The sequence below is a fragment of the Candidatus Tisiphia endosymbiont of Thecophora atra genome (assembly GCF_964026395.1).
GTDB lineage: Bacteria > Pseudomonadota > Alphaproteobacteria > Rickettsiales > Rickettsiaceae > Tisiphia.
Window position 1 is genome coordinate 115,343 of sequence record NZ_OZ032145.1, and the last position, 115,343, is coordinate 230,685.

Consider the following 115,343-nt stretch of genomic DNA (forward strand, 5'->3'; position numbering starts at 1 on the left):
TTCGGATGAAATAAAAAATGAAGGTATTGCAAAATTTGATAAGGCAGTACTGATTGATGCCAAAATTACTGGTGGTAAGGTAACGTTTGCCGATAATGTTTGGTTTAAACAAACTGCTGATGGGAAAGAAGTAAATTTTGCTGCAAATAAGTATGTAATATTAGAACAAAATATTAACTTTGCTAATATTAAAGCAGATCAAGCTAAGATAATTATATTACCTAAAACAGCCTCTATAACTGGTAATTTAGCAGCTAAAGATTTTACCGTAGATCTTGCAGCTAATCAATTAAAATATACTGGTCAGGCACAGCTGACAGGAAAGATAGAACTAGTTACTGCCTACGACACATCAAGTGGAGCAGGTGGTAATATAGAGGTTCAGACAGGTAGTAAATTGGATTTATCGAAAGCAGACGAGCTGACTATAAAAGTGAAAGCTCAGACTGATATTAACAAAATTCCTAAGGAGGGGGCTAAATATGTTGTGATTTCGTCAGTTAATGGTAATGGTCTTGTTGCAATTGATAACAGTAAAATTAAGCTTGACCCAACTGGTGAACAAAACCGTTTTGTACAGTGGTCCATGGATTCTAGCGATCTAACACTATATATAACTGACATTTCTAAGGAAGTTATAGCTAAAGAAATTGCTGATAAATCCACATCACAGGAAGAACGGGAATTTTATACACAGTTGAATAATGTAACAGATCGTAATAGTTCTGCTGCTCAGTTCATGAACAATATAGGTCGGATGGATAGAGAGCATGCCCTTCAAGCGATGGATAGAATATTGCCTAGTAATGAACATCCAATAGGAGAGAGCCTTGTAAGAAATCCAACATCTGAAATAATTGGAGGATTGATTGCTCAAGCTGATACCCAAATTACTGCAACAAGGATGGGAAATTCAGTACCTATGCAAAATGCTGCATCAGCTGTAGACTCTGAAAATGCTACATCAGCTATAGGCTCTGGTGATGATGATACGCTAAGGTATGGAGTATGGGGTAGTCCATTCTATGGTACTGCTTGCCAAGAAACGTATAAAGGAGTTAGTGGTTATAAATCGAAATCAGCTGGTGGAATAGTTGGATTTGATGGTTTAGTAAATGATAACCTGCTACTTGGTGCAGCTTATAGCCGAATTAACACACAAATGTCTCATCAGGATAAGAAAATTGGTGATAAAACTAACGGTAAGACTAATATCTTCTCCTTATATAGTTTATATAATCTTACCAATAATTGGTTTACTGAAGCTATAGCATCATATGGTATAACTAGGGTTAAGAACTCAGAAGGACGCCTAATCGCCACAACGAAGAGAAATGTTACTGCTCTAGAGACTGCTGCTGCTAAGTATAAATCTATCTCTTATAGTGGTCAATTACTTACAGGGTATAATTATATAGCTTCTGAAAAGTTAATGATTACCCCAACAATTGGGTTCAGATATTCGCAATTTAAGGATGCTGGCTATACGGAAACTGGTACAAAATTCCAAAACCTAGTTGTTAAGAAAAGGTCGTACAATAAATTTGAAGGTATTCTGGGGTTAAGAACTGCAGCAACCCTGAAGGCTAACAAAGTATTGTTAATACCAGAATTGCATGGTTACGTTAATCATGACTTCAAAGGAAAAGCACCAATTATTGATGCAAGGTTAGATGGGATAAATGAACCATTACCGACTAAATCAGTTAAACCTGTTAAGACCTTCTTCACTGTTGGTACTGGTTTCACTGCGAAATATAATATGATGGAATGTGGTATTATCTATAATGTTAACATTGCCAGCAAATATATTGGTCACCAAGGTAGTTTGAAGGTTAAAGTGAATTTTTAAGTAGCTTGTCCTCAATTTAATGAGTGCAAAATACGCGAATTCGGGATAAGAATTAACTAATTCTTATCCCGAATGGGGGTAAAATGGGGATATAAGAGTATTTATGTCATGGCAATTGTCATAACATAAACACTCTTAGCCCCGGAATCCTTTAAGATTTTAGCACATTTGTTAATGGTAGTGCCAGTTGTCAATACATCATCTACTAATAATATTTTTTGACCTATAATTTGATATTTTTTATTGAATATAAGGCTATTTGATAAGTTTTTTTCTCGTTCTTTTTTAGATAAAAAAGTTTGGGATTTGGTCCATCTTGACTTAATTAATACGTCAGGACTTACCGGTTTTTTTAGTAGTTTGCTGATTTCTTGAGCCATAATCAAAGCAGGATTATACATTCTAAACAATCTTTTGAATCTATTCATTGGAACTGGAATAATCAGGTCAATATCTTGAAATTCGCTGTGATATTGTCTATAAAGTAATTTGCTGAAAGTTTTGGAGAAAATAGTTTTATCTTGATATTTAAAGGCATGAATTATTTCTTTGCTATGCTCATTAAATTTAATTAAGCTACGAGATACATCATACCAAGGTTTATGTTGAAAGCATTTTGCACAACACATATTATCTAAAATTGATATATCTAATCTACAACCACAAATATTGCAGTAAGGTTTTGTAATAAAATCAAGTTTCTTCCAACAATTTAGACAAAAACCCTCTTTAGCGGCAGTCATTTCAGCACAAGACAAACATCTTGCTGGCAAGATATAATCTATTAGGTAATTATACAATCTACTAATTTTGTACATTATTATAAAAGTAAACCTTTAGGCAATATCTCTAGTTAAATTTACCGGTCTACGAACACATGGGTTGCCAGTACTCGAAGAATCTGTTGATTCAATAGACACACAAGGGCTTTTAATCTCGTAAGGAGGACCAGGAGTGCATGATAATAATTGCAAGAGTATAACAAAAAACAGAGAAAATCTTAATAATTTTGTCATAATTGTCGTTTGGAATTAATTTTATTGTCTTAGATTCTATAGGAGGTTAACCTAGTTCGCAATATATCTCAAGTACATTTAATAAAAAATAAGTTTTAGATACAAAATACATAATAGCTTGTGGCATTTTTCCTGACAAGCATATATACTCTCTTCAAATGTTTGCAAGTAATAACCTAAGGAAACGATGGTAAGTACATCCTTCAAAGAAAGACCTCCTTATGCTAGAAAGTATAATAGCTGGCGTATTAGAATTTTATATTCAATAATTATTGGTTATTCAACATTCATATTTTGTCGTCAGAATTTTAATATTGCAATGCCTGCTTTAATGGATAATTTTGAGGTAACAAAAACTCAACTTGGCTGGATTTTAACAGCCTCTTCTATAGTTTATGGTGTAGGAAAATTGTGTAATGGATTCTTTAGCGATAGATCAAATGCTCGTATATTTATGGTGGTTGGTCTTGCCCTTGTAGGCATCATAACATTGTTATCTGGTTTTGCTTCTAGTATAACCTTACTGGGTCTTTTATGGATTCTGAATAATTGGTTTCAATCCATGGGATGGCCGCCTGCAACACGTATGTTGACTTATTGGTACGCTTCTAAGGAATTAGGAATGAAATGGTCTTTGGGGGCTACTTCTAATCAAATCGGCGGAGCAACTACTATGATAGTGTGTGGCTATTTAATAGACGTTTATGGTTGGAAAGCAGCATTTATAATTCCTGGAATAGTGGCATTATTAATATCGTTATTTTTATTTAATAGATTACGTAATTCTCCCAATGAGGTTAATTTACCCACAGTAGAAGAGTATAAAGAATGTGATATATCTCTTGGAAACAATGGTGATAATTTATTAACGCGTCAACTAATAAAAATTGTATTTTGTAATAGGTTAGTGTGGTATGTGTGTTTTGCTAATATGTTTGTTTATATTGTACGGTCAGGTGTAATTTTTTGGGCACCCGTATTTTTACGTGAACTAAAAAACGTTACTATTGCTCAAGCTGGTCTACAAGTTGCTTCTTATGATATCTTAGGTTTAATTGGTGGTGTTGTTGCTGGATGGATGTCAGACAAGCTATTTCAAGGACGACGTGGTCCAGTTGGTTCAGTATTTATGTTTGTTTTGGCTTTTACTCTTATTTTATTTTGGCAAATACCAAACGAGTATGAAATATTTAGCATGATTATTCTTGCTTTGGCTGGTTTTTTTGTATCTGGACCGCAAGTCTTAATAGGTGTTGCTACAGCAGATTTTACTAATAAACAAGCAGTTGGTACAGCTAATGGTCTTTCAGGCTTATTTGGTTATCTTGGTGCTGCATTGGCTGGGGTATGTGTTGGTTGGATTTCTGATAATTTAGGTTGGAATGGTGTTTTTTTATTTTTTATCTTTTCTGCTTTCTTGGGGGCAATACTTTTTTCCTTAACTTGGAATTATAGTTCTAGAAAAATTGCATAAAGTACCACTTTAACCATGCTATCAGAATTTGCTTGCCAAAAATATATAAATTTATATAAATATTAACAATAAATTAATAAAGGTTTACTGTGACTCAAGAATATACATTTTCAATGATTAAGCCAGATGCTACGAAAAGAAATCTAATTGGTAAAATTATTTCTTACTTAGAAAATACTGGACTAAAAATAGTAGCTCAAAGAATGACTATTTTAACTAGAGATCAAGCAGAAAATTTCTATGCAGAACATAGGTCAAAGGCATTTTTTAATAGTTTAGTGGAATATATCATTTCTGGTCCAGTCGTCTTGCAGGTGCTTAAAGGGGAAAATGCTATTTTAAAAAATCGTAGAATAATGGGAGCTACTAACCCAAATGATGCTGAACTAGGCACAATTCGAAAAGATTTTGCAGAGAATATTGAGGCTAATAGTATCCATGGTTCTGATAGTTTAGAAAGTGCAGAAAGAGAAGTGAAATTATTCTTTACTAAAAAAGAAATTGTAGAATAACTTAAGTATTATGAAATATAGCGTTGTAGTTATTGGTGGTGGTCATGCTGGTTGCGAGGCAGCTTCGGCTTCTGCACGTTGTGGTGTAGATACTCTTTTAATTACTCTGAAGCTAGATAATCTTGGTGAAATGTCTTGTAATCCTGCAATAGGCGGAGTGGCGAAAGGTACTCTAGTGAAAGAGGTAGATGCACTTGATGGGCTTATGGGTAAAATTATAGATCAAGCTGGTATACATTATAAGATGCTTAATGAAAGTAAAGGACCAGCAGTTTGGGGACCAAGAGCTCAAGCTGATAGAAAACTTTATAAAAAAGCTATGTATAATGCTTTAATAAATCATCCAAATTTGACAATTTTATATGCATCTGTAGAAAATATTGAAATCCAAGACTCTAGAGTGAAAGCATTGATTTTAGACGATGGTACGAGAATTGCATGTCAAAAAGCTGTGTTGACTACAGGTACGTTTTTATCTGGACTCATTCATATAGGACCTAAAAAAATTCCATCTGGTAGAGTGGGTGAAAGGCCATCATACGGCTTATCTAACACATTAAAATATCTAGGTTTTTCTCTTGGTAGGTTAAAAACTGGTACACCTCCAAGAATAGATGGGAGAACAATTGATTATAACGAAGTAGAAGTGCAGACTGGAGATGCTGTGCCACGCCCTTTCTCTGAACTTACAGATTCTATTAAGGTAAAGCAAATAAATTGTTTCGTTACTAGAACAACTGAACAAACTCATGAAATTGTTAGAAATAATTTAGATAAATCAGCTATGTATTCTGGACAAATCGAGGGCATAGGACCAAGATATTGCCCATCTATTGAGGACAAGGTTACTAGGTTTGCTAAAGCAAGTCATCAAATATTTTTAGAACCTGAAGGTTTGGATGACCATACGATATACCCAAATGGTATATCTACATCATTACCTGAAGATATACAACTAGCATTACTAAAGACAATTCCTGGTCTTAAAAAGGCTACAATGTTAAGACCAGCCTATGCAATAGAATATGATTATGTTGATCCTAGAGAATTAAAAGCAACTTTAGAAACAAAAAAAATTGAGGGGTTATACTTTGCTGGTCAAATTAATGGCACCACTGGTTATGAAGAAGCGGCGGGGCAAGGAATCATAGCAGGTATTAATGCAGCTTTATCACTAAAAAGTCAATCAAATTTTATTTTGACTAGAGCAGATGCCTATATTGGTGTTATGATTGATGATTTAATTACTCTTGGTACAGCAGAGCCTTATAGAATGTTTACTTCTAGATCTGAATATAGGCTTTCAGTTAGGGCAGATAATGCAGATTTAAGACTAACTCAAATGGCTATAGATTTTGGTATTGTATCTGATTTACGCAAAGAGATTTTTAACAAAAAATGTGAAGATATTCATAAGGCAGAAAATATTGTAAGAACTCTTTCTCTAACAACGACTAAGTTAGCTAATCTAGGCGTGTCTATCTCACAAGATGGTTCACATAAAACAGCCTTTGATTTGCTGGGATTACCAAATTTTGGTATCGATAAAACAATAGAAATTTTTCCAGAGCTTGTTTCATTAAATAGAAAACTTCTTCATTATCTTTGTATCGAATCAAGATATTCCTCTTATTTGACTAGACAAAATGCAGATATTCAATTATTTAAAGAAGAAGAATTAGAATTGTTAGATGATGATATTGATTATTTTAAAATACCAAGTTTGTCTACAGAGGTGCGAGAAAAACTACACCATCATAAACCAGCTACTATTGGTGCGGCTAGAAGAATATCCGGTGTTACTCCAGCCGCTTTAATAGCAATTATAATTTATATGAAAACAAGGCATAGAAATTAATGTATGACTGTGATAATATTTCACGTGAAACAATAGATGCTCTAGGAAAATATCAATCGTTAACATTGAAGTGGAATAAAACTATTAACCTCGTTTCTTGTAATACCGAACATGAGTTTTGGGTAAGACATATTTTAGATTCTTTGCAACTCATGAAGTACATAAATGACCACAATATCCATTTAGTAGATGTTGGTTCGGGTGGTGGATTTCCAGGGATAGTATTGTCTATTGCAGGGATAAAGAATGTTACTTTAGTGGAATCTGATATAAGAAAGTCTATTTTTTTATTGCAAGCTTCTAAAATTTCTAGTAACAAAGTAAAGGTGGTTAATCAACGAATAGAAGATGTTAAATTAGATTGTGATATATTAACTTCTAGGGCATTTGCTCAGTTAGAGAAAATATTTGTTTATACCAAACATATTAATGTAAAAAATAAATATTTATTATTTAAAGGTGAGCAGTATCACGAAGAAATTGAGAATGCCAAAAAGAGGTGGTCTTTTTGGTATTCGGTATATGATAGTGAGACTTCTAATAATAGTAAAATTCTAGAAATTAGTAATATACATGACAAAAATAGTTGCGATAGTTAATCAAAAAGGTGGAGTTGCTAAAACTACGACTACTGTAAATTTATCGACAGCTTTATCTGTAATGGATAAAAAAATTTTGGTAATAGATTTAGATCCTCAAGGAAATAGTAGCACTGGATTTGGTATAAGTCAACAAGATAGAAAGGTTACTATTTATCAGGTATTAACAGGTTCAAAGCCTATTGGAGAAGCTATAATACAAACAAATATTCCAAATTTACAATTAATTACATCTAATACTAATTTGTCTGGTGCCGAGTCGGATTTATTAAGTATAAAAAAGCGAGAATATTTATTATCAGATTTATTAAATAACTTAGTCGGTGACTATGATTATGTTATGATAGATTGCCCTCCATCTCTTAATCTGCTAACAGTCAATGCGTTAGTTGCTTGTGATAATGTGTTAATTCCCATGCAGTGCGATTTTTATTCATTAGAAGGGTTAAGTCATTTACTAAAAACAATTGAAATTATAGAGAAGAATCTAAACCCAAAAATAAAAATCGCTGGTATTTTATTTACTATGTACGATAAACGCAATCTATTAACTGAACAAGTGGAAGAGGACGTTAGAAAATGCTTAGGAAGATTGGTATTTAAGACAGTTATTCCAAGGAATATAAAACTATCTGAGGCACCATCTTATGGTCAGCCAGCAATTATTTACGATCATAAATGTGCTGGCTCTATTGCTTACATGGAACTTACTAAAGAGATTTTAGGTAGAAATATATGAAAAACAAAGGTTTAGGTAAAGGGTTGTCAGCTTTGCTTGGAGAAGAGGTTTTTACTATAGAGAAAGATGAATTAGTAAAAATTATAGATATCGACAAAATTGAAGCTAGGAATAATCAACCAAGGAAAAAATTTGAGTATGATAAAATAAAAGAATTAGCCGATTCCATAAGTAATAATGGTTTGTTACAACCAATTATTGTTAGTTCAATTAGCGAGGGGAGATATAAAATTATAGCTGGTGAGAGACGTTGGCGTGCTTGTAAGATAGCTAAGATTACTGATATTCCTGCGATTATAAAAGATTTAAATGATAAAGAGATTATAGAAATAGCTCTAATTGAAAATATTCAAAGAGAAGAATTATCGGTTATAGAAGAATCAGAAGGATTTGAGCGATTAATAAAAGAGTTTGGTTATACACAAGAGCAACTAGCAGGAAAACTTAGCAAAAGTCGTAGTCATATAGCGAATTTATTAAGGCTAAATCAATTGCCACAATCTATCAAAGATAAAATAAATGATGGTTTTTTAACTATGGGACATGCAAGATGTTTAATTAATCATGAGCAGGCTGAGATAATAGCTAATCATATTATTGAGAATGATTTAAATGTTCGTCAAACTGAAGATATGGTAAGAAACTGGTCCAAAAATGAATATACAAAAGCACCAGAACATGAGAAACGTGTAGGAAAAAAATTCCTAAAAGAAGGTAGTAAAGATAATGATTTACAGTTATTAGCTAAATCATTGTCAGAAAGATTTAATATAAAAGTAACTATTGAAGACTATCCAATTGGTGGAAAATTAATATTTCACTATAATAGTTTAGAGGAACTTGATTCAATTTTGTCGAGGTTAAATTAAATGCAAATTTTTTTAGATAGTGCTGATATTAAAGAAATTGATGAGATTAACCAATTGGGTATCATTGATGGTATAACTACTAATCCTTCTTTGATGTCTAAGACAAAAGATGATTTTGGATCAACCATTATTAAGATATGTAAGATAGTACGCTCTGATGTTAGTGTAGAAGTAGCTGCCAATGATGTTGACACTATGATTAGCCAAGGTAACAAAATTTTAGGAATATCAAGTAATATTGTTATCAAATTACCTATGACATGGAATGGTATTAAAGTGTGCCAGTATTTTGCAAATAAAGGCAAGAAAGTAAATATGACACTATGCTTTTCGGTTAATCAAGCTCTTATCGCTGCAAAAGCTGGAGCATATTATGTATCACCTTTTATAGGTAGGCTTGATGATATAGGTCAGAATGGTATGAGTTTAATAAGAGATATAAGACAGATGTATGATAATTATCAATATCAGACAAAAATCTTAGCTGCATCTATAAGAAACCCGAACCATGTTTATCAATCTGCTATGTATGGAGCTGATGTTGCTACAATGTCTGGTAAAATTATCAAACAATTATTAGATCATCAACTAACAGATTCAGGTTTAGAGGTTTTTAATAGAGATTGGAATAAATCTAGATTAGAATTTTAATAATTAAAAAGGAGTTATATACTACTATATTTTAAGTAACAACACATAAAAAAGTTTATCTTCACTGCAACTTTCAAGAGATATAAAAGTTACTCAAAAAACAGCTTGGCTTATGATTCATAGGATAAGAGAAGCAACACAATAGAAAGTTTTTGGGCTGTGTTTAAGTGTGGAGTGGTTGGGAGTTATCATTAAACCTATCGCGACTTTACTTCTGTTGATGATTTGTACGTAGAACCGGTACTCAAATCTTTACGTACATTTAAGTACGCTACGGTTCGAGGTGAAGTATCTCCTTCAAATCCCTCAGTATAAGCGAGTTTCGAAAAAGGTCTATTCTATAAACAAGGAACACACTGGAAGATATTTGAATAAATTTATCTTTAAGAGCAGCAAACAAAATGCTACGTATTATGTAAAAACATAAACAAACTATTAGAACAGTTTGTTAGAAGATAATTTGAGGAATCATAAAATAGGTGGTATGTTTAATAACATTCTTGTAAATGCTAAAGGACACTTGGCATATAAAACTTTGGTAAATTCTTATGCAAATTGAATCAGTAAACAATTTAGGAATATCGTTTAATGAAGCTTTATCAAAGATAGGAAAAAGTGTACTAAAAAATGATGACATAATAATTGAAAACGACAGTAAAGCAAAACCATTTGTAAAATGGGTAGGTGGAAAAAGAAGTCTAATAAAAGAATTATCCACAAGAACACCGCAAACTTATAAAAGATATTATGAACCATTTGTAGGAGGAGGAGCCCTTTTATTTGCTCTTACTCCATCTAGTGCAACTATATCAGACATAAACCTAGATTTAGTTATTACATATGCTGTGATTAAAAATAATCCTCAAGAATTGATAAAGCTACTAACAAAACATAAAGTAAATCATTGTGAAGAATATTATTACAAAATCAGAAAACAATTTATTAATGATAATGATGTAGAAGTTGCTGGACGTTTTATATATCTTAATAAAACCTGTTATAATGGTTTGTACAGATCCAATAACAAAGGGGAATTTAATGTGCCTATGGGGAAGTACAAAAATCCAGCAATAGTGGATGAGACAAATATAATAGCTTGTAGTAAACTACTACAAAATGTTGATATAAAACATCAAGATTTCAGCGAAATTTCTCCAAATAAAGGTGATTTTGTTTATATTGACCCTCCTTATCATCCTATAAATAATAAATCGTTTACTAAATATACAAAACTTGATTTTACAGGAATAGATCAGATAAAACTTTATCAAAAATGTAAAGAGTTAAACGATAAGGGTGTATATTTTATGCTTTCAAACTCTAATATTCAGTTTATAAAGCATATGTATAAAGATTTTTATATAGAAATTATAGAAGTGCCACGCACTATTAATTGTAAAGCTAATGAAAGGAAAAATGCAGAAGAGGTTTTGATTAGAAATTATGAATAAAATACAAGGTGGAACAACTGCAAATAAAACAGGGAACGAACTTGAGGTATTTATAAATAATCGTCTTGTTAGGGAAGGTTACGTTTTTGTTCCCAAGACTAGATTTATTGCTTCACAAGCATTAGCCCAACCAATCTATACTAGACAATTTAATTTAGGAGAAACTATCTATAATACTGCTTGGCAATGCGATTTTATTCTATATCATCCTACAAAACATTCTAATTGTCTTGTTATTGAATGTAAGTGGCAACAATCAGGCGGTTCTGCAGATGAGAAATACCCTTATATAATATTAAATATTAGGAAACAAAGTGTTTATGATGTTATTATCATTATAGATGGAGATGGTTACAAAAAAGGTGCTTTACAATGGTTAAAAGATCAAGTTCATGGAAACTTAAAAGGTGTTTTTAGTATGTCTGAATTTACAGCTTGGACAAATAAACAAAATATTTAGATTGTATATGTATATAATTCCCTTAAAGAATTCATGTTAAGATTAATCTGTACCACTACTATTTAAAAACTACAAATAAATTACAAAAAATAAAGGAATTAAGAGTTATGTCATATCAATATGTTTATGTTATGAATGGTCTAAGTAAGACTATCAACGGTAAACAAATCTTAAAGGAAACGTATTTATCCTTCTTACCAGGGGCAAAAATTGGTATTATTGGTCCAAATGGTGCTGGCAAATCTACTCTTTTAAAAATTATGGCAGGTATTGACAAAGAATATGACGGTGAGGCGTTTGTAGCGAGTGGGGTTAGAGTTGGCTATTTAGCTCAGGAGCCGCATCTTGATCCTACTCGAAATGTTTTTGATAATATTATGGAAAGTTTAAGTGAGAAGAAAGCTTTAATCGATGAATTTAATGAAATAAGCTATAAATTTGCTGAGGAAATGTCAGATGATGAAATGAACGAACTTCTAGCAAAACAGGCTGATCTACAGGAAAAAATAGATAGTTGTGATGCTTGGAGTTTAGAGAGGGAAATAGAGATTGCTATGTTTGCATTAAGGTGTCCAAATAAAGATGCCGATGTTACAAAAATCTCAGGTGGGGAAAAAAGACGAGTTGGGTTATGTAAACTTTTACTAGAAAAGCCTGATATGTTATTACTTGATGAACCGACAAATCATTTAGATGCTGAATCGGTATCTTGGCTAGAAAATTATTTAAAAAATTATAAAGGTACTGTAGTAGTTATTACCCATGATCGATATTTTCTTGATAATGTAACGGATTGGATATTAGAGGTGGATCGTGGTAGATGTGTTCCATGGCATTCTAATTACACTACTTGGCTCGAGCAGAAGCAAGCAAAATTAGAGCTTGAAGATAAAGAAGAAGATGATAGGAGTAAACAATTAAAAAGAGAACTTGAATGGATACGTCAATCACCAAAAGCTAGACAATCAAAAAGTAAGGCTAGAATTAGTGCTTATCAGGATTTGTTGACTAAACAAAAAGAACAAAGATCCGGCATTGCACAAATTATTATACCTAATGGTCCACGCCTAGGCGATTTAGTTATAGAGGCAGAGCATATAGCAAAGAGATACGGTGATAAGGTGTTGTTATCAGATTTTAGCTTTAAGGTTGTTCCAGGAGCTATTGTTGGTATTATAGGTCCAAATGGAGCAGGTAAATCTACTTTATTTAACATTATCACTGGCAAAACTGATCCAAATCACGGCTCTATTAAATTAGGACAAACTGTTAAACTTGGTTACGTTGATCAATCAAGAGATGATTTAGACGATAACAAGACTGTGTGGGATGAGATTTCCTCAGGTCTTGAAGAGTTACAACTTGGTTCTAGATCAATGAAAAGTCGAGCTTATTGTGCAGCCTTTAATTTTAGGGGTGGAGACCAACAGAAGAAAGTAGGGCAACTTTCTGGTGGTGAACGCAATAGAGTGCATATAGCCAAATTACTAAAAGAGGGAGCTAACGTTATATTGCTTGATGAACCATCGAATGATCTTGATGTTGATACGTTACGAGCCTTAGAAGATGCGATTTTGGATTTTGCTGGATGTGTATTAGTAATAAGCCATGATCGTTGGTTTTTAGATAGAATAGCAACACATATTATTGCTTTTGATAAAGATGGCAATGCTACATGGTTTGAAGGAAATTACCAAGATTACCATGATTATATGATTAATTTAACAGGGGAAAATATTATTAATCCTAAATATCGTCATAAAAAGTTAGTATAAACCTCAATTTTGGATTAAAAGCAAAAGAGTATACAGCAGAAATAGAATTATGAAGAGGTCTATTATGTCTCTAGGAGAAATATTAGTGGTTATGTTAGTAGCACTGATAGTAATGAAACCAGAAGATATTCCAAGCATTATAAAAAAAATCCAAGAATTTAAATTATACTGCTCAGCTATCAAAAATCAAGCATTGGCCTATATTACGAAAGACCTAAAAATTGATAATGATATTCTAGAGAATAATGCTGAGCAGTTGAATTTTTATTTAGAAAGGATCATTAATATCCAAGGATATTATGATGGTAATTATTCTCTAGATGAGCTTAAAACAAAGTATGATGAGCTTATAAAAATAAAAAGTACAAAATATGTACAAGATTGTAAGAAATAATGAATTTATTGAGTATATAAAAGATATATTAGCACCTTTCGGTCAAATAACTACTCGTGCGATGTTCGGTAGTTATGGCATATATAAAGATAGAGTGATAATAGGGATTATTGCAGAAAGTGAGCTATACTTTAAAGCAGATAGCTTCACCGCTAAATATTTTAAATCTTTTGGCTCACAGCCATTTACCTATAATAGCAAAAATAAGCTGGTAACTATATCATATTGGAAAGTATTACCTGAGATTTTAGATCAAGAGGAAGAACTGGGAAAATGGGTCTCTATGGCATTTAATGTATCTATTAATTCCAAGAAAATACCTCATGCTTTAAATCATTGAGGTAGAATTGTGAATTATGAAGGACACCAAAAATCTGATATTGTATTTACTAACCTCAGTTTTGGATTAAAATTTTTAATTTTAATCCAAAACTGGCTAGAATAATTTAAGTTCTTCAGAAAAATGCATTCTTGAAGCGATTCTACGAATGCATTTTAATCTATTATCGCTAATAATCTTATTTTTATACCAATAAAAATAAGATTATTAGCAAATGAAATATTTAACAATCAGGCGTCAAACCGCTTTAAGCCTGATTGTTTACTTTCTCATTCCAATTTCGGATTAATGAAATTAATCCGAAATTGAGGTTTAAATAGACTTCTTTGTATTAATGTATATGTTGGAACAAAAAGAGTTAGATAAGATACAGAAAAGGATTAAGACACTTAAAGCAAATAATCAAACAAATAATCATTTTCACCCTAAACTTAATCCAAAAAAAGAAATTGATGCGTTGGCTATAGCGTTAGATTTGTTTTCTAGTGTGATGCTGGGGTTTATTATTGGTTTTACATTAGATAAATTGTTTAATTCTAAACCATTTTGTATTATAATATTTTTGTTGATAGGTATGCTTGCAGGTTTTAAAATAATTTGGCAAAAACTAAATAAGAAATAATGTCCCATAGTCCCTTAGATCAATTTGCAATAAAGAAACTAGTAGAAATTAATTTATTTGGTTTCGATATTAGTTTTACTAACTCTAGTTTGTTTATGTTACTTGCTGGAGTTGTAAGCCTCTCCTATTTTTATTTAGCCTTAAAAGGTAAAAAAATTATACCATCTAGATTACAGCTTAGTGCTGAAATAATTTATGATATAATTACAGTGATGCTCAATCAAAATGTTGGAGAAAAGGGGCGTAAGTTTATACCGTTCATTTTTACTTTGTTTATGTTTATTTTGTTATGTAACTTGCTTGGCATGCTTCCTTACGGATTCACTGTTACTAGCCATATTATAGTAACATTTGCCTTAGCAATTATGATATTTTTTATGGTTACAATTATCGGTTTTATTAATCACGGTATACATTTTTTATCAATATTTTTGCCTAAAGGTACGCCATCTTGGCTAGCTCCGCTTATGATTTTGATAGAATTATTTGCCTATCTAGCAAGACCTATAAGTTTATCTTTAAGGTTAGCTGCTAATATGGTAGCAGGACATATATTACTAAAGGTGATGGCAGGATTTATAGTGTCATTAATGATTTTCTTTAAATTCTTGCCAATTCCACTAATTGTGATCCTTATTGGATTTGAAATTTTTATAGCAATACTTCAAGCTTATATATTTACAATTCTTTCTTGTGTATACTTGAATGATGCTGTAAATTCACATTAGGTTTTGCGAAGGCTTCATTTTTATGGTCTTATAGATAAAAATGAAGCCATACGCAAGAACCTAGAATTTTTTATATTTAGGAGCTTATATATGGACGGAACATCTCTAAAATTTATTGGTGTAGGATTAATGGCTATTGGTATGTCAGGTGCTGCTATTGGCGTAGGTAGTATATTCAGTGCATTGCTGTCTTCAATTGCCCGTAACCCTTCAGCTACTGATCAATTACAAAGAATGGCATTCATTGGAGCTGGACTTACGGAAGCTATGGGCTTATTCTCGTTCGTAATTGCAATTTTATTAATATTTTCTTAAATAACTATGCCTCAATTTGATGTTACCTTTTATTGTTCACAAATCTTTTGGCTGGTGGTTGTTTTTAGTACCTTATACCTTCTAGTTCATAAGTTCATTGCACCGCTAACTGAAAAGATTCTTGAGAACAGGCAAGCTTATATAGATAGCAATATTGCTAGTGCAGAAAGTCTTGGGGAAAAAGCTGATAGCTTGCACAAGCAATATACAAGTACGCTAGCAGAGATATCAAATATAGTGGAAAATATTAAAAAAGAAGCTAGGGATGCAATGGAAGCATCTCTGCTATCAAAAAAAATTCAACTCCATAATGAGTTGAAAGCACAAATTGCCAATAATCGTCATGATATAGAAACAACTAATAAATTATTTTGGATTAATGAAAATGACTCATGCATCGATTTAGCAAAATTGTTAATTCAAAAAATTACTAATCAAGAAGTTGATTTAGAATTACTAAAAGAATCTTACAAAAAGATAAAATAATGCAATTGTTTGACGAAAAATTTTGGCTAGCCATCTGTTTCCTAATTTTTGTGTATTTAGTCTATAGACCGATAAAAAATATAATTTTAAAATCGTTAGATGACAAAATTACAGCTATCAAAGACCAAGTCTTAGAAGCCCAAAAACTTAACGAAGATATGACGTTGTTATTTGAAGATGCTGCAGTCCAAATACAACAGATTGAAGTTTTAAGAGAAAAAATGATCAAAGATGGCAAAGAAACTGCCAATAATATAATTAAGCAGCAAAACGAAGAATTTGATAAGTTTCTAGAAAGCAAAAAACTTGAGACTATAGATTTAATGAATAGGCAAAAGCTAGAAGCTTCTCAAATGCTACAATCTGAGTTTTGTGATAAAATGCTAGAATTAGTAGCTATATATATGCAATCTACAAAAAACGATTCCATATCAGATAGTGAGATAGCTAAGAGACTCATGGAAAATCCAGTATCTAAAAAATTTATATAATGTACCTAAATTCGATGTAAGACATCTGTTTAATAGTCCATCCCTGCCTTCGAATGTCACACCTGTGCGTAGGCAGAGGTCTAAAAAATAGCATAAAAGGTATGTTATATGGTTTTATATCCCAGCGGATGACATAATGGTGAGTAGGAGTGACATAATGACAAGGGTGACCCCTAATGGCGATGATTACTTGAGCCTACTATTAATTTATTACATTGATACTTGAGGTTAAGTAGACTCCAATTCTTTAAAGTAGCAGAATATATAAGCTCATTTTAACATTAAAGGAGAAAAATAAATGATAAAGTATCCGCATGAACAGAGAAGTCTAACTAGAGAACAGAAAGAAGCAGTGGGCTTACTTTCAATTGGTACATTTTTAGAATATTTTGACTTGATGTTATATGTTCATATGGCAGCATTTCTTAATGAGTTGTTTTTTGAACCTGCTGATTCTCACTTCACTTCTTTAATGATGTCTTTTGCCTTTTGTACTACCTTTGTTTTTCGGCCGGTTGGTGCCTTAATATTTGGTTGGTTGGGTGATAATATAGGACGCAAATCTACTGTTATAATTACAACTTTTATGATGGCTGTATCATGTTTTGTCATGGCTAATCTTCCTACCTATGCTCAAATAGGAGTAGCTGCTACTTGGATAATAACAATTTGCCGTATTGTTCAAGGCATGACATCTATGGGGGAGATAGTAGGGGCAGGACTTTATTTAACCGAAACAATTAACCCACCAATCCAGTATGTAAGTGTGACATTGGTAGGGCTATCTGCTGTCTTAGGAAGTATGGGTGCTTTAGGAATTGCCTCACTTGTTACTTCCTATGGTTTTAACTGGCGTCTAGCATTTTGGATAGGTGCAATAGTGGCATTGATTGGTTTTGCTGCTAAAACAACATTGCGGGAAACACCTGAATTTGCTAATGCAAAACTTATACTAAAAAAGAAATATGAGAAAGCTAATATTGATATAAAAGCATTATATAATGATCCAGTCGTTAATGAAAAAATTAATAAAAAAACAATAATAGCGTTCCTTTTATTAGAATGTTCTACACCGGTATGTTTTTATTTTATCTATCTGCATTGTGGTACTATTCTCAAGACTGATTTTGGTTATACATCAATTGAGGTTATTCATCATAATTTTATTGTCTCTGTATTAGAGTTCTTAATCTTATCAATATTATCTTATGTAAGTTACAGAGTATATCCATTATTAACCGCAAAAATTATACTTATTATATATTCTATTGTTATTTTATTTTGTCCATATTGGCTAAATAATCTTCATTTTCCGTTTGAGCTATTTCTCATTCAGATAGTCATTATTTTATTTAAGTACTGTCATACCTCTGCTGCTCCAATTTTTTATAAAAGCTTTCCTATATTTAAACGTTTTACCTGTGTTAGCGTGATATTTTCTGTATCTCGTGCTTTGATGTACGTTATTACTTCTTTTGGTTTCATTTATATTATTGACTATTTTGGCAATTGGGGGATATTGATTATTATGATTCCTACAATTATAGCTTTTGCCTACGGGCTATTGCATTTTGAGAAGTTAGAAAAAGACTCTGGAAGTTACCCACAAAAGAGAACTACATAGTGTAACCTCAATTTAATGTAAGACATCGGTTTAAAATCATAGTTGATGACATCCGAAAGTGCAGAGATAACATCGGGAGTATTAATTAAACTTGCAAAAATTGTGACTAAAACACCACGTAAACCTTTCTTTTCCAGCAATTATCCAATTAGATTACGATCACCCTATATTAATCCTTGAACTGTAAAAATGTACAGTATAGAATCATCCACATGTCTAAAATAATTCGTTAACAAGGTAAAATATGAATATTTGTAGGTCCTATTCTGAACAGTTTGATAGTGGTTTTGTGTGGCGTTTGCTGTTTATCCTTTGTAGCATTGCTCTAATTACTACAGCATCGGATGCTTTTGCTTCTACTGATCCAGTAGGTGATGTGTTGTGTAAGATGATCAAAACATTTCGTGGTAATACAGCTCGTGGTATAGCAATTATTGGTATAGTTGTTCTAGGGATTCAAACTCTTAGAGGTCAATTAAAATGGGAAGTTGCATTGGTTATTGTGACTGGTGTTATAATATTGTTTAAGGCTCCCGAAATTATAAACATGGTAGCTAGTACTGCTGATGCTACTACAGCATGTACGGGAACTTAAGTCGTCTCTTAATTTCATCTTAGTGCGGAGATCTAAAAAATAGCCTAAAAAGTTATGATATACAGATCTCTGCTTTCATAGGGATAGCATCTTTTTTGTTAGTTAATTTTGCAAAATTCTTGTAAAATTGGAAAATTTAGATTAGTGAGTAACATATAATGTGGTATAATTTCGACGTAATATAAAACTACATTATATAATGATAAAACTTACTATAGATGGTACTGAAGTTGAAGTAGAGGAAGGCACAACCGTATTTCGTGCCTGCAGCAAGCTTGGTATAGAAATCCCACATTTCTGTTTTCATGAACGTTTAAAGATTGCCGGTAACTGCCGTATGTGCTTGGTGGAGATGGAAAAATCTCCCAAGCCCATTGCTTCTTGTGCTATGCCTGCCTCCTCAGGTATGGTTATCCACACTAATACCATAGGTGTTAAAAAGGCTCGTGAAGGAGTGATGGAATTTCTATTGATTAATCACCCCCTAGATTGTCCTATTTGTGATCAAGGAGGTGAGTGTGATTTACAGGATCAAGCCTTTAAATATGGTAAAGCAAGTTCTAGATTTTCGGAGAATAAAAGAACGGTCAAAGATAAGTATATGGGACCTTTGATTAAGACCCATATGACTAGATGCATACAATGTACTAGATGTATAAGATTTGCCACTGATATTGCTGGAGTTGAGGAAATAGGAACTCTTTACAGGGGGGAGCATATGGAAGTAACCTCGTATCTTGAACGTAGTCTTGAATCGGAATTATCAGGCAATATTATAGATATTTGCCCAGTCGGAGCATTAAATTCCAAGCCTTATTCTTTTAAAGCTCGTAGTTGGGAACTAACAAAGACTGAGTCAATAGATGTATTGGATGCACAAGGTTGTAATATAAGGGTTGATAGTAGGGGATCTGAAGTAATGAGGATATTACCAAGGATTAATGACGATATCAACGAAGAATGGATATCAGATAAAGCAAGATTTGCTTATGATGGTTTGAAATATCAAAGGTTGGATTCTCCATATATTAGGAAAAACGGTAAATTAGTCGAAGCCTCTTGGAATGATGCTATTGCATTAGTAGCACAAAAATTAGAGTCTCTTGCTGGTGACCAGATTGCAGCAATAGCTGGAACGCTAGCATGCACCGAATCAATGTTTTTATTGAAAACATTATTACAGAAACTTGGATGTAACAATTTTGACAGTAACCAGTTTAATTATAAAATAGACCAATCTAGTAGGGGGAACTATCTATTTAACACAACAATTTCTAGACTTAAAGAAGCTGATCTAGCTTTGTTAATTGGCGCAAATATCAGACAAGTAGCTCCTGTCCTAAATGCTCGTATTGGCATATTGCAAAGAGAAGGAAAGCTAAAAGTAGTTCGAATTGGCAATATTACTAACCAAACTTATTATATAAATGAATTAGGAGCTAGCCCTGACATAATTAAGGCAATAATATCAGAGGAACATCAGTTTGCTAAGGAATTAGAACATGCAAAAAATCCAGTTATAATTATTGGTGATGGTGTATATTCTCGGGATGATGGTTATGCTATTTTGGCACTCATTCACCAAATGGTTGATAAATATAAGATAGTTAGAGATGATTGGAATGGTTTTAATATACTACATAATCATGCGTCAATGGTCGGTAGTTTAGATATAGGCTTTAGTCCTAAAAACGGTGGTAATGGAGTTTTTGAAATTTTACAAAAGGCAGAAAGGGGTGAGATTAAGTTTGTATATTTACTAGGCAGTGATGAAATTGATATGAACAAAATAAAATCATCTTTTGTAGTATATCAAGGACATCACGGTGATAATGGAGCAAATGTAGCAGATGTAATCTTTCCTGCTAGTAGCTATACAGAAAAAGATGCCACTTACGTAAATTTTGAAGGAAGACCTCAATATGGTAAAGCCGCAACTCATCCAGTAGGACAAGCAAAAGAAGATTGGGTTATTATAAATAATCTAGCTAATAGTTTAGGGCTAAATCTTGGCATGAATAATTTAGATGAAATAAGAACTAGGTTGGCTGCAGAATTCCCGGTATTTGCCAATATTTCTGAGATAACGAGCTGTGATTTTATAAAATTTACCTCCCTCGATAATTTACTTAAATCTGATATAGTGACTAAACCTATAAATTACTATATGACAGACTCGATTAGTAGAGCATCTGTTACTATGGCAAAATGTGTAGAGTCAAAGCAAGAAAGGGACAAAGTTGCATGATATCGTTCTTTCAACAATATCTATTGCCGTTAATTATTGTGGCTTTGAAAGTTTTATCTATCACTATTCCTCTTTTGCTGTGCGTAGCTTACCTTACCTATGCTGAGCGAAGAGTAATAGGGCTAATGCAACTCCGAAAAGGTCCAAATGTAGTAGGACCTTTTGGGTTATTGCAACCAATTGCCGATGCAGTAAAACTATTATTTAAAGAAACAATTATACCAAACCAAGCTGATAAAATATTATTCACCCTAGCACCTATGATTACCCTCGTACTTAGTTTAATTGGTTGGGCGGTAATACCTTTTGATAAGAAACTTGTACTAGCCGACATAAATGTTGGTGTTTTGTATATTATGGCCATCTCATCGTTAGCTGTTTATGGTATAATCATAGCGGGCTGGGCAAGTAATTCGAAATATGCTTTCCTTGGGGCTGTTCGCTCGTCGGCTCAGATGATTTCATACGAAGTATCTATAGGGTTGGTGATTGTTACTGTACTTTTAACAACAGGTACTCTTAATCTTTCAGAAATCATAGAAAGACAAAGATTATTTCCTTGGTGGGTTGATTTGATGTTGTTACCTATGGCAGTAATATTCTTCATATCAGTACTTGTAGAAACGAACAGATTGCCTTTTGATTTATCAGAAGCTGAGTCTGAGCTAGTTGCTGGTTATAATGTTGAATATTCTTCCATGGGATTTGCATTGTTTTTTCTTGGTGAGTACGCTAATATGATTTTAGCTAGCGGTATGACTACCACATTTTTCTTAGGTGGCTATTTGCCACCTTTTGGCATTAAAGTCTTAAATTTTGTGCCAGGTTTTATTTGGTTTGTACTAAAAACCGGGTTTTTATTATTTTGTTTTTTATGGATAAGAGCAACATTACCTAGATATCGTTACGACCAATTAATGCGTTTAGGTTGGAAAGTATTTTTACCTTTTACTTTATTTTGGGTGGTGTTAGTATCAAGCGTTCTAATGTTCACCGGTAATTTACCAAACCATACTCTTCTGCTTTAAAGTATATACTGCTCGTATAGCTAAACCGGAAAGGTTTCAGCCAAAAAACCGTCTATTAGCGACTCATCTTCGAGACGAAAAAGTGCTTTAAACGTCTAAAGAATCAGGTTCGCAGCGGTTTTGGAATGAAGTTTGTAGTCATGTAAACATCACTTTTCTACTTGACATACTAAAAATTAGTCAACATAATGCTTCTTATGTGTATTACCATTGTTTTGTTTCAAATAAAAACTCTTGTCATTAAAGTACACTTTTATCAGTATTTCTTTATTATAAAATTCCACAGGTGAAAAAATGTAGTCAGTAACGAGAATTTAATTCTACACTCCACTCGTCGTATAATACTCACGTTCTATAGCATAATTTCTGCTCATATTTATCTCGAAGATGAGTTGCGAGGAGGCGATGAAATCGCCGACGTGGCAATCTTGTGAAGAAGAGCTTAAATTACCTCGAGGCCACCTAACAAAGGCAGATATTATTTCATGAGATTGCCACGTCGGCGATTTCATCGCCTCCTCGCAACTCATCTTCGAGATAAATATGAGCAGAAATTATGCTATAGAACGTGAGTATTATACGACGAGTGGAGTGTAGAATTAAATTCTCGTTACTGACTACATTTTTTCACCTGTGGAATTTTATAATAAAGAAATACTGATAAAAGTGTACTTTAATGACAAGAGTTTTTATTTGAAACAAAACAATGGTAATACACATAAGAAGCATTATGTTGACTAATTTTTAGTATGTCAAGTAGAAAAGTGATGTTTACATGACTACAAACTTCATTCCAAAACCGCTGCGAACCTGATTCTTTAGACGTTTAAAGCACTTTTTCGTCTCGAAGATGAGTCGCAATGACGCATAGGCGTCAACTTAAGAGCGTAATGATTGAACATGTATAAACAAATTAAACACAGCCGTCATCGCGAGGCATCGTTAGATGCCGTGGCGATCCAGATAAACAGCGAAGCTGTTTTTTAGAGTAACGCTTCGCGTATCTTGGATTGCCGCGTTGCCGCTTGCAGCGGCTTCTCGCAATGACGTTTAGGTTTGATTTGCTTATACATGTTCAATCATTACGCTCTTAAGTTGACACCTATGCGGAGCAGCGGAGATCTTTAGATACGACAACGCAATTATTGATTTTCTATCTGAGTATACCATGATTTATTCAAGGTCTAGAGTACTAATCCCATGCTGAGTTTTATCCCATTTGAAGGGCATGAAAATAATCTCCCAAATCGCCTTATAACTTGCTATCGTATGTAGTAGAAAATACAGAGGCCACACAAACAAGGCAGCAATATCTAATATTCGAAAATTAGTTATTTTTCCTTTTTTAATCAGTAAAATAAAAAAAGCACTTCCGTAAAGGTATGAAAAAGCAAAAAAACTGTTAATTATCCATAAATAATTAATTATGGCGAATGTATTAATTTTAATAGTTAGCATTAGAAATGGCAAACAACAAAAACCATAAGAAGAAAAACCAATAAAAATGAAAATAGTAGTTATTTGATAAAATTTAAACCTTTTATATTTGTCTTTTTGGGCAAGAAATACCAAAAATGTTTGGATAAATCCTTTTATCCAACGAGATCTTTGATTTATCCAACTTATAATATCTATAGGTGATTCCTCTAAAGTATAAGAATCTATCATATGAACTTTATAACCAAAAGAATATAATCTAATTCCTAAATCAGCATCCTCAGTAACATTATAAGCGTCCCAAAACCCTATTTTTTGTAAGGCGTCAACCTTAAAATGATTGCTAGTTCCTCCAAGAGTTACTGGTAAATCCATCAAGCTTAAACCTTTCAGAAGATATTTAAACCATAAACAATATTCTATGCTAAAAAGTTTAGTGAGTAAATTTTCATTCTCATTATAGAAGTTAAGTTTAGCCTGCAAACAAACATATTCTTTCGGTAATTCATCAAAGGCTATTACTGCTTTAAGGAGTTGATCAGTATCAGGTCTATCTTCTGCATCATATATTACTACATACTTTCCTCTGCAATATTGCATGGCATAATTAAGGGCTTTAGGTTTAGTCCTAGGTAAACTAAAAGGTACTTTAAGCAAATGTATATAAGAAGGTAATTCATATAGGATATTTTCCTTGATCATCAAATAATCATCTGCTTCAATAATGATTTTGACATCTAATTTATGTTTAGGATAATTAATATTAGCGACATAACTAATAATTGACTTTAGCTTGCCTGATTCTTTATATAATGGAAGTAAAATAGTGTAAATAGGTAGAGAATCATTTTTTAAAATGGAGATATCACTACTTTTAAACGCTGTATTTTGTACAATTACAGCTTGGTTAAATAGCATAATTTTTAAAATATTTTGTGAAAAATAGCAAATAATGTTAATCACATGAAAAATATATTTAAAATTAAATAATATTCCAAAATATATCACAAAAAATATGATAATTGACTTAGTGTAATTGATATTTTTTGCTACCATGTATACTGAGATAAATTCAAGAAAATATTTGGATTTGATTATATTCAAATGGCTAAAATTTTGTTCAAGTAGCTGATAGAAGTCATTCTTTTTGACCAAATTAATCTGTACATTATAATGTATTGTTGATAACTTCCTTAAATAAGCTAGGTCATTTATAGCAAGCACTTTATTGCTTTTATCGTTTTCATAAATGAAATAACCATTTTCTACATATTGATCAATTTTTGCATAATCACAAATCTTAACCTGTGTTTCTTGCACATTCAATAGAGGCAATAATTTATTTTTATATAAAATATCTATAACCATCTCATTATTAATAATTCCTTCTGCAATTATCACATTAAAAAAATCATTCTCACCAGTACTCTCAATTAATTTGAACTTAACGTGAGATATTTGTAAATCCGTAAGTAGTTGTTCTTTTAGTAGAATATCTAAAAATTCTTTATTAATATTTTTTATACATCCATCCATATTGAAAATATTACTCCTGATATTTTATAATGTTTATTAATTAGGCTTTTATCACAAAAATACCCTATTTGTGTTGTTAGGCTATTCTTCTTTAGATTACCAAATTTAATCTTTTTTGCAACTGAAAATTGCTTATATAAAGTTCTATTATAAATAGAACCGTAATTTCTCCTAGTATAATATTTGGTAAAGTCTACTAACATAATGCCATTTTGAAATTCAATGCTTTCAGATATTGAAAAACTATAATGACTTCTTCTTGTATATGAGTTATTTAGGGCTTGCCCAAAACTAAAAACACTTTCAGCAAATACCGAAACTGTACGAATTTTTTTGGAAAATGCTGATAGCAATAATAATTCATAAGAAAATTGCTGTTGGCAACCATCTTTGGTCATGTATATTCTTGGCTGAACTGAAACTATCTTATTAGTGTTCTGAAAGAGCTTAATTTTATAAAATATACCAATTTCTTTATCATTAGACAGGTAGTTCATGTCATTACTTCCTTGGAATTTATTTTCTTTATAAAGTAATTGAATTCCCAAATTTTGGTTTTTATTAATTCCATATTCGATAGCAAAGATTCGCATTAATTCGTCTTGGTATGAGGATATTTCTCTAGATCTACGCTCTAAAAATTGAATTTGCCTAAATAACTTATTATAAAGAGCCGATGAATTATTAACCAACTTAATACGATCTTTTAAATATGCCAATTTACACTGAATTTGTAGAAAAAGATTGGCTCTTACTTGTTTAATATTTCTAGAATTTTTATCAATATTGCTAGCAGTAACCGTATATTTGTACTTGCCTGAGTCAATTAACCAAGCTGATGCATAAATCTTATTTGTTACAGAAATTATAAACAGGAGTATAAATATGGTTGTTGTTTTCACCCAAATGACAATTAATAGTTTAAATTTACTAAAATACAACTATTATAAATTTAATAAATAGATATTTTAATAAATTTTCAACTAATAAATAATCTTAAGTTCTATATAAAAATTGAATTTTGTTATAAAAAATTTTCAAAAATCTATTAGTACCTAAAAAATATATGCTATACTTAATGCTACAATTGTAGTGCTAACGTCAAAATTATGGAGCTACGGCGGGGATCTAAAAAAATCTCCTGAAGGAGGAGGTGTTTATATATTTAACCCCTGCGGGGTGACATAGTAGTGATTGGTAAGGGGTAATAGACTATTGTTAATCATTTTTTTCATATTTAGGCATTCTAGCATCTAAGCGATATTGATTAATTCCATCAATGTGAGATCTAACCTCTTTTTTAATAAGTTCTTTTCTTTCTTCTATTTTTTTTAGTACTATTTTACTATACTCTAAAGATTGATTGTCCCCATTAGCTTCAGCTTTCTCACGCATAATTTCATAATGTTCTTGTCTGTGTGCATATTTATCGTTATCTATTCGTGTCTGCTCAATTCTATAAGCACTGTCAATCATATTACGAGTTTGAGTATCTGTTGCTTTTTCTCGCATGAATCGCTCGCCCATCAATACGGGATTCTCCCCATCATCACTTTCACCTTGAGCTAAAGCATCATATATCTCAAAGGCAAGTTTTTTATTAGATAGTTCTGCGTAATATGCAATATCTGCTGTTCTACCCTGTAATTCAAGCTTGGCTAGATATTCAGGAGATGAAATATCTTCCTGAACAGCAATGGTTTCTTTATTGATTTTAGTTAGAAGCTCTTGACATTCCAAAGATCGTTGCTGATCCTTAAGTGATTCACTATGGGTTCTAAGTCTTGGATCATTATAATTAAAATCTTCCCACTCTGCTCCAGTTAAGTTACCCTCAAAAGCATCCCGTAAATCTTTACCAACAATAGCAGTAAGTGCCTCTCGTTTTAATCCTTCATAACCAGCATATATTCTCTCTCCTATATTTTTACGCTTCTTATCACGTAGCTCTCTTTTTTCATCAACACGCCTATTCATCTCTTGCCAACTTTTGAGAGGTGCTATATTTTTACCAAATAACCCTATTCCCCTTGCTGACATTGCTTGATGTGCATTCACATAATCTTGCTGGAAATTTTGGGTAAACTTTGCATCACTCGCTAATTCTCGTAAAGTTTTACCATCTTTAGTTTTCATTAAATGATCAAGCTCTTTTTGTTGATCTTTGTCAAGTTTTTTACCTTCTCCAAATTTAAGATCAGCTAAATAATCACGAAGTTCGGAGTAACTATTACCCTTAAATTCTTTATCCGTTCCATCCGGTTTAATTACTTTGATAACTTCACTAATACCCTTTTGGTAATCATCTTGAGCATGAACATTAACATCTTTATAATCTATACCATAAGTTCTTTTTACTTCATCTAAAACACTAGATTTTGGTGATTTCAGTGCTTCTCGTGTTACACCCTTCATCATTTTGTCTTCAAACCCTTCGGCAAAAAACATACTAGCTTTTTCGATAATGTGTTGATTCACCCTTTTCTTAGCAGCCTTTACAACATAATTTGCAGGTCTTTCTATTTGCTGTTGAATAGGGGCAAAAGCGACTTGTCCAATTGCTTGTAAATTTGTTAGATTACCTGAGGTGCTAGATAAGAATTTAGCACTTGAAACAGCTATATCATTAAATTTACTTAGTAAATAAACACATACAAAAATTAACAATAATCCATCCAGCTGAACAAAGTGACCACTGAAAAAATTATCAATTCTTCTTACATCGTTGACTAGATCTAAAAATGGTAATTCAACATATCTTTCCTCGATACATTGATAAGCTAAACATAGTTTGCCATCAGGCGAGCCATCATCGATGCGATGATCAACAGGCACTAATATATTAGCTTTTGTTTTAGAAAATTTGCCAGCTTTCATTGGAGATGGAAACCACCAATAAAATATTGAGTCTCCAAGACTAGTGTCTAGATCTTCATTTATACTACCAAACAGTTCATTTATCGGTCCTAAATTTGGGAAGTCATACTTACATACTCCAAAACCAAGTGAAGAATATATTTCTGTTCTGATAATCATTGAAATAAAAGCAATACCAGTAAATAATATAATTGGTTGTAGTGCATAGGAAATCAGCTGTCTTAACCAGTTTTCAAACAATGAACGTGTGATACCAAATAACATAAAGCAAATGAATATTGGTGCCATTATGATAATCATCCCAACAGTTATCAGTGCTGTAAGATATATAATAGTAGCCTTAAATACCATCATGAAGATAAAATAAAGGGCTATCAAGAATAAAATTATATATATAAATCCTAACGGATCGACAAATAGTAATGAAAATAATTTTGCCATAGTTTGCGGGGCTATCATTAAACCTATAATACTCCAAGATCCAGGTCCGGTAGCCGCTGTTTCTTTAATTATTCGTAGTATTTCCTCTACCCCTTCCATAAAAAACACGAATAAGTAATCATGGAAAAATTGCCAGCTACTAGTTGAACTAAGTAACGTAGATACTATACTAACTTTTACTACTCTAATTATTAATTCAGTATGTGTGAGATTAACATTACCAATTAGGAAAGAAAATCCTGTAAACATAATATACAAAGTTAACAGAGCTGAAACAGATACACGATATCCTGGTGTTTTAATAATACCCTCGTAAATTGACCTAACTAGCCCATGATTCTCATCATCACCAAATAACTCAGCTTTTATTAAATTCGTTAAAAATTCAATAGGGTCAGGTCTAGTGTCAGTGACCCCAGATTTAATAACTACACGATACTGACCATTATTATCATCATAAAATTTATCTAAAATCTTAAAATATAATGGGCTAACTTCACCTTTACCTTCATATTGATAACTTATTCCTCCAGCTTTTACTAATTCCCCTCTTTTATTAAGATCATAAAGTTCATAACCAGCAAGAGGTTCACCAAGGTGGGCGGTAATGCCTTTTGGTGTACGCTGTGTATCCAAAGAGAGATTAGGATTTGTATTACGCTCAGCAATTAACATGTATAGCCCTACACCATTTTTAAATAAACATGGTGCGTTACTAATTTTGGCATCCTTACTCTTAGTACACATCCTGTCATCTATAAATTTGCATACTTGTAGTCTCTTACAAAATTCGGATAAAGTATTGGTATTTTTTTCTTGACCATACCACGCACTCCAAGCTGATAATTCTGTAGAGTTGTTTTTATCTCCTTTAGAATAATCCCAAGTTTTTACCAATATAGTAAGTGGTTGACCATTTACATTATATCCAGTATTGATCCAAGGAGCTGTTTGATTATCTTGTTGCCCGCTTAACTTTTCTTTTTTATATCTAGAAGAAATTACAAATTTTATAAAGCCAAAATCATCTGCATCAATGCACCTATCGCCAGTACAGCCTGAAAGGCACAACATAGAAATTAATAAAATAGCAAAAATATTCTTCATTTATAGAAACCTAGGCTTAAATAACCTCAGTTCGATATAAGAATTATTAATTCTTATATCGAACTGGCTTTGTTATAAGGAAAAATGCACTCTTGAAACGGCTGACGTGGGTGCATTTTAACTTTTTTCATCATTCAATATACGCGAATTCGGGATAAGAATTAACTAATTCTTATCCCGAATTGGGGTAATATGTGATTTTAATTATTAAAATCACATATTGAATGGAGTATTATATTTTAACAATCAGGTGGGCAGCCGCTTCAAACCTGATTGTTTCTATATATAATACTGAATTCGATGTAACAAGTTACATCGAATTCAGGTTAAATAGTAATTATTCCTTTTTATTAGATCCACCATCTGCTTCACCACCAGTGTCTGAATCATTTCTTGAGGCAAATATTTTGCCAGTATATTCTTTCTTGCCGTCAGGATCACTTTTCCTAGCTTTATAATTTTGATCTATAACCTTATCCTTAAATATCCTAGCTGGAGCAAAAGCTAAATCCTTGACTGGTCTTGCCACAGATTCCATATCCTGCATAATAGATTTTGTAGGATTATCAGGCCTTTGGAAATCACCCTCTTGTCTTGCAGGTGTTACGTTGGTCAATTGAGCAACTACTATAGTCACATAATCGACAAGTCCATAACACATTAGGCAATAAGCATAGAATAACAAGCTACTGGTAAATATTACCAAGAATGTACCAGTAGAATTTAATAAATCCTGTGCATTATTAATTTCCGTAACATCCGGTGCAAAGAAAGGTATCCCAGGTAAAAATGGTAATTTAAACGAAAAATTAATCGGTATGTTCATATGCGTTAGATCTAACCCTATCTCTATTGGGATGAACGTACTATCCCAACATGCTCTTACCACAATCTTTAAAAGTTGTTCAGACATCACCTGATCTATTAATAGAAAAAATATTAATAATATGGTTGGTTGCATCATATAACTAAATAAAGTAGATAACCAGTTATCGAAAATGCTTTTTGTCTTCTCAAATAGTACCAAAATTATGAATAATGGTGCTAAAGATATCATAATCGCAAGACCAATATAGGCTATAACGTAACCTATGATAACTTCCAAAATGGCTCTAAAATAAAGCGTCAGAGAATAAATAGTCATGATAGCAACAAGGGTAAGACCATTATGGATTTGGAGTAATTGTATAAATAAAAGCCCCCAAAATCTGCCATTGGTATATTTATCAAATATTGGATCAATAAAACCAAAAATGTTAGCTGTAGAACTAGTAAGCCCTACTACATTGGTCATTAGATAGTCAGTACCCTTAATAAAGGCATTAAATAAGTAATTATTGAAAAAGTTCCAACTATCATCTCCTATTAGGATAACTATCAAAGTTATTTTTATAATCCTCGTTAATAAGTCTTTGGCAGTTATTTGAATAGCACCCGCTAAAAAGGTTAAAGCATATATCATTACATAAAGAATCAATGCAGCTTTTATGATTCGGTGTAATGTTACATTTTTAGTTAGTTTAGTATAAAAATTCATAGTAAATTTATGAAACTCCTTGGTAATAGGTTTAACTGCTCCGTTATATACAATATCTGAGAACCAAGTACTCCCCGTATAATTAGCATAATTTACTTTAATTAACCCCATTACCTCTTTATTAGGATTCTTTACTCTAACCCATAAATAGCCATCTTTGTCAGCATCAGTTGCAAAATCTTGGTTGATTTGTGTACCCACTAGCGATGCAAGTGGTGTACCGCCATCTTTCATTATAATATATTCAACTTCTATGTCTTTTTGTTGTGCATCACTAATACTCTTATCACCATTACCTACTTCTACCATCATAATGTAGCGTCCAAAATGTAAAAAACTACTACTTAAGTCTACAACAGTAGAGTCATTAATATAAGAATTAAGTTTGTCAAGATCAGAAAATGTAGTCCAATCACTCATTAAAGGTTTGTCTAGGGAGGTAAACATGCCTTGGATTGACCAATCAGTTAAAAAATCTAAATCTCCAGCAATATCAGATTTATAATATAAGAAACTCTTTTTTAGAAATTTAGAATATACAAAACTTTCCGCTTCTCTCTTTATAATTTGGTTATTTACTAGTATCCTCATCCCTCTCCCTTGATCATAGAAGCACACTGGAGAGTTATCTTTATCATTAGCAAAATCAGGACAAGTTATAATAATCTGTTGTATAGAGCCTTGGGTTAACGGTTTACCAACTAATGCTAACTTATCTAACACCTTGTATTTCGTATTTGCTCCAGTATCCTGACACACTTTATCCCTTGATGAGGGGTCAATAGAATCACACAATTTTTCTGCAGTTGAATATAGTATTTTATTATCAAGGTTGCTATTTGTATAAAGTGACGGGACTCCTAATATATTATTGTCAAGCTCTGACTTTAAAAAATCTTCGTCAGTAGCTACACTAAAAAAATCTCCTGCTCCTGTGAGAGTTATATTTATTACATCACCTTTTTCTATCCGAATTTTCTGACGATTTTCAGCAAAATTAAAATAGTCTACATAATTCTGCATTTTGCTAAATGCCAAACTTATATAATCTTTAGTTGGATCAGTTGCCTTAAATTTAGGAAAATTAGTAGCTTCATATTTTTTAGTTAAATAATTAAAAGTTTTAATAAATATTTGTGGTCTATTGAACCTTGGATCTATACGGTACATCACTCGGTATATTCTTGGATTACCTACAGCTCCACTAGTACTCCAGTCAAACTTAATGGCTTTATCTTTTTTGACATAGTTACCAGTAGAATTCCATTCATTTGGTTTTGTAAGGTCTAAAGAAATGCTACCTTCTTGAAAACTATTGAATTTTGGTACTTCTAGACATGCTGAAAATAGAGCTGCAAGTCCACTTAAACTCGAACTCATCCAATCAAATTTAGCATCTTTCTCATTATCATCAGCTTTGACAGGATTACAGGCTAATAGGACTACTAAGGCAATAAACAGTTGCCCTTTAAGTAGAAAATCTACCAACAAAATTAGATACCTGAAATTTCTCATCCTATTCACTTCATTTTCAGTTATTACTTTGGATTCGCATTAGAAACACTTTCATTACCACTATCACTCTCAACACCACTTCTTGGATTCTGAACCTTATTATTACCATCACTATCCTTATCACTTTTTGACCTAGCTTTATTCCCTTTATCGATTGCTTTATTCCTATCTTTTAATCTACTGGCAGCTTCTTTCTTAATTGTATCTCTAGATGCCTGATCTAAACCAACCTTTTTTAAAGCTCCTTGTTCCATTGCCGATGACATTGCATGCCCCATAGATGTAGCAGAAGGTCCAGCGGTACTAGTCAACTTTGCCACCATTTTTCCAGAAAATTCAACATAACCATACATTCCATAAGCAATCATAATTAATGCAATATAATGTTGCATATTCAAACCCATCATGCCAGAACGATGATCCATTCCCCAAGGTACAAACCAATTGATACAAAAAATCTCTAAATTAGAGAAAATTGCAGGAAGATTTGGGATAGCAGGGAATGGAACTTTTATAGGTAAAGCACATTTCCAACACACACTATAACCAGTTGCAAAATCCAAGTAAATTGTAAATAGCTGAGTAAGTATAATAATTCCTGCCATTAAAATTACTGGTTCTATCATATATTTAAAAGTAAACCTCACCCAATTATCAAATAAATATCTAGTGAAATCAAATAGCATAAACGTAAGAAACAATGGAGCTACACCAATTAATATAGCGATTGCCATAAATGCCATAATATAAACTGCCACGGCTCGAAGAGCGGTGATGATTACTATCATTGTAGCAATAAATACTATAACAAAATAAATCAATCCACTAAGACCCATAGAGATTAAAGAAAGCACTTGACCAGCAAAAGTTTTACTGAACAATATTTTACTCATTAATGCATCTAGGAACATGAAAGGATTTGTTATCTTCTTCGTCGATGAAAACATGCTATAGCCACTCATATTGGAGATGATTCCATCTGAAAAATTAGTTACAAAATCAAATATATAATTATTGAAAAATTCAAAAGTACTTTCATTCATTAACCCACTAACTATAGCGATTTTTGCTATCCTAATTACCAAATCTTGTTGGTTGATTTTGACCATACCTAATAAAAACATTGCTCCGTATGACATAACGTAAAGAATTAGTACGGCTTTTATATAGTTAAAAAAGTTAGTACAAGTAGTAACTCCTCCACCATAGCAAGTCATATTCTTAAAAATCATCACAGCTGCATTCTTGATTTTGCCTTTTAATAACTCAAATAAAGGGGTTAAAATATTTAAAGTAAAACTACCAACTTTTTCTGAGGTAAAGAATTGTACTTGGTATCTACCATAACTTTCTTTATAATCCTCTTTTTTATTTAGAATTCTCATCCATAGATATCCATTGCCACTTGTAGTAATCTTCGCATTACCTTCTGCATCATCCATACTAATATTATTAGTGGTATAAGATTTACTAGATGTGTTAGGATTTTCATCATATGGTACTACTAAATATTGTACTTTACCACGATGATCCACAACATCATCAAAACTCTCCCCATTAGTTCTTCGACATTTGGTCTGCTTAATGTTTAACACATAACCACCAGTATTATTGGTATATTTGTCATCTTTTGACCATAAACGATATTGTAAATAGCTCTTTGTCTTACCAGCTAGAGTCTTGTTATAAATGATTTGATATTTAATATTAGCATCTTGACTACTATTTATTGGATCATAATCTTTGTTTCCAGCAATTATTTTAGCAAATTCATAGCCTGTCCCTAAAGATTTAGCATTAGTTGGGGTCTCACTATTATCCATTCTATATAGCAGACCTGTTGGACCATCGGCAGAGTACCAAAAATATCTTTTATTTTGGTATTCTCCTTCTATGTAAGCTTTATCTTTAATGCTATGATCAACGTCAGGACATCTACGAGATAAGCTACTAGAATTGTAAGAACATTCAGGATGAAAATTAGTAAATAACTTATTAGTATCGTCACTCCAAGGAGATGTAAAAAAACCATCCTCCTTATAAGGTTCTGGTGCCACCCCCATCACATTAGCCCAAAAAGGACCCTGATCACATATTGTTTTCCAGTAACTTCCTACATGCAATGGATCTATGTTACAAACAGTCGAGGGCAATTCCCAGTCAAATGGCTTACTCCAACACACCTCATGTGGATTAATATTAACACAATCATTCGGATTATTACAATTTGCCGGCCATTTGCAACCACTAACATACTGCCCAGAATATATCGAGTATCTACCACATAATGGACTATATGTTTTTTGTCCTTCTGAACAATCTGCTGTCTCTATAAAATTTTTAAATTCACCATCTTGCTTAACAAGCTTAAAGACATTTTTTACACTAGCTATATTATTTGGCAAATTCGGCAATTTTTTGTGATCCGGTAAAATTGATACTATAACCTGATCATTAATAAACAATTCAGCTATATTTCGCCATTCATCAGTTTTAGCATCAAAAATTAAAGATAGTGGTTCTGCATTAGTTTCTTCAATCCTAGGGATGGCAACCATGTTATTATTGGTATCTAGATCTGAAGATTGTTGAATATTATTTTTTGGAATATAAGCTCTACAAAGACTTATGTTGCCCTCTATTTTAAACTTAACATCCTGCTTATCTGTAACAGCTAGATTAGTATTTAACCATTCTCCATAATGTTTAGGATCATACTTAGTTTCAATTGAACCATCTGGTTTTGTTGTGGTAATAACAGTATAGTTTGCTGTTGCGTTAAGCATGATTGTATTAGTAATACGATCAGTACTACCTCCCTCTGCATCTTGATCATATCTAAGGAGGCAACCATTGGTAATTTTTACTGACCCTATCATCGCAAGTAATACCATAACAATGCTAACCACTAGAGCCGCTATGCCTAATACCATTATGAGTTTTGATAAATTTCCTTTCATACAATAATATCCAAGTTAACCACCGCCACCACCTCCAGAACCCATACCACCTTCACTACCGCTACCACTAGAACCTGCCATACCTTCAGCTTTGCCACCACTATCACCCCCACCTGAATCTTTTGCTTCTTCTCCTCCTTTCCTTGGTTTTTCTAAAGGATTTTTCTGCGGTGGTTTTCCACCGGAGCTTTTTGCAGCATCGGCAATAAATTCTGCCCCTTTCTTAACCATATCAACTATCTTAGTAGGACTAGCTGTTACAGAATCCATGATAGGACCACCAGTAAGCTCGGCAGCAAACTGACTAATTGATTTTGAAAAATAATAAAAAATAATTGAGAAGACTAATACATAAAGTAACTCTACCATGAGTGATACGACATCTATAACAATTGATTTAATTGGAAAAAGAATTAAAAGATGCTTCTCCCAACCTTCCCCTGAATAATATCGTAATAATTTATATCCAGCACTATTTTTACAATCCTCAGTATTAGTATTTGGTAATCTAAGCTCAAAAGTACTAAACTGAGCATCACTGCTATACGTATAGTCATGCCTCATAAACTCACAATTCTTGTATATTGCCGAATCATACATAGTAAGTAATAAGGCAATAAAACCAGCTACCACTGCAGGCTGCACTGCACAAGATATACAAATTTTTAGCCATGCATCAAAATATGCTTTGGTTCTAGTAAATAAAGCCATAGGAATAAATATAGGAGAAATATAGGTCATGACATATATGGTAACTAGACATACTAAATAGTGTGTTATAAAATATAAAATTATTGAAACAAATATTACGGAAAATATTATTCCAGATGCTACTATTATTATTTGTCCAGATAAGAATAAACCAAACATTACAGTAAAAAATCTGAATCCTCCCACTTTTCTCAATGCATCCGGAGCTTCATTTCCAGGTTTTTTAAAGTTCGCAGCAGTACCTTTAGTTCCACCCGGTACATTATTAGGAATGCCGTTTAAAACGGATTCTGTGTTATAATATAGTCCCATACCCAAATAATAACCTATCCTACAATCAACAGCATCCCAAAGTGCATAAAACTTATAACCATCTTTATATTTACTAGTATCGTATTCACATAATCCTCGAGAGCCACCAGCATTAAAAACTATTTGGGCAAATTGTGGAGTAAGCTCCGTGAGTAATGGTAAACCATACTGCAGCATACCATTTTCGGTAGTTTCCTTTCCACCCTTAAAATACGCTGGTCCAAGACCTGTAGCAAAATAAGTGACAACTATTAGCTTCATAACAAAAGATGCTATTTTATCTAAATTACCATATTCTTTGTTTAAAATCATATTAACAGCAAAAAACATAACATATAATATTAACGCCGCCCTAATAGATATTTTCAAAGATTCTTGGAAGGTTGAGAAAGGATTAAGGGCAGTCAAACTAATCTGATCATTTTTTGGATCACAGCTACTATAACGAAAAAAAACTTTATCAAGAGTTTCCTTTACACAATCTACAGCTAAGCCAGAAAAATTAAGTAATGACTGACTCCTTGTAGTACCCATATAACAAGTTTTACCTATATTCCGGCATTGTTCGTCTGGTGGTGCTACCGGAGCTGGTGTGGTAGTATTTTTACAAGCTAGTGGAAGTTGTCCTTTTGAGGTAGACATGACTAGGCACAATCTTTTATCGACAATTTTTACTGTTAAAATAATATCTTTTAATAAAGTATTTCCACCTAAATCAGGATTATTATCAGTGCTTAACTCACTAAGACGCTTAGAATCATTTAAATTAAGAGTAATAACTTTACATTCTAGAGGACTACCATCTTTATTTTTGAGACAGAATTTAAATTGTGGGTCAGTTGCATCACACCCATTAGGAGTACCGGTTATATCAATACTATATAGAAGATGCCCGTAAGCTGTGTTTTGTCTTAAATAATCATCTACTGCAAATGAAACTGATGGACACGGATCTCCAAAACCAGCAAAAACTTTGCTTGAAAAAAGTATCAAACAACATTGTATAAAAATTTTTATGACTTTACCAAGTGGGCAAGTTTTAAGTAGGTATAACAGCCCTAATGTGTTATTCCTGCTTCCTTTTATATCATTAGACCTCTTTCGAAACTCTACTTCTGCTGGCGATTTGTACGCGACGTCTGTACTCGAATCCTCACGTACATTAGAGTACGCTGGGGTTCGAGGTGAAGCGTCTCCTTCACACCCTTGCGCATAAGCGAGTTTCGAAAGAGGTCTATTCCTGTTTCTCTTAATGTCATTCCCGCCTACGCTGGAATGACATCGAGGACTATTATACTTACTTAAACTTGTACAGTTGGTGACTTTATGAATTTTCATTAGAGCCATCTTTTTTTACATTAGTTCTAGCAGTTGTAGTTTTCTTAGCTGGTCTAGTTTTAAGATAGCTCTCCTTCCTAGCTTTTTCCTCACGATTTTTTATTTCTTGTTGAATGTCACCAGCCTTTCCAGCTTGCACCGTAGAATCTTCAAGTCCTCCCAAAGTTTTAGAAAGTAACTCATGGGTCTTTTGCTCTTTTGGTAATTCCTTAGCAGGACTTGCTTTCTCTACTGTCCTTCCTAATTCTTGTGTATTTGTTGTAGCTATCTGTGGTGATCTATTAACAAAATCCTCTGTTTCTACTATTTTATTAGTTTGAGGTAGAATAGGTTCGTCAATAGTCTGCAAATTAACCCTTGATTCCTTTGAAGAACCTCCTGCATCTGAAGAACTCGATTCAGATACACCAGCTGCAGTAGATTCTGCTATATGACGGGCTGGAGAGAGAGGAAGTCCACCACCACCTAGAGACTTACCACCACCTCCTCCTGCTGTTGATACAGTATCTCCAGATGAACCGCTGGTGTCTAAACTATCTCCTGCTGATTCACCACCAGTAGCTTCAGTATCTCCGGCTGATCCACCTCCACCACCCATATCCTTAGTAGCGCCTCCAGCACCTCTAGCTACTTTATCAGCCGCCTGCATTTTACCAGCAGCTCCAAGAGCAGCCATACCAGCTTTGTATATTGCCTGTGGATGTATGGCAACACCACTAAGAGGTACACCTTCAGTCATATCAGCTGCAAACTCTGCTAATTGGCTACTAAAGTGATACATTAAATACAAAGTAAAGCAGGCAGTAATTAAAGCTAGAGCAATATCCTTAATTTTCTCAAAAACTAATTTGGGTGATACAAAGAACATACCAGGTCCCATAATAATACCCTGCAAAAACGGGTATTCAGATAAATGATCGCTTGTACTGCCACTACCTGGTTTTTTTTTGACCATCTCGTTGAGGTTATCTTTAGCAAAATTAAAAACTGTTGACAGTGGATTATTAAGCATATAACCTAGGCTATTTTGACAGCTTTTAGCATCATCTATACCTTTACTTTCATCTTTCTCATATTTATCCCAATTAGTATTAACATAAAATATTTTTACCTTTCTTTTTCCATCTCCCCCACTTTCTATACTATTTTGTATAGGTTTACTTTCATATTTACAGTGACCATAAAAACCGAAATCATAAACTGAAAACATCATAATCAGAAAGGTTACCACTACCATAGGTTGTAGCAAAAATGATATTAATAACTTTACCCATGACTCAAAGTAACCACGAGTATATTCAAATAAAAACATTGGCACAAAAAGAGGAGCTAAAACACCTAATATTACTATAGATATCATGCACATCACTGTAGCATTCACCATAAACGCTCCAACAGAAATCACTAATAAAGGATAGGACAGTGCCAAGGATACTAGAGTCATGTTACCTGAAATAATAGCAGGAATCAGTAAATATACATAAGGTGGGGCTGAGAAACTAAAAAAGTCAAAACTCTTGAAATCATGATTTTTATATTGATTTTCTACCAGTAAGGTTGATAGGATATCTAATCCTAAATAATGGCTTACATGACAGTCTAATGAATCCCATAATGCCATATAAGAAAGATTTTTATCGTAATCTTTAGCATCAAATTTACACAACTCTGATGGAGAAGCATTCATAACCCAACCAGCAAGTGTATCTATTCCTCCTAATAATAAAGGAAAAGCCCATTGCACCATACCATCTAGTCGATTATAGTCAGAATTACTACTAGGAGTAATGTTTATACCTACAGAAAAATAGGTTACAAACAACATCTTTAATACAAAATTAATTATTTCATTTTTAGGAGGAACATCACTAGAAAGTATAATTTTAAAACCAAAGAAAATTACATATATAGTCAATAAAGCGGTAACAGTTCGGTGCATATTACGTTGAAATTGAAATAATATGCTACTTTCTCTTTTGCTTGAATTAATTACTTTATTAATATCATCAAATGTACAAACATCTTTACTAACCAGTAATCTTGCTGTCATTTCTTTAATACATTCTATTAATGGTGAAGAGATAACAATGGCTGTTTTAGAATTATTATAAGCTCTTTGGTAACAACTAGAAGATGATAAACCACAATCAACTATTGCCATTGGGTCAGTAGCGGTATTAGTATCTTTCTGAGTTCCACCATCAAGACTCATAAAAGCCGCATAAATCGATTCAGGGTAAGGTTCTCTAATATACTTACAGCCAACTGGTACCCAATCTGCTAATATACTAGGAGCAGCCACACACATGGTATCTTTTATTTTTACTACTTTAAATATAATAGCTGGTATAGGTACAGGTGATATGACCAAGTCTATCATTGCATCTTTGTAACCATCTTCTTTGTCCTTATAAATAGTATGAAATGATGCTTTATTGCTCTTCCATGCATCCATAATATCTTCCCACGGATCAGAACCGGTTAATACGGCTTTGGCAATAGCAAGAGCAGAAAGGGCTATCGCCTTCACTCTAACAGCTGCTAGCTTAACATTATTACAAAGTGCAAAGGTTAATTTAGGGGTCTTTGGATCAATTTTATTATTTCTTGCACATTGTCCTCCAGGGTAATCTCCATCAAATAATTCATGGTCATTTATTTTAAGACGTAGCATGGTATTTGCATATAATCCTGGCGAGATTATATTAGAAACAGCAAAGGTAAAAAATGATGCCGGTATACAAGTGTGAGAAAATTCCGTACGTAATAAATCACCGATACCTTGAGTTTCACAGGTCAAATTTGAGAGAATATCAATTATAGTATCTAAAGTATCTTTTTGTTTTGGTTCTTCTGCATAACTATTATGGATAATAGTAAAATTTAGTAGACTGCATAGCACTACTATTCTAGCAAATATTTTTGCTCCACTAAGTAAATTTTTTATAAAATTATAATGCATAAATTAACTAAAGTGATTTTACTTCCTCATAAAATATCGGTAACCATTTTTCAGGATCATTACCATATTTCTCTCTAATCCGATCTAACAATAACACTGTTTCAACCCGACCAGAAAGAACATTGATAATATCAGTCATACCATCTAAACTTATTTTTGCAACAACTGCATCTACCCCCTGTTTTATTAAGAAATAACGCGATGTTGGATCTGTAGTTTTTATCAAAATATATTCACGTTGACTAAGCATAAAAGCACTACGGTAAATATCAGTTGCCTTAAGGTTTGGTAAGAATATTTGTGTTGCAGTTTGTTGGATCAAGGTATCACTAATCCTGCTTTTAGCTGCATCTTCAACACTTTGGGTAGCGAAAATTACAAAAGTATTTAACTTACGCAAAACCTTTAGCCAGTCTTTAATTTTGGGAGCAAATACTGGATTATCAATCAAAGCCCACGCTTCATCAAGAACTATCATAGTTCTTTGACCATCTAAAGAAATACTAATTCTATGGAAAATATATAGTAGCACAGGAGCAAGACTAACTGGATCTTTTAACAGTTCAGTCATATCAAAGCCAAATACTCGAGCTTGCTGCAAATCAATATTATCTGCCTCATTATCAAATATTCTAGCATGAGAGCCTTTACCAACCCACATAGCAATCCTGCCTGCTAAGCTATTAGGACCATCTATGCCCAAAAATGCTACAACATTTTTTAATCTTCTATCTTTTTTCTCTAGCTTAAAATTACCACTTACTGCTTGTGATAAAATCTTATTATCTTCTGATGATAACTGCTCTCCATTAGAAGTAACTAATACTTTAAGCCATTCTAATATAAATGTTCTATTCTCCCCAGTATCATCAAGCTGTAAAGGATTAAAGTTACATTCTCCTCCTGGATCAATTGTAGTATAAATCCCATTAAGTGATCTAATAAATATTTCAGCACCGTGGTCTTTATCAAAGAAAAACATTCTAGGTTTAAATTTTTGTGCTTGTGCACATAAAAAATTCATTAATACTGTTTTACCAGCACCAGTTGGGCCAATGATCAGAGTATGCCCAACATCTCTAACATGAAAACTGAAATAAAAAGGTGTTCCCGAGGTAGTATCGAGTACAGTTACATATTCTCCCCAGTGATTATTAAAAACCTTACCTAATGGATAATTGTGCATAGATGCAAAACTAGCCATGTTTAAAGTATTTATAGTCGAACCCCTTACTATATAATCCATATTTCCAGGAAGCTGCCCCCAATAACTTGGTTCCATATTAATTCTTTCTCTAACAGGTTGAATTCCAGAATTGGAGAGTTCAACAGAAGCCATAGATAGGGTATCCTCAAGGGATTTTAAATTACTATCAGAGCATAGAAGCGAAAAATGATGCTCTCCAAAACCAATATCACCACTGGTAGCCATATCAAGTGCTCGAGAGATTTCAGCAATTTGTGATACAGCTTTATCCCCTGCTTGAATCATTCTATTTTGTTGTAGTTGCATTTTGCCAATCGCCACTGTCCTATTAGCAAAAACAAAACTTTGGGTCATTACAAACTCAAAAGGCATTTGTAAAAATCCGTCAAAAATTCCAGCTGATGTAGATGGTCCATACTCTAGAATACTTAATATACCGGCGTATCTTCTACCCTTTGGACCACGTGCTTCTATAGATCTAGAACCAAAAAACAATCTATGGGTTGGAAGATATTGGTCTATTGAATTTCTTGGAACGGCCATTTGCATTGAAGATCCACAATTTACCAAAGTACCCAAGAATTCCATAATATCACAACAATAGCCACTATTTGACTTGCGTACGCCAAGTAACCTCGCCGAATAACTATGGAATGTATTAACTACCCTTGAGGACATTTCTCGCAAACTATCCTGCATATCTCGCATGTCATTTTCCCAAGCTGATTTATCAGATTTTTGCATCAGCTTTTTAATGAAATATTCGATTATAGCAACCCCAGCTTTATCTGGTCTATAAAGAATACTAACATATAATTCATTAAAAAACGACCTAGAACCTGCATGTTTCTTACGCCATTCATTTGATAAATAAGTTGTGAAATCATTAGGTACTCTTATGGTAGGGTCAGAGGTATATTCAAACCCATCAAAAACCACTGGTTTACGTCTCCTGATCGTGTGGAAATACATCACAATATTGCCTGATGACATATTTTTAAGTAACGAATTCCTGATATTTTTTTTAATATCTAAATCTTCATCATCGGCTGTTTCAAAGGAAAAACCACCTATTTTTACTACTTGTAATAATTCATTATTTTTAGTTAAAATAGTATTACTATCCCAATGGCATTTATAAGGAATAAAATGAGAAGTAGGTTTTTCTTTCCTAGATCTCGACTCTTTGGCTGTTTTTGTTACAGATAGTTTTATCATTTTGTCATTTTATACTTTGCTCATAAAACCTAGATACCATATGAATTCGCTCCATAGAATGATTTATTAGGACACTGACTACATCTAGAAGATTTATTTAAAAGCAATTCTATAAATCTTGGTTCTTTAAAACATATTACATACCCTATCATATGAATCACAAAAGCAACAAGCAAATTCATGATACTATTACTTTGAATAAATAATGACATAGATATAATCATATTAAGTGCTGCAAATTTTATACTCACACCAAATATCATTGCGGGTCTTGTTAAACCAACAAATAAAGGGTCTGATACTAAACTGCCTGACATAAATTACCTCTCTTTTGCTTTTTTACCAAAAATTAAATCTATAACTCACTACACGAATTCGGGATAAGAATTAACTAATTCTTATCCCAAATTGGGGTTCACTCATATTCTTTACTTATAAACATACTTAATAATATCGAATCAGGGAAAGCCGAATTGAGAAAATGTACATAATTGTTACTGTTTTGAATAGCACTTAAAGCTGCTTCAAGCAAGCTAACTTTCTCAGGATCAACAGTATTATTCAACATCTCTTTCAATACATTAACATCTCGTATTCGTATATACTTCTCTCCGGCAAATTCTACCCCATCACATAATAATACTAAATGATCTGCATCTAATGAGGAAGCAATTATCGAGGTCGTCAGATTTACATCCAGCAGATGAGTATTGCCTTTTTCATCACTAGCTACTGGTGTTATAACAGGAATAATATTGCTATCTTCAAAATTTATTAAAATCTCAGGGTTTATTATAACTGGTTCACTGACAAATCCAATATCTATTACAGCTTGATTACTGTCTCTCCTATATGATAATTTTGATTTCTTAGCTTGAATAAGATTAGCATCTTTGCAGGAAATACCAATAGCATAACAACCTAAACTACAGAGCTTTGAAACTATACGCTTATTAATATAGCCAGACAGAACCATTTCCATAATCTGCGAGCTTTTATAATCGGCTACCTTAATATTATTGATAAATTTTTCATCACAGCCAAACAATTTTAGCGTATCATTTACCAAATTAGTATGATCATGAACTATAAAGATTTTAATGCCACAACTGTCAAGTAACTGTATTACCTCTGCAAAATTCGTTAACAATTTGTCATCATCAATAATTAATGACGGTAGCTTAAATACCATGACTTGATCTCTAACTTCACTACTACGTCTTATTATGTCTTTAATTAGGCTAGTATCTTTGACACGGGCAAAACCTTTACCTTCCTTTTCTTTATAATTTAATGCATTTTGCCAAATTAAACTGCAATTCTTTTGCACCTTCTTTACTCCTGCTACTTGTATAAATTACATTACAGGAGTAGCCTAAAGTTGCAAGAAAATTCTGTGTTATCGTCGTTAGGTTTTCTCTATGTGTTATCTTATCTGACTTTGTGAAAACAATTTGAAAATCTTTATTGCAAGAAAGTAACAATTTAGCAATTTCCATATCATTTTGCTTCACTCCTCTTCTAGCATCAATCAATAAATTTACTAATTTGAGGTTTAAACTCGTTCTGAGATAATATGCTATTAAGGTTTCCCACTGCTGCCTGATGTATATTGGCACTTCTGCAAAGCCATATCCAGGAAGATCAACTAACATAAGTTTATCGGCAAGGGAGAAAAAATTTATTTGCCTAGTACGACCAGGAGTATTAGACACCCTAGCAAGACTTGAATTATTGCATATACTATTAATCAAACTTGACTTGCCAACATTTGATTTGCCAACAAATGCAATTTCTGGCAAAAACATGCTAGGAAACTGACTTATTTTTGCCACACCAGCTATGAATTTTACTTCTTGACGGAAAAGTTTTGTAACCTTATCAACCGACATTATTGTCTAACTTATTGATGTAATATTGCTGAATTATTGATAAAATATTACTCCAGGACCAATAAATCACTACTCCAGCTGGAAAACTACTACACATTACTAAAAAAACCAGTGGCATAAATTTCATTACTTGAGCTTGAACTGGATCAGCTGGCTCTGGGTTCATCCTTTGCTGTAAGAACGCAGTCAGAGCCATGAGAATAGGCCATACACCAATCATCAGGAAGCTTGGACAAGTAAATGGCAGTAATCCAAACAAGTTGAAAATTGTTGTTGGATCCGGAGCAGATAAATCTTTTATCCAACCAAAAAATGGTGCTTGACGCATCTCGATAGTTACATTTAACACTTTATAAATCGAGAAAAATACTGGGATTTGTACAATAAGGGGGAGACAACCAGCTATGGGGTTAACCTTTTCCCTTTTATACAATGCCATAACTTCTTGGTTAAGCCTCATTTTATCATCAGCATATAAAGCCCTAATTCTCTCGACTTCAGGCTGAAGATTTTTGGTCTTTTTCATCGAACGATATGATTTATTAGCTAGAGTAAACATTAGCAGTTTTATGATAACAGTTACGATCAAGATACTAATACCGAAGTTACCAACATAGTGATAAAAAAAGTTCATAACGTTAAAGAGTGGTTTAGTGATTATATAAAACCAACCAAAGTCAATTGCACGGTCAAATAGCGTAATATTATATTGCTTTTCGTATTTATCTAATAAATCAACTTTCTTTGCTCCGGCAAATAATTTTTGTGATATAATAAATTTGTTTCCTACTTCTATAGTTTGAGTTGGTGAGATGAAGTCAACCTGATATTTTTCAATACTGTTTTTTATTACACAATTGAAATTAGAACTATACTTACTAATTTTATCCGGAATTAAGGAAGCTAGCCAATATTTATCTGTTATGCCAATCCAATCAACAACACCTTGTGGAAATTTTTCAGTCTTTTTATCTTTTAAGTCATCAAAGGAATGTTCTTTAAGCCTACCATCAATAGCACCAATTGGTCCTTGATGCAGGATATTAGCTACTTTCTCTTTGCCAGTATATTTACGGTTAATTAGTCCATAATACTGCACTGATATTGGCTGCTTACTATCATTCACCGTAGTCTGATCTATGGTGAACAAGTAATTACTATCCATGCTAATAGTAACCAAGAATTTAACCCCATCTTTGTTGATCCATGATAAATTCACAGGTTTTGTAGGAGTAAGCTCATCACTATCAGCTTGCCAAAGAGTTTCACTGTTAGGAAGAATAGCACTACCAGTTTTATCAAACCAACCTATTTCTGCAAAATAGGCTTCTTCTGACTGAGAATGAGCAAATAATACAACAGGCTTACTGTCTTTTGATAGATCTTGCTTATACTTCAATAAAACCAAATCATCAAACCTTAACCCTTTTAAAGCAATCGATCCGGAAAGTAATTCTGAGTTTATCTGAATTCTCTTGGTAGCAACAAAGGATTCAGCTTCTTTAGATGCTTCTACTTGAACATTCTTTTTCTTTAACTCTTGAACTTGCTTATTATATATTTTATTTTGCTGTTCTAATTTTTGTAATCTTGGTTTATCGTAAAAATATTGCCATCCAAAAATAATACCAAGGGACAAGACAATGGCAGCTGCCAAGTTAACTATGTTATGATTCATCACGGTCTAAAAATAATTTAAGTTTACTAGAATATATACTACTCGTAAATGAAGAGTTGATAGACGATAGAATCAAAATCATGATAGTAGCAGGAGTCGAAGGGTCGATGGTCGGAGCGTACATTTAGTACTGGCTACCTACGAACCCTGAAGACGACAACGCAATTCTTGATTTTCTATTCTAGAGTATATCAGAATATTTGATTCCACTAAGTATTTTATATATAATTAATTTAGGTACATACAATAGAAATAGCTCCCTCATCTTAGAACCTTCATTAGACTTCCCTATGAGTTCTATAAGATTTAAGCAAAATAATCAAGAAATTTGATGTATACTCAAATCAGGATGAGTATACGTCTTGATTTGCAATCAAACTCTGATATTATGCGAAGTAAAATTTTAATCGTAACACGCGATAATCAAGTTTTTTAGAATTATTAAAAAATACGTCATTGCGAGAAGCCGCTGAAGGCGGCGACGCGGCAATCTAGGATACGCGAAGCGTTACTCTAAAAAAACAGCTTCGCTGTTTACCTGGATCGCCACGGCATCTAAAGAGCCTTGCTATGACGGTTAAGGAAAAACTTGATTATCAAGTAACACACGAATTCGGGATAAGAATTAGCTAATTCTTATCCTGAATTGGGGTATAACATATATTTACAGCCAATTGCTAATTGTCTAGCAATTGGTAATTGGGATAATTGTAAACTGATGAACGAAATCTTCTCTAGTACATTACCTGTTTTGTTGATTCCCTTGTTTGGTAGTATTATCAAAAGGAAATGGTTGACTTCTGAAGAATTTTGGCGAGGATTAGAGAAATTATCATATTTTTTTCTTTTCCCTATTATGCTTTTTAATAATATATCTGCAGCCGATTTAAATGCATCGTCTATAATAAAACTGGTATTTGCATTAATCATCTCCACCTCTATTATTTCTTTGGCTTTAATTATTTATCAGAAGAAAACCAATTTTGACAAGGTTCAGTTTACTTCAACTTTTCAAGGTGCAATACGTTTTAATAGTTATATCTTTTTTGGTGTTAGTAGTCCTCTTTTGGGTCAGGAGGGACTTGCTATAGTATCTGTGATTTCATCCTATATGATCATTTTTACTAATATCATATCAGTAATGATTTTTGCACGTTATATCCCTGATAGTTCAGTAGCTAAGTCGCCTAAAGCTAGCTTTATATTGATACTTAAATTGATAGTACAAAATCCCTTGATTATAGCTAGTATAATTGGATTTCTTTTTAATTATTCTGGTTTAGAATTACATCTTGGTATAAAAAAAACCTTATCTAGCCTGTCCAACTCTGCTTTAGCTATAGGTATGCTAAATGTTGGGGCAAGTCTCAAATTTTTTATGCGTGGTGCTATTTTACAAAATGTATTGCTTACTAGTTTTGTTAAGTTAGTGGCTTTTCCTGTTGTCACAATAATTGTGTTGTCACTAATGTCAATTACTGGTACTGCTAAATCAGTTGGTGTTCTGTATAGCTGCCTGCCGTGTGCTAGCACGGCTTATGTCTTATCACGTCAGCTTGGTGGTGATCCGGAATCTATGGCATCAATTATTACGTTCACAACACTTTTTTCAATAGTATCATTGTCAGTTCTTATGTGGATGATATAACTAATAAACTCAATTTCGGATTAATTTCATTAATCCGAAATTGGAATGAGAATGTAAACAATCAGGCTTAAAGCGGCTATCACGCCTGATTGTTAAATATTTCATTTGCTAATCATCTTATTTTTATTGGTATAAAAATAAGATGATTAGCGATAATAGATTAAAATGCATTCGTACCAGCCGCTTCAAGAATGCATTTTTCTGATATTCTAGCCATTTTTGGATTAAAATTTTTAATTTTAATCCAAAAATGAGGTTAATAAACACTTGAAGTAATTAAGAAGGAATAACATCATGGGTGAAATGAATAAAATAAATTATCTCAAAGCCTTAGAATATCATCAAAAAAGTAAGCCAGGCAAAATTGCTATTGTGGCAACTAAGCCTTTGGATACTGCACATGACTTGGCTTTGGCTTATTCGCCAGGGGTAGCAGCTCCGTGTCTCGAAATTGCGAAAAATATAGATGATATTTATAAATATACTGCTAGAGGTAACTTAGTTGCTGTAATAACTAACGGTACGGCAGTTCTTGGCCTTGGTAGTATAGGTGCAGCTGCGTCAAAACCCGTAATGGAAGGAAAAGCCGTTTTATTCAAGAACTTTGCTGATATTGATTCTATTGATCTTGAAATAGATACGACTGACCCTGATGAGTTTGTTAATGCAGTAAAATATCTTAATTACAGTTTTGGAGGTATTAATTTAGAAGATATTAAATCTCCTGAATGTTTTATAATTGAAGAAAAATTAAAAAGCTGTATGCAGATACCGGTTTTTCATGATGATCAGCATGGCACGGCTATTATTGCTGCTGCAGGTTTAATTAATGCAGCTTATCTTACCAATCGTTCATTTGATAGTCTAAAAATTGTCGTAAGTGGTGCAGGGGCAGCGGCAATTGCTTGCATAGAATTACTAATTGCTCTTAGTGTAGACAAAAAAAATGTTATACTATGTGATAAAATGGGAGTAGTTTACCAAGGTCGGCAAGAAGGCATGAACAAATGGAAAGAATTATATGCAGTCGAAACCGATCTCAGGACTCTGAGTGATGCTATGAAGTCAGCCGATGTATTCCTTGGTTTATCTGTTAAAGGAACAGTATCGAAAGAAATGGTAGCTAGCATGGCTGCAAATCCTATCATTTTTGCCATGGCTAATCCAGACCCAGAGATTACACCGGAGGATATACAGCTAGTCAGAAGCGATGCGATTATTGCTACCGGACGCTCTGATTATAATAATCAGATTAATAATGTTATGGGATTTCCGTATATTTTTCGTGGAGCTTTAGATGTTAGGGCTACTACCATTAATCAGCAAATGAAAATAGCTGCAGCAACTTCTTTGGCTGAATTAGCAAGACAAGCTGTTCCGAATGAAGTTTATAAAGCATATCCTGGTAAAAAAATGGTTTTTGGTTCAGATTACATAATTCCTGTACCATTTGATCCAAGATTAATTACCACTGTTCCGATAGCGGTAGCTAAAGCTGCTATAGATAGCGGGGTTGCTAAAATTACCGAATTTGATGTTAAGAATTATGCAAAGGAGCTGGAAAGTAGGTTAAATCCTACCTCTCATTACATGAATCTATTATTTGAGAGGATTCAACAATCAACACCTCAAAGAATAGTTTTTGCTGAAGGTGAGGAGGAAGAGGTAATTATAGCTGCTATGAGCATGCGGGATGCTTCGCATGCTCATCCTATCCTAGTTGGTAGAGCTGATAAAATATCTGCTGTTTTAAATAGAATAGGTATGAATTATGATTTAGATGGTATTACCATAATGAATGCTGCTATTAACCAAAATCTTGATAAATATATAGATACTCTTTATAGCCGGTTACAGCGTAAAGGTTACTTATACCGTGACTGTGCTAGACTAGTTAAAAGTGATAGAAATATATTCTCGGCGATCATGGTAGCTTGTGGCGATGCTGACTGTATGGTTACTGGTGTCACAAAGAGCTATTATAGTAGCTTAGAGGATATTATGAAGGTAATGGAAGCCAAAGAAAATAACAGAATTTTAGGCTATTCCATTCTGATTGCCAAGGAGCATAATATAATTATTGCTGATAATAGTGTGGCTGAACTGCCAAATGAGCAGGACATTGTAGAAATAACCTTGCAGACTGCTAATATAGCAAAAAATATGGGAATGACGCCAAAGGTTGCACTACTTTCCTTCTCAACTTTTGGTAATCCAATGAGAGAAAAGGCAAATAGAGTACGGGAAGCTGTTAGAATTTTAGATAGTATGAGTCTAGATTTTGAATATGATGGTGAAATGTCAGCTAATGTTGCTCTGAACCCTAATCGTAATTCATATAAGTTTTGTAGGTTATCAGGTCCTGCTAATGTTTTAATTATGCCCGGTCTACATTCGGCCTCAATCTCAACGCAACTATTGCAAGAATTAGCTGGAGGTATTTTTATAGGGCCAATAATTAATGGTTTTGAATATCCGGTACAAATAGTACAAATGGGAGCATCGGCAAATGAGATAACAAAAATTGCCACATTTGCCTGTATAGATGCAATAAATCTCTTGAACGAAAGATAATTAATTTTCGGATTTTATATTATTTGTTAATAGGTTATAATAACTCTTTCGAGGAATTTTAATGATATATACATTAATTGCTTTAAGTTTGACTACATTAGTCTTAGTGATAGGAATTGTCTCTATGGCTATTGGTGGGAAATTTGATAAAAAATTTAGCTCAAAATTAATGTCGCTACGGGTTATATTTCAGGCAGTTGCTGTATGTTTGCTTGCTTTCCTCTATCTTTCAAAATAGTATATATGCTCGAATGATTTGGAGAATTGGTATAGCTAACCCGAAAAGTTTTTAGGTATTGTTAATCTTAGCTTAGCTAGAAGCGATGTCATCCCTGCTTCGGTGCAGAATCTAAAAAAATGACCAAGATAGGTTGTGTTAAGTTATTTTAGACCCCTGCCTACGCAGAGGTGACATCGTAAGATCGTATTAGATTTCTCTACCTACGCGGGAATGACATCAAGGCTATCACCATTACTATGCCTTAAACCTTTTCGTGTTAGCTATAAACCAATTATTCAAGTTTTTGCAATGTATACCTTGGAAAAACTTGTAAGTTAATACCATAATATGTCTGATCTATTTAGTTTTAATGATAAAAAGCCTAAAATTAATAATTCATATACTGCAAAAGATATTGAAGTATTAGAAGGGCTTGAACCTGTACGCAAACGTCCTGGTATGTATATTGGCGGAACAGACGAAAATGCTATGCATCATCTTGTTTCGGAAGTACTGGATAATGCTATGGATGAAGCTGTTGCTGGTTTTGCTAACATTATAACCATAAAAATGCATGTGGATAACAGTATCACTATTTCTGATAATGGTAGAGGAATTCCTGTCGATAATCACCCCAAATTCCCTGAAAAATCTGCTTTGGAGGTGATTCTAACTCAGCTCCACTCGGGAGGTAAATTTTCGAATAATGTATACCAAACAGCAGGCGGATTACACGGAGTTGGTATTTCTGTTGTTAATGCTTTATCAGACTATTTAGAAGTTAAAGTGTACAAGCAGGGTAAATTATTCAAGCAATCTTATTCTAAAGGGCATAAATTGAATGATTTAGAAAGTGAAGATGTTGCAAAAAAATTGAAGGGAACATCTATAAATTTCCATCCTGACCTAGAAATTTTTGGTGAAAAATCATGTTTTTCTCCTAAAAAAATATACGAATTAGCTAAATCAAAAGCCTATTTGTACAAGGGAGTAACGATAGAGTGGCAATGTGAGATTGAGACTAAAAGTGATGTGCCGACAACAGCCCTGATCCATTTTCCAAATGGTTTGAAGGATTATTTAATATCAAAAATAAATCATGACGATTTAGTTAGTGGAGAGATTTTTTGTGGTAATATTGACTGGGACCAAGATCACGTAAAAGTGGAATGGGCAATTGCTTGGCATAAAAATGAATACCAACCCTTCATACAATCATATTGTAACACTATTCCCACCCCCCTTGGTGGAACTCACGAACAAGGTTTGCGTAATGCATTATTTCGCGGCTTGAAAATATACGGTGAAATGATAGGTAATAAAAAAACAACTCTACTTACTATTGAAGATATTCTTGAGACTTCTTCTATTGTTCTCTCTATATTTATCCAAGATCCAATATTTCAAGGACAAACAAAAGAAAAATTGGTTTCACTAGGGGTTAATAAAATAGTAGAAAACATTATTAAGGATCATTTTGATCATTGGTTGAGCAGTAATAAAGTAGCGGCAAACCAACTACTTGACCATATAGTCAATATTGCTGAATTCCGAATAAATAAGCGTAATGAAAAAAATACCTTACGTAAAACTGCTACACAAAAATTGCGACTACCAGGTAAATTAGCCGATTGTACAAGAACGTCTCCTAATGGGACGGAGTTATTTTTGGTTGAGGGAGATTCAGCTGGAGGATCAGCTAAGCAGGCAAGAGATCGAGAAACACAAGCTATTTTGCCTCTTCGGGGCAAAATCCTGAATGTTGCCAATGCAACTCTAGAAAAGATTACTAATAATCAAGAAATTCAAGATCTAGAAGTAGCACTAGCATGCGGTAGTCTTAAAAATTACCGAGAAGAAAATTTACGTTATGAAAAAATAATAATTATGACAGATGCTGATGTTGACGGAGCTCACATCGCCTCACTGTTAATGACGTTTTTTTACCTTCGTATGCCAAAGTTAGTATCATCGGGTCATTTATATATTGCCAAACCACCACTTTATCGACTAACACAGTCTAATAAAACTTACTATGCAGTAAATGATCAACAAAAAACTGATTTAACTGCTAAATTATTAAAAAATAGTAAAGCTAAAATAGACATTGGTAGATTTAAGGGGCTGGGGGAAATGATGCCAGCTCAGTTAAAAGAAACAACAATGAGTCCAAAAAATAGGTCACTTTTAAAAGTTACTATAGATGATTTTGATAATATTGCTAAAATGGTAGACAATCTTATGGGCAAGAAACCAGAAAAACGTTTCCAGTTTATTTATGATCAGGCTTTAATTAAAATGGATACTATTATAAACAATCTAGATATTTAAAATTGTGTCATTTACCAATTACTTATAAATAGGAGTACTATGTTCTTACGTTTAATTACAATATTATTATCAAGTTCTATCATTTTTTCTAATATAACATTTGCTGAAGAAGTAAAGAAGAAAGAATTACCAGATTCAGCTTATTTAAAACAATTCCAAGATATCTTTGAACGTATTAATAGAGACTATGTCCAAGAACCTGAAAAACAAAAAATGACTGATGCAGCTATAGATGGCATGTTAACTTCGCTAGATCCTCATTCTAACTACATTACTGATGAGGATCTAGAATATTTTCTTGACCACACTAAAGGAGAATTTGGAGGTATTGGTGTTGAAGTGCAATATGACAATAGTGCTATCAAAGTCATTTCCCCTATTGATGATCTACCTGCTTATAGGGCGGGTATAAAAGCTGGAGACTATATTGTGGGGGTTAATGATGAGTTTGTATCAAATTTGGGATTTAATAAAGCGGTCAGAGAGATGCGTGGAGAACCAGGGACAAAGGTGAAATTATTGGTGATCACGGAAGGTGAAAGCAAGCCAAAGGAAATTGAACTTACTAGAGAAATAGTTACAATTACACCAGTAAAAGCCCATTTAGAAAGAAATGATATAGCTTATATACGAATAGGGATGTTTAATGAACATACCATTGCAGAATTAAAAAAATCTATGAAAACTTTAAAAGATGGCAGTAAAAATGGCGTAAAAGGTATTATATTAGACCTACGTAGCAATCCTGGTGGTTTGTTAGACCAGGCTGTTGCTGTTAGCGAATATTTTATTGATTCTGGGGTGATTGTTATTACCAAGGGAAGAACCAAAAATGCTAACTCCGTGTTGAATAGCAATAAATCCGCAGAAAAAGCCCCATTAGTTCCGATGATAGTCCTTATTGATGTTGGTTCTGCCTCAGCTGCTGAAATTGTAGCTGGTGCATTGCAAGATCATAAAAGAGCAGTAATACTTGGAACAAAATCTTTTGGTAAAGGATCCGTGCAAAGCTTTGCTCCAATTAGTCCTAGAGCTGCTATAAAGCTTACAACAGCTAAATATTACACTCCTAGTGGTCGTTCAATTCAAGCAGAGGGTATTGAACCTGACATAGTGGTTGAGATGGCAGAAGTTAAGTATCCCGAAACAAAATCAACAGATAATAGATTTTCTGAATCTTCTCTAAAGAATTATCTAAAAAACGATAATAATAAAAATGATGATAAGAAAGTAGATACTACAGATAAAAATAAAGAACTTATTAAGAAAACAGATGATACTACAAAAAATATCAAAGGAAAAAATACCAAAGCAAAAAATACTGTAGAACAATTATCTGATCCTTATAAAAAAGATTATCAATTTGCTAGAGCTTATGATTTAATTATGGGATTAATCTTGACTAATAAAAGTGGCAATGAATTGAAAAAATAATGGGTATACTCGGTGAACTTCAAGAATTGGCGTTCCCGCGACCAAAGATCGAAGCTGCTCACGTACTAATGTACGCCTAGCAGCTCGACTTTGATACTCCTAGCTCTTCTTGAAGTTATACTATCGTCTACCAACTCTTCATTTACGAGCAGTATACAATGGGTAGGGTAATTGGGCATAACTGTTGAAAGTTAAAAAATCGTCATTGTGAAGCGTTGTTGTAAGGCTTAAACCGTCATTGCGAGCGAACGTACGTGAGCGTGGCAATCCATGAAGATTGTCATATTATAGATTGCTTCGTCGACCTTATGGTCTCCTCGCAATGACATGCTAGATTCTTAAGTTGACGCCTATGCGAATTCGCGTGATTAGGAATGATAATTACAAAGGAAATATCAGATATTGGTTATGACTTTAATATTGTCCTGTGTCTAATGTGTAAGTAATATATGTGCAAACCTAATGATTCAAAATAAATATATTGTTAGACTGTCATCCATTGGCTTATTTATAAACATTATTGTAAATATGATTTACTATCGTTACTTCATTATTGAAGAAATGATTTTAAAGCAAGTTGGAGAAACAAATATTAAAATAGCTGATGTTTATACAAAAAATGTTTGGGATAGGAATAGAGCTGCTGTAGATAAGATACATGAATTTGGTTATATAAATTTATTACAAGATACAGATTTTATTAGGTTTGCAACTACTTCAGTTGATATTTTTGTTAATCTTAATGCCTATATTTCCTTATATGATCTACAAGGTAATAAAATTATAACTAGTTCGCCAATTCAAGTAACAAGTCACATGAATTTTCCTGAAGATACTCTGTATCAAAAAATTCTTGCCAAAATTGATAGATATTTTTTAAAAGAATTGAGTGTAGAACAAGCCTTTAACAAAGCTTTTAAAGGGATAACAACTCATCTATTAGTTCCTAGAGCCATGTTGCATATATCAGGGAAGGTAAAGAACGCATCTTGTATAACAAGTTATATCCCAATAATAAACCGTGATCCATTGAACTATCCTGTTGATGGTGTATTAGAGATACATACCAATATTACTGGTTTATGGTCAAGTATTATAGAGCTTGAAAGAAAAGTATTGTTAACTTTTGTTATCATTTTGGTAATATTTTTAGTTATAGTTATGAGCAACACAAATTATGCACAAAAAATTATAGATCGACAATTTGAGGCTAATAAAGCATTAGAGGAAGCAGTAACTAAGGTTAGAAATGAAAGTTCTGCTCATACTAAATTTTTTGCCAATGTTAGTCATGAGCTGCGTACCCCTCTAAATGCTATTATAGGTTTTTCAGAAATTATGATGTCTACACCTTACAATAAGGAACATGATGTTTATGTAAAAGATATTCATAACGCAGGCAAGCATTTACTAGGTATAATAACCGATATATTAGACTTGTCAAAAGCATCTGCTGACAAGCTATTAGTTGATTTTGTAGAGTTAGACCTAAATAAATTAATTACTTCTACTATAAGGATAATGAAACCAAGAGCTGACCAAGCGAATGTAGCATTAATTGAAAAACTACCAAAAGATCATATTATTATAAAAGCAGATCCCAAAAGGCTTAAACAAGTATTTTTTAACCTTTTATCTAATTCTATAAAATTCACCAACCCATTAGGTTCTATAACAATTCATGCTGAAAAAAATGAATCTCAAGGACTAGTTTATGTGCAAGTTATAGATACTGGTATAGGAATTGATGAGAAAGATATTCCAAAAGTACTCTCAACATTTGGTCAAATTGATAGTGCCGTTGGCAGAAAATATCAAGGGACTGGTCTTGGTTTACCACTCACTCGAAAGTTGGTTGAACTAATGAGAGGTAAATTTGATATACAAAGTAAAATAGGCATAGGCACAACTGTAACACTAACTTTTGCTTATGATAGTAGTATAGAACAATAACTACCCCAATGTTGGGAATGCAGGTGTATGATTATTTGACTATATTTAATGGAGAACTGGTAGTTTTTATGGTGATAGCATGTAATTTATTATTATTCAGTATTTCTGCTAAAGCTTTTTTTACCATCTTATGCTGATTAATTAGACTAATTCCAAGAAAAGCATCATCTTGTATTTCTAAGGAATAGTGATTCTGATCTCCAGCTAAATCAACAATTTTTATTTTGGCATTTGGAAAACTATAACGTATAATTTCTTCAAGTTCTTTAATAGATATTGCCATTGTTCTTTAGAGTTTTTTATGTAACATACAACAAAAGCTTAAAGTCTGCAATCAGAGAAATTTAAAAGTCGATCTGACTGGCAAAGTAATGCATTTTTTACTTTCTAATAACAGTCAACTAAGTCGTCAGCATGCTCGTATAGTGTATCCTGTCCCTCAAGTTTAGTCACTTCTTGAACACAAGAAATATTATCCTTATAATCATGAGAGGTACTAATTATTAATGACTTAATATTTTCTAATAGCTCTGAACGACCCTCTGTATCTAACCCTACAATCCATTGAACGGTTTTCTGTACTTCTTCAGGTAGTGATTCAATTTTAGTAAGATCTAACTCTTCAGGAGATACATTATTAACGTATTCTAAATATTCTAATGCACATTTGGAATCCTTTGCATATAATTCTTTAATCCACTGAAGTGTTGTTGTAAATTTCTCACTAATTACAGTAGGATATGTTTCTCCATTAGTCACTATGGTACTACTAGATTCTAATTCATTACTTACCATTGCATTTAAGACTTCAGGTTCTACAGCAGTTGTTACTATATCAAAGTTTGAGTTATTAGCATTACTTTCATACCCTTCATCACTAACTTCAGTATTTATCATTACATTGACTCTAGGATTTGTAGAAGTTATATCAAATTCTGAGATGCTATTACTTTCATACCCTTCATCATTAACCTCAGAACTTACCAGTGCATTTGAGATTTCAGATTGCTCAAGATTATCATTCCAATCAGCTTTTAACCTATCACACAGATCTTGTACTAACTTGGAATTATTTTCTAAATATTGTTCAGCGACTACCTTTAATTTTGCTATATTATTTTGGCTAGAATCGTCTAAGTTTTTACATTCTTTTGGGATAGGAAGCCATATCTCTGTATTTTGTCCTTCACCTGTTAGATCTAACCTAACTTCATTTACATCAGCTTCCTCGTCATTTTTCATAAGTGTATCAATTAAGCCGTTAAGTAACCACCCTAATGCTCCATCAAAATTAGGTGATGGTATTTGGGCTTTTGTTTGCTCACTTTTTCCAAAATTGATAGAACAAATCATAGTGTGTTCCATAATGTCTGCTTGTTCATGATAACTAAGTCCTTCTTTAAGTATCTGTAGCACTGTAGCAGCTGGACGATTAGCACCAAGACCACCGTCGGCAAAAGCATAAGGCTTACCCGCAGCATAATCATAATCTTTTACGGCCTCTTTATTAACAACAGCTTTAAAATAGGTTGGTGCTGCTGTAGTTGCAAGAAGCACGTCCTTTATTCTAACATGTGGACTATGTTGATCATGACTATCAAAAATCTTCATACTATTCTTTCCTTCATTCAAATCAGCAACGGGTATAATAAGACGGCATAGACTATCATCCAATCTATTATCCCCTAAATGCTTTTCTAGCATTTTCTTCAAAGGTTCTTGACTATATTTATGTTTTATTATTCCCCAGTTAAACCAGCTTTGAGGGAAGATTTCAGGAGCAGTGTTTTCAAATAATTCTAAAGCTTCTTTAGCTGAATAACGAGGTTCTGTTGATCCTTCTTCTTTAGGAATTGTTAATAAGGCTGCAATTAATCCTCCAACACTAGTGCCAGAAATAATATTAAATAATTTAGATATAGGTTGCTGGGTTATTTCTTCTATTTTCGCTAGTACAACTAACTCAGCTATTCCTTTTACCCCACCACCTGAAAGACAAAGAGCTTTGTTTTGTCCCGTTTGATTTGTAGTCATAAACTATACCTCCATAACCTTTTAAAGTTTCCTGATATTTAGGTTATCATAAAATTTATGTTATAACAAATAAAATTTTGTATCATAATAAATAAAAGCAAGAAATAAATTATATAGTATTGTAGGGAATCCTAAAATATTACATGCCAAACTTGTAAATTGATTTATCAATTTTTCAAAGTATTTGAGTATATAACACCCCAATTCGGGATAAGAATTAATTAATTCTTATCCCGAATTCGCGTATAACCTAACATGCTGCAAAATTTTCTTTGCAGCCTCACTAGCAGGAAGGAGTGTAACATCAAGCTCAAATAAATTAGGATGAGAAATTTGAATCAAAGGATATTTTGGGTAAACATCTTGTATATCGATTGATTTGTAACGAAGCAGCCTATCTAGTTGTTGAATTCTCATAATATTTTCTTCTTCTGAAATCAATAATTTTACAGGAATAAATGTTGACTTACGGTTCGATGCTAGCTGTTGTACTTGATTAAAAAGCTTATGATCACCATCAATCTCATAGAGACAATTAGTAAGAACATAGTTATTATAAGTTTCTTGGCTTAGAAAATTAAAAATACCATCTCGTATATGTTTAATTGTATCCCAAGCAAATTCTGGAATGGGAGTCAACCCATCATAATTTAGAAGTGAGAAAATAGGATTATTGATATGCTGGTTGTCACATATGCTGTAGCCAGCTTTTGCTATTTCCTTTGCTATAGTATACTTGCCAGTTCCTGGTTTACCTATTAGGTAGATAATGGTAGTCATTTTGTTTAATCTCACTAAAAGCTAACTATACTAATTTTATTTGTGTTAAACTCTAAAAACTTAGAAATTGATTTATCAATTTTTCAAAGCATTTGAATATATATTACATTAATTACAACATCGCCATTCTTTAATACTTGATTTGTTGATGAAAATTGTTCAACAAATTCTATGGTGCGAGCAGACGTAACGTTTTTGAGATCTATTATTAGGTCATCAGAAAGTTTTTCTCCTATAATTTCTAGTATCTCAATATCAGCTTTGACTGACAAATTCTTTTCTGCTTTAGCTTTCCTAACCAAGTCTAGTATTTCAATAAGTCTATCAGGCTGAATTTGATCCACCGAAAAAGATAAATTTTTGATTTGAGGCCAGTTGCCCCTTATATGTATAGATTTTGTACTGTACAAAATTTGCCAAATTTCTTCTGTTATATGTGGAAGGAAAGGAGCTAATAATTTAAGTAAGATTTTTATAGAATGATATAAAGTTATTATGGCACTATACTGCCCTTTATTATCTGAACCATCCATATTATAAGCCCGGGTTTTGGTGATTTCGAGGTAATTATCACAAAATACTGACCAGAAAAACTTTTCTATCAAATCCACAGCATTGGCATACTCATAATTTTGCATATCTGATTCAACTTTGTTTACTAACTCAACTAGTTTAACTATTAACCACTGGTCAAACTTATGACAAATCTTACTTTCTATATCAGATATTTCAGCATTTTTATCTAGAGGGTCTAATTTATCGAAGTGAATAGCAGCAAATTTAGCAGCGTTCCATAATTTATTAACAAGCCTCTTGCCATTTTTCATTACGTCTTCAGAGTAAACAGTGTCTGCCCCAAGCTTAGATTTAGAAGTCCAATAACGTGTTACATCAGCACCGTATTGCTCAAGCAATTTTTGTGGTACAATAACATTGCCTTTAGATTTTGACATTTTGCTACGATCAAACGCTAGACACCACCCGCTAATCATAATGTTTTTCCAAGGTAGGGTATTCTCATGTAATTGGGCTTTAAGTATTGTATAAAAGGCCCATGTCCTAATGATTTCATGAGCTTGCGGGTGCAGGTCAGCAGGAAATAATTTTTTATGACGCTCGATATCTACGTTAAACTTTTCAGAGATACCATGACTACTTAATTGTGGTGATACTGCACTGGTAGCCCAAGTATCCATAACATCGTAATCCGGCTCTACTTCTTCTCTAGAATAGCCAATTGGTAGATCTCGAAGAGGGTCTATTGGCAGTTGCTTGATATCTGGAAAAAGGGGTTTGCCTATTTCGCCAATTCTTTTAGAATACCAAACAGGGAATGGCACACCAAAATAGCGTTGACGACTTATACACCAATCCCATGATATGCTATTTATCCAGTTCTCAAGCTTAATTTTCATAGTTTTTGGATGCCAATTCAGCTCACATGCACGTTGCATTAGAACATCTTTATGTTTTATCGTACGAACAAACCACTGAGGTAGCGTAAGTATCTCTAGCGGTGAGCCTGAACGTTCAGCACATTTTACTGTTTGAGTAATTTCTATTTGTCTAACTAATAGGTCTTGCTCTTTTAAGATTTCTATAATTTTACTTCTAGCATCTTTTATTTTTAAACCATTTAACTGATGTGAATTTGATAATTCAGCCGGGATATTTATGATACCTTTTTTATCTATAATAATTTTCATAGGTAAATTGTGAGTTCTCCACCAGGTTATATCGGTTGTGTCACCAAAAGTACAGCACATCACAAGTCCACTTCCTTTATCTATTTGAACTAAATCATCCGCTAGAATAGGTACTTTAACATCAAATAGCGGTGTTATGGCAAATTGACCTTCCAGTTGTTGGTATCTATCATCATTTGGATTGTAAAATACTGCAACACAAGCTGGTAGCATTTCTGGTCTAGTGGTAGCAATAATAATCTTCTCACCCTTATTGGTATGAAAAATTATATCATTCATCATTGAAGTTTTTTCTTGGTCTTCAATGTCAGCCTGAGATAAAGCCGTTTGATCAACTGGATCCCACAACATTGGTTGATTATTACGGTAAATTTCGCCTTTGTCGACTAAGTCTAAAAATGACATTTGTGATATTTTTTGTGATAATGGATTAATTGTTTGGTATTCCAAAGTCCAATCAACAGATAAAGCCATTTGATTAAATAATGAGCGGAATTTCTCTTCCTCAGAAATAACAACTTCCTTACATATCTCAATAAATTCATCTCTTGCCATACTGGCTGCTCTGAGTTGCTTTTGTTTTTCAACTAAACGTTCGGTAGGTAAACCATTATCATCAAAACCGATTGGATAAAAAATATTTTTACCCATCATCCGTTGGAAACGGACAATGAAATCAGCCTGAGTATAACTGTAAACATGTCCTATATGCAAATGTCCTGAGACTGTTGGTGGTGGCGTATCTACTACAAAACTATTTTCTCTCGTATCATTTTTATCCCAAAGATAAATTTTTTGTTCCTGCCAAAATTTTTGCCATTTTCTTTCGCTTTCAATAAAGCTATAATTATTTGAAAATTCTATCATAATAAGACTATCCTAGTTACGCGAATTCGGGATAAGAATTAACTAATTCTTATCCCGAATTGGGGTTGATTGTTAAAATATAATATTCCATTCTATATGTGATTTTAACAATTAAAATCACATAATAGAATGATGAAAAAAGTTAAAATGTACTCGTGTCAGCTGCTCCAAAAGTACATTTATCGAATTAATGGTTAAAATATATCATAATATTTGACCCCACTAAGTATTTTATATTAGTTTTTTTGAATATTTCTATGTTGAGTAGATTTATAGCTAGACCGAAAAAATTTTAGTCAAAAACCGTCTATTAGCGAGGAGGCACAAAGTGCCGACGTGGCAATCTTGTGAAGTAGTACTCAAATCACCTCGAGGTCGCCTAACAAAGGCAGATATTACTTCATGAGATTGCCACGTCGGCGATTTCATCCCCTCCTCGCTAATAGACGGTTTTTTGGCTAAAACATTTCCAGTTTAGCTATATAGGCATTTTCGCTAAGCAAGAACCGAAAGCAGTACTAAATTCCGTTACGAATTCGAGAACGAAAATAACGATCGATAAGACCATTAGATAGACAATGTTCACAGACCTAGTTAAATTAATTCAAAATATATCATAACTATAGCAATGCCAAATAAATTTTTTCTGAGCCTTAAATTAATGAGACTGCAAAGTCCTACTGGCTATCTGTTACTATTTTTCTCAACATGCTTTGGGGTACTTCTTACCAATATTGCAATTTATAATTTAGTAAAATTATTATCATTGTTTTTTGTCGGAAGTATCATTACTAGGGGAGCTGGTTGCGTTCTTAACGATATTTTTGATAAAAATTTTGATAAGCATGTTTTAAGAACAAAGGATAGACCACTAGCTAATGGATCATTAAATGTAAATGAAGCGATGATTTTGCTAACTATATTATCAGTCTGTTCCTTGATAATTTTATTATCATTAAATAAAACAGCGATTTACCTAGGGTTTCTTAGCTTTACCATGATTGTTTTATATCCGCTAATGAAAAGAATGACAAACTTTCCGCAAGTATTTCTAGGACTAACATTTAATGGAGTATTGATTGGCAGTAGTGCTGTAATTGATAAAATATCAATAGAATCGGGTATTATGTATATTGCCTGCTGTTTTTGGATTATTGGTTATGACACTATTTATGGTTTTATGGATATAAAGGACGATAAGAAGATTAAGATCAAGTCAATGCCACTTTTTTTAGAAAAGAGAAATTATAAATTACATTTATATGTTTACTATACCATCTTCATATTATTATTCATACTTGCTAACATTATAGCAACCCATCGACCTAACTATATAGCTATTCTCTGTGCTTATATAATGCTAATTTGGCAGGTAGTAACATTAGAAATCTCAGACCCACAAAATTGTCTTACTAGGTTTAAAAATAATAATTACGTTGGCTTAATCTTGGTTTTAGGTGCATTAGATTTGAATAATTAGCTAACGTTCCTAACTTAACTCTATCCCCATAGTGCCCTACATTTTTTATATAACCACTATTAAAATGGCTACTGATCGTCTATTAGCGAGGAGCTGCTGAAAGCGGCGACGTAGCAATCTAGGATACGCGACTCATCTTCGAGATAAATATGAGCAGAAATTATGCTATAGAACGTGAGTATTATGCGACGAGTGGAGTGTAGAATTAAATTCTCGTTACTGACTACATTTTTTCACCTGTGGAATTTTATAATAAAGAAATACTGATAAAAGTGTACTTTAATGACAAGAGTTTTTATTTGAAACAAAACAATGGTAATACACATAAGAAGCATTATGTTGACTAATTTTTAGTATGTCAAGTAGAAAAGTGATGTTTACATGACTACAAACTTCATTCCAAAACCGCTGCGAACCTGATTCTTTAGACGTTTAAAGCACTTTTTCGTCTCGAAGATGAGACGCGAAGCGTTACTCTAAAAAAACAGCTTCGCTGTTTATCTAGATCGCCACGGCATCTAAAGAGCCTTGCTATGACGATTATAGAAAAATGTAGGGTACTGCTCTATCCCTTAATTATCAAGGCTTCTTCAAGCAATTTTTTCTGTTGCTCGTTATGTATGATTGGTGAGCCAACTGCTGGTGAAGCAGACTCATTCCTACCAACATATACAAATTGATTATTAATTGATGCATTTTTTAGGCTCTCATTTAAGTGATCTTTAACAAAATTCCATGCCCCCATATTTTTAGGTTCTTCTTGACACCAAATAAACTCTTTAGCTTTATTATATTTACTTAATATTTTAACGATAATATCCGTTTCAAACGGATATAGCTGTTCGAGTCTAATAATCACTATATTTAAAATATTCTTTTCTTCTCTTTTTTCTAATAAATCATAGTAGACTTTACCACTACATAATATAATTCGTTTCACTTCTTTGGCATTTATAGCATCATTAATTTCGTCTAGCACAGGTATAAAGCTCGTATTTTCATCAAGCTGGGATAGAGGTGATACAACCATTTTATGTCTTAATAGAGATTTTGGTGACATTACTATTAGTGGTTTACGAATATTACTGTATATTTGACGACGTAATAAATGAAAAAATGAAGCTGGCGTCGTAGGATATGTAACTTGAATATTATTTTCAGCAGCAAGCTGCAAGAACCTCTCGAGTCTTGCAGAGCTATGCTCTGGACCTTGTCCTTCAAGACCATGTGGTAGTAGCACTACTATACCGCTCATCCTGAGCCATTTGCTTTCACTACTGGAAATGAATTGGTCGAAAATTATTTGAGCTCCGTTAGAAAAATCGCCAAATTGAGCTTCCCAAATTACTAAATCTTTTGGATTAACTAATGAATAACCATACTCAAAACCTAAAACTGCATATTCAGATAAATTACTGTCAGCAATTTCAAAATTTGCTTGCCCAAAATTTCCTTGGTTTTGCGATAAATTATTTAATGGTGTATAAGTTCTGTCATCCACCTGACTATGTAACACTGCATGACGGTGAGAGAAAGTGCCACGCCCACAATCTTGACCAGTAAAACGTATTCTAGTGCCTGAATTTAATAAACTGGCAAAGGCTAACTGTTCTGCAGTTGCCCAGTCAATAGGTTTATCTTGCTTTAAAGTATTTTCTCTTAATTCAAATAATTTTACAAGTTTGGGATTTAAAGGAAAATCTTTTGGTATCTGACAAAGCTTTATACCAAGTTCTTTTAAGGTGTTTTTGTTAACACCAGTAGAGAGTATTTGAGCATTTGATCTAGTATAACTAGACCATAAACCTTCTAAGAACTGAGCTTGCGGCTGATAATTTTTGGCTTGTTCATATTCTTGATCTAATTTTAGTTTAAATTGTTCTTTTAATGTAGGAAAATAATTTTGGTCAATTATTCCACCTGCTACTAGTTTATTTGCAAAAATAGTTGCCGGGGATTGCTTATTTTTTATTACATTATACATAACAGCTTGAGTATACATAGGCTCATCACCTTCATTATGACCATATTTACGATAACAAATGATCTCAACGATTATGTCTCTAGCAAATTTATACCGGTAATTCACTGCAATATTGGTAGCCTTGATCACTGCTTCAATATCATCACCATTTACATGTAGAATTGGACTATTAATTATCTTAGCAAACTCAGTAGAATATCTACCTGGTCTAGTGTCATAACTATTCGCTGTAAATCCAAGCTGATTATTAATGACAAAGTGAATAATCCCGCCAACATTATAAGGCTTTATATCCGACATAAATAAACTCTCAGCTACCACACCCTGACCACAAAAAGCGCTATCACCATGGACTAGAATACCCATTACCTTGTTACGATTAGTATCTTGGATGCTATCCTGTTTTGCTCGTACTTTACCAGCTACTACCGAATTCACCGCTTCTAAATGCGATGGATTATCTGCCATAGAAAGATGCACCTTAAACCCCTCTCTTATCTGATTTGATGAATAGCCAATATGATATTTCACATCACCTGAAATACCTAAATCAGTCGGCAAGATACTACCTGTTATAAATCCAGACAAAATAGCTTTATAAGGTTTAGTCATTACCTTGACCAATGTGCTAAGTCTTCCTCGGTGAGCCATACCTATTACTACATCTTCTAGTCCATAGACAATAGACATATCTATAGCTTTATCTATAGCCACTACGGCTGCCTCTCCACCTTCTACTGAAAAGCGTTTTGCTCCAGGAAATTTGGTATGTAGATATTGTTCAAATCCTTCAATTTCTACTAAATCTTTTAGTATATCCTTCTTATCTTGTTCCAATATATTAGACTTCCTGCATAATTCTACTTTTGCTGGTAATTTGTGCGTGATACCGGTACTCTGTTCCTCACGTACATTTGAGTACGCTGCGGGTCGAGGTTCCGTGTTTCCTACAAATTCCTCAGCAAAAGCGAATTCTGCAGGAAGTCTATTAAAAGCTTGAACATTACTTTCTATTTGTTCAAAAAACCAAGTTTTCTCATCTTCATTGGTCACATGAGCAAATTCTACGGCAATATCTTTAGTATAAGTGTGATCAAGCAAATTAACCAATTCCTTAAGTGAACATGCTTTTATTCCAAAAAATTCATCATCAATTTCTATAATATTATTCAACTGATCTGTGGTAAAACCAAAATCTTCTATATTAAGTCTCAACTCATTTTTAGTCTTAAGAACCTCAAGATTCAAGGGATCTAGCTTGACTAAATAATGTCCATAATTACGGTAGCGGGCAATCATTGCTTTTGTTCTGAGCTTGTTAGCTGTAGCAGAAAATTCCGTAACATACGGCGGAGGTTTTTCTTGAGGTGAAGTAATAACATGAGCAATAGTTTTATTAACTTGGTAACTATTATTATTCTCAATATTTTGGAAATAGTTTTGCCAGCTTTCATCAACTGCTTTATGATCTGATAAATATAGCTGATATAGTTCTTCTATAAAAACAGCATTACTACCAAATAAAAAACTAGTTTGTTTTAAATTTTTATCCATAAACTCCTATTCCTAATTAGTAAAAAGCCTAGATAGCATTCCCCGTGGGGAATGACATCGTTTTTGGTCTTGTAAGTATTATTTCCAATTTTCCAAATCATTTGTCGCTTTTGAAGTACAAACCTAAATTACCATACCGTTTACTTGATGTTCCCAAAGTTCTTTGAATCTACCATTTGGCATTGCAAGTAGTTCTACAAAATTTCCATCTTCAACAATTTGGCCGTTTTCTATCACAACAATTCTATCTAAATGTCTTATTGTTGACAGACGATGAGCTATGGCAATTACAGTTGCATTATTTTTTTCAAGTAGTGTGTTTATGGATTTTTGAATTTCTAGTTCGGTCTGACTGTCAAGTGAAGAAGTAGCTTCATCCAAAATTAAAATTGGGGCATTTTTAAGAATAGCCCTAGCAATTGCTATACGCTGACGTTGACCTCCACTTAGTTTAACTCCTCTCTCTCCCACAAGGGTGTTATATTTCTCAGGTAAGGTTTCGATAAACTCATGAAGATTGGCTGCCCGTGCTGCATTTTCTATCTCAGCTTGTGTTGTATTTTCTTTAGCATACCCAATATTTTCTCCAATAGAACGATGAAATAGCATAATATCTTGTGGAATTAGAGATATTTGACTATTTAGGCTCTCACAAGATACATTATAGATACTTTGATTATCAATAATAATATCTCCGGTTGTTATTTGAAAGTTTTTGAGTAATAAAGATATTAATGTTGATTTCCCACCACCAGAATGTCCAACTATTCCAATTTTCTGACCACCTTTAATCTTAAGATTTAAATCCTTAAATACATAATTGGTGTTGTCATAACCAAAAGATAAATTCTGAAATACAATATCACCTTTGGTAATCGTTAAGTTAGTTGCAGAAGGAGTATCAATTATATTTTGTGGGATTTGCATAATTGTAAAAGCAGAGCGAAAAGCAGCAACATCCTCTAGAAAATCTTTTATTTTCATTGTAGTATCCCAACTATTGTCAGTAAATAAAAAAGTAAGTGACATGACAAAAGCAATATCACCAATTGAAATTTCATTGTTATTTTTCATATAAATGACATAGCAAAATAGTGAGATTAAAAATACCCAATAAAATAAACATAATATTATAGATATAATTAAATCATATTTATAATATTTGATAGTTAATGGATTATGTATATTATCATAATAATGCTGTATTTTGCGTAACTCGCGCTGCTCTGTAGCAAAAGCAAAAACTGTAAAAATGTTAGTAATACAATCTGCTACAGTTCCAAATAAATAATACCATGAATCTTGCTTTTTTTGCTCCATTTTGGCAAGCTTGGTAAAAAATTTAAATGCCATTGGTACATATATAAAGCTAAATGCGAGAACAAAAAAAAGTATTTTTATATTAGTCAGACCTAAGGCAATACCAGAAAATAACGTAATAAATAAAGGTTTGCTAAGCTGCAATTCAAGTGCTTGATGTATTTTGAAATAGTTGTCACCAATGCCTTTTACCTTCGCAACAATTGAACCGGAAAGGCTATGTTGAAAAAAACTATATGGTAATTTAAAGCAATGCGTACAAATTTTATTTGATATATTTTGTAAAATATATGGCATACATTTTAATTGAGCAAAATTATGCATCCGCCATGCACCATCAAGGATAATTTGGGCACTGATAAATATCGTTATCGGTTTCCAACTTTGTTCAAAAGTAATATTTTGATTTTGAGTAAACAAATCAATCAATAGCTTTACAGCATAATTATATATAATTGGATATACACCATTTGCACATGGTGCAATCATCATGATAAGATATAAATACTTATATGGTTTTATAACGGACCAAAGAAAGGAAAATGGAGTTAACATTTTTGTATAAATTTATTTGTACTAGTACAAAGATGGAAAGCTAGACTTTATGCTACGTCCACCGTTTGATATGTTCACAAAATGCACTGAAATCGAAGAATGGCTCCCCGGGCCGGACTCGAACCAGCGACCGAACGGTTAACAGCCGTTTGCTCTACCACTGAGCTACCGAGGAACATTTGCCTTTATATAGACTAGGTTTCTTATAACAAATCTTTTGACTAGGGTCTAGTATTTTCTTATTTTATCTATAAAAAATAAATAAACCTCTTGCAAAATGCGCTTATGCTGAGGAATTTAAAGGCGACTTGAAACCTCAACCCGCAGCATATACTCAAATGATTTGAAGAATGGGGACAATAAACAAGGGGTGAGCGAACGGAATGTACATTTAGTACATGAGTACGCGACTCATCTTCTAGACGAAAAAGTGCTTAAAACACCTAAAGAATCAGGTTTGCAGTGGTTTTGGCATGAAGTTTGTAGTCATGTAAATGATATTTTTTATTTGACAATGCTGGAATTTAGAGATATAATCTCTTTCATGTATATTACAACTGTTCCAAATAGAAATTCTCGTCCTGCAATATTGCTTCGTACCTCTTATCGCGAAGACGGGAAAGTATTAAATAAAACCATAGCTAATCTAACTAATTGGGATGAGTTACGTATTGAAGCTTTTAAGAAGATGCTTAAAGGTGAATTTGATGGTTTAGATGGTGTTCCTGAGGTTGGTGAAAGTTTTGGGACTATTTTTCTACTAAAAAGAATTGCTGATGAAATTGGTATTACTAAGGCTCTTGGTACTAGAAGCAAAGAAGCTTTATTGAGTCTATTTTTGGTTTTAGCACGCTTTGCTCACCAAGGGTCTAGACTTTCCAGCGTGAAATGGGCGAAATCGCATGCGATATCTGATGTATTATCTGTCGATTCATTTGATGAAAACCATTTATATCAGGCTCTAGAATGGTTAGAAGAGAACCAAGAAAAGATCGAATTAAAATTATTTAAAACTTATCAAAAGAAAAATAACAAGCCGCCTGTTATGCTTTTATATGACGTCACTTCCAGCTATTTCGAAGGAACAGAGAATGAACTTGCGGAATATGGGTACAATCGGGATAAAAAGAAGGGTAAAAAGCAAATAGTGATTGGTCTATTAACTGATGATCATGGCGAACCTTTGGCTGTTAGAGTTTTTAAGGGTAATAGTGCTGATCCTTCTACCATTTATGAGCAGATTGAGCTAGTAAAATCTAATTTTGGTATTAAGAATATCGTCTTTGTTGGTGATAAAGGAATGATTAAGAGGACAGGCAAAGAAGCCCTGAGCAAAGAAGGATGGGACTATATTACAACCTTAAGTAAAGTTGAGATTGAAAGCTTAAAGAAAAGCGGAGTTTTGCAATATAGTTTTTTTGAAGAACAGCTATGCGAAGTAACCAATAATGGCAAAAGATATATTTTAAGGAAAAATGGTTCTATAGCCCGAAAAGTTGAGTTTGATAGGAATAACCGAGTTGAAAAATTGGTTGCAAAGATTGAAGAACGTAATATATATGTATCAACCCATAAGAAAGCAAAGCTAGAACTTGGTTTAAATAATATTCAAAAAATTGCCAAAGAATGGCGGATAGATAAATTTATCAACCTAAAATTAGATGGCAACCAAATAGTGGTTGAAATTGATCAAGATAAGAAAAAAGAGTTGTTTGCTCTTGATGGTTGTTATGCGATTGAAACACAGATTGAAATTAAACTGATGAGTAAAGAATTGGTTGATAAAGCTTACCATAATTTACATGAAGTAGAATCGAATTTTAGCAGTATGAAGACAGGATTACTCGAAGTAAGACCGATCTTTTTAAGGAAAAGCAACAGAACGAAGGGACATGTATTTGTTTGTATGTTGGCATTAAAAATATGGCACTATATGAAAAATAAGTTGAAACAAGGTTGTGGCGTAACCAAGGATGGTAAATATAATGTGACCATTGAGGAAGCATTAAGAGAGCTGGATAAAGTATGTTTTTTATATTACACAATCAAGGGTTGCAAAGTTGCAAGATTACCAAAATTAAGCGAGTTTCAACAAAATTTATTCAATTTATTTGATTTAACGATGCCCCAAATGACAAAATCTGCAAAATGATAAAATAATGGTATGGACCTCCTGATATACAGAATGAAAAGCAGTTGCTAATCTTCTAAAGTTAATATTAAATATTAAAATAACAATCAGGAGGCTAAGATGGAAGTTACCACAATTGGTATAGATATTGCAAAAAGAATTTTCTAAATTCATGGTGTAGATAAAAATGGTAAGACGGTATTAAAGAAAAAATTAATGAGAGATCAAGTTTTAACATTTATGGCTAATTTACCAAAATGTTTGGTAGGGATGGAAGCTTGCGGCGGAGCTAGTTACTGGGCAAGAGAAATAACTAAATTGGGGCATACAGTAAAACTAATGGCAGCACAATTTGTCAAACCGTATGTTAAAACTAATAAAAATGATCAAGCTGATGCAGAAGCTATATGTGAAGCGGTAACAAGACCAAATATGAGGTTTGTACCAATTAGAACTGTAGAACAACAAGATATTTTATCAATTCATCTAGTAAGAGAGAGATTGGTAAAAAATCGTACTGCCCTTGCTAATGAAATTAGGGGTCTACTACATGAATTTGGTTTTATTATTCCTCAAGGGATCAATAAGGTTATGACAAAATTAACCGAGATTTTAGATGAAGGGAATTTAAGCCAGCTGGGTTATCAAACATTTAGTGAACTGAAAGAGGAATTTTTGGATAATGACAAAAAAATAAAAGAGATAGAAAAAAGATTAAAAATAATAGCTAGCAACTTAACTCAATATCAACGATTAACAGCTATACCTGGTCTTGGTTTAATTACTGCTACTGCTTTAATAGCATCAATAGGTAATGCTACAAGTTTTGAGAATGGTAGGCAATTATCGGCATGGTTTGGATTAGTGCCAAGGCAGCATTCCAGTGGAGGGAAAGATAAGTTACTTGGAATTAGCAAGCGAGGTGATGTTTACTTGCGTACTTTATTGATCCAAGGAGCTAGAGCTGTACTAAATGCCAAGATAAGATTTACATCGGAAGAACAAAAATCTAAAAAAGATTTTAGCAAATTTACGCAGTGGATGTTTAATTTATCTGAGCGAAATGGACATAATAAAATAGTAGTTGCTGTAGCTAATAAACTGGCAAGAGTGGTGTTTGCAGTACTAAGGTCAGGGGATGATTATGTAGAGAGTAAAGTTTGTAGCACAAAGCTATTATAATTAACATAAAATAAATAGTGGTTTATTAATTAATAGGTAAACAAAGAATATGTAAGAGATTCCAACCCGGAATATGCGTGAGATAATAATATTGATGGTAAATAAGACAAACCTTAGCTTACAAAAAAACTGATGACTACAATGGCTCTTTGAAGCCGATAAAATGATAAGTATATAGTAAATTTGTAAGCCAGCGAATTCCATCAGGGCTGTAGGATAAATTACACATAATTTATTAACTATAAGCCGGATACATGTATGCATTTGCATTTTTGCTATTAGATGTTATTTTTTTCTTGCATTTTACAGGAGGTTCATACATGTAGTCAGTAACGAGAATTTAATTCTACACTCCACTCGTCGCATAATACTCACGTTCTATAGCATAATTTCTGCTCATATTTATCTCGAAGATGAGACGCGAATGCCCTAAAGTTTTACGGAGTCAATTCTTCAAAGCAGAAGAGTATACTCAAATGTACGTGAGGAGCAGAGTAGCGGTATCACGTACAAATTACCAACAGAAGTAGAATTATGCAAGAGGTCTATTTAAAAACATTACTATGCTGGTGTACCTGAGCATTCATTACTAATCCAAACCCAATAAGCATTGATACCATCATTGTACCACCGTAAGATATAAAAGGTAAAGGCACACCTACCACTGGCAATAATCCCATCACCATAGCTATATTTATAAATACATGACTAAATAGGATTGATGTTATGCCTATTACCATCAGTTTACTAAATATAGCTCTACAATTCACAGCAATCATTAATGAAATTATTATAATTGCAGAATAGAGAATTAACAGAAACAAACTACCAACAAAACCAAATTCTTCAGCAAAAGTAGCAAAGATAAAATCTGTCTGATGCTCTGGTAAAAAATCTAGATGGCTTTGGCTACCTTTAGCTAGCCCCTTGCCCCACAATCCACCAGAACCAATAGCGATTTTTGATTGAATAATGTTATATCCAGCTCCAAGAGGATCTTTCTCAGGATCAAAAAAAACCATGATTCGTTTTCTTTGATAATCATGCATCACTTGCCACATAACTGGTATGCAAGTAAGGACTATAATACCAATTATCACAAAATTTTTCACTCTAAAACCAGCAGCAAAAAAAATAATACTAGCAATAATGATATTAATCACTCCAGTACCTAGATCCGGTTCTTTTATTATCAGTATAACTGGTACTATCACACCTATTATAGGCAATAATATCTTGTAAAATCTAGCAAAATCCTCAATCTTTAGTTGATGAAAATACCTAGCTAACATTAACACTACTGCTAATTTTGTTGGTTCAGAAGGCTGCACACGGATAACTCCTAAATCTATCCAACGCTTTGCACCCATAGAAATAGATCCAAAAAGCTCAACACTAACTAATAAGATAATAATAGCAATATAAAATATATATGAAAACTTAAATATATATTTTATATCAATGGTTGCAATAATAATCACAACTGGTAAAAACAGGAGAAAATGCATCATCTGCTTATACGCCCAAGGGTGAATATTACTATCTGAAGCGGAATATAGTATAACAAAACCAATGCTACAAATCACACTAATAAGAATAATTAAAGTAATTGGTAGTTTTCTTAGTTTTTCAAAATAATTTCTTTGAATTGACATTATAGGTAGATATCCATAAAAATTAGCTGTAAAATGACATTATTGATTACGATTAAAAAACATGAAATTATTATTACATAACACACTTACTCACAAGAAAGAAGTTTTCGTACCGCTAGATAGTAATTTAATAAAAATGTATGTTTGCGGCCCAACTGTCTACGATCATCCCCATATTGGTAACGCTAGGTCCGTAGTAGTATACGATATTTTATACCGCTCACTAAGCAAAATATTTGGTCAAAATCATATAAAATATGTGCGTAATATTACCGATGTTGATGATAAGATAATAAATAGAGCCAAAGAACTCAAAATAACGATTTCTGACTTAACAGTTAGAATTACCGAAGAATTTCATGCTAATATGCAATATCTAGGTTGCAAAGCGCCAAATATTGAGCCAAAAGCTACCATGCATATTGATGACATGATTGTGATTATTCAAAAATTACTTGACCTAAACCACGCTTATATCGCAGATAATCATGTTTATTTCGATATTTCTACCGCCCCAAATTATACAAAATTATCAAATCGTAATCTTGATGAAATGCTAGAGGGAGTGCGTATTGCAAATAATCCATCAAAAAAGCAACCACATGATTTTGTATTATGGAAACCAGCCAATAAAGATGAAGAAATATTGGCAAATTTCGATAGCCCTTGGGGAAGAGGTAGGCCAGGCTGGCATATAGAATGTTCGGCGATGAGCTATAAATATCTCGGAGAAAATTTTGACATTCATGGTGGTGGAGCAGACTTAATTTTTCCTCATCATACTAATGAGATAGCACAAAGTACCTGTGCTTTCCCGAACTCTCACTTTGCTAAATATTGGGTGCATAATGGATTTCTGACCTGTAATGGCGAGAAAATGAGTAAATCGCTCAATAATTTTATTACTGTAAAAGACTTGATAGATAAAAAAATCCCTGGTAGCGTAGTTAGATTACTGTTACTGAGTAGCCACTACCGTAAACCATTAGATTACAACAATAAAGCTCTAGAAGATGCTACAAAAACAATGAATTATTGGTATAAAGCGATAGAGAATTTGGACATTAACAAACTTAACGTTCAGAACATTCCAGAAGAATTTTTATCTCACTTATTCGATGATATGAATACACCTCTAGCCATTAAAATAATAAGCGATTATGCTAAACTGATCTTTGCGAGTAACAAAGAAGATGATAAGTACTTATATGCCTCTTACTTACTTTCATGCAGCAATTTTATAGGTCTAATGACCCAACCAGCAAGTAGGTGGTTTTACTGTGAAATAAACGATGAACCAATTCTCCAGCATATTGAGCAACGTAGGCAAGCCAAATTACAAAAAAATTGGTTATTAGCCGACCAAATTCGTCAAAATTTATCAAAAGATGGCATAATTCTAGAAGACAAACTAGATGGATCAACTAGTTGGAGAAAAGTTTGATTAAGTAGACTTCCTGCATAATTCTACTTTTGCTGGTAATTTGTGTGTGATACCGGTACTCTGCTCCTCACGTACATTTGAGTACGCTGCGGGTCGAGGTTCCGCGTCTCCTACAAATTCCTCAGCAAAAGCGAATTCTGCAGGAAATCTAATGATCTTTTGGTCAATCAGGGTAATTTAAAATTCACAATTAATAGTTGTTATAGATATAAATTCAGCCACCATCGATGTCATTCTTAGCAATGGCGGGAGTCCATAATACTTAACAATCTTTCAGGCTTATTTTTTTAGATTCCTGCCTACGCGGGAATGACATCGATGGTGGCTGAATTTATATCTATAACAACTATTAATTGCGACTTTTAAATTATCCTGAGAAAAATGAAGAACTATATCACTTGCAAATATATTGATTGAATATATAATTAACCTTGCTATAAAATATATATAGCTAACCCGATTAGCATTACTCAGTCATTGCGAGGAGGCGTAAGCCGACGAAGCAATCTAGATATAATTACTTTCTTGGATTGCTTCGTCGCCACTAAAGTGACTCCTCGCAATGACGCTAGTTTGCTATGGCTAAATGCTAGTATGGTTAACTATAATAAGCAGAATTCACACGTAAGAGCCTAGTTGTTAGTCCAGTTTCTTTGGTATCAACTCTTACGGAGGAGTACCTATAATATGTAGGTACATAACTAACATTTTAAGGAGATTTAATAATGTCTAAACTACAAGCTGTTAATGTCAGAGATTTACTTGATGCTGGGGTGCATTTTGGTCATAAAACCTCACGTTGGAATCCAAAAATGGCATCTTACATTTATGGTGTCAGAGATGATATCCACGTAATTGACTTACAACAAACTGCTGCCCTAATGCAGATAGCTTTGGGTGTAATTTATGAAACTGTCAAGAAAAATGGTAAAATATTATTTGTCAGTACTAAAGTTCAAGCCAGTGATATAGTAGCTGAGTATGCAGAGAAATGTGGGCAATATTACGTTAACCACAGATGGCTTGGTGGTATGTTAACCAACTGGGGGACAATTTCTGGCTCAATAAAAAAGCTGGATAATCTTGAGAAAGTTTTGGGGAATGAAGAAGAATATTCCGGTTATACCAAGAAAGAAATACTGGAAATGACCCGTAAAAAGGATAAATTACTTAAATCCTTAGGGGGTATTAGACATATTGGGACAAGACCCAATTTGCTTGTGGTAATTGATACTAATAAGGAGCATTTAGCAATCCAAGAAGCAGTAAAGTTAGGTATTCCAATAATTGCTATTGTTGACACTAACTCCAATCCAGACAATATAGACCACCCTATTCCCGGTAATGATGATGCAATAAGATCTATAAGACTTTATTGCACCTTGTTTGCTGATGCCGCACTTGCCGGTATAGAAGAGGCTTTAGCTGCATCTGGTGTTGATTTAGGAAGCATAGCTACTCATGAAGAAAAGGGTACAAATATAAAAGGTATTACTAAGTTAAAATCAACCAAGAAATTTTCTAAAACTCTAGACCTCAATAATCAAGAAACACTAGAGTCAGAGTTTGAGACAGCTTTAGAGCTTGCAGAAGTTGCTACAACAACAAAATAACTAGTATACTGCTCGTAAATGAGAAGAGTTGATAGAAGATAGAATCAAAATCATGATAGTAGCAGGAGTCAAATGGTCAAGGTGCATAACTGTTGAAAGTTAAAAAACTGTCATTGTGCATAGGCGTCATTGCGAGGAGACCGCAGGTCGACGAAGCAATCTATATGACAAACTTCATGGATTGCCACGCTCACGTACGTTCGCTCGCTAATAGACGATTTAAGCCTTACAGCTACTTCTCGCTAATAGACGATTTTTTAACTTTCAACAGTTATGGGGTTGATGCTACCCCTGATTCCCCTTTGATGTCACCCCTGCGAAAGCAGGGGTCTAGAAAAGACTAAATAGTTTTTCCAATAAAAATAACTATAAACCTTAAATAAAGGAGAGTAAAATGATAAATGCTGGACTTGTAAAACAATTAAGAGAGAAAACTGCTGCAGGAATGATGGACTGCAAGAAGGCTTTGCTTGAAACAAAGGGAGATTTTGAATCAGCTATTGATTGGTTAAGAAAAAAAGGATTATCAGCTGCAGCAAAAAAAGCAGATAGAATTGCTGCTGAAGGACTAACAGCAATAAACATTAAAGATAATGTTGGGGCTATTATAGAAGTAAATTCGGAAACAGATTTTGTTGCAAGAAACGATAAGTTTCAACAATTGGTTAGAAATATTGCTGAACTAGCTTTGAAACAAGATAATTTACCATCACTAAAATTAGCAAAAACATCAACAGGTAAATCAGTTGAAGAAGAAATATTAGACAATATTGCTACAATTGGTGAAAATTTAAATCTACGTCGTATGGATGTCTTACGGGTATCAGAAGGTGTGGTTGCATCTTATGTACATAATACTGTTGCTGATGGTCTAGGTAAGATTTCTGTCATTGTTGGTTTACAATCAACTACCAAAGATAAAGCTAAGCTCCTAGAATTAGGACAGAAAATTGCTACCCATATAGCGGCAAGTAATCCTTATAGCCTTGATGCATCAAGTCTAGATCAAACATTAATTGAACGTGAAAGAAATATATTTTTTGAACAATCAAAAGCTTCCGGTAAACCGGACAATATCATTGAAAAAATGGTTGAAGGTAGAATACGTAAATTCCTAGCAGAAGTTGTTCTGCTTGAACAAAACTTTTTATTTGATGATAAATTAACAGTTTCTGAAGTTATGGATAACACTGCAAAAGAATTAGGAACTTCGATTAAAATTACACAGTTTATAAGATATGAACTAGGTGCAGGCATAAAGCAAGAAGATAAAAACTTTGCGGACGAAGTTGCAGCTGTCATTCGATAATTAAGTTTTTCCTTAACTGTCATTGCGAGAAGCCGCGAAAAGCGGCGTCGTAGCAATCTAGGATACGCGAAGCGTATTAGAAAAAACAGCTTCGCTGTTTACCTAGATCGCCACGGCATCTAAAGAACCTTGCTATGACGATTATAGAAAAATGTAGGGTACTATGATAATTATTATACTGAATTTATGTTATATTAACTGATACCATTTCCCAAAACTAAATTGCTACTCGGAGTACGAGTGTCGAGTACCGAAGCGTACAACTAGTACGTGAGGAGCGGAGATCATGAAGTACGACGACGTGATGATTATTTTTTGGAAATGGTATGATTATATTTGAAAAAATAATGATTTGGTCAGCAAAAGACTTAAGTAGTGCGTTGAATATTGAAGTACATCCTGATATTCAGGGGAGGCAGATTCAATTTAACTCTAATTCCGTTGCAAACGGCGATTTATTCATTGCTCTGCAAGGTAATAATGATGGACATAATTATGCCTTACACGCTCTAGAACAAGGAGCAAATGCAGTAATTATTAGTAAGGAAATAAAAGGATTACCTGATAATAAAGTAATTATGGTCTCTGATACCTTAACTGCTCTACACCACATGGCTGAGTATAAACGTAAAAAATCTAAAGCAAGGTTTATTGGTGTTACCGGTAGTATTGGTAAAACGGGTACTAAGGAAGCAATCAAAACTATATTAAGTTATTTTGGACCTACTTTTGCTAGCAGAGGAAATTTTAACAACCACCTTGGCGTGCCTATAAATCTTGCTTCGATGCCTGATGATATAGAATATGCTGTTTTTGAAATGGGTATGAATCATTCAGGAGAAATAAGAGAGCTGACAAAAATGGTACGACCTAACATATCAGTAATCACCACAATAGCGGAAGCCCATCTTGAATTTTTTGAATCTATGCTTAGTTTGGTTGATGCCAAATGTGAAATTTTTGAAGGAATGCCAAAAAATGGCATAGCTGTTGTAAATTCAGACCATCAATATTATGACCGAATTTTACAAAATATTAAACAATTATCGATTAATAATATATATAGTTTTGGTAAGTCCGAAGGCACAGATTCTAGATTAATATCATATGAGCATATTGGACAAGAAGTACGTCTACATTATTCTATCTGTAACACTAAAATAGATATTAAAATTCCTTTTGTACCGGAACATTATGCTAGAAATTATACTGCCGCTCTTCAGGTAGCAGCAATACTGAACTTAGATATTAATGCTGCAGCAACACAATTAAGCAAAATATCATTAACTGAAGGACGTGGTAAACTAGTCAACGCTAAATATAATGGTCAGAACTATCAAATTATCTGTGATTATTATAATGCTAATCCAGCATCAGTAAAAGCTGCTTTATTATATCTAAAACAGCTTAGTGGACAGAAAAAAGTTGCTATACTAGGTGATATGCTAGAATTGGGAGAAAATTCGATAAAATTCCATAAAGACTTAATACCAGCAATTCTTGATTCTAGTACTAAGAGGGTTTTTTTAGTAGGTAATCTTACCAAACATATATACGATTCTTTGCCAAATGACATAGAAAAAATGCATTTTGATAATGTTGATTTGTTGATAGAAAACTTAAATGAATTACTTAAAGGCGATGAATTACTCTTACTAAAAGGATCTAACAGTATCAAACTTAGTAAAATTACACAATCTTTTGAATTGCTACAATGATATACAACCTTCTTGCCCCCTATATACATAAATTACATATAGCAAATTTATTCCACTATGTTACTTTTCGTATTGGACTTGCCATATTATTTAGTTTGACCCTTTCTTTTTTAATAGGGCCTAGATTAATTAGATTTTTACAAAATTTACAAAAATATGGTCAACCAATTCGTGACGACGGACCAGAAACGCACAAAGCAAAAGTAGGAACACCAACTATGGGTGGGATAATGATTATCCTCACCGTTTGTTTTTCCACTCTATTATTCTCTGACCTTACTAATAAATATATATGGATAGTGTTATTTGTCTTTGTTAGTTTTGGTGTACTTGGTTTTATGGATGATTATGCTAAAGTAACAAAACACCACTATAGAGGCGTTAGCGGAAAGAAGAAATTATTATTTCAGTTCACTATTTGTCTAATTGCCTGTTTACTATTAAGAGATTCCAATAGTCAGGGAAACAATCTGCTCACTATTCCATTTTTTAAAAATTTATTGATTGATTTAGGTTTGTTTTATATACCATTTAGCATGTTTGTTATAGTTGGTGCATCAAATGCGGTGAATCTAACAGATGGTCTTGATGGTCTTGCCATAGTACCTATTGCTATTACTGCAGGTTCTTTTACCTTAATTATTTACTTGGTTGGTAATAGTTTCTATGCAAATTATCTACAAATTATGTATATACCAAATATTTCTGAATTAACTATCTTCTGTGCTTCAATTGTTGGTGCTAGCCTAGGATTCTTATGGTTTAATGCACAGCCAGCAGAAATTTTTATGGGAGATACTGGAAGCCTAAGTCTTGGTGGCGTTCTTGGTGTTATTAGCGTTATAACCAAACATGAAATTGTACTAGCAATTATCGGCGGATTATTTGTTATTGAAACTTTATCAGTAATTATTCAAGTATATTATTTTAAAGCTACTAATGGTAAAAGAATTTTCAAAATGGCCCCGCTGCACCATCATTTTGAGAAACATGGCTGGCCAGAATCAAAAGTTGTGATACGCTTTTGGATTATAGCCATAATATTTGCTCTAATTGGTTTATCTTCACTAAAACTGCGATAGAAAAGCTATAGTCAATTCAGGAGGATTGGGTAGCAGGAGCGATCGAAGACGGCACTACCTACTTCTCATTAATGATTATGACATATAGCAATTATTGATTGTAATTTTAAATTATTTTACAGTCTATGATTAAATTATTGTTGATTATTTAATTATTTGCTATATAGTTGATCTAAGATAAAAAAATAGCTTTATGAAAACTACCTTACCTAGCCGATCATTAGTTATTAAAGAAAAACTAGACAATAGACTTCTTTCGAAACTCGCTTATGCTGAGGGATTTGAAGGAGACGCGGCTCATCTTCTAGACGAAAAAGTGCTTAAAACACCTAAAGAATCAGGTTTGCAGTGGTTTTGGCATGAAGTTTGTAGTCATGTAAATGATATTTTTTATTTGACAATGCTGGAATTTAGAGATATAATCTCTTTCATGTATATTACAACTGTTCCAAATAGAAATTCTCGTCCTGCAATATTGCTTCGTACCTCTTATCGCGAAGACGGGAAAGTATTAAATAAAACCATAGCTAATCTAACTAATTGGGATGAGTTACGTATTGAAGCTTTTAAGAAGATGCTTAAAGGTGAATTTGATGGTTTAGATGGTGTTCCTGAGGTTGGTGAAAGTTTTGGGACTATTTTTCTACTAAAAAGAATTGCTGATGAAATTGGTATTACTAAGGCTCTTGGTACTAGAAGCAAAGAAGCTTTATTGAGTCTATTTTTGGTTTTAGCACGCTTTGCTCACCAAGGGTCTAGACTTTCCAGCGTGAAATGGGCGAAATCGCATGCGATATCTGATGTATTATCTGTCGATTCATTTGATGAAAACCATTTATATCAGGCTCTAGAATGGTTAGAAGAGAACCAAGAAAAGATCGAATTAAAATTATTTAAAACTTATCAAAAGAAAAATAACAAGCCGCCTGTTATGCTTTTATATGACGTCACTTCCAGCTATTTCGAAGGAACAGAGAATGAACTTGCGGAATATGGGTACAATCGGGATAAAAAGAAGGGTAAAAAGCAAATAGTGATTGGTCTATTAACTGATGATCATGGCGAACCTTTGGCTGTTAGAGTTTTTAAGGGTAATAGTGCTGATCCTTCTACCATTTATGAGCAGATTGAGCTAGTAAAATCTAATTTTGGTATTAAGAATATCGTCTTTGTTGGTGATAAAGGAATGATTAAGAGGACAGGCAAAGAAGCCCTGAGCAAAGAAGGATGGGACTATATTACAACCTTAAGTAAAGTTGAGATTGAAAGCTTAAAGAAAAGCGGAGTTTTGCAATATAGTTTTTTTGAAGAACAGCTATGCGAAGTAACCAATAATGGCAAAAGATATATTTTAAGGAAAAATGGTTCTATAGCCCGAAAAGTTGAGTTTGATAGGAATAACCGAGTTGAAAAATTGGTTGCAAAGATTGAAGAACGTAATATATATGTATCAACCCATAAGAAAGCAAAGCTAGAACTTGGTTTAAATAATATTCAAAAAATTGCCAAAGAATGGCGGATAGATAAATTTATCAACCTAAAATTAGATGGCAACCAAATAGTGGTTGAAATTGATCAAGATAAGAAAAAAGAGTTGTTTGCTCTTGATGGTTGTTATGCGATTGAAACACAGATTGAAATTAAACTGATGAGTAAAGAATTGGTTGATAAAGCTTACCATAATTTACATGAAGTAGAATCGAATTTTAGCAGTATGAAGACAGGATTACTCGAAGTAAGACCGATCTTTTTAAGGAAAAGCAACAGAACGAAGGGACATGTATTTGTTTGTATGTTGGCATTAAAAATATGGCACTATATGAAAAATAAGTTGAAACAAGGTTGTGGCGTAACCAAGGATGGTAAATATAATGTGACCATTGAGGAAGCATTAAGAGAGCTGGATAAAGTATGTTTTTTATATTACACAATCAAGGGTTGCAAAGTTGCAAGATTACCAAAATTAAGCGAGTTTCAACAAAATTTATTCAATTTATTCAATTTATTCAATTTATTTGATTTAACGATGCCCCAAATGACAAAATCTGCAAAATGATAAAATAATGGTATGGACCTCCTGATATACAGAATGAAAAGCAGTTGCTAATCTTCTAAAGTTAATATTAAATATTAAAATAACAATCAGGAGGCTAAGATGGAAGTTACCACAATTGGTATAGATATTGCAAAAAGAATTTTCTAAATTCATGGTGTAGATAAAAATGGTAAGACGGTATTAAAGAAAAAATTAATGAGAGATCAAGTTTTAACATTTATGGCTAATTTACCAAAATGTTTGGTAGGGATGGAAGCTTGCGGCGGAGCTAGTTACTGGGCAAGAGAAATAACTAAATTGGGGCATACAGTAAAACTAATGGCAGCACAATTTGTCAAACCGTATGTTAAAACTAATAAAAATGATCAAGCTGATGCAGAAGCTATATGTGAAGCGGTAACAAGACCAAATATGAGGTTTGTATCAATTAGAACTGTAGAACAACAAGATATTTTATCAATTCATCTAGTAAGAGAGAGATTGGTAAAAAATCGTACTGCCCTTGCTAATGAAATTAGGGGTCTACTACATGAATTTGGTTTTATTATTACTCAAGGGATCAATAAGGTTATGACAAAATTAACCGAGATTTTAGATGAAGGGAATTTAAGCCAGCTGGGTTATCAAACATTTAGTGAACTGAAAGAGGAATTTTTGGATAATGACAAAAAAATAAAAGAGATAGAAAAAAGATTAAAAATAATAGCTAGCAACTTAACTCAATATCAACGATTAACAGCTATACCTGGTCTTGGTTTAATTACTGCTACTGCTTTAATAGCATCAATAGGTAATGCTACAAGTTTTGAGAATGGTAGGCAATTATCGGCATGGTTTGGATTAGTGCCAAGGCAGCATTCCAGTGGAGGGAAAGATAAGTTGCTTGGAATTAGCAAGCGAGGTGATGTTTACTTGCGTACTTTATTGATCCAAGGAGCTAGAGCTGTACTAAATGCCAAGATAAGATTTACATCGGAAGAACAAAAATCTAAAAAAGATTTTAGCAAATTTACGCAGTGGATGTTTAATTTATCTGAGCGAAATGGACATAATAAAATAGTAGTTGCTGTAGCTAATAAACTGGCAAGAGTGGTGTTTGCAGTACTAAGGTCAGGGGATGATTATGTAGAGAGTAAAGTTTGTAGCACAAAGCTATTATAATTAACATAAAATAAATAGTGGTTTATTAATTAATAGGTAAACAAAGAATATGTAAGAGATTCCAACCCGGAATATGCGTGAGATAATAATATTGATGGTAAATAAGACAAACCTTAGCTTACAAAAAAACTGATGACTACAATGGCTCTTTGAAGCCGATAAAATGATAAGTATATAGTAAATTTGTAAGCCAGCGAATTCCATCAGGGCTGTAGGATAAATTACACATAATTTATTAACTATAAGCCGGATACATGTATGCATTTGCATTTTTGCTATTAGATGTTATTTTTTTCTTGCATTTTACAGGAGGTTCATACATGTAGTCAGTAACGAGAATTTAATTCTACACTCCACTCGTCGCATAATACTCACGTTCTATAGCATAATTTCTGCTCATATTTATCTCGAAGATGAGACGCGGAACGCAGAACCGCAGCGTACTCTAATGTACGTGAGGATTCGAGTACCGCATCGACGTACAAATCACCAGCAGAAGTAGAGTTTCGAAAGAAGTCTAATATTGTTAAAGAAATTCTAGACGTAGGCAAATCAAAAATAGCGATGATTATTTTATTTGGTTCTTATGCTAGAGGCGATTGGGTACAAGACATATATCAGCAAGAGCATATTACCTACAGTTATCAAAGTGATTTTGATCTTTTGTTGATTTTAAAGAAAGGCAAATATGCAGGTCATCAAGCTAGAGAATTACAATATACGATAGAAAAAAGGCTCGATAAAAAATTCCCAATTACTATAGATACCATGATAAAAAGGCAGTCAGTTACCCTGATATTTAAGCCTATTAAGCAGGTAAATAGCCAATTGGAAAAAGGTCAGTATTTCTTTTGTGATATCAAGAAAGAAGGAGTTCTTTTATATGATAGCACCAAACAAACTGCTGCACATTTGTAAAAACATAAACAAACTTTGGTAGTGAGCTATCAACAACAAGGTATAGTGTTTGCGATTATTGTGTGTTAAAGTTACAGTTAGCCTAGTTGGTTAAAGAGCAATTATCTTTTTAAAAAAATTAAATATTTTTTATCTGTATTTTATATAAATAAAAAATATTATTGATTAACAACAAATACACGTTTTTGTTAAATAAGCTTATGGCAAACTTCCAGTAATTTACGCATACAAGCTACTGTCGCAACTTTTTTAGGTTTAAAATTATTAATAAGTCTGTCATATAAAGCTTTTAAATATTGAAAGCCATTTTTACCTGTTAGTACTGCCATATATAGTGCATCTCGTGGTATTTTCCTGCCACCTCTAATGAATCTTCGACTTTGTTTACTACCACTATCCCGAGCATATGGAGCTATCCCAACCATCTCATTGTCCAATAATTAGATATTTGTTTAAATATCGTTGCCACTCAACAGTTTCATCACCTGCAGTAAATGATGTTGGTTCAGAAATTACCGTAAGATATAATTCGAAATTAAAAAAACTTATTGTTGATTTTAGCTAAGTGATAATTTAAAATTAAAAATGAAGTAACTGCAAAGTTACTTTGGGGTGTCGAAACCTCCATTTAAGAGCGGTAAGCATCAACCGATAAAATGATGCTCTTCGATTTGCCATGGTCGGGGAGATGCTAGCTATGTTCAAGGCTTGGGGTGTAAACTTCAAGCCTAAAGGCTATCGTAACTGTCTCTTAAAGGTTTTTCGAACTCCCCGATCGCCAAGATATGTGTAACCTATAAAATTTTCTTTTATCATTTTATCTTTGGCGGTCAAAACTCTTAATTATTAAAATATTAGAGAAGGGATCGCTATGAACAACCAACAAGCCATTATCTTATTATATTCATCACATGCCCGTTTTGAACTAATAAGGCAATCTTTGATCAATTTTTGTAAGGCAAATAATTTTACAATAATAAACATTATCGACGCACCAAATAAATACGATGATCGTATACTTCGCGAATTAATTTATACAGTAAGCAAACAAAATAATTATAATAGTCCTATTAATCTAATCATCGATGACAGTATATTTGGTAATATTTGTTATTTCGTAACTTGGGTGGTAATTACTACTTTATTAGAAGCTAAGCTGATTAATAGGCTTTATATTCAAGAAAATATATTGCATACTGCCAATATTGAAAAAGATAATTCTTCTTGGAATGAAAATTTATGTTAAGTTACTATTTTTTTATTGACTTCTATTACGGATGCTCAGGTTATTTAAGAGGTATATTTTTAAAACCTAAAGAAGTAAGCATATGCATGGTTTCCAGTAGTGGTAATCCCATAATATTTGAGTAAGATCCATATATGCTAGGAACAAAGGCTTCGGCATATCCATGAATTCCGCAGCCGCCTGCTTTATTGATTCCTTCATCTAGGCTACAGTAAAATTCTATCTCTTGCTGGCTCAATCTTTTAAACTTGACTATGGTTTGCACTAATTTTTGTCGCAGTAGCACTTGTTCGAGAGTCTTTTTTATTATACAGATACCTGTATAAACCCTATGACGCTTTCCAGATAAAATATTAAGGCAATATCTAACATCTTCACTTGTTAAAGCCTTGGGTAGTATTTTTCTACCGTGAACCACAACAGTATCAGCTGCTATAATTATAGCTTCACCACTTATTTTTTTGGCAACAACCTCGGCTTTTTCCTGTGCTAATCTTGTTACCAATTGGTTTGGTAACTCTCGTAAGTACTCTGTTTCATTTATATTAGCAGGAATAATTTGTGCAGGAAATACCTTTATTCTTTTTAGTAATTCAAGTCTTGCAGGTGATTGTGAGGCTAGAACTATAGGTATATTCTGCTGTTCTAAAAAAGTGGATTCTATATTTGACATAAAATATGAAAGACTCTAATGACGGTGGATAACACGACCTTTTGTTAGATCATAAGGCGTCATTTCCACTGTGATTTTATCTCCGACAAGTATCCTAATACGATTCTTACGCATCCTACCAGAAGTATGGGCGATAATAAAATGACCATTTTCCAACTTCACTCTAAAAGTTGCGTTAGGCAAAAGCTCAAGGACAACGCCTTCAAAATTAATTAGCTCTTCTTTGCTCATTACAACTTAACTAAATTATAATTTTTAATTTCTAAAATGGCTTGCCATAGTGGACAATTTCAGAACCACGCTTGACATAAAATTATAGTTATTCAAACGCTTATACACCAATATTAAAGAATCTACATTAATATAAAAAATTTGCAAGTAATATCAGGATCACCTCATGAAAAAAGATGTAGAAAATAAAGATTTATAAAAAACTACAATTTTTATTGAAAATATGATAAAGATTTAATCTTAAGAATTTTTCACATTTTAATAGTAAACTAAAGAGATTTTAAATGGCTTATATTATTGGTAATACAGGTAAATGGGAATATGTTATAGGTGTGGAGATACATGCTCAAATTTCTTCAAAATCCAAGCTTTTCTCTGCTAGTTCTGCCGAGTTTGCTGCTCCTCCCAATTCACAAGTATCGTTGATTGATGCAGCAATGCCTGGAATGTTACCAGTATTAAATGAATATTGTGTCCATCAAGCAATTAAGACCGGTCTCGGACTTAAGGCAAAAATTAATCTTAATTCAAGATTTGATCGTAAGAATTACTTTTACCCTGACCTACCGCAAGGGTATCAAATCTCGCAATTCTATAATCCAATTGTCCAAGATGGTTATTTAGACATAGTAACTCAGCAGGGAGCAACCAAGAAAATTAGAATTAATCGTTTGCATTTAGAACAAGATGCGGGCAAATCTATCCATGATCAATCTCCGTATTATAGCTTCATTGATTTAAACCGGGCTGGTGTAGGATTAATGGAAATTGTTACTGAACCAGACCTTAGCTCACCGGAGGAAACAGCTGAATTTGTTCGTAAACTCAGGGCTTTGTTAAGATATATAGGAAGTTGTGATGGTGATATGGAAAAAGGCTCGTTACGTTGCGATGCTAATGTTTCAGTAAGGCTGCCTAAGAATCCACTTGGAACAAGGTGTGAGATTAAGAACATAAATTCGATTCGTAATATTATGCGGGCAATAGAGTTTGAAGCAAATAGGCAAGTAAATTTAATCGAAAATGGTCAGACAATAATACAGGAGACTAGATTATTTGATGCCGAAATTGGTGAAACTAGGACAATGCGTTTAAAAGAAGAATCTCATGATTATCGATATTTTCCTGATCCGGATCTATTACCAATAGTTTTATCTGAGGAGCTGATAGAGCAATTAGATCGGGAGCTACCGGAACTTCCGGATGCAAAAATTAAAAGATATATTGCAGAATATAGTTTAAACACATATGACGCTGAGGTTCTTGCGGCTGATGAACAGGTAGCATATTATTTCGAAGCAGCAGTGACCTTATGCAGTCCTAAGATACTTGCTAATTGGATTATTAGTGAGTTATTTGGTCAGCTTAATAAAAATTCCATTAGCTTAAATGAGTGTAAAATTACCCCGAAAATGCTTGCCCAAATGGTCAAGCTAATAGAAGATGGGGTGATTTCGGGAAAAATTGCCAAAGTAGTTTTCGAAACTATGTTTGAAACTGGTGAGCAACCGGAAAAAATTATTAAAGAAAAGGGCTTAGTGCAAATGTCAGATAGTGGTATACTATCTGCTATAATTGACGAAATATTGTCGGAGAATCCTGATTCTGTTGCTGCTTATAAAAGCGGTAAGGATAAGTTATTTGGCTTTTTCGTAGGACAAGTAATGAAAAAAACTGAAGGTAAGGCCAATCCTAGCCTAGTGAATGATTTATTAAAGGAGAGATTACAATAATTAAAATATTGGGTATTGAGTCAAGTTGTGATGATACTGGCGTGGCAATAGTCACCTCAGATAAAGAAATTTTGTCAAATATTGTTATTTCCCAACATCAAGAGCATAAGCTATTCCAAGGGGTAGTACCGGAAATTGCCGCTAGATCACATTTGCAGAATTTAGAAAAAGCAGTTAGATATGTTTTAGATGAAAGCCATCTTGAGTTATCTGATATAGATGGAATCGCAGCCACTTCCGGTCCTGGCTTGATAGGAGGAGTAATAGTTGGATCAATGTTTGCTAGGTCCATTGCTAGTGTCTTAAAGAAGCCTTTTATTGCAGTTAACCACTTAGAAGGACATTTACTTACTGCTAGATTAACCAATAAGGCTGAATATCCTTACTTACTTCTATTAGTTTCCGGTGGACATTGTCAATTTGTTGCCACTTCCTCCCTTGGCAAATATAAAATTTTAGGACAAACTATAGATGATTCGGTTGGAGAGTGTTTTGATAAAGTAGCTAAAATGTTGGGTTTACCTTTCCCTGGAGGCGTAGAAATTGAGAGAAGAGCAAAATTTGGCGATCCGTCTAAATATATTTTACCAAAACCCATTATTCATCAAACTGGCTGTAATATGTCGTTTTCAGGTTTGAAGACTGCAGTACGCATATTAATATCCAAATTAGAACCTATAGGTGATCAAGAAATTAATGATATAGCAGCCAGCTTTCAATATGTGGTTGGAGAAATCTTGTCAGTAAAAATGCTTAATAGCTTCAGAATGTATGAAGAATTTATAGGTAAGTCGCTATTGCCACAAAAAACTTGCGTGCTTGCCGGTGGGGTTGCTGCTAATGATTATTTGAGGTCTATACTTAAGTATCAAGCTGCAACCCAAGGATATGCACTTTTACTACCCCCAGCACATTTATGTACCGATAATGCCGCTATGATCGCTTATGCTGGGCTAGAACGTCTACAAAACAATTTTACTAACCGACTCGATTTCTGTCCTAGAGCTAAATGGAGCTTAGAGGATTTATAAAAATGGGTAATCTAACCTGAATTCGATGTAACAAGTTACATCGAATTCAGTATTATATATAGAAACAATCAGGTTTGAAGCGGTTCTACACCTGATTGTTAAAATATAATACTCCATTCAATATGTGATTTTAATAATTAAAATCACATATTGAATGATGAAAAAAGTTAAAATGCACCCGCAGAACCGCTTCAAGAGTGCATTTTTCCTTATAACAAAGCCAGTTCGATATAAGAATTAATAATTCTTATATCGAACTGAGGGTAATCTATTAATTATTCTTCGCCATTTGCTGCTTATTAATAACAATATGAAACACTAACATCATACTAATTGAAGTGATCAGCATGAATAATGGTAATTGTGTCAATGATCCGTTATGCATATATCCCATTAATGCTGTAAAACTTGTGGCAATTACATAATATATAAAACCAAAAAGCGAAGCTGCTGTGCCAGCAAATTTGCCATAATTTTCCAAAGCTTGACTTAAGCAATTTGTAGCTATCATAGTGATACCAGTAATAATCATACCTAGCCATATTAAAGTTTGTACTAAAGACCCTGTCACATTATCTGTATTAATTAGATTAAAATAGCTAGATAAAAAGAATAGTAGAGATCCTAAACACATAACCTTAATAGCTGCAAAAATAATATTATCAGAGGTTCTTTGCAGTTTATGCATCTTTTTGGATATAAGCCCACCTAAAGCTAAGGGAATACATATAAAAAATGATATCATACCAAATGATGAAGTTAAAATATTTAGTCCTGAGATAAAATAAAAAGGTGCTTCAGTAAAATAGCCAAATAAAATACCATTCACTGCTCCAATTAAAAATGCTAAACCAAGCAATCTTGGATCTTTGATCATTTTACCAAAACATTCTTTATAAAGTGGAATAACCAAACGTTCAGTTCTAAGATTTAGGTTAGTTTCTGGAAGTTTAACTGATATTAACAGCATGATAAATATTGCAATCATTATCAGAACAAGAAATACCGCCGACCAATGATAAAATTTTATAACAAAACCACCGATAACTGGTCCTATAGCAGGAGAAAACGCCATGGCAATAGATATCGTTGAGAACATTTTACCACGCTCTTTTGGTTTTACTGCATCTCTAGCTATGGCTTGCCCTAATACCGATCCAACACTAACTCCAAAAGCTTGCATAAATCTTGCAGCCAGTAATATATTAATATTATCTGCGAAATAACAAATGAAGCACGATAAAGCATAAATCAAAAATCCTGTAAGTAAGCAAGGTTTACGCCCATAACAATCAGATAAATTACCCCATATTAAAATACCAACAGCCAAGCCAAGCAAAAAAATAGTCAGAGTGTATTCTGCTAAATTAGCACTAATTGCTAAATCTTTGGCTAAGTCAGGAAGGGAAGGAGCATAAATAGTCTCACTTAATTGGGGTATTGCAATAATTAATATAATAATATATAGTGGTGCGACTATGATATTCTCAATTTTATCTAGTTTCATTAATAACTCCCATTAGTTGCAGATATTGTCCTTTATACATTAAAATTTTGGAACATTACACAAAATTTTTGGATGCTAAATGACCTCAAATATTGATGTAAGATATTGGTTTAATAGCCTAGGGTGTCCCTGCACCTTCGGATGTCACCCCACAACTGTCGAAAGTTTATAAACACCTATACCACAGCGTCTATTAGCGAGCGTAAGCGAAGCAATCTAGGAAACAATCTATAGATAAATGATGTTACTGGATTGCTTAGTCGGCCTTACAGCCTCCTCGCTAATAGACGTATAGGGAAGCTGTATTTACTAACTTTCAACAGTTATGGTACTATATGCACACTCCGCTTGCTCACTATTCATTTTCAAATCCAATCCTCCAAATCATTTAAGTATACCCTGTCTATTCCAGTCCAGTGATCTGACTTTTTTAAAAAATTCCTTCATTAAATTCTCAGAAATTTTTGCTGAAAAACCACTATATATTTCAGGATGGTAAAAACAAGATTTACTGTTAAAGAAACGCCCACTATTCTCAACTCCTCCTTGTTTTGGGTCATTTGCTGCATAAAATAATCTGCCTATTCTAGCGAAAGATATTGCAGCAGCACACATTGTACATGGTTCTAAAGTAACATACATATCACAGTCTGATAGATTCTTACTAGATAAAATTTGACAAGATTGATTTATCGCGACAATTTCAGCATGGAGTAGCGGATTCTTTGTTTGTTCAACAATATTATGAGCCTTTGAAATAACTTTGTTACTTATTCTATTAACTATAATAGCACCTACCGGAATTTCATTTTCATTAAAAGCAAGTTGTGCCTGCTTTAAAGCCTCCTCCATGAAGAAATTGTTAAATTTGGTTGATGTTTTCACGGTAATTCACTTTTTCCTCATAACCATATGGATCTAGGTGAATAATTATTTCTGCACCTGGAAACTCTAATAACAATGCAATATAAATTTTATCACTAATATAATGAGAACTATACAATGACATATCTCCGTCCATTTCTATGTGACATTGTATAAACGGCTTACTTGCAGCATATCTAGTCTTCATTTCGTGTATACCTTTTACTTCTTTAAATCTAGTAATTATTGAGAGAATTTTTTTTCTATCTTCTTCAGGCATTTCTTCATCAATAAGATTTTTAAAAGCTTTTCTGAATAAAGCATAAGAGGCATATATTATATATATTGCAATACCAATGCCAAATAATGAATCTATAAACCAAAAATGAGTACTTAATTTTATAGAAACAATTACGCCAACATTTGTTAGTAAATCTGTAAAATAATGTAATTTATCTACTTTGATTATTTCAGAACTAGTTTTTTTTATCACATAAGTTTGATAAGCCACCAAAATAACAGTTAGGATAATGCACAAATATAGTATATTAATGCCAGATTCTATATTGCTTGGAACTGATCCATCAATAAGAGACCTTAAAGAAGAAAAACCCATAAATAAACCCGAAACAACAAAGAATACTGCTTGTGAAAAAATTGCTAAATCTTGGATTTTTTCATGACCAAATCTATGGTGATAATCAGGTGGCTGCAGTGAAAAACGAATAGCAATCAAATTAATAAGAGATGATGAAATATCAAGCATAGTATCAATTAAAGACGCTAGAATAGATTGAGAATCAGTTACCAGCCATGCATAAGATTTAATAAATAAAATGAATACAGCTATACTAAAAGACAAATAAGATGAGGACTTGATTAAAATTTGATGTTCTGAATTAGTCATATAAAATTTTCGATTTTATAGTATAAAATGTATTAGTGTTAGTATATATTAGTGTATAGTATATACTAACCCTAGGGTGTGTCAAATAACGTAACTCTTAAACATATGGTTTTTATGAATTTAACATGCAAAATTATAGCAATTATTTTAGCAGCAACAATGTTACACGGCTGTTCTGGTATGAATAAACAAGGTGGTGGAACGCTAATTGGCGGTGTAGCTGGCGGACTTTTAGGATCACAATTTGGTAAAGGGACTGGTCGTCTTGCCGCAACTGGTATAGGTGTTTTAGCTGGTGCACTTATTGGTGGTCAAATTGGTCAAACTATGGATGAACATGATAGGAAATTGGCAGAGCTAAGTTCTCAGAAAGCATTAGAGGCTACTCCTAGTGGTCAGAGTGTAGAGTGGCGTAACCCAGATAGTGGTAATTACGGGTATGTAACACCAAGCAAAGCTTTCAAAGACGATAGTGGTCAGTATTGCCGTGAGTATACTCAGGTAGTTGTTGTGGGTGGTAAGCAAGAAAAAGCTTATGGGAAAGCTTGTCGTAGACCAGATGGTCAATGGGAAATTGTGCGTTAAGCTCTATCAAAATTTATCATCAGTTGACCTTTATACCCCGTTTAGAATATAATGATCAGGTTAGCACTAAGCCTGATTGTTTCTATTGTAAGCCCCCCAACTTTTAAATTCCCCTTATTAATGGGATAACGTAACAAAATTAGAGAGTGAGAATGAAGCAATATAGTGATTTTTCGAAGATTATTCATCGTGAAGGCTACATATTTATCGTAAGCTTTGCAGTTGTGACTTTTTTACTTTCTACTGTTCATAATAGTTTTGGATATGTAGGATTAGTTATAACGATTTGGTGTATATATTTTTTTAGGAATCCGGATCGATTTACCCCTATTAGTGACGATCTAGTAGTCAGTCCAGCAGACGGAACAGTGCAAAAAATAACTGAAGCAATTCCTCCGCTAGAACTTGGTCTTGGTAATCAGGAAATGATTAGAGTTAGTATTTTTTTGAATATTTTTAATGTTCATGTAAATCGTATTCCAGCTAATGGAAAGATTTTATCCCTACATTATAATCCAGGAAAATTTTTCAATGCCTCTCTTGATAAGGCAAGTATATATAACGAACGTCAGTCTGTTTTAATGGAAACAAATAGTGGTCATAAAATTGCGTTTGTTCAAATAGCAGGATTAATAGCAAGAAGAATATTATGTGATTTAGAAGAAGATACTGAGGTTAGGGTTGGCGATAGGTATGGTATCATCCGCTTTGGTAGTAGAGCTGATGTCTATCTGCCGCTTAAAACTGCACTTTGTGTCACTGAGGGTCAGACTTCAGTTGGTGGAGAAACTATTATTGCTGATTTTAGGATCAAGAAAACATCTGAACTTAAGTTTGAAAAAAGGTAATATTCTTACTGCTTTAATATAAGTATACAGGTATAAATTGCTTAAAATACACAAAGTTAAAATAACAAAACCAATCCCGTTTATAAAATTGCTTCCTAATTTTATCACTTTATTGGGTCTTGTGGTTGGTGTTAGTGCTATTAAATTTGGATTAGATGGTAGATGGGAAAAGGCTGTATATTGTACTTTAGTTGCAGCTATAATAGATGGAATTGATGGTAGGATAGCAAGAATGCTAAATGCTACCAGTCCTTTTGGTGCTGAACTGGATTCATTATGTGATTTTGCTAATTTTGGAGTAGTCCCAGCTTATCTTGTATATTTATGGTCTTTCCAACAATATGAATATAAAGTATTTTCATGGGGTTCTATATTATTGTTTATGGTATGCATGGCCTTAAGGCTTGCAAGGTTTAATACTGCTATTTTTCAGGAGATACATAATAAGAAAATAGAATATTTTTTTACAGGCGTGCCTGCACCTTGTGGAGCTTTACTTGCTCTAATGCCAATGATTTTGGATTTTGAAGTAAGTAGCGTTTTAGGTATCAATATCCGTAAACATACTATTATGATAAATTTATATATTGTTGTAATTGCTTTTTTACTTGCCAGCAGCCTACCAACATTTTCAACAAAAAATATTAATATAAAACACGAATATTTATCATTAGCTATGATGGTATTTGCTGTTATCATTATAAGTCTTATTATATATCCATGGTATTTGTTACCATCCATTGCCTTTATATATATGTTATCTATACCAGTGTGCTATTTTATTAGCAGGAAATTCTATTAGATTTGTTGCATAATAACTAGGGACAAGTAAGTTAGTCAAGGAAAAGGACTTACTTTTTACAGTCTATGAGTATAAATATAGTATACTAGAATGCTCTAGAGAATTGGTCTATCGAATTATAATAGGAATTAAGTTAGGGACTTATAAGGTCATTTGTAATGGATGCTAAGATTAAGTTGCGTTTGAGTTGGATTAAGTTATATAAACAGTTAGAGCATGCAGGAAAGGTATGCGAACATTATGGTATTTCACGCTTTACATTACGCAAGTGGTACAAACGCTATGAAGTATTAGGTAGAAATGGTTTGTGTGATATTAGTAGTAAGCCCAAAAACTTTCCTTTTTAAAAAAGAAGTGAAGTTGATGAAAAAAAATGCTTAAAAAACATAATGTAGCTCCGTTGAATTTAAAACGTCATTATCGTAAACAGATTAAACGTTATAGTTCTAAGATTCCAAGAGAAAGGGTGCAAATGGACGTTTGTAAAATCGCTAATAATTTATACCAATATACTGCCATAGACGATTACACTAGGTATAAGGTATTGGCTTTATATAATCGGCGTACTGCTACAAATACTGTAACTTTCTTGGAACAGGTTATAGAACGTATGCCTTTTCCTATACAACGTCTGCAAACTGATAGAGGTCAGGAATTTTTTGCTTATGTGGTACAAGAATATTTGCAGAAGAAGATCAAGTTTCGCCCTATCCAACCATTATCTCCTCACTTGAATGGTAAGGTAGAAAGATCGCAAAGAACAGATTTAGACGAATTTTATAGTAGCACTGATCCTAAGAATCAAGAGCTTCAGAGTAAGCTTATGATTTGGGAAGAGTATTATAATAAGCATCGATCGCATAGTGTTCTGCATGGTAAAACTCCCACAACTGTTGAAAGTTTACAAATACCTATACCACAGCGTCATTGCAAGCGTAAGCGAAACAATCTATAGATAAATGATGTTACTGGATTGTTTCGTCGGCCTTACAGCCTCCTCGCAACTTATCTTCGAGAGGGAGAAGTGTTTGAAGAGGTAGGAAAGTAAGGTTTACAAGAATCCTGCGATAAATTTGTAGTCATGCAAATGATATTTTTATTTGACAATGCTGGAATTTAGAGATATAATCTCTTTCATGTATATTACAACTGTTCCAAATAGAAATTCTCGTCCTGCAATATTGCTTCGTACCTCTTATCGCGAAGACGGGAAAGTATTAAATAAAACCCTAGCTAACTTAACTAACTGGGATGATTTACGCATTGAGGCTTTTAAGAAGATGCTTAAAGGTGAATTTGATGGTTTAGATGGTGTTCCTGAGGTTGGTGAAAGTTTTGGGACTATTTTTCTACTAAAAAGAATTGCTGATGAAATTGGTATTACTAAGGCTCTTGGTACTAGAAGCAAAGAAGCTTTATTGAGTCTATTTTTGGTTTTAGCACGCTTTGCTCACCAAGGGTCTAGACTTTCCAGCGTGAAATGGGCGAAATCGCATGCGATATCTGATGTATTATCTGTCGATTCATTTGATGAAAACCATTTATATCAGGCTCTAGAATGGTTAGAAGAGAACCAAGAAAAGATCGAATTAAAATTATTTAAAACTTATCAAAAGAAAAATAACAAGCCGCCTGTTATGCTTTTATATGACGTCACTTCCAGCTATTTCGAAGGAACAGAGAATGAACTTGCGGAATATGGGTACAATCGGGATAAAAAGAAGGGTAAAAAGCAAATAGTGATTGGTCTATTAACTGATGATCATGGCGAACCTTTGGCTGTTAGAGTTTTTAAGGGTAATAGTGCTGATCCTTCTACCATTTATGAGCAGATTGAGCTAGTAAAATCTAATTTTGGTATTAAGAATATCGTCTTTGTTGGTGATAAAGGAATGATTAAGAGGACAGGCAAAGAAGCCCTGAGCAAAGAAGGATGGGACTATATTACAACCTTAAGTAAAGTTGAGATTGAAAGCTTAAAGAAAAGCGGAGTTTTGCAATATAGTTTTTTTGAAGAACAGCTATGTGAAGTAACCAATAATGGCAAAAGATATATTTTAAGGAAAAATGGTTCTATAGCCCGAAAAGTTGAGTTTGATAGGAATAACCGAGTTGAAAAATTGGTTGCAAAGATTGAAGAACGTAATATATATGTATCAACCCATAAGAAAGCAAAGCTAGAACTTGGTTTAAATAATATTCAAAAAATTGCCAAAGAATGGCGGATAGATAAATTTATCAACCTAAAATTAGATGGCAACCAAATAGTGGTTGAAATTGATCAAGATAAGAAAAAAGAGTTGTTTGCTCTTGATGGTTGTTATGCGATTGAAACACAGATTGAAATTAAACTGATGAGTAAAGAATTGGTTGATAAAGCTTACCATAATTTACATGAAGTAGAATCGAATTTTAGCAGTATGAAGACAGGATTACTCGAAGTAAGACCGATCTTTTTAAGGAAAAGCAACAGAACGAAGGGACATGTATTTGTTTGTATGTTGGCATTAAAAATATGGCACTATATGAAAAATAAGTTGAAACAAGGTTGTGGCGTAACCAAGGATGGTAAATATAATGTGACCATTGAGGAAGCATTAAGAGAGCTGGATAAAGTATGTTTTTTATATTACACAATCAAGGGTTGCAAAGTTGCAAGATTACCAAAATTAAGCGAGTTTCAACAAAATTTATTCAATTTATTTGATTTAACGATGCCCCAAATGACAAAATCTGCAAAATGATAAAATAATGGTATGAACCTCCTGATATACAGAATGAAAAGCAGTTGCTAATCTTCTAAAGTTAATATTAAATATTAAAATAACAATCAGGAGGCTAAGATGGAAGTTACCACAATTGGTATAGATATTGCAAAAAGAATTTTCTAAATTCATGGTGTAGATAAAAATGGTAAGACGGTATTAAAGAAAAAATTAATGAGAGATCAAGTTTTAACATTTATGGCTAATTTACCAAAATGTTTGGTAGGGATGGAAGCTTGCGGCGGAGCTAGTTACTGGGCAAGAGAAATAACTAAATTGGGGCATACAGTAAAACTAATGGCAGCACAATTTGTCAAACCGTATGTTAAAACTAATAAAAATGATCAAGCTGATGCAGAAGCTATATGTGAAGCGGTAACAAGACCAAATATGAGGTTTGTACCAATTAGAACTGTAGAACAACAAGATATTTTATCAATTCATCTAGTAAGAGAGAGATTGGTAAAAAATCGTACTGCCCTTGCTAATGAAATTAGGGGTCTACTACATGAATTTGGTTTTATTATTCCTCAAGGGATCAATAAGGTTATGACAAAATTAACCGAGATTTTAGATGAAGGAAATTTAAGCCAGCTGGGTTATCAAACATTTAGTGAACTGAAAGAGGAATTTTTGGATAATGACAAAAAAATAAAAGAGATAGAAAAAAGATTAAAAATAATAGCTAGCAACTTAACTCAATATCAACGATTAACAGCTATACCTGGTCTTGGTTTAATTACTGCTACTGCTTTAATAGCATCAATAGGTAATGCTACAAGTTTTGAGAATGGTAGGCAATTATCGGCATGGTTTGGATTAGTGCCAAGGCAGCATTCCAGTGGAGGGAAAGATAAGTTGCTTGGAATTAGCAAGCGAGGTGATGTTTACTTGCGTACTTTATTGATCCAAGGAGCTAGAGCTGTACTAAATGCCAAGATAAGATTTACATCGGAAGAACAAAAATCTAAAAAAGATTTTAGCAAATTTACGCAGTGGATGTTTAATTTATCTGAGCGAAATGGACATAATAAAACAGTAGTTGCTGTAGCTAATAAACTGGCAAGAGTGGTGTTTGCAGTACTAAGGTCAGGGGATGATTATGTAGAGAGTAAAGTTTGTAGCACAGAGCTATTATAATTAACATAAAATAAATAGTGGTTTATTAATTAATAGGTAAACAAAGAATATGTAAGAGATTCCAACCCGGAATATGCGTGAGATAATAATATTGATGGTAAATAAGACAAACCTTAGCTTACAAAAAAACTGATGACTACAATGGCTCTTTGAAGCCGATAAAATGATAAGTATATAGTAAATTTGTAAGCCAGCGAATTCCATCAGGGCTGTAGGATAAATTACACATAATTTATTAACTATAAGCCGGATACATGTATGCATTTGCATTTTTGCTATTAGATGTTATTTTTTTCTTGCATTTTACAGGAGGTTCATACATGTAGTCAGTAACGAGAATTTAATTCTACACTCCACTCGTCGCATAATACTCACGTTCTATAGCATAATTTCTGCTCATATTTATCTCGAAGATGAGTCGCAATGACGTTTTATAGACGTATATGTCTATTAGCGAGCGACTCATCTTCGAGACGAAAAAGTGCTTTAAACGTCTAAAGAATCAGGTTCGCAGCGGTTTTGGAATGAAGTTTGTAGTCATGTAAACATCACTTTTCTACTTGACATACTAAAAATTAGTCAACATAATGCTTCTTATGTGTATTACCATTGTTTTGTTTCAAATAAAAACTCTTGTCATTAAAGTACACTTTTATCAGTATTTCTTTATTATAAAATTCCACAGGTGAAAAAATGTAGTCAGTAACGAGAATTTAATTCTACACTCCACTCGTCGTATAATACTCACGTTCTATAGCATAATTTCTGCTCATATTTATCTCGAAGATGAGGAGCGAACGTATGTGAGCGTGGCAATCCATTTTGCTAAAAACATGATTTTAATCTTTTAAAATCATGTTTTTAGCTTTAGAAAGGTTTAAAATGCATTCGCAAAAGCACTTTAAGAATGCATTTTTCCTTATATTAAAGCCAATTCGTGATAAGAATTAACTAATTCTTATCCTGATGGGGTATGACCCCAAAACTTTAATACTATCTGATAGGACAAACTTCTCTAGGACGGCTATTGTTCCTAATAGCAGGAGGAGATGTAGTAGGACGAGATGGATAGGTATTTATTGATTCTCTAATGGTATTAACTTTTTGCTTGACTTCCTCAAGGTTCATTGTTTTTGCATGAGCTTGGCGTAATGTTGTTCCTATGTTTTTAGATTCTTCAGCGGTAAGAATTGCCTCACCTTTTGCCATTTTAATTAAATTATCCACAACGAAAGCTCCACAATCTTTACCATTTTGTTGTTGCTTAGTGTGTAAATCTACTATTTTAGCACTAGGACAAACTTCTTTAATCATATTTACTAAATCCACTCTTGGATCTATATTTGTTCCCATAGGATCATTATAGGTAAACACTATACCCCCCTCCTTGTCTTTAGTGATTGCTAAACTAACCCAATGTTCGTGTCCAGTATTAAGGGGTATAATAACCGCTTCCTTGTTATTTGCTATTAAATCACTATATACAGCTTGATCAAGAGTTTCCTTTAATAAACTTTTTTCTTCTATAGAAGCATGAGTAATAATAGAAACCTTTGTTTGATCTACAGACGCTTTTAATACATTGCTAATATCATCTTCGTCATATAAATAATCTAGTTTAGTTAATTTGCTACCCTCAGGCAATAAATGTTCTACCTCATTTTGTCTAGTTGATACCCCCCTTTCATCTGCTACTTGCTGAAGGGTATTAGTAATTCTTTTAGCATTTTCTTGTTTATACTCATTTAAATTCTCTTGCATATCCTTAATAGTTAAGTTGTTGATTCCAGGAACAGTTTCCCTTTGTTTAACTTCAGCAACAATATCAGCCCTTTTCCCATGACCTTGAGCTAATGGGATACAACCATTAGTCAAACTTTCGACCGAGCCTCCTTGAGTTATAGTATATTTAGCCTGTTTGGCAATATTCTGAAGTCTCAATGGATCAGATAGGTCAAAATATATATCAATAGGGTTTATTTCTGCTGTATTAAGATCTTTCTTGAATTGTTGAGATAATTGTGACACGTAATGCTCTAGTTTTTTAGCCCCACCAATTTTATCTTTTAAAATTTCCTCAACTTCCAGCTTAATACCTAATTGTTGGTTTGGGTCGTTGATACCAAATTTGGTCGCAATAATATTAGCCACATCATCTACAGATGAAGGATTGCTGGCTACTATAACTCTAGTATTTTTGCCTAGTTCTTTTGTAGCAAGCATAACCTCAGTCAATCTTTCTTTATTAGGCAATTTCCCTGACATTAATATGTTAGGAGACCTTTTTAGAATTTCCGACTCTATTAAATTTGTAGCTGGGATATAGGGAATGTAAGAAGTTCTTTTTTGCTCTACATGTCTGTGAGTTACCGCATTAGCTCGGTCGTTAGCATTTACAAAAAACACGTGATTGACCTGTGCAAGAAGAGGTGACCAGTAGTTATAATATGGCAAAGTTTGATTATGTGCATTATAATTACCAAAGGTAAAACAAGTTTGAATACCTGATTTTTTTAATGCTGCTAAATCATCTGTAACAACTATAGGTTTTTCCATGTTTGAATTATATTGAATATTAAGTATAGGCGTTTCTCCTTGTTTAACTTCATACAATATTTCACTTATTATATTATCCTTATTTAGTTTGCCATTTTGAATGTTATATTTAAGTTCCCTAGTTGGTATGTTTAAGTCAGAATTAGCCACTATAATATTTTGCTGAGTATCTTGACCTACATGACCATTAATATTAAATAACCTTACCTTATTTTCTTTTTTACCTGTTTTTGCCATACATACTCCAAAGTCATCATATCTAATGACTATCATCTTAAACGAAAAAACAAGTCTATACAAATCAATTATATATCTAATTTACAGATATAGTTGCATAATAATCTCACCCCCTTTAATAATATACTATATATAAGCCTGCACTAATATATTATTTAATTGGTAGAGGGATGGTTAGATGGTAATAGTAATTGCCTATGGAAATAATTAGGTAAAAATAATGCATTGGCATGATGTTGACGAAATTGCTATAAGTTTAGAAAAAAATTATTCCGATGAGGATATATCTGAATTAACACTAAAAGATCTTGAGGACTTAATAAAATCATTGAGTGATTTTGATGACCACGAAATTGAAACAAATAAAGAAGTGTTAAAAGAAATTCTCGAGGCTTGGAAAGAGATTAAAGATAGTAATTTTGAAGATTAATATATACTCTTCTGCTTTGAAGAAGAGCTATCACAAATACTTGCGAAGAATGTACGTACTTGTACCTCATGTAGTTCATCTATAGCTAATCTAAAGTAAGGTCTATCTAAGATACTCTAATAGATAGACCTTACTTTAGGTTAGCTATAGAATCTAAATAATTTACAGAAATAACTTGATTTTTTTGGGGAGATAGGGCATTATCTGCGTTAAATTGAAAGAAGGGGCGGTTAGCTCAGTTGGTAGAGCATCCCGTTTACACCGGGACGGTCGGGAGTTCAAGTCTCTCATCGCCCACCATATATCTCTCGGATTTCAGGGTTTTTATCATTGCAATAAATTGCAATAAAAAGTCTGTATTCCCGTCACATGCCGTTTTTTCACTAAAGTTGCCGGAATACGAGTATAAAAAATTTCTCTCTTTAACGAGTGTTTTGAGGGAGGAAATATTACAAAAGTGTTAAAATATACACCTAGTCCCCTTACCCCTTAATTTGTTACCCCCGTCATGTTAGATATTTATTATATAGTTTTTATTTTTAACGTTTTTGATATATACCTAGTAATATTGGTTCTTGGAAGATAATAATTTTATGATAAGAAAAGTAATTATATTTACTGTCATTGCTATTTCGTTGTTAGTATGTACTATATTAGTTGCGATGAACTTTGTTGATTATAGTTCCACCACTAATAGTCTTGTTAATGAATTAAAAATTTCTCCTCAGAATCTAAAAAAAATAAAAATAATTAAATTTCCTATACCTTATTTGATTATTGATCACATAAAAGAGGAAGGGAAATTAGAATTAGAAAATATAGAAATTCACTTTATCCCATGGTCATTATTAATTTTCAGACCAAGAATTAGTGCTGTAACCATATATAGTGCCACAATATATTCAGATGAACAAGATTTTGACATTATAAACCATGATAGGCTAGTTAGTGTATTTATAACAAATAATATAATGGATATAAATTTTAATGTTAAAAATCTGAGTATTCTAAATAAAAATAACCAACCTATTCTTACTTTAAATAATTGCTCTTTATTTAAAAATAACTCTATTGCTAATAGCACTTCATTCAAAGGGGATGGAGGATATGTAGGAAAATTATCTGGGTTTTTTGAAAAAAAGGTCAACCAAATAAATTTCGATCTTACTATCTCTAATGATGATTATAATTTTCACTTGCTAGAAACCTATATAGACTCTAAACTAATAAATGGCAAAGCAGAATATTTAATACAAAATTTAGCTGATATATTACATATTCTAGTGCCAGATTTAGATTCTTTATTTAGAAGATTTAATCAGAATGAAAAGGTAAATATAAAATTTGATATCTTACCTACTGGACAACTGCTCAAGCTAGAAAATGTAACCATAGACTCTAATTCGCTTGTAGGTAATGGAGGGGTATATTTGAGCAGAAGTGACAATGTTACTAGTATAATAAAATTATATTTCCCTAAAATAGACGTAAAATCACTTATCACTTCATCAAACAATATTAACCAATTTAGTGATTCAGTTTTTGGATTAAGACTTATCTTTGATAATAAATCAATCATGACGAATGTTTTAGTTGACCAAATAATATTAGGTAACGATGAGATATTAAATAATACTAAACTTTCATTTAATTTAGATAAAGGGGTATTAGTGGTCAATGATTTTTCTGGTACAATAAAATCCGGAGGAAATTTTCAATTGATAGGTAATGTAACCCAAAACTCAGTACGAAGTATATTTGATGGCACAATTCACTTGCAACATAATGACCTTAATTCTGTGTTAAATACTTTAGGTTACAAACAAGCAGCTAGTAAAAAACCTACAGCTTTTATTTTATCTTCAGATTTAAAACTAACTTTAATAGATGTCTATTTACAAAATCTTATGTTAAAAACTGACAACACTAAAGTTACAGGTAATATTACTGCTAGATTTATTGGTTCTATGCCGCATTTTATAGCAACCCTTGACTTTTCCTCGATTGATTTAAATAGAGACGATTACCCAATAATCTCACCAATGATCAAATTTGCTAAAAGTTTGTCAGAGAATATGAAAGATGAATCATACTTAGCTAAATATATTCCCATTAGGACAGCTGATTATTTAGGTAATTTTGACATTACTATAAATGATCTGCTTATAGGAAATAATTCATTTGGCAAAGCATATATCTTAGCAAATATCTCACCAGGTAATATTGGAATTAGTAATCTTGATATAAGAAGCAATAGTGATTACATCAATCTTAGTGCTAGTTTGTTAGCAAGTAACATTAAACCGCAATTAACAGTTACAATAAATGATGGCTCTCTTAATGTTAACTTTTTAACCCCTAAATCTTTATTTAATCTGCGGAATAACTTATTGAATGAATTTGACATAGAAAAAATAGAGTTAGAATTAAATTGTGCATTATCAAAAATAATTCAGAATGATCTAGTATTACAAAATGTTAAACTTGCTTTAGCAAATAATAATTCTTTATTTAAGATTGATAACTTTGAAACAAATCTACTTTCTGGTAAATTAAAAGCAGAAGGTAATATTTTATTAAATCCATATACTCTGAACTTTGTTTATGCACTTAATTCTATTGATTTAGCTCAATTATCTAATATTTTGCCAAGAGGATTACTAGACAATTACGGTGGAATGAGCATAAATGGAACAGTTGCTACTCATGGCAATAGTTTAGAAGAATTATTGTATGAGCTTAACACTCAATCAGAGTTTGTAGTAAAAAATGCCAAGATTAGTAACTTCTCTGTTGATTCATTGATAGAAAAAATTAATAATAAAGACTATAGTCTAAAGTATTTAAAAGATGATTTAGCAAAATCTATGTATCAAGGGCAAACTGAATTGAATAGTTTGCGTGGTAATCTTCAGTTAAAAAATGGAATAGTTACAATGAAAGACTTAGTATTTAATACAAAATATACTAGCGGAGCTGCATCATTAGCTATAAATATATATAATTTGGATATGGTATTATCTTCAATATTATCTTTCTATATAGCAGACTTAAATCCTAATCTAAATAATTCTAGTAATCAAAATACTCCTATAAATCTTACAATAAAAACCTCAGGCACTATATTAGATCCCATAAAAACGTCAGACGAGACTGAACTAAGAAAGGCTTTAGAGAACAGAAGGAAATCCACAATTAAAGGAGAATAAATGTTATTATTAAGAATTTTAAAAGATTATAGACTATTCGAAATATTGGTTCTTGGGGCAATTAGTGGCATGCCACTAGCTATATTATTCACTAGCTTAGTTGCTTGGCTTAAAGACTCTAATATTGATATTGCAATTATTACCACTTTTGCCGTTGCAAGACTATCCTATTCGCTAAAAGTTTTTTGGTCTCCTTTGGTAGATTATTTTAAGATACCATTATTAAAGAAATTTGGTCATAGAAAAAGTTGGCTGATACTTTGTACTATACTAATATCTTTAGTACTATTTAGTATGAGTACAGTTTTACCTAATGAATCATTAACTTTACTATATTTTCTTACTATCTGCCTTGGTTTCTTGTCAGCAACATTTGATATTAGTGTTGATGCACTTAGGATAGATAAATTTGATCAGGAAACCCAAGCTATAGCGAGTGCTACGGCAGTATTAGGCTATAGACTTGGCATGCTGATTACTGGAGCTGGGGCTTTGTATTTTGCTGAAGCCACAAGTGATTGGTCAGCTACATTTGTGGCTATGAGTATAATTTTTGTTGTAGCAACAATTTTTATAATTACTGTCAATGAACCGCAATTACAAAGAGAGAATATTGATATTTTCTCCTTCTTGTCTCTAATACAAATGGTACTTAGACCTTTTAAGGACTTCTTTGTTAGGAAATATGCCGTTACTATTTTACTAGCAGTAATATTATTTAAATTAGGTGATGCTATGCTTGGTGTAGTATCTATGCCATTTTATATGGAACTTGGTTATACAAAGGGACAGATAGCACTGATTACTAAATTTTATGGAGTACTAGCTACAGTTGCTGGGTCTTTTGCTGGCGGAATAGTTGTATACCGACTTGGAAACTTTAGAGGACTGATTATAACGGGAATTATACAAAGTATCACGCATTTCGCATTTATTTGGTTGAATCATCAACCAGTAAGTTCTGAATCTCTGTTCATTGCCATTACTATAGAAAATTTTGCTTCTGCTATGGGTATGACTGCACTTGTCGGATATATTAGCATATTGTGTAACAAACAATATTCTGCATCGCAATATGCTTTACTCAGCAGTAGTAGTACTTTATTTAATAACACAGTCACCGTTTATGGTGGTAGCCTAGTAAAAATGTTGGGTTGGGATAATTTTTTTATCTTAACAATAATTCTAGCCTTGCCAGGACTTATAATATTGTTCTATCTTAATAACAAGATTTCTAAAACGTAAAATTATGTTAATACGATTATTGCTATTTTTTACTTGCGTAATAACATTCAGTACAAACCTACGTCCTGTTTATGCTGCAAAAAAGCTTGTGTCTTCGCCAACTCAAACAAGTCTTGTCGTAGATTACAATACTGGTAGAATACTGCACGATAAAAATTCTACTACTAGAATATATCCGGCTTCATTGACAAAATTAATGACTTTGTATTTGTTATTTGAAGCGGTAGAATCTGGCAGGTTATCAATGAATCAAAGATTATATGTTTCAAAAAACGCAGAGAAAATGTTGCCCTGCAAATTAGGGCTTAAAGAAAAAGAAACTATTACTGTAAGAGAAGCTATTTTAGGTCTAATTATTAGATCAGCAAACGATGCAGCTATGGTAGTAGCTGAAAATATTAAAGGTACTGAAGAAAAATTTGCTCAGTTGATGAATATTCGTGCTAGACAGCTTGGTATGAAAGATACTTATTTTAAAAACGCTTCTGGATGGCATCATCCTTGTCAGAAAACTACGGCTAGAGATCTTGCTAAACTATCTATAGCTATTAAGCGAGATTTCCCTAAATATTATGCTTTCTTCTCTAGAAACAACTTTGTTTTTAGAGGCAATATTGTACGAGGACATAATAAAGTAAATGAAACTTATGAAGGAGTTGAAGGGTTAAAAACTGGTTATACCATTCCAGCCGGCTATAACTTGATTACTGCAGCAACTAGACAAAATAAATCTTTGGTTGCTATTGTTACTGGTGGTAAATCTGCTGAGTCTAGAAATATGCAAATGGTAAAACTATTAGATACCCATTTTGACCAGCCTAGAAATAATAAGACTATGGTTGATAAATTGATAGTCAAGACAACAGTACCATCAAGAACATATTGTAAGAAAACAAAATCAACTAAAGTTGCTACAAATCTTAAAGTAAGAAACAGAAAAAAACTATAGAAATATTATGAAAAATGTTGCTGTAATTATTTCAGGTTGTGGATATTTAGATGGGGCTGAAATCTTTGAAACAGTTTTTACATTATTGGAACTTGATAAGCATAATGTAAATGTAAAAATTTTTGCTCCTAATAAAAATCAATATTAAATCAATATTATGTGATTAACCATCTAACTCAAGAAAAAATGTTAGAGGAACGTAATATATTGGTTGAATCAGCACGCATTGCTCGTGGTAAAATCCAACCATTAAATCAAATACGTGCTGAAGATTTTGATGCTTTAATATTACCGGGTGGGTTTGGTGCTGCACTAAATTTGTCTAATATAGGACTTAAAAATGAAAATGCTACAGTACCAAAAGACTTACAGGAAATAATAGTAGGCTTTTATAATTTATCAAAACCAATTGGAGCTATATGTATTGCTCCTGCTTTACTTGCTATAGTCTTAAGAAATCATACAAAAATTAAGGTTACCCTTGGAGAATCAAATGATCTGATAAATAAGCTAGGAGCAACAGAAGAAACTTGTAATGCTCAAGATATAGTCGTGGACGAAGATAATAGATTGGTTACTACTCCTGCTTTTATGTTAAATGTTCCTTTAGCACAAATACATAAAGGTATTAAGGGTTTAGTAATTAAAGTGCTGCAAATGTGTACTAATATCTGAAATGTAAGCTATTTTATAAAAGACAATTGGTATTAAATAAGGAAGATATAAGCCAATATGAATAGATTAATACAAGCAGATGAGGTGTCTCAAACTCGTCTAACTAGAGAACAAAAAGAGGCTGTCGGATTACTTTCAATCGGTACATTTCTAGAGTATTTTGATTTGATGCTCTATATACATATGGCGGTAATTCTTAATGAGCTTTTTTTCCCGGAATATGATCCCTATGCAGCACAATTACTTTCAGCCTTTGCTCTTTGTACCACATATTTATTAAGACCTATTGGGGCGTTAATTTTTGGATGGATTGGTGATACTATAGGGCGTAAAGTAACTGTTATTATTACTACTTTTATGATGGCATTTTCTTGTATTATTATTGCTAGTTTGCCAACTTATGCTGAAATAGGTATTACTGCTGCTGTGATTGTGTCAATATGTCGTATTATACAAGGCATGACTTCCATGGGAGAAATAATAGGGGCAGAATTATATTTGACTGAAACTATAAAACGTCCACAACAATATATGTCTGTAGCATTAATAAGTTTTTTTGCTGTATTAGGGGCAACCTTTGCTTTGGGCGTTGCATTTATTTCTACCTCTTACAACTTCAATTGGCGTTATGCTTTTTGGTTTGGTGCATTGGTTGCGTTAGTCGGTTCATTAGCTAGAACAACTCTACGAGAAACACCAGAATTTGCTGACGCAAAACGACGAATGAAAATGATTTTTGCAGATATTAATGAGAATTCTAGTATATTGGAAAAGAATCCTATTTGGACAGAAAAAGTTAATAAAGTAACAGCTTTATCTTTGTTTTTAATATTCTGTGCTTGGCCAGTATGTTTTTATTTAACATTTATTCATTGCGGAGAGATTCTTAGAAATAATTTTGGTTATACGGCTGAACAAGTTATTTATCAAAATTTCTTTGTTTCAATAGTAGAAATGTTAGGGAATTTATCATTGATATATTTAGGTTATTACGTATACCCCCTAATGATTTTAAAAATTAGAATGGTAATTTTTTGGGTTCTTATTCTAGTTTGCCTATACTTATTGAGTCATGCTAGAACACCTTTTGATATTTTTCTGTTCCAAGCATTTATTATATTGATTATACCTAGTTTAACACCAGCCCATTCAATTTTATTTATATATTTTCCTGTTTTTAAACGCTTCACATATGTTAGTTTTTTATATGCTATATCTAATACTATTATGTATATTATCACATCTTTTGGGCTTATTTATTTAACAAAATATTTAGGTAATTATGGATTGCTGATTATTATAATTCCAGTCATGATAGGATATAGCTTTGGCATATTGCATTTTGAAAAATTAGAGAAAGCAGCTGGAAACTATCCGAAAAAGAAAAAATGGTTTCTCTTAATGAATTAGGTGGTGTCTATTAAAAAAGATTTAATTTTTGTTGGTGTAGTATCATCAGTACACGGAGTGCAGGGTAATGTTTACGTCAAATCTTTTACTATGCCAAATACTAATATCATTAAAATGAATTTGGTGGATGAATTAGGAAAAAAAATTATCCTTAAACTCATTAGTCAAAATTCTAAAGGTGATATAATATGTAGATTTAACAAAATTAATAATAGGACATTAGCTGAAGGATTAAAGGGATGTAAGCTTTTTTGTCATAGGCACGATTTCCCTTCATTAAGTGAAGATGAATTTTATATTGAAGACTTAAGAGGCTTACTGGTACTAGATACCAATTTGGTGGCTATAGGAAAAATTACAAATGTTTTTAATTTTAAAGCAGGTGATATCATTGAAATCGAGTTTGTCAGCAATAAAAAAGTAGAATTATTTCCTTTTAACAAGCAATTTTTCCCAGTAGTGACGAAAGAGCATGCTATTTTAGCAAAGATTTAACTATAGCAATTAGTCCTCATTACGTCGTTCTGATCTCTTTCGGTCATTAGGGTTTAATACTGCCTTACGAAGCCGGATTGATTTAGGAGTAACTTCTACTCTTTCATCATTTTGGATATAGCTGATAGATTGTTCTAATGTCATAATGACTGGTGGGATAAGACGCATAGCTTCATCTTTGCCAGAAGCTCTGACATTTGATAATTGTTTGGCTTTCAGAGGATTTACCTCTAGGTCATTATCCCGATTATGTTCGCCTATAATCATTCCCTGGTATACTAGTTCATTAGGGTTTATAAACATTTTTCCACGCTCTTCAAGATTCCATAGAGCATAGGCAACAGATTCACCATCCCCATTAGAAATTAACACTCCATTACGTCTTCCTTCAATAAGCCCTTTATACGAACCATAACTATGAAAAACACGGTTCATAACACCTGTACCTCGAGTTTCGGTTAGAAACTGACCGTGGTAACCAATAAGACCGCGTGATGGCCCTAAAAATGTGACTCTAGTTTTACCGCCACCAGATGGACGCATATCAGTCATTTCTGCTTTACGTATTGCTAAGGATTTAACAACAACTCCAACAAAATCATCATCAACATCAACTTGGATTTCTTCAATTGGTTCTAATCTTTTTCCCTGTTCATCCTCTTTGAATAATACACGTGGTCTGCTGATTGATAGTTCAAAACCTTCACGTCGCATAGTTTCAATTAATATTCCTAATTGTAACTCACCACGACCTGCAACTTGAAAAGCATCTTTTTCTTCAGTTTGACTGACATGTATTGCCACATTACTTTCGATCTCTCTCATCAATCTATCACCTAAAACTCGTGATGTAAGCTTTGATCCTTCCCGTCCAGCAAGAGGAGAGTCATTTACTCCAAAGGTCATAGATAATGTTGGTGGATCTATAGGTAAGGAAGGGAGTGCTATCATTATTTCAGGGTCACAGATAGTATCAGCTACCGTAGCGTTCTGAATTCCAGCAATAGCAATGATATCCCCTGCATATGCTACATCGACAGCTACGCGTTCCAATCCTCGGAATGACAGTATTTTACTTATTCTAGCATTTTCAATTACCATATTATCGCGATTAAGTACTTTAACATTTTGGTTGATCTTAACCGTACCGCTCTGCACTAAACCGGTAAATACACGACCAAAATATGAGTTATATTCTCTAGTAGTAACAAGCATAGAAAAAGGCAGGCTGCTATCAGCAACAGGAGCAGGTACATGAGATACTATCAAATCAAAAAGAGGAGAAAGATTTTTTTGCTGATCTTCTAGATGGAGCGATGCCCAACCGCTACGTCCCGAAGCATAGATAATTGGGAAGTCTAGTTGTTCATTAGTTGCTTCTAATGCCATAAATAATTCAAATACTTCATCAACTACTTCACTTACTCTTCTATCAGGACGGTCGATTTTATTGATAACAACAATTGGTTTCAAACCAAGTTTTAGAGCTTTTGACAGCACAAATTTTGTCTGAGGCATTGTACCTTCAGAAGAATCAACTAGCAATACAACTCCATCTACCATAGTAAGAATGCGTTCTACCTCACCACCAAAATCAGCGTGACCAGGAGTATCAACTATATTGATACGGATATTTTCCCACATAAGGGAGGTACATTTGGCTAAAATAGTTATACCACGTTCGCGTTCAAGGTCATTTGAATCCATAGCACGTTCTGCTACTGCTTGGTTTTCTCGGAAAGTCCCACTTTGTTTAAGCATATTATCAACTAGAGTAGTTTTACCATGATCAACGTGGGCGATAATAGCAATATTGCGAATAGCAAACATCAAAAACCTTTAATATATTTTTAGATGTGCATTATAGAGCAAAATATATCAAATTGGAATAGAGTTCTTGTGTTATAGTGAATTCAGTTGAATTAGCAACAACGTTGCTCATCGTTAGAAACTCTAGGAACTAAATCACCTGAAAAAATTAAAAAAATAGTAGAAGAAACTGTAATACATTTTTTAACTTTAGCTATGCATTTAAAAATACCAACAGTAACAAAACAAATTATTACATTATGTTGTCAACATTTATCTATACCTCTACACGCAGGGCAGTTTAAAAGTCCCAACTAATGATAGAAAATACTAAATTATAGAAATAAATAGTTGTCATCGCGAGCCACAAAGTGGCGCATAGGCGTCAACTTAAGAGCGTAATGATTGAGCATGTATAAGTAAATCAAACCTAAACGTCATTGCGAGAAGCCGCTGCAAGCGGCGACGCGGCAATCTAAGATACGCGACTCATCTTCGAGATAAATATGAGCAGAAATTATGCTATAGAACGTGAGTATTATGCGACGAGTGGAGTGTAGAATTAAATTCTCGTTACTGACTACATGTATGGATCTCCTGTAAAATGCAAGAAAAAAATAACATCTAATAGCAAAAATGCAAATGCATACATGTATCCGGCTTATAGTTAATAAATTATGTGTAATTTATCCTACAGCCCTGATGGAATTCGCTGGCTTACAAACTATATACTTATCATTTTATCGGCTTCAAAGAGCCATTGTAGTCATCAGTTTCTTTGTAAGCTAAGGTTTGTCTTATTTACCATCAATATTATTATCTCACGCATATTCCGGGTTGGAATCTCTTACATATTCTTTGTTTACCTATTAATTAATAAACCACTATTTATTTTATTTTATGTTAATTATAATAGCTCTGTGCTACAAACTTTACTCTCTACATAATCATCCCCTGACCTTAGTACTGCAAACACCACTCTTGCCAGTTTATTAGCTACAGCAACTACTGTTTTATTATGTCCATTTCGCTCAGATAAATTAAACATCCACTGCGTAAATTTGCTAAAATCTTTTTTAGATTTTTGTTCTTCCGATGTAAATCTTATCTTGGCATTTAGTACAGCTCTAGCTCCTTGGATCAATAGAGTACGCAAGTAAACATCACCTCGCTTGCTAATTCCAAGCAACTTATCTTTCCCTCTACTGGAATGCTGCCTTGGCACTAATCCAAACCATGCCGATAATTGCCTACCATTCTCAAAACTTGTAGCATTACCTATTGATGCTATTAAAGCAGTAGCAGTAATTAAACCAAGACCAGGTATAGCTGTTAATCGTTGATATTGAGTTAAGTTGCTAGCTATTATTTTTAATCTTTTTTCTATCTCTTTTATTTTTTTGTCATTATCCAAAAATTCCTCTTTCAGTTCACTAAATGTTTGATAACCCAGCTGGCTTAAATTCCCTTCATCTAAAATCTCGGTTAATTTTGTCATAACCTTATTGATCCCTTGAGGAATAATAAAACCAAATTCATGTAGTAGACCCCTAATTTCATTAGCAAGGGCAGTACGATTTTTTACCAATCTCTCTCTTACTCGATGAATTGATAAAATATCTTGTTGTTCTACAGTTCTAATTGGTACAAACCTCATATTTGGTCTTGTTACCGCTTCACATATAGCTTCTGCATCAGCTTGATCATTTTTATTAGTTTTAACATACGGTTTGACAAATTGTGCTGCCATTAGTTTTACTGTATGCCCCAATTTAGTTATTTCTCTTGCCCAGTAACTAGCTCCGCCGCAAGCTTCCATCCCTACCAAACATTTTGGTAAATTAGCCATAAATGTTAAAACTTGATCTCTCATTAATTTTTTCTTTAATACCGTCTTACCATTTTTATCTACACCATGAATTTAGAAAATTCTTTTTGCAATATCTATACCAATTGTGGTAACTTCCATCTTAGCCTCCTGATTGTTATTTTAATATTTAATATTAACTTTAGAAGATTAGCAACTGCTTTTCATTCTGTATATCAGGAGGTCCATACCATTATTTTATCATTTTGCAGATTTTGTCATTTGGGGCATCGTTAAATCAAATAAATTGAATAAATTTTGTTGAAACTCGCTTAATTTTGGTAATCTTGCAACTTTGCAACCCTTGATTGTGTAATATAAAAAACATACTTTATCCAGCTCTCTTAATGCTTCCTCAATGGTCACATTATATTTACCATCCTTGGTTACGCCACAACCTTGTTTCAACTTATTTTTCATATAGTGCCATATTTTTAATGCCAACATACAAACAAATACATGTCCCTTCGTTCTGTTGCTTTTCCTTAAAAAGATCGGTCTTACTTCGAGTAATCCTGTCTTCATACTGCTAAAATTCGATTCTACTTCATGTAAATTATGGTAA

The 115,343-nt window shown here is 33.1% G+C and carries 87 protein-coding genes, 2 tRNA genes and 2 pseudogenes (2 of these 91 running past the window's edge); 58 read left to right on the top strand and 33 right to left on the bottom strand.

Going from position 1 to position 115,343, the window contains the following annotated elements; genetic code table 11:
* Nucleotides 1-1,852, top strand: the final stretch of a protein-coding gene (locus AAGD45_RS00640) for an autotransporter outer membrane beta-barrel domain-containing protein (RefSeq protein ID WP_341761561.1). It extends 3,971 nt beyond the left edge of the window; the window shows 1,852 of its 5,823 coding nt (coding positions 3,972-5,823); its start codon lies beyond the left edge, outside the window; it ends in the stop codon at nucleotides 1,850-1,852.
* 101 nt (nucleotides 1,853-1,953) lie between these two features.
* Here AAGD45_RS00640 and AAGD45_RS00645 read toward each other — a convergent pair whose 3' ends face one another.
* On the bottom strand, nucleotides 1,954-2,670 hold the full coding sequence (locus tag AAGD45_RS00645; protein WP_341761562.1) for a ComF family protein: 717 nt from the start codon (nucleotides 2,668-2,670) through the stop codon (nucleotides 1,954-1,956).
* An 18-nt stretch (nucleotides 2,671-2,688) separates the two neighbouring features.
* Nucleotides 2,689-2,868, bottom strand: a complete 180-nt coding sequence (locus tag AAGD45_RS00650; protein WP_341761563.1) for a DUF2706 domain-containing protein — start codon at nucleotides 2,866-2,868, stop codon at nucleotides 2,689-2,691.
* Nucleotides 2,869-3,055: 187 nt separating this feature from the next.
* Here AAGD45_RS00650 and AAGD45_RS00655 point away from each other — a divergent pair, with 187 nt between their 5' ends.
* From AAGD45_RS00655 to nuoH, 21 genes are all read left to right on the top strand, one after another.
* Nucleotides 3,056-4,342, top strand: a complete 1,287-nt coding sequence (locus AAGD45_RS00655; RefSeq protein WP_341761564.1) for an MFS transporter — start codon at nucleotides 3,056-3,058, stop codon at nucleotides 4,340-4,342.
* An 89-nt stretch (nucleotides 4,343-4,431) separates the two neighbouring features.
* A complete protein-coding gene (ndk, locus tag AAGD45_RS00660; RefSeq protein WP_341761565.1) occupies nucleotides 4,432-4,854 on the top strand; it encodes a nucleoside-diphosphate kinase in 423 nt (140 codons plus the stop codon).
* A gap of 7 nt (nucleotides 4,855-4,861) precedes the next feature.
* Entirely contained in the window at nucleotides 4,862-6,712 is a 1,851-nt protein-coding gene (mnmG, locus tag AAGD45_RS00665; protein ID WP_341762163.1) for a tRNA uridine-5-carboxymethylaminomethyl(34) synthesis enzyme MnmG, read from the top strand.
* Nucleotides 6,712-7,311, top strand: a complete 600-nt coding sequence (rsmG, locus tag AAGD45_RS00670; RefSeq protein WP_341761566.1) for a 16S rRNA (guanine(527)-N(7))-methyltransferase RsmG — start codon at nucleotides 6,712-6,714, stop codon at nucleotides 7,309-7,311. Before mnmG ends, rsmG begins: the two co-directional genes overlap by 1 nt.
* The gene (locus tag AAGD45_RS00675; protein ID WP_341761567.1) at nucleotides 7,286-8,050 is read left to right on the top strand and encodes a ParA family protein; all 765 of its coding nucleotides are present in this window, start codon (nucleotides 7,286-7,288) and stop codon (nucleotides 8,048-8,050) included. Before rsmG ends, AAGD45_RS00675 begins: the two co-directional genes overlap by 26 nt.
* On the top strand, nucleotides 8,047-8,919 hold the full coding sequence (locus AAGD45_RS00680) for a ParB/RepB/Spo0J family partition protein (RefSeq protein ID WP_341761568.1): 873 nt from the start codon (nucleotides 8,047-8,049) through the stop codon (nucleotides 8,917-8,919). The genes AAGD45_RS00675 and AAGD45_RS00680 overlap by 4 nt, the downstream gene beginning before the upstream one ends.
* A complete protein-coding gene (gene fsa / locus AAGD45_RS00685; RefSeq protein WP_341761569.1) occupies nucleotides 8,920-9,570 on the top strand; it encodes a fructose-6-phosphate aldolase in 651 nt (216 codons plus the stop codon).
* 548 nt (nucleotides 9,571-10,118) lie between these two features.
* Nucleotides 10,119-11,021 (top strand): DNA adenine methylase, encoded by a 903-nt coding sequence (locus AAGD45_RS00700; RefSeq protein ID WP_341761570.1) that lies wholly within the window; start codon nucleotides 10,119-10,121, stop codon nucleotides 11,019-11,021.
* Nucleotides 11,014-11,481 (top strand): PD-(D/E)XK nuclease superfamily protein, encoded by a 468-nt coding sequence (locus AAGD45_RS00705; RefSeq protein ID WP_341761571.1) that lies wholly within the window; start codon nucleotides 11,014-11,016, stop codon nucleotides 11,479-11,481. Before AAGD45_RS00700 ends, AAGD45_RS00705 begins: the two co-directional genes overlap by 8 nt.
* Nucleotides 11,482-11,588: 107 nt before the next feature.
* Nucleotides 11,589-13,256: an energy-dependent translational throttle protein EttA gene (gene ettA, locus AAGD45_RS00710; protein WP_341761572.1), complete on the top strand. Its 1,668-nt coding sequence runs from the start codon at nucleotides 11,589-11,591 to the stop codon at nucleotides 13,254-13,256.
* 49 nt (nucleotides 13,257-13,305) lie between these two features.
* Nucleotides 13,306-13,650 (top strand): DUF2672 domain-containing protein, encoded by a 345-nt coding sequence (locus tag AAGD45_RS00715; protein ID WP_341761573.1) that lies wholly within the window; start codon nucleotides 13,306-13,308, stop codon nucleotides 13,648-13,650.
* The gene (locus tag AAGD45_RS00720; protein WP_341761574.1) at nucleotides 13,628-13,990 is read left to right on the top strand and encodes a TfoX/Sxy family protein; all 363 of its coding nucleotides are present in this window, start codon (nucleotides 13,628-13,630) and stop codon (nucleotides 13,988-13,990) included. The genes AAGD45_RS00715 and AAGD45_RS00720 overlap by 23 nt, the downstream gene beginning before the upstream one ends.
* Before the next feature lie 340 nt (nucleotides 13,991-14,330).
* Nucleotides 14,331-14,612, top strand: coding sequence for an AtpZ/AtpI family protein (locus tag AAGD45_RS00725; protein ID WP_341761575.1), 282 nt, complete (start codon nucleotides 14,331-14,333; stop codon nucleotides 14,610-14,612).
* Nucleotides 14,612-15,340, top strand: a complete 729-nt coding sequence (locus tag AAGD45_RS00730; protein WP_341761576.1) for a F0F1 ATP synthase subunit A — start codon at nucleotides 14,612-14,614, stop codon at nucleotides 15,338-15,340. The genes AAGD45_RS00725 and AAGD45_RS00730 overlap by 1 nt, the downstream gene beginning before the upstream one ends.
* A 90-nt stretch (nucleotides 15,341-15,430) precedes the next feature.
* Nucleotides 15,431-15,655, top strand: coding sequence for a F0F1 ATP synthase subunit C (locus AAGD45_RS00735; RefSeq protein ID WP_341748043.1), 225 nt, complete (start codon nucleotides 15,431-15,433; stop codon nucleotides 15,653-15,655).
* Between the two features lie 6 nt (nucleotides 15,656-15,661).
* A complete protein-coding gene (locus AAGD45_RS00740; RefSeq protein ID WP_341761577.1) occupies nucleotides 15,662-16,141 on the top strand; it encodes an ATP F0F1 synthase subunit B' in 480 nt (159 codons plus the stop codon).
* Nucleotides 16,141-16,632, top strand: a complete 492-nt coding sequence (locus tag AAGD45_RS00745; RefSeq protein ID WP_341761578.1) for an ATP F0F1 synthase subunit B — start codon at nucleotides 16,141-16,143, stop codon at nucleotides 16,630-16,632. Before AAGD45_RS00740 ends, AAGD45_RS00745 begins: the two co-directional genes overlap by 1 nt.
* A 298-nt stretch (nucleotides 16,633-16,930) precedes the next feature.
* Nucleotides 16,931-18,256 carry an MFS transporter gene (locus tag AAGD45_RS00750; protein WP_341761579.1) on the top strand — a complete coding sequence of 442 codons (1,326 nt, stop codon included), beginning with the start codon at nucleotides 16,931-16,933 and terminating at the stop codon, nucleotides 18,254-18,256.
* A gap of 244 nt (nucleotides 18,257-18,500) precedes the next feature.
* Nucleotides 18,501-18,851, top strand: a complete 351-nt coding sequence (locus tag AAGD45_RS00755) for a TrbC/VirB2 family protein (RefSeq protein WP_341761580.1) — start codon at nucleotides 18,501-18,503, stop codon at nucleotides 18,849-18,851.
* Between the two features lie 199 nt (nucleotides 18,852-19,050).
* Complete coding sequence (gene nuoG, locus AAGD45_RS00760; RefSeq protein WP_341761581.1) at nucleotides 19,051-21,099, top strand: NADH-quinone oxidoreductase subunit NuoG; 2,049 nt, start codon at nucleotides 19,051-19,053, stop codon at nucleotides 21,097-21,099.
* Entirely contained in the window at nucleotides 21,096-22,127 is a 1,032-nt protein-coding gene (gene nuoH, locus AAGD45_RS00765; protein ID WP_341761582.1) for an NADH-quinone oxidoreductase subunit NuoH, read from the top strand. The genes nuoG and nuoH overlap by 4 nt, the downstream gene beginning before the upstream one ends.
* 1,173 nt (nucleotides 22,128-23,300) lie before the next feature.
* Here the strand turns inward: nuoH and AAGD45_RS00770 are convergent.
* The 12 genes from AAGD45_RS00770 to yidC form a co-directional block, all read right to left on the bottom strand.
* Nucleotides 23,301-25,100, bottom strand: a complete 1,800-nt coding sequence (locus tag AAGD45_RS00770; RefSeq protein WP_341761583.1) for a glycosyltransferase family 2 protein — start codon at nucleotides 25,098-25,100, stop codon at nucleotides 23,301-23,303.
* On the bottom strand, nucleotides 25,085-26,002 hold the full coding sequence (locus AAGD45_RS00775) for a hypothetical protein (protein WP_341761584.1): 918 nt from the start codon (nucleotides 26,000-26,002) through the stop codon (nucleotides 25,085-25,087). The genes AAGD45_RS00770 and AAGD45_RS00775 overlap by 16 nt, the downstream gene beginning before the upstream one ends.
* A 316-nt stretch (nucleotides 26,003-26,318) precedes the next feature.
* Nucleotides 26,319-29,525 carry a type IV secretion system protein gene (locus AAGD45_RS00780; RefSeq protein WP_341761585.1) on the bottom strand — a complete coding sequence of 1,069 codons (3,207 nt, stop codon included), beginning with the start codon at nucleotides 29,523-29,525 and terminating at the stop codon, nucleotides 26,319-26,321.
* A 337-nt stretch (nucleotides 29,526-29,862) separates the two neighbouring features.
* Entirely contained in the window at nucleotides 29,863-32,577 is a 2,715-nt protein-coding gene (locus tag AAGD45_RS00785; RefSeq protein WP_341761586.1) for a type IV secretion system protein, read from the bottom strand.
* A gap of 23 nt (nucleotides 32,578-32,600) precedes the next feature.
* Nucleotides 32,601-35,537 carry a type IV secretion system protein gene (locus AAGD45_RS00790; protein ID WP_341761587.1) on the bottom strand — a complete coding sequence of 979 codons (2,937 nt, stop codon included), beginning with the start codon at nucleotides 35,535-35,537 and terminating at the stop codon, nucleotides 32,601-32,603.
* A 15-nt stretch (nucleotides 35,538-35,552) separates the two neighbouring features.
* Nucleotides 35,553-37,898, bottom strand: a complete 2,346-nt coding sequence (locus tag AAGD45_RS00795; protein WP_341761588.1) for a type IV secretion system protein — start codon at nucleotides 37,896-37,898, stop codon at nucleotides 35,553-35,555.
* Nucleotides 37,885-40,860, bottom strand: coding sequence for a type IV secretion system protein (locus tag AAGD45_RS00800; protein ID WP_341761589.1), 2,976 nt, complete (start codon nucleotides 40,858-40,860; stop codon nucleotides 37,885-37,887). The genes AAGD45_RS00795 and AAGD45_RS00800 overlap by 14 nt, the downstream gene beginning before the upstream one ends.
* A 7-nt stretch (nucleotides 40,861-40,867) precedes the next feature.
* A complete protein-coding gene (locus tag AAGD45_RS00805) occupies nucleotides 40,868-43,282 on the bottom strand; it encodes a VirB4 family type IV secretion/conjugal transfer ATPase (RefSeq protein WP_341762164.1) in 2,415 nt (804 codons plus the stop codon).
* Nucleotides 43,283-43,314: 32 nt separating this feature from the next.
* Nucleotides 43,315-43,602 (bottom strand): VirB3 family type IV secretion system protein, encoded by a 288-nt coding sequence (locus AAGD45_RS00810; protein ID WP_341753466.1) that lies wholly within the window; start codon nucleotides 43,600-43,602, stop codon nucleotides 43,315-43,317.
* 98 nt (nucleotides 43,603-43,700) lie between these two features.
* The gene (locus AAGD45_RS00815) at nucleotides 43,701-44,615 is read right to left on the bottom strand and encodes an acetylglutamate kinase (protein WP_341761590.1); all 915 of its coding nucleotides are present in this window, start codon (nucleotides 44,613-44,615) and stop codon (nucleotides 43,701-43,703) included.
* A complete protein-coding gene (gene yihA / locus AAGD45_RS00820; RefSeq protein WP_341761591.1) occupies nucleotides 44,569-45,177 on the bottom strand; it encodes a ribosome biogenesis GTP-binding protein YihA/YsxC in 609 nt (202 codons plus the stop codon). The genes AAGD45_RS00815 and yihA overlap by 47 nt, the downstream gene beginning before the upstream one ends.
* Nucleotides 45,167-46,855 (bottom strand): membrane protein insertase YidC, encoded by a 1,689-nt coding sequence (yidC, locus tag AAGD45_RS00825; protein ID WP_341761592.1) that lies wholly within the window; start codon nucleotides 46,853-46,855, stop codon nucleotides 45,167-45,169. The genes yihA and yidC overlap by 11 nt, the downstream gene beginning before the upstream one ends.
* A gap of 718 nt (nucleotides 46,856-47,573) precedes the next feature.
* Between yidC and AAGD45_RS00830 the strand changes: the two genes are divergently transcribed.
* The 6 genes from AAGD45_RS00830 to AAGD45_RS00855 all read left to right on the top strand — a co-directional run bounded on the left by AAGD45_RS00830 (nucleotide 47,574) and on the right by AAGD45_RS00855 (nucleotide 57,015).
* Nucleotides 47,574-48,503 (top strand): AEC family transporter, encoded by a 930-nt coding sequence (locus tag AAGD45_RS00830; protein ID WP_341747908.1) that lies wholly within the window; start codon nucleotides 47,574-47,576, stop codon nucleotides 48,501-48,503.
* A 294-nt stretch (nucleotides 48,504-48,797) separates the two neighbouring features.
* Nucleotides 48,798-51,077, top strand: coding sequence for an NADP-dependent malic enzyme (locus tag AAGD45_RS00835; RefSeq protein WP_341761593.1), 2,280 nt, complete (start codon nucleotides 48,798-48,800; stop codon nucleotides 51,075-51,077).
* A 61-nt stretch (nucleotides 51,078-51,138) separates the two neighbouring features.
* Nucleotides 51,139-51,315: a twin transmembrane helix small protein gene (locus AAGD45_RS00840; RefSeq protein ID WP_341747906.1), complete on the top strand. Its 177-nt coding sequence runs from the start codon at nucleotides 51,139-51,141 to the stop codon at nucleotides 51,313-51,315.
* A 330-nt stretch (nucleotides 51,316-51,645) separates the two neighbouring features.
* Nucleotides 51,646-53,628, top strand: coding sequence for a DNA topoisomerase IV subunit B (gene parE, locus AAGD45_RS00845; RefSeq protein WP_341761594.1), 1,983 nt, complete (start codon nucleotides 51,646-51,648; stop codon nucleotides 53,626-53,628).
* Between the two features lie 39 nt (nucleotides 53,629-53,667).
* Entirely contained in the window at nucleotides 53,668-55,062 is a 1,395-nt protein-coding gene (locus tag AAGD45_RS00850; RefSeq protein ID WP_341761595.1) for a S41 family peptidase, read from the top strand.
* Between the two features lie 462 nt (nucleotides 55,063-55,524).
* On the top strand, nucleotides 55,525-57,015 hold the full coding sequence (locus AAGD45_RS00855) for a HAMP domain-containing sensor histidine kinase (RefSeq protein ID WP_341761596.1): 1,491 nt from the start codon (nucleotides 55,525-55,527) through the stop codon (nucleotides 57,013-57,015).
* A gap of 31 nt (nucleotides 57,016-57,046) precedes the next feature.
* Here AAGD45_RS00855 and AAGD45_RS00860 read toward each other — a convergent pair whose 3' ends face one another.
* The 4 genes from AAGD45_RS00860 to AAGD45_RS00875 form a co-directional block, all read right to left on the bottom strand.
* Nucleotides 57,047-57,298 (bottom strand): BolA/IbaG family iron-sulfur metabolism protein, encoded by a 252-nt coding sequence (locus AAGD45_RS00860; protein ID WP_341761597.1) that lies wholly within the window; start codon nucleotides 57,296-57,298, stop codon nucleotides 57,047-57,049.
* 104 nt (nucleotides 57,299-57,402) lie between these two features.
* A complete protein-coding gene (locus AAGD45_RS00865) occupies nucleotides 57,403-59,049 on the bottom strand; it encodes a patatin-like phospholipase family protein (RefSeq protein ID WP_341761598.1) in 1,647 nt (548 codons plus the stop codon).
* Nucleotides 59,050-59,277: 228 nt separating this feature from the next.
* Entirely contained in the window at nucleotides 59,278-59,829 is a 552-nt protein-coding gene (locus AAGD45_RS00870) for a hypothetical protein (RefSeq protein ID WP_341761599.1), read from the bottom strand.
* An 83-nt stretch (nucleotides 59,830-59,912) separates the two neighbouring features.
* Entirely contained in the window at nucleotides 59,913-62,402 is a 2,490-nt protein-coding gene (locus tag AAGD45_RS00875) for a valine--tRNA ligase (protein WP_341761600.1), read from the bottom strand.
* Nucleotides 62,403-63,024: 622 nt separating this feature from the next.
* Between AAGD45_RS00875 and ubiA the strand changes: the two genes are divergently transcribed.
* Nucleotides 63,025-63,882 (top strand): 4-hydroxybenzoate octaprenyltransferase, encoded by an 858-nt coding sequence (ubiA, locus tag AAGD45_RS00880; protein WP_341762165.1) that lies wholly within the window; start codon nucleotides 63,025-63,027, stop codon nucleotides 63,880-63,882.
* 565 nt (nucleotides 63,883-64,447) lie between these two features.
* On the opposite strand, the pseudogene AAGD45_RS00885 reads toward ubiA, so the two are convergent.
* The 4 genes and pseudogenes from AAGD45_RS00885 to AAGD45_RS00895 form a co-directional block, all read right to left on the bottom strand.
* Nucleotides 64,448-66,697: pseudogene (locus AAGD45_RS00885) on the bottom strand (2-oxoglutarate dehydrogenase E1 component); the annotation flags it as partial.
* A 639-nt stretch (nucleotides 66,698-67,336) separates the two neighbouring features.
* A pseudogene (locus AAGD45_RS08685) lies at nucleotides 67,337-67,420 on the bottom strand (2-oxoglutarate dehydrogenase E1 subunit family protein); the annotation flags it as partial.
* Between the two features lie 123 nt (nucleotides 67,421-67,543).
* A complete protein-coding gene (locus AAGD45_RS00890) occupies nucleotides 67,544-69,295 on the bottom strand; it encodes an ABC transporter ATP-binding protein (RefSeq protein WP_341761602.1) in 1,752 nt (583 codons plus the stop codon).
* A gap of 100 nt (nucleotides 69,296-69,395) precedes the next feature.
* Nucleotides 69,396-69,470, bottom strand: a tRNA-Asn gene (locus tag AAGD45_RS00895).
* Nucleotides 69,471-69,665: 195 nt separating this feature from the next.
* On the opposite strand from AAGD45_RS00895, the gene AAGD45_RS00900 reads away from it, so the two are divergent.
* Together AAGD45_RS00900 and AAGD45_RS00905 are read left to right on the top strand one after the other, a co-directional pair.
* Entirely contained in the window at nucleotides 69,666-71,447 is a 1,782-nt protein-coding gene (locus AAGD45_RS00900) for an IS1634 family transposase (protein WP_341761603.1), read from the top strand.
* A 147-nt stretch (nucleotides 71,448-71,594) separates the two neighbouring features.
* Nucleotides 71,595-72,608, top strand: coding sequence for an IS110 family transposase (locus AAGD45_RS00905; RefSeq protein WP_341762166.1), 1,014 nt, complete (start codon nucleotides 71,595-71,597; stop codon nucleotides 72,606-72,608).
* Between the two features lie 545 nt (nucleotides 72,609-73,153).
* Here AAGD45_RS00905 and rodA read toward each other — a convergent pair.
* The gene (gene rodA / locus AAGD45_RS00910; RefSeq protein WP_341762167.1) at nucleotides 73,154-74,257 is read right to left on the bottom strand and encodes a rod shape-determining protein RodA; all 1,104 of its coding nucleotides are present in this window, start codon (nucleotides 74,255-74,257) and stop codon (nucleotides 73,154-73,156) included.
* Nucleotides 74,258-74,324: 67 nt separating this feature from the next.
* Between rodA and cysS the strand changes: the two genes are divergently transcribed.
* The 8 genes from cysS to AAGD45_RS00950 all read left to right on the top strand — a co-directional run bounded on the left by cysS (nucleotide 74,325) and on the right by AAGD45_RS00950 (nucleotide 85,564).
* Nucleotides 74,325-75,707 (top strand): cysteine--tRNA ligase, encoded by a 1,383-nt coding sequence (cysS, locus tag AAGD45_RS00915; RefSeq protein ID WP_341761604.1) that lies wholly within the window; start codon nucleotides 74,325-74,327, stop codon nucleotides 75,705-75,707.
* 725 nt (nucleotides 75,708-76,432) lie between these two features.
* On the top strand, nucleotides 76,433-77,320 hold the full coding sequence (gene rpsB / locus AAGD45_RS00920) for a 30S ribosomal protein S2 (protein ID WP_341761605.1): 888 nt from the start codon (nucleotides 76,433-76,435) through the stop codon (nucleotides 77,318-77,320).
* A gap of 394 nt (nucleotides 77,321-77,714) precedes the next feature.
* Nucleotides 77,715-78,629: a translation elongation factor Ts gene (gene tsf / locus AAGD45_RS00925; RefSeq protein ID WP_341761606.1), complete on the top strand. Its 915-nt coding sequence runs from the start codon at nucleotides 77,715-77,717 to the stop codon at nucleotides 78,627-78,629.
* A 347-nt stretch (nucleotides 78,630-78,976) separates the two neighbouring features.
* Nucleotides 78,977-80,347 carry a UDP-N-acetylmuramoyl-tripeptide--D-alanyl-D-alanine ligase gene (locus tag AAGD45_RS00930; protein ID WP_341762168.1) on the top strand — a complete coding sequence of 457 codons (1,371 nt, stop codon included), beginning with the start codon at nucleotides 78,977-78,979 and terminating at the stop codon, nucleotides 80,345-80,347.
* Complete coding sequence (mraY, locus tag AAGD45_RS00935; protein ID WP_341761607.1) at nucleotides 80,344-81,429, top strand: phospho-N-acetylmuramoyl-pentapeptide-transferase; 1,086 nt, start codon at nucleotides 80,344-80,346, stop codon at nucleotides 81,427-81,429. The genes AAGD45_RS00930 and mraY overlap by 4 nt, the downstream gene beginning before the upstream one ends.
* A 193-nt stretch (nucleotides 81,430-81,622) precedes the next feature.
* Nucleotides 81,623-83,485, top strand: coding sequence for an IS1634 family transposase (locus tag AAGD45_RS00940; protein WP_341761608.1), 1,863 nt, complete (start codon nucleotides 81,623-81,625; stop codon nucleotides 83,483-83,485).
* A 147-nt stretch (nucleotides 83,486-83,632) separates the two neighbouring features.
* Entirely contained in the window at nucleotides 83,633-84,646 is a 1,014-nt protein-coding gene (locus AAGD45_RS00945; protein ID WP_341762169.1) for an IS110 family transposase, read from the top strand.
* A 564-nt stretch (nucleotides 84,647-85,210) separates the two neighbouring features.
* The gene (locus tag AAGD45_RS00950) at nucleotides 85,211-85,564 is read left to right on the top strand and encodes a hypothetical protein (protein WP_341761609.1); all 354 of its coding nucleotides are present in this window, start codon (nucleotides 85,211-85,213) and stop codon (nucleotides 85,562-85,564) included.
* 188 nt (nucleotides 85,565-85,752) lie between these two features.
* Here AAGD45_RS00950 and AAGD45_RS00955 read toward each other — a convergent pair whose 3' ends face one another.
* The gene (locus AAGD45_RS00955; RefSeq protein ID WP_341761610.1) at nucleotides 85,753-86,001 is read right to left on the bottom strand and encodes a transposase; all 249 of its coding nucleotides are present in this window, start codon (nucleotides 85,999-86,001) and stop codon (nucleotides 85,753-85,755) included.
* Between the two features lie 434 nt (nucleotides 86,002-86,435).
* On the opposite strand from AAGD45_RS00955, the gene AAGD45_RS00960 reads away from it, so the two are divergent.
* The gene (locus tag AAGD45_RS00960; RefSeq protein ID WP_341761611.1) at nucleotides 86,436-86,810 is read left to right on the top strand and encodes a hypothetical protein; all 375 of its coding nucleotides are present in this window, start codon (nucleotides 86,436-86,438) and stop codon (nucleotides 86,808-86,810) included.
* A gap of 40 nt (nucleotides 86,811-86,850) precedes the next feature.
* On the opposite strand, the gene AAGD45_RS00965 is transcribed toward AAGD45_RS00960, so the two are convergent.
* Nucleotides 86,851-87,483, bottom strand: a complete 633-nt coding sequence (locus tag AAGD45_RS00965; RefSeq protein WP_341761612.1) for a Maf family protein — start codon at nucleotides 87,481-87,483, stop codon at nucleotides 86,851-86,853.
* Nucleotides 87,484-87,498: 15 nt separating this feature from the next.
* Nucleotides 87,499-87,714: a translation initiation factor IF-1 gene (gene infA, locus AAGD45_RS00970; protein WP_341748261.1), complete on the bottom strand. Its 216-nt coding sequence runs from the start codon at nucleotides 87,712-87,714 to the stop codon at nucleotides 87,499-87,501.
* A 284-nt stretch (nucleotides 87,715-87,998) separates the two neighbouring features.
* On the opposite strand from infA, the gene gatB reads away from it, so the two are divergent.
* Nucleotides 87,999-89,447 carry an Asp-tRNA(Asn)/Glu-tRNA(Gln) amidotransferase subunit GatB gene (gene gatB / locus AAGD45_RS00975; protein ID WP_341761613.1) on the top strand — a complete coding sequence of 483 codons (1,449 nt, stop codon included), beginning with the start codon at nucleotides 87,999-88,001 and terminating at the stop codon, nucleotides 89,445-89,447.
* Nucleotides 89,444-90,478 carry a tRNA (adenosine(37)-N6)-threonylcarbamoyltransferase complex transferase subunit TsaD gene (gene tsaD / locus AAGD45_RS00980; protein WP_341762170.1) on the top strand — a complete coding sequence of 345 codons (1,035 nt, stop codon included), beginning with the start codon at nucleotides 89,444-89,446 and terminating at the stop codon, nucleotides 90,476-90,478. Before gatB ends, tsaD begins: the two co-directional genes overlap by 4 nt.
* Nucleotides 90,479-90,749: 271 nt before the next feature.
* Here tsaD and AAGD45_RS00985 read toward each other — a convergent pair whose 3' ends face one another.
* The 3 genes from AAGD45_RS00985 to AAGD45_RS00995 form a co-directional block, all read right to left on the bottom strand.
* Nucleotides 90,750-91,985 carry a multidrug effflux MFS transporter gene (locus AAGD45_RS00985; protein WP_341761614.1) on the bottom strand — a complete coding sequence of 412 codons (1,236 nt, stop codon included), beginning with the start codon at nucleotides 91,983-91,985 and terminating at the stop codon, nucleotides 90,750-90,752.
* Nucleotides 91,986-92,369: 384 nt separating this feature from the next.
* Entirely contained in the window at nucleotides 92,370-92,837 is a 468-nt protein-coding gene (locus AAGD45_RS00990; protein WP_341762171.1) for a nucleoside deaminase, read from the bottom strand.
* Nucleotides 92,838-92,847: 10 nt separating this feature from the next.
* Complete coding sequence (locus AAGD45_RS00995; RefSeq protein WP_341761615.1) at nucleotides 92,848-93,756, bottom strand: cation diffusion facilitator family transporter; 909 nt, start codon at nucleotides 93,754-93,756, stop codon at nucleotides 92,848-92,850.
* Nucleotides 93,757-93,870: 114 nt separating this feature from the next.
* On the opposite strand from AAGD45_RS00995, the gene AAGD45_RS01000 reads away from it, so the two are divergent.
* From AAGD45_RS01000 to AAGD45_RS01030, 7 genes are all read left to right on the top strand, one after another.
* Nucleotides 93,871-94,341 carry an RT0821/Lpp0805 family surface protein gene (locus tag AAGD45_RS01000; RefSeq protein ID WP_341761616.1) on the top strand — a complete coding sequence of 157 codons (471 nt, stop codon included), beginning with the start codon at nucleotides 93,871-93,873 and terminating at the stop codon, nucleotides 94,339-94,341.
* A 152-nt stretch (nucleotides 94,342-94,493) separates the two neighbouring features.
* Nucleotides 94,494-95,189, top strand: coding sequence for a phosphatidylserine decarboxylase (locus tag AAGD45_RS01005; RefSeq protein WP_341751576.1), 696 nt, complete (start codon nucleotides 94,494-94,496; stop codon nucleotides 95,187-95,189).
* Nucleotides 95,190-95,226: 37 nt separating this feature from the next.
* Complete coding sequence (locus tag AAGD45_RS01010; RefSeq protein ID WP_341761617.1) at nucleotides 95,227-95,991, top strand: CDP-alcohol phosphatidyltransferase family protein; 765 nt, start codon at nucleotides 95,227-95,229, stop codon at nucleotides 95,989-95,991.
* Between the two features lie 158 nt (nucleotides 95,992-96,149).
* Complete coding sequence (locus AAGD45_RS01015; protein ID WP_341761618.1) at nucleotides 96,150-96,338, top strand: helix-turn-helix domain-containing protein; 189 nt, start codon at nucleotides 96,150-96,152, stop codon at nucleotides 96,336-96,338.
* 26 nt (nucleotides 96,339-96,364) lie between these two features.
* The gene (locus AAGD45_RS01020; protein ID WP_341761619.1) at nucleotides 96,365-96,946 is read left to right on the top strand and encodes an integrase core domain-containing protein; all 582 of its coding nucleotides are present in this window, start codon (nucleotides 96,365-96,367) and stop codon (nucleotides 96,944-96,946) included.
* Nucleotides 96,947-97,097: 151 nt separating this feature from the next.
* Entirely contained in the window at nucleotides 97,098-98,735 is a 1,638-nt protein-coding gene (locus AAGD45_RS01025) for an IS1634 family transposase (RefSeq protein WP_341761620.1), read from the top strand.
* Nucleotides 98,736-98,882: 147 nt separating this feature from the next.
* Nucleotides 98,883-99,896 (top strand): IS110 family transposase, encoded by a 1,014-nt coding sequence (locus AAGD45_RS01030; RefSeq protein ID WP_341762172.1) that lies wholly within the window; start codon nucleotides 98,883-98,885, stop codon nucleotides 99,894-99,896.
* Between the two features lie 993 nt (nucleotides 99,897-100,889).
* Here AAGD45_RS01030 and AAGD45_RS01035 read toward each other — a convergent pair.
* Nucleotides 100,890-102,689, bottom strand: coding sequence for a Ulp1 family isopeptidase (locus tag AAGD45_RS01035; RefSeq protein ID WP_341761621.1), 1,800 nt, complete (start codon nucleotides 102,687-102,689; stop codon nucleotides 100,890-100,892).
* A gap of 220 nt (nucleotides 102,690-102,909) precedes the next feature.
* Between AAGD45_RS01035 and iscX the strand changes: the two genes are divergently transcribed.
* From iscX to rimM, 9 genes are all read left to right on the top strand, one after another.
* Nucleotides 102,910-103,119, top strand: a complete 210-nt coding sequence (gene iscX, locus AAGD45_RS01040) for a Fe-S cluster assembly protein IscX (RefSeq protein ID WP_341747867.1) — start codon at nucleotides 102,910-102,912, stop codon at nucleotides 103,117-103,119.
* Between the two features lie 224 nt (nucleotides 103,120-103,343).
* Nucleotides 103,344-103,419 (top strand) — tRNA-Val (locus AAGD45_RS01045).
* Between the two features lie 293 nt (nucleotides 103,420-103,712).
* On the top strand, nucleotides 103,713-106,328 hold the full coding sequence (locus AAGD45_RS01050; protein WP_341761622.1) for an AsmA-like C-terminal region-containing protein: 2,616 nt from the start codon (nucleotides 103,713-103,715) through the stop codon (nucleotides 106,326-106,328).
* Complete coding sequence (locus AAGD45_RS01055) at nucleotides 106,329-107,573, top strand: AmpG family muropeptide MFS transporter (RefSeq protein ID WP_341761623.1); 1,245 nt, start codon at nucleotides 106,329-106,331, stop codon at nucleotides 107,571-107,573. It abuts the gene before it with no gap.
* Nucleotides 107,574-107,577: 4 nt separating this feature from the next.
* Complete coding sequence (locus AAGD45_RS01060) at nucleotides 107,578-108,522, top strand: D-alanyl-D-alanine carboxypeptidase family protein (RefSeq protein ID WP_341761624.1); 945 nt, start codon at nucleotides 107,578-107,580, stop codon at nucleotides 108,520-108,522.
* A gap of 7 nt (nucleotides 108,523-108,529) precedes the next feature.
* A complete protein-coding gene (locus AAGD45_RS01065; protein ID WP_341761625.1) occupies nucleotides 108,530-108,670 on the top strand; it encodes a hypothetical protein in 141 nt (46 codons plus the stop codon).
* 11 nt (nucleotides 108,671-108,681) lie between these two features.
* Complete coding sequence (elbB, locus tag AAGD45_RS01070; RefSeq protein WP_341761626.1) at nucleotides 108,682-109,197, top strand: isoprenoid biosynthesis glyoxalase ElbB; 516 nt, start codon at nucleotides 108,682-108,684, stop codon at nucleotides 109,195-109,197.
* A 57-nt stretch (nucleotides 109,198-109,254) separates the two neighbouring features.
* A complete protein-coding gene (locus AAGD45_RS01075) occupies nucleotides 109,255-110,607 on the top strand; it encodes an MFS transporter (RefSeq protein ID WP_341761627.1) in 1,353 nt (450 codons plus the stop codon).
* A gap of 3 nt (nucleotides 110,608-110,610) precedes the next feature.
* Nucleotides 110,611-111,102, top strand: a complete 492-nt coding sequence (gene rimM / locus AAGD45_RS01080) for a ribosome maturation factor RimM (protein WP_341761628.1) — start codon at nucleotides 110,611-110,613, stop codon at nucleotides 111,100-111,102.
* Nucleotides 111,103-111,111: 9 nt separating this feature from the next.
* Here rimM and typA read toward each other — a convergent pair whose 3' ends face one another.
* The 3 genes from typA to AAGD45_RS01095 form a co-directional block, all read right to left on the bottom strand.
* Nucleotides 111,112-112,932 (bottom strand): translational GTPase TypA, encoded by a 1,821-nt coding sequence (typA, locus tag AAGD45_RS01085; protein ID WP_341761629.1) that lies wholly within the window; start codon nucleotides 112,930-112,932, stop codon nucleotides 111,112-111,114.
* 886 nt (nucleotides 112,933-113,818) lie between these two features.
* Nucleotides 113,819-114,832: an IS110 family transposase gene (locus tag AAGD45_RS01090; RefSeq protein ID WP_341762173.1), complete on the bottom strand. Its 1,014-nt coding sequence runs from the start codon at nucleotides 114,830-114,832 to the stop codon at nucleotides 113,819-113,821.
* 147 nt (nucleotides 114,833-114,979) lie between these two features.
* Nucleotides 114,980-115,343, bottom strand: the final stretch of a protein-coding gene (locus AAGD45_RS01095; RefSeq protein WP_341761630.1) for an IS1634 family transposase. Its footprint extends 1,187 nt past the window's final position; the window shows 364 of its 1,551 coding nt (coding positions 1,188-1,551); its start codon lies beyond the right edge, outside the window; it ends in the stop codon at nucleotides 114,980-114,982.

Excerpts from the sequence above, each read along its gene's own strand:
- AAGD45_RS01005 (WP_341751576.1), top strand. The coding sequence starts at position 94,494 with ATGAAGCAATATAGTGATTTTTCGAAGATTATTCATCGTGAAGGCTAC.
- AAGD45_RS00730 (WP_341761576.1), top strand. The coding sequence starts at position 14,612 with ATGTCCCATAGTCCCTTAGATCAATTTGCAATAAAGAAACTAGTAGAA.
- AAGD45_RS00830 (WP_341747908.1), top strand. The coding sequence starts at position 47,574 with ATGAACGAAATCTTCTCTAGTACATTACCTGTTTTGTTGATTCCCTTG.
- AAGD45_RS01050 (WP_341761622.1), top strand. The coding sequence starts at position 103,713 with ATGATAAGAAAAGTAATTATATTTACTGTCATTGCTATTTCGTTGTTA.
- typA (WP_341761629.1), bottom strand. The coding sequence starts at position 112,932 with ATGTTTGCTATTCGCAATATTGCTATTATCGCCCACGTTGATCATGGT.
- AAGD45_RS00780 (WP_341761585.1), bottom strand. The coding sequence starts at position 29,525 with ATGAAGAATATTTTTGCTATTTTATTAATTTCTATGTTGTGCCTTTCA.
- AAGD45_RS00790 (WP_341761587.1), bottom strand. The coding sequence starts at position 35,537 with ATGAAAGGAAATTTATCAAAACTCATAATGGTATTAGGCATAGCGGCT.
- AAGD45_RS00875 (WP_341761600.1), bottom strand. The coding sequence starts at position 62,402 with ATGATAGAATTTTCAAATAATTATAGCTTTATTGAAAGCGAAAGAAAA.
- AAGD45_RS00965 (WP_341761612.1), bottom strand. The coding sequence starts at position 87,483 with ATGTCAAATATAGAATCCACTTTTTTAGAACAGCAGAATATACCTATA.
- AAGD45_RS01020 (WP_341761619.1), top strand. The coding sequence starts at position 96,365 with ATGCTTAAAAAACATAATGTAGCTCCGTTGAATTTAAAACGTCATTAT.
- AAGD45_RS00800 (WP_341761589.1), bottom strand. The coding sequence starts at position 40,860 with ATGCATTATAATTTTATAAAAAATTTACTTAGTGGAGCAAAAATATTT.
- AAGD45_RS00855 (WP_341761596.1), top strand. The coding sequence starts at position 55,525 with ATGATTCAAAATAAATATATTGTTAGACTGTCATCCATTGGCTTATTT.
- AAGD45_RS00740 (WP_341761577.1), top strand. The coding sequence starts at position 15,662 with ATGCCTCAATTTGATGTTACCTTTTATTGTTCACAAATCTTTTGGCTG.
- cysS (WP_341761604.1), top strand. The coding sequence starts at position 74,325 with ATGAAATTATTATTACATAACACACTTACTCACAAGAAAGAAGTTTTC.
- AAGD45_RS00705 (WP_341761571.1), top strand. The coding sequence starts at position 11,014 with ATGAATAAAATACAAGGTGGAACAACTGCAAATAAAACAGGGAACGAA.
- rsmG (WP_341761566.1), top strand. The coding sequence starts at position 6,712 with ATGTATGACTGTGATAATATTTCACGTGAAACAATAGATGCTCTAGGA.
- ettA (WP_341761572.1), top strand. The coding sequence starts at position 11,589 with ATGTCATATCAATATGTTTATGTTATGAATGGTCTAAGTAAGACTATC.
- AAGD45_RS00720 (WP_341761574.1), top strand. The coding sequence starts at position 13,628 with ATGTACAAGATTGTAAGAAATAATGAATTTATTGAGTATATAAAAGAT.
- AAGD45_RS01075 (WP_341761627.1), top strand. The coding sequence starts at position 109,255 with ATGAATAGATTAATACAAGCAGATGAGGTGTCTCAAACTCGTCTAACT.
- AAGD45_RS00795 (WP_341761588.1), bottom strand. The coding sequence starts at position 37,898 with ATGAAAATTCATAAAGTCACCAACTGTACAAGTTTAAGTAAGTATAAT.
- AAGD45_RS00745 (WP_341761578.1), top strand. The coding sequence starts at position 16,141 with ATGCAATTGTTTGACGAAAAATTTTGGCTAGCCATCTGTTTCCTAATT.
- iscX (WP_341747867.1), top strand. The coding sequence starts at position 102,910 with ATGCATTGGCATGATGTTGACGAAATTGCTATAAGTTTAGAAAAAAAT.
- AAGD45_RS00890 (WP_341761602.1), bottom strand. The coding sequence starts at position 69,295 with ATGTTAACTCCATTTTCCTTTCTTTGGTCCGTTATAAAACCATATAAG.
- fsa (WP_341761569.1), top strand. The coding sequence starts at position 8,920 with ATGCAAATTTTTTTAGATAGTGCTGATATTAAAGAAATTGATGAGATT.
- AAGD45_RS00755 (WP_341761580.1), top strand. The coding sequence starts at position 18,501 with ATGAATATTTGTAGGTCCTATTCTGAACAGTTTGATAGTGGTTTTGTG.
- AAGD45_RS00990 (WP_341762171.1), bottom strand. The coding sequence starts at position 92,837 with ATGGAGGAGGCTTTAAAGCAGGCACAACTTGCTTTTAATGAAAATGAA.
- AAGD45_RS00770 (WP_341761583.1), bottom strand. The coding sequence starts at position 25,100 with ATGGATGGATGTATAAAAAATATTAATAAAGAATTTTTAGATATTCTA.
- AAGD45_RS00995 (WP_341761615.1), bottom strand. The coding sequence starts at position 93,756 with ATGACTAATTCAGAACATCAAATTTTAATCAAGTCCTCATCTTATTTG.
- AAGD45_RS00870 (WP_341761599.1), bottom strand. The coding sequence starts at position 59,829 with ATGACTACCATTATCTACCTAATAGGTAAACCAGGAACTGGCAAGTAT.
- infA (WP_341748261.1), bottom strand. The coding sequence starts at position 87,714 with ATGAGCAAAGAAGAGCTAATTAATTTTGAAGGCGTTGTCCTTGAGCTT.
- AAGD45_RS00810 (WP_341753466.1), bottom strand. The coding sequence starts at position 43,602 with ATGTCAGGCAGTTTAGTATCAGACCCTTTATTTGTTGGTTTAACAAGA.
- AAGD45_RS00950 (WP_341761609.1), top strand. The coding sequence starts at position 85,211 with ATGATTATTTTATTTGGTTCTTATGCTAGAGGCGATTGGGTACAAGAC.
- AAGD45_RS00840 (WP_341747906.1), top strand. The coding sequence starts at position 51,139 with ATGATATATACATTAATTGCTTTAAGTTTGACTACATTAGTCTTAGTG.
- AAGD45_RS00985 (WP_341761614.1), bottom strand. The coding sequence starts at position 91,985 with ATGAAACTAGATAAAATTGAGAATATCATAGTCGCACCACTATATATT.
- AAGD45_RS01000 (WP_341761616.1), top strand. The coding sequence starts at position 93,871 with ATGAATTTAACATGCAAAATTATAGCAATTATTTTAGCAGCAACAATG.
- AAGD45_RS00865 (WP_341761598.1), bottom strand. The coding sequence starts at position 59,049 with ATGACTACAAATCAAACGGGACAAAACAAAGCTCTTTGTCTTTCAGGT.
- rpsB (WP_341761605.1), top strand. The coding sequence starts at position 76,433 with ATGTCTAAACTACAAGCTGTTAATGTCAGAGATTTACTTGATGCTGGG.
- yihA (WP_341761591.1), bottom strand. The coding sequence starts at position 45,177 with ATGTCGGTTGATAAGGTTACAAAACTTTTCCGTCAAGAAGTAAAATTC.
- AAGD45_RS00645 (WP_341761562.1), bottom strand. The coding sequence starts at position 2,670 with ATGTACAAAATTAGTAGATTGTATAATTACCTAATAGATTATATCTTG.
- mraY (WP_341761607.1), top strand. The coding sequence starts at position 80,344 with ATGATATACAACCTTCTTGCCCCCTATATACATAAATTACATATAGCA.
- tsf (WP_341761606.1), top strand. The coding sequence starts at position 77,715 with ATGATAAATGCTGGACTTGTAAAACAATTAAGAGAGAAAACTGCTGCA.
- AAGD45_RS00675 (WP_341761567.1), top strand. The coding sequence starts at position 7,286 with ATGACAAAAATAGTTGCGATAGTTAATCAAAAAGGTGGAGTTGCTAAA.
- AAGD45_RS01025 (WP_341761620.1), top strand. The coding sequence starts at position 97,098 with ATGCTGGAATTTAGAGATATAATCTCTTTCATGTATATTACAACTGTT.
- AAGD45_RS00700 (WP_341761570.1), top strand. The coding sequence starts at position 10,119 with ATGCAAATTGAATCAGTAAACAATTTAGGAATATCGTTTAATGAAGCT.
- yidC (WP_341761592.1), bottom strand. The coding sequence starts at position 46,855 with ATGAATCATAACATAGTTAACTTGGCAGCTGCCATTGTCTTGTCCCTT.
- nuoH (WP_341761582.1), top strand. The coding sequence starts at position 21,096 with ATGATATCGTTCTTTCAACAATATCTATTGCCGTTAATTATTGTGGCT.
- AAGD45_RS00655 (WP_341761564.1), top strand. The coding sequence starts at position 3,056 with ATGGTAAGTACATCCTTCAAAGAAAGACCTCCTTATGCTAGAAAGTAT.
- AAGD45_RS01055 (WP_341761623.1), top strand. The coding sequence starts at position 106,329 with ATGTTATTATTAAGAATTTTAAAAGATTATAGACTATTCGAAATATTG.
- AAGD45_RS01065 (WP_341761625.1), top strand. The coding sequence starts at position 108,530 with ATGAAAAATGTTGCTGTAATTATTTCAGGTTGTGGATATTTAGATGGG.
- AAGD45_RS00680 (WP_341761568.1), top strand. The coding sequence starts at position 8,047 with ATGAAAAACAAAGGTTTAGGTAAAGGGTTGTCAGCTTTGCTTGGAGAA.
- parE (WP_341761594.1), top strand. The coding sequence starts at position 51,646 with ATGTCTGATCTATTTAGTTTTAATGATAAAAAGCCTAAAATTAATAAT.
- AAGD45_RS00785 (WP_341761586.1), bottom strand. The coding sequence starts at position 32,577 with ATGAGAAATTTCAGGTATCTAATTTTGTTGGTAGATTTTCTACTTAAA.
- nuoG (WP_341761581.1), top strand. The coding sequence starts at position 19,051 with ATGATAAAACTTACTATAGATGGTACTGAAGTTGAAGTAGAGGAAGGC.
- AAGD45_RS00960 (WP_341761611.1), top strand. The coding sequence starts at position 86,436 with ATGAACAACCAACAAGCCATTATCTTATTATATTCATCACATGCCCGT.
- AAGD45_RS01015 (WP_341761618.1), top strand. The coding sequence starts at position 96,150 with ATGGATGCTAAGATTAAGTTGCGTTTGAGTTGGATTAAGTTATATAAA.
- AAGD45_RS00725 (WP_341761575.1), top strand. The coding sequence starts at position 14,331 with ATGTTGGAACAAAAAGAGTTAGATAAGATACAGAAAAGGATTAAGACA.
- AAGD45_RS00750 (WP_341761579.1), top strand. The coding sequence starts at position 16,931 with ATGATAAAGTATCCGCATGAACAGAGAAGTCTAACTAGAGAACAGAAA.
- AAGD45_RS00650 (WP_341761563.1), bottom strand. The coding sequence starts at position 2,868 with ATGACAAAATTATTAAGATTTTCTCTGTTTTTTGTTATACTCTTGCAA.
- AAGD45_RS00850 (WP_341761595.1), top strand. The coding sequence starts at position 53,668 with ATGTTCTTACGTTTAATTACAATATTATTATCAAGTTCTATCATTTTT.
- AAGD45_RS00930 (WP_341762168.1), top strand. The coding sequence starts at position 78,977 with ATGATTTGGTCAGCAAAAGACTTAAGTAGTGCGTTGAATATTGAAGTA.
- AAGD45_RS01060 (WP_341761624.1), top strand. The coding sequence starts at position 107,578 with ATGTTAATACGATTATTGCTATTTTTTACTTGCGTAATAACATTCAGT.
- AAGD45_RS00715 (WP_341761573.1), top strand. The coding sequence starts at position 13,306 with ATGAAGAGGTCTATTATGTCTCTAGGAGAAATATTAGTGGTTATGTTA.
- AAGD45_RS00735 (WP_341748043.1), top strand. The coding sequence starts at position 15,431 with ATGGACGGAACATCTCTAAAATTTATTGGTGTAGGATTAATGGCTATT.
- AAGD45_RS00940 (WP_341761608.1), top strand. The coding sequence starts at position 81,623 with ATGAAAACTACCTTACCTAGCCGATCATTAGTTATTAAAGAAAAACTA.
- AAGD45_RS01035 (WP_341761621.1), bottom strand. The coding sequence starts at position 102,689 with ATGGCAAAAACAGGTAAAAAAGAAAATAAGGTAAGGTTATTTAATATT.
- AAGD45_RS00860 (WP_341761597.1), bottom strand. The coding sequence starts at position 57,298 with ATGGCAATATCTATTAAAGAACTTGAAGAAATTATACGTTATAGTTTT.
- AAGD45_RS00835 (WP_341761593.1), top strand. The coding sequence starts at position 48,798 with ATGGGTGAAATGAATAAAATAAATTATCTCAAAGCCTTAGAATATCAT.
- gatB (WP_341761613.1), top strand. The coding sequence starts at position 87,999 with ATGGCTTATATTATTGGTAATACAGGTAAATGGGAATATGTTATAGGT.